124 protein-coding genes and 2 pseudogenes (1 of these 126 cut by a window edge) are annotated in these 110,094 nt (G+C 54.9%); 31 read left to right on the top strand and 95 right to left on the bottom strand.

Annotated features, from left to right (window positions below; translation table 11 throughout):
* The first annotated feature begins 155 nt into the window (after positions 1–155).
* Together drt3a and drt3b are read left to right on the top strand one after the other, a co-directional pair.
* Positions 156–1,445: an antiviral reverse transcriptase Drt3a gene (gene drt3a / locus CPH65_RS08355; RefSeq protein ID WP_096173069.1), complete on the top strand. Its 1,290-nt coding sequence runs from the start codon at positions 156–158 to the stop codon at positions 1,443–1,445.
* Entirely contained in the window at positions 1,438–3,372 is a 1,935-nt protein-coding gene (gene drt3b, locus CPH65_RS08350; protein ID WP_096173068.1) for an antiviral reverse transcriptase Drt3b, read from the top strand. The genes drt3a and drt3b overlap by 8 nt, the downstream gene beginning before the upstream one ends.
* Positions 3,373–3,743: 371 nt before the next feature.
* Here drt3b and CPH65_RS08345 read toward each other — a convergent pair whose 3' ends face one another.
* Positions 3,744–4,502 (bottom strand): hypothetical protein, encoded by a 759-nt coding sequence (locus CPH65_RS08345; RefSeq protein ID WP_096176308.1) that lies wholly within the window; start codon positions 4,500–4,502, stop codon positions 3,744–3,746.
* A gap of 341 nt (positions 4,503–4,843) precedes the next feature.
* On the opposite strand from CPH65_RS08345, the gene CPH65_RS08340 reads away from it, so the two are divergent.
* Positions 4,844–5,362: a bifunctional 2-polyprenyl-6-hydroxyphenol methylase/3-demethylubiquinol 3-O-methyltransferase UbiG gene (locus CPH65_RS08340; protein ID WP_096173067.1), complete on the top strand. Its 519-nt coding sequence runs from the start codon at positions 4,844–4,846 to the stop codon at positions 5,360–5,362.
* A gap of 144 nt (positions 5,363–5,506) precedes the next feature.
* Here the strand turns inward: CPH65_RS08340 and CPH65_RS08335 are convergent, their stop codons facing one another.
* From CPH65_RS08335 to CPH65_RS08300, 8 genes are all read right to left on the bottom strand, one after another.
* Positions 5,507–6,010, bottom strand: a complete 504-nt coding sequence (locus CPH65_RS08335; protein WP_096173066.1) for a phage virion morphogenesis protein — start codon at positions 6,008–6,010, stop codon at positions 5,507–5,509.
* A gap of 103 nt (positions 6,011–6,113) precedes the next feature.
* Entirely contained in the window at positions 6,114–7,325 is a 1,212-nt protein-coding gene (locus CPH65_RS08330; protein WP_096173065.1) for a PBECR2 nuclease fold domain-containing protein, read from the bottom strand.
* Positions 7,326–7,381: 56 nt separating this feature from the next.
* Positions 7,382–9,001, bottom strand: coding sequence for a DUF935 domain-containing protein (locus CPH65_RS08325; RefSeq protein WP_096173064.1), 1,620 nt, complete (start codon positions 8,999–9,001; stop codon positions 7,382–7,384).
* Positions 8,998–10,644, bottom strand: coding sequence for a phage terminase large subunit (gene terL, locus CPH65_RS08320; protein WP_096173063.1), 1,647 nt, complete (start codon positions 10,642–10,644; stop codon positions 8,998–9,000). Before terL ends, CPH65_RS08325 begins: the two co-directional genes overlap by 4 nt.
* On the bottom strand, positions 10,641–11,141 hold the full coding sequence (locus CPH65_RS08315; protein WP_096173062.1) for a DUF1804 family protein: 501 nt from the start codon (positions 11,139–11,141) through the stop codon (positions 10,641–10,643). The genes terL and CPH65_RS08315 overlap by 4 nt, the downstream gene beginning before the upstream one ends.
* A 9-nt stretch (positions 11,142–11,150) precedes the next feature.
* Complete coding sequence (locus tag CPH65_RS08310; RefSeq protein ID WP_096173061.1) at positions 11,151–11,357, bottom strand: hypothetical protein; 207 nt, start codon at positions 11,355–11,357, stop codon at positions 11,151–11,153.
* Positions 11,357–11,782, bottom strand: a complete 426-nt coding sequence (locus CPH65_RS08305) for a hypothetical protein (RefSeq protein ID WP_096173060.1) — start codon at positions 11,780–11,782, stop codon at positions 11,357–11,359. Before CPH65_RS08305 ends, CPH65_RS08310 begins: the two co-directional genes overlap by 1 nt.
* Complete coding sequence (locus CPH65_RS08300) at positions 11,779–12,993, bottom strand: N-acetylmuramidase domain-containing protein (protein ID WP_096173059.1); 1,215 nt, start codon at positions 12,991–12,993, stop codon at positions 11,779–11,781. Before CPH65_RS08300 ends, CPH65_RS08305 begins: the two co-directional genes overlap by 4 nt.
* A gap of 331 nt (positions 12,994–13,324) precedes the next feature.
* On the opposite strand from CPH65_RS08300, the gene CPH65_RS08295 reads away from it, so the two are divergent.
* On the top strand, positions 13,325–13,582 hold the full coding sequence (locus CPH65_RS08295) for a hypothetical protein (RefSeq protein WP_096173058.1): 258 nt from the start codon (positions 13,325–13,327) through the stop codon (positions 13,580–13,582).
* 204 nt (positions 13,583–13,786) lie between these two features.
* Here CPH65_RS08295 and CPH65_RS08290 read toward each other — a convergent pair whose 3' ends face one another.
* Positions 13,787–14,185, bottom strand: a complete 399-nt coding sequence (locus CPH65_RS08290) for a hypothetical protein (protein ID WP_096173057.1) — start codon at positions 14,183–14,185, stop codon at positions 13,787–13,789.
* Positions 14,178–14,438: a hypothetical protein gene (locus CPH65_RS08285; RefSeq protein ID WP_096173056.1), complete on the bottom strand. Its 261-nt coding sequence runs from the start codon at positions 14,436–14,438 to the stop codon at positions 14,178–14,180. Before CPH65_RS08285 ends, CPH65_RS08290 begins: the two co-directional genes overlap by 8 nt.
* An 89-nt stretch (positions 14,439–14,527) precedes the next feature.
* On the opposite strand from CPH65_RS08285, the gene CPH65_RS08280 reads away from it, so the two are divergent.
* Together CPH65_RS08280 and CPH65_RS08275 are read left to right on the top strand one after the other, a co-directional pair.
* Positions 14,528–14,851 (top strand): hypothetical protein, encoded by a 324-nt coding sequence (locus CPH65_RS08280; protein ID WP_096173055.1) that lies wholly within the window; start codon positions 14,528–14,530, stop codon positions 14,849–14,851.
* A gap of 33 nt (positions 14,852–14,884) precedes the next feature.
* Complete coding sequence (locus tag CPH65_RS08275) at positions 14,885–15,214, top strand: hypothetical protein (protein WP_096173054.1); 330 nt, start codon at positions 14,885–14,887, stop codon at positions 15,212–15,214.
* 2 nt (positions 15,215–15,216) lie between these two features.
* Here the strand turns inward: CPH65_RS08275 and CPH65_RS08270 are convergent, their stop codons facing one another.
* Genes CPH65_RS08270 through CPH65_RS08220 form a run of 12 tightly spaced genes read right to left on the bottom strand, consistent with a single transcriptional unit; the run spans position 15,217 to position 21,887 of the window.
* Complete coding sequence (locus tag CPH65_RS08270) at positions 15,217–15,630, bottom strand: gp16 family protein (RefSeq protein WP_157747571.1); 414 nt, start codon at positions 15,628–15,630, stop codon at positions 15,217–15,219.
* Complete coding sequence (locus CPH65_RS08265; RefSeq protein ID WP_096173052.1) at positions 15,617–15,850, bottom strand: Rrf2 family transcriptional regulator; 234 nt, start codon at positions 15,848–15,850, stop codon at positions 15,617–15,619. Before CPH65_RS08265 ends, CPH65_RS08270 begins: the two co-directional genes overlap by 14 nt.
* 11 nt (positions 15,851–15,861) lie before the next feature.
* Positions 15,862–16,485, bottom strand: a complete 624-nt coding sequence (locus CPH65_RS08260; RefSeq protein WP_096173051.1) for a DUF3164 family protein — start codon at positions 16,483–16,485, stop codon at positions 15,862–15,864.
* A 30-nt stretch (positions 16,486–16,515) separates the two neighbouring features.
* Complete coding sequence (locus CPH65_RS08255) at positions 16,516–16,767, bottom strand: hypothetical protein (RefSeq protein ID WP_096173050.1); 252 nt, start codon at positions 16,765–16,767, stop codon at positions 16,516–16,518.
* Entirely contained in the window at positions 16,761–17,105 is a 345-nt protein-coding gene (locus CPH65_RS08250; RefSeq protein ID WP_096173049.1) for a LacI family transcriptional regulator, read from the bottom strand. Before CPH65_RS08250 ends, CPH65_RS08255 begins: the two co-directional genes overlap by 7 nt.
* Positions 17,096–17,686 (bottom strand): hypothetical protein, encoded by a 591-nt coding sequence (locus CPH65_RS08245; RefSeq protein WP_096173048.1) that lies wholly within the window; start codon positions 17,684–17,686, stop codon positions 17,096–17,098. The genes CPH65_RS08250 and CPH65_RS08245 overlap by 10 nt, the downstream gene beginning before the upstream one ends.
* Positions 17,686–18,453: an AAA family ATPase gene (locus CPH65_RS08240; protein WP_096173047.1), complete on the bottom strand. Its 768-nt coding sequence runs from the start codon at positions 18,451–18,453 to the stop codon at positions 17,686–17,688. Before CPH65_RS08240 ends, CPH65_RS08245 begins: the two co-directional genes overlap by 1 nt.
* A 29-nt stretch (positions 18,454–18,482) precedes the next feature.
* Entirely contained in the window at positions 18,483–20,702 is a 2,220-nt protein-coding gene (locus tag CPH65_RS08235; RefSeq protein ID WP_172891485.1) for a Mu transposase C-terminal domain-containing protein, read from the bottom strand.
* Positions 20,699–21,157 carry a hypothetical protein gene (locus CPH65_RS23810; protein ID WP_157747570.1) on the bottom strand — a complete coding sequence of 153 codons (459 nt, stop codon included), beginning with the start codon at positions 21,155–21,157 and terminating at the stop codon, positions 20,699–20,701. The genes CPH65_RS08235 and CPH65_RS23810 overlap by 4 nt, the downstream gene beginning before the upstream one ends.
* Positions 21,158–21,172: 15 nt before the next feature.
* Positions 21,173–21,382 (bottom strand): hypothetical protein, encoded by a 210-nt coding sequence (locus CPH65_RS08230; protein ID WP_096173045.1) that lies wholly within the window; start codon positions 21,380–21,382, stop codon positions 21,173–21,175.
* Complete coding sequence (locus CPH65_RS08225) at positions 21,379–21,588, bottom strand: hypothetical protein (protein WP_096173044.1); 210 nt, start codon at positions 21,586–21,588, stop codon at positions 21,379–21,381. The genes CPH65_RS08230 and CPH65_RS08225 overlap by 4 nt, the downstream gene beginning before the upstream one ends.
* Positions 21,585–21,887, bottom strand: coding sequence for a helix-turn-helix domain-containing protein (locus CPH65_RS08220; protein ID WP_096173043.1), 303 nt, complete (start codon positions 21,885–21,887; stop codon positions 21,585–21,587). Before CPH65_RS08220 ends, CPH65_RS08225 begins: the two co-directional genes overlap by 4 nt.
* Before the next feature lie 235 nt (positions 21,888–22,122).
* Between CPH65_RS08220 and CPH65_RS08215 the strand changes: the two genes are divergently transcribed.
* Positions 22,123–22,818, top strand: coding sequence for an XRE family transcriptional regulator (locus tag CPH65_RS08215; RefSeq protein ID WP_096173042.1), 696 nt, complete (start codon positions 22,123–22,125; stop codon positions 22,816–22,818).
* 552 nt (positions 22,819–23,370) lie between these two features.
* Here the strand turns inward: CPH65_RS08215 and CPH65_RS08210 are convergent.
* Positions 23,371–24,030 carry an Eco29kI family restriction endonuclease gene (locus CPH65_RS08210; protein WP_096176307.1) on the bottom strand — a complete coding sequence of 220 codons (660 nt, stop codon included), beginning with the start codon at positions 24,028–24,030 and terminating at the stop codon, positions 23,371–23,373.
* Positions 24,030–25,238 (bottom strand): DNA cytosine methyltransferase, encoded by a 1,209-nt coding sequence (locus CPH65_RS08205; RefSeq protein ID WP_096173041.1) that lies wholly within the window; start codon positions 25,236–25,238, stop codon positions 24,030–24,032. The genes CPH65_RS08210 and CPH65_RS08205 overlap by 1 nt, the downstream gene beginning before the upstream one ends.
* A 556-nt stretch (positions 25,239–25,794) precedes the next feature.
* On the opposite strand from CPH65_RS08205, the gene CPH65_RS24985 reads away from it, so the two are divergent.
* Positions 25,795–26,514, top strand: a complete 720-nt coding sequence (locus tag CPH65_RS24985; protein WP_371359453.1) for an HNH endonuclease — start codon at positions 25,795–25,797, stop codon at positions 26,512–26,514.
* Between the two features lie 225 nt (positions 26,515–26,739).
* On the opposite strand, the gene CPH65_RS08195 is transcribed toward CPH65_RS24985, so the two are convergent.
* From CPH65_RS08195 to CPH65_RS07960, 49 genes are all read right to left on the bottom strand, one after another.
* Positions 26,740–27,657 carry a DNA cytosine methyltransferase gene (locus tag CPH65_RS08195; RefSeq protein ID WP_096173039.1) on the bottom strand — a complete coding sequence of 306 codons (918 nt, stop codon included), beginning with the start codon at positions 27,655–27,657 and terminating at the stop codon, positions 26,740–26,742.
* Complete coding sequence (locus tag CPH65_RS24980) at positions 27,629–27,829, bottom strand: Com family DNA-binding transcriptional regulator (protein ID WP_096173038.1); 201 nt, start codon at positions 27,827–27,829, stop codon at positions 27,629–27,631. Before CPH65_RS24980 ends, CPH65_RS08195 begins: the two co-directional genes overlap by 29 nt.
* Positions 27,830–28,000: 171 nt before the next feature.
* Positions 28,001–28,147, bottom strand: coding sequence for a hypothetical protein (locus CPH65_RS23805; RefSeq protein WP_157747569.1), 147 nt, complete (start codon positions 28,145–28,147; stop codon positions 28,001–28,003).
* Positions 28,144–29,133 carry a phage late control D family protein gene (locus tag CPH65_RS08185; protein ID WP_096173037.1) on the bottom strand — a complete coding sequence of 330 codons (990 nt, stop codon included), beginning with the start codon at positions 29,131–29,133 and terminating at the stop codon, positions 28,144–28,146. Before CPH65_RS08185 ends, CPH65_RS23805 begins: the two co-directional genes overlap by 4 nt.
* 2 nt (positions 29,134–29,135) lie before the next feature.
* Positions 29,136–29,372 carry a hypothetical protein gene (locus CPH65_RS08180; protein ID WP_096173036.1) on the bottom strand — a complete coding sequence of 79 codons (237 nt, stop codon included), beginning with the start codon at positions 29,370–29,372 and terminating at the stop codon, positions 29,136–29,138.
* Entirely contained in the window at positions 29,360–29,761 is a 402-nt protein-coding gene (locus tag CPH65_RS08175) for a phage tail protein (protein WP_096173035.1), read from the bottom strand. Before CPH65_RS08175 ends, CPH65_RS08180 begins: the two co-directional genes overlap by 13 nt.
* Before the next feature lie 2 nt (positions 29,762–29,763).
* Positions 29,764–32,169, bottom strand: a complete 2,406-nt coding sequence (locus CPH65_RS08170) for a phage tail tape measure protein (RefSeq protein WP_157747568.1) — start codon at positions 32,167–32,169, stop codon at positions 29,764–29,766.
* The gene (locus CPH65_RS23800; RefSeq protein WP_157747567.1) at positions 32,156–32,311 is read right to left on the bottom strand and encodes a hypothetical protein; all 156 of its coding nucleotides are present in this window, start codon (positions 32,309–32,311) and stop codon (positions 32,156–32,158) included. Before CPH65_RS23800 ends, CPH65_RS08170 begins: the two co-directional genes overlap by 14 nt.
* A 23-nt stretch (positions 32,312–32,334) precedes the next feature.
* On the bottom strand, positions 32,335–32,685 hold the full coding sequence (locus CPH65_RS08165; protein WP_096173033.1) for a hypothetical protein: 351 nt from the start codon (positions 32,683–32,685) through the stop codon (positions 32,335–32,337).
* A 76-nt stretch (positions 32,686–32,761) separates the two neighbouring features.
* The gene (locus CPH65_RS08160; protein WP_096173032.1) at positions 32,762–33,271 is read right to left on the bottom strand and encodes a phage major tail tube protein; all 510 of its coding nucleotides are present in this window, start codon (positions 33,269–33,271) and stop codon (positions 32,762–32,764) included.
* 12 nt (positions 33,272–33,283) lie between these two features.
* Positions 33,284–34,507, bottom strand: a complete 1,224-nt coding sequence (locus tag CPH65_RS08155; RefSeq protein WP_096173031.1) for a phage tail sheath subtilisin-like domain-containing protein — start codon at positions 34,505–34,507, stop codon at positions 33,284–33,286.
* Between the two features lie 97 nt (positions 34,508–34,604).
* Positions 34,605–35,039, bottom strand: coding sequence for a hypothetical protein (locus tag CPH65_RS08150; protein WP_096173030.1), 435 nt, complete (start codon positions 35,037–35,039; stop codon positions 34,605–34,607).
* A 2-nt stretch (positions 35,040–35,041) separates the two neighbouring features.
* Positions 35,042–36,304, bottom strand: a complete 1,263-nt coding sequence (locus tag CPH65_RS08145) for a phage tail protein (protein WP_157747566.1) — start codon at positions 36,302–36,304, stop codon at positions 35,042–35,044.
* 12 nt (positions 36,305–36,316) lie between these two features.
* Positions 36,317–36,775, bottom strand: a complete 459-nt coding sequence (locus CPH65_RS08140) for a hypothetical protein (protein ID WP_096173028.1) — start codon at positions 36,773–36,775, stop codon at positions 36,317–36,319.
* A gap of 1 nt (position 36,776) precedes the next feature.
* Positions 36,777–37,874: a phage tail protein gene (locus tag CPH65_RS08135; protein ID WP_096173027.1), complete on the bottom strand. Its 1,098-nt coding sequence runs from the start codon at positions 37,872–37,874 to the stop codon at positions 36,777–36,779.
* The gene (locus CPH65_RS08130; RefSeq protein ID WP_096173026.1) at positions 37,871–38,698 is read right to left on the bottom strand and encodes a phage tail protein I; all 828 of its coding nucleotides are present in this window, start codon (positions 38,696–38,698) and stop codon (positions 37,871–37,873) included. The genes CPH65_RS08135 and CPH65_RS08130 overlap by 4 nt, the downstream gene beginning before the upstream one ends.
* Positions 38,691–39,560 (bottom strand): baseplate J/gp47 family protein, encoded by an 870-nt coding sequence (locus tag CPH65_RS08125; protein ID WP_096173025.1) that lies wholly within the window; start codon positions 39,558–39,560, stop codon positions 38,691–38,693. Before CPH65_RS08125 ends, CPH65_RS08130 begins: the two co-directional genes overlap by 8 nt.
* Positions 39,557–39,925, bottom strand: coding sequence for a baseplate assembly protein (locus CPH65_RS08120; RefSeq protein ID WP_096173024.1), 369 nt, complete (start codon positions 39,923–39,925; stop codon positions 39,557–39,559). The genes CPH65_RS08125 and CPH65_RS08120 overlap by 4 nt, the downstream gene beginning before the upstream one ends.
* A gap of 8 nt (positions 39,926–39,933) precedes the next feature.
* Positions 39,934–40,140 (bottom strand): hypothetical protein, encoded by a 207-nt coding sequence (locus tag CPH65_RS08115; RefSeq protein ID WP_096173023.1) that lies wholly within the window; start codon positions 40,138–40,140, stop codon positions 39,934–39,936.
* Positions 40,141–40,228: 88 nt separating this feature from the next.
* The gene (locus tag CPH65_RS08110) at positions 40,229–40,771 is read right to left on the bottom strand and encodes a hypothetical protein (protein WP_096173022.1); all 543 of its coding nucleotides are present in this window, start codon (positions 40,769–40,771) and stop codon (positions 40,229–40,231) included.
* The gene (locus tag CPH65_RS08105) at positions 40,758–41,318 is read right to left on the bottom strand and encodes a hypothetical protein (RefSeq protein ID WP_096173021.1); all 561 of its coding nucleotides are present in this window, start codon (positions 41,316–41,318) and stop codon (positions 40,758–40,760) included. Before CPH65_RS08105 ends, CPH65_RS08110 begins: the two co-directional genes overlap by 14 nt.
* Positions 41,315–41,815: a phage virion morphogenesis protein gene (locus CPH65_RS08100; protein ID WP_096173020.1), complete on the bottom strand. Its 501-nt coding sequence runs from the start codon at positions 41,813–41,815 to the stop codon at positions 41,315–41,317. Before CPH65_RS08100 ends, CPH65_RS08105 begins: the two co-directional genes overlap by 4 nt.
* On the bottom strand, positions 41,812–42,225 hold the full coding sequence (locus CPH65_RS08095) for a DUF1320 domain-containing protein (RefSeq protein WP_096173019.1): 414 nt from the start codon (positions 42,223–42,225) through the stop codon (positions 41,812–41,814). Before CPH65_RS08095 ends, CPH65_RS08100 begins: the two co-directional genes overlap by 4 nt.
* 90 nt (positions 42,226–42,315) lie before the next feature.
* Positions 42,316–42,720, bottom strand: a complete 405-nt coding sequence (locus CPH65_RS08090) for a hypothetical protein (protein WP_096173018.1) — start codon at positions 42,718–42,720, stop codon at positions 42,316–42,318.
* Between the two features lie 12 nt (positions 42,721–42,732).
* A complete protein-coding gene (locus tag CPH65_RS08085; protein WP_096173017.1) occupies positions 42,733–43,632 on the bottom strand; it encodes a Mu-like prophage major head subunit gpT family protein in 900 nt (299 codons plus the stop codon).
* Between the two features lie 11 nt (positions 43,633–43,643).
* Complete coding sequence (locus tag CPH65_RS08080; protein ID WP_096173016.1) at positions 43,644–44,048, bottom strand: hypothetical protein; 405 nt, start codon at positions 44,046–44,048, stop codon at positions 43,644–43,646.
* Positions 44,049–44,050: 2 nt separating this feature from the next.
* A complete protein-coding gene (locus tag CPH65_RS08075) occupies positions 44,051–45,061 on the bottom strand; it encodes a phage protease (protein ID WP_096173015.1) in 1,011 nt (336 codons plus the stop codon).
* A 313-nt stretch (positions 45,062–45,374) separates the two neighbouring features.
* On the bottom strand, positions 45,375–46,559 hold the full coding sequence (locus CPH65_RS08070; protein WP_096173014.1) for a phage minor head protein: 1,185 nt from the start codon (positions 46,557–46,559) through the stop codon (positions 45,375–45,377).
* A gap of 3 nt (positions 46,560–46,562) precedes the next feature.
* Complete coding sequence (locus CPH65_RS08065; RefSeq protein WP_096173013.1) at positions 46,563–48,095, bottom strand: DUF935 domain-containing protein; 1,533 nt, start codon at positions 48,093–48,095, stop codon at positions 46,563–46,565.
* Positions 48,095–49,789: a hypothetical protein gene (locus tag CPH65_RS08060; RefSeq protein WP_096173012.1), complete on the bottom strand. Its 1,695-nt coding sequence runs from the start codon at positions 49,787–49,789 to the stop codon at positions 48,095–48,097. The genes CPH65_RS08065 and CPH65_RS08060 overlap by 1 nt, the downstream gene beginning before the upstream one ends.
* Before the next feature lie 4 nt (positions 49,790–49,793).
* Positions 49,794–50,384: a phage protein Gp27 family protein gene (locus CPH65_RS08055; protein WP_096173011.1), complete on the bottom strand. Its 591-nt coding sequence runs from the start codon at positions 50,382–50,384 to the stop codon at positions 49,794–49,796.
* A gap of 3 nt (positions 50,385–50,387) precedes the next feature.
* Entirely contained in the window at positions 50,388–50,690 is a 303-nt protein-coding gene (locus tag CPH65_RS08050) for a hypothetical protein (RefSeq protein ID WP_096173010.1), read from the bottom strand.
* Between the two features lie 3 nt (positions 50,691–50,693).
* The gene (locus CPH65_RS08045; RefSeq protein WP_096173009.1) at positions 50,694–51,020 is read right to left on the bottom strand and encodes a DUF2730 family protein; all 327 of its coding nucleotides are present in this window, start codon (positions 51,018–51,020) and stop codon (positions 50,694–50,696) included.
* Complete coding sequence (locus CPH65_RS08040; protein WP_157747564.1) at positions 51,020–51,598, bottom strand: hypothetical protein; 579 nt, start codon at positions 51,596–51,598, stop codon at positions 51,020–51,022. Before CPH65_RS08040 ends, CPH65_RS08045 begins: the two co-directional genes overlap by 1 nt.
* A gap of 170 nt (positions 51,599–51,768) precedes the next feature.
* Positions 51,769–52,062 (bottom strand): hypothetical protein, encoded by a 294-nt coding sequence (locus CPH65_RS08035; RefSeq protein WP_157747563.1) that lies wholly within the window; start codon positions 52,060–52,062, stop codon positions 51,769–51,771.
* Positions 52,035–52,232 (bottom strand): hypothetical protein, encoded by a 198-nt coding sequence (locus tag CPH65_RS08030; protein ID WP_096173006.1) that lies wholly within the window; start codon positions 52,230–52,232, stop codon positions 52,035–52,037. The genes CPH65_RS08035 and CPH65_RS08030 overlap by 28 nt, the downstream gene beginning before the upstream one ends.
* Complete coding sequence (locus CPH65_RS08025; RefSeq protein WP_172891484.1) at positions 52,232–52,801, bottom strand: peptidoglycan-binding protein; 570 nt, start codon at positions 52,799–52,801, stop codon at positions 52,232–52,234. The genes CPH65_RS08030 and CPH65_RS08025 overlap by 1 nt, the downstream gene beginning before the upstream one ends.
* Positions 52,802–52,905: 104 nt before the next feature.
* Positions 52,906–53,319, bottom strand: coding sequence for a hypothetical protein (locus tag CPH65_RS08020; protein WP_096173004.1), 414 nt, complete (start codon positions 53,317–53,319; stop codon positions 52,906–52,908).
* Positions 53,316–53,945: a regulatory protein GemA gene (locus tag CPH65_RS08015; RefSeq protein WP_096173003.1), complete on the bottom strand. Its 630-nt coding sequence runs from the start codon at positions 53,943–53,945 to the stop codon at positions 53,316–53,318. The genes CPH65_RS08020 and CPH65_RS08015 overlap by 4 nt, the downstream gene beginning before the upstream one ends.
* Positions 53,946–54,382: 437 nt before the next feature.
* Positions 54,383–54,631, bottom strand: coding sequence for a hypothetical protein (locus CPH65_RS08000; RefSeq protein ID WP_157747562.1), 249 nt, complete (start codon positions 54,629–54,631; stop codon positions 54,383–54,385).
* A 6-nt stretch (positions 54,632–54,637) separates the two neighbouring features.
* Positions 54,638–55,261, bottom strand: a complete 624-nt coding sequence (locus CPH65_RS07995) for a DUF3164 family protein (RefSeq protein WP_096172999.1) — start codon at positions 55,259–55,261, stop codon at positions 54,638–54,640.
* Positions 55,258–55,584 (bottom strand): hypothetical protein, encoded by a 327-nt coding sequence (locus tag CPH65_RS07990; protein WP_096172998.1) that lies wholly within the window; start codon positions 55,582–55,584, stop codon positions 55,258–55,260. The genes CPH65_RS07995 and CPH65_RS07990 overlap by 4 nt, the downstream gene beginning before the upstream one ends.
* 1 nt (position 55,585) lies before the next feature.
* Complete coding sequence (locus CPH65_RS07985) at positions 55,586–56,608, bottom strand: AAA family ATPase (protein WP_096172997.1); 1,023 nt, start codon at positions 56,606–56,608, stop codon at positions 55,586–55,588.
* Positions 56,609–56,675: 67 nt separating this feature from the next.
* Positions 56,676–58,241 (bottom strand): transposase domain-containing protein, encoded by a 1,566-nt coding sequence (locus CPH65_RS07980; RefSeq protein WP_244574570.1) that lies wholly within the window; start codon positions 58,239–58,241, stop codon positions 56,676–56,678.
* Entirely contained in the window at positions 58,192–58,599 is a 408-nt protein-coding gene (locus tag CPH65_RS24490) for a DNA-binding protein (protein WP_244574569.1), read from the bottom strand. The genes CPH65_RS07980 and CPH65_RS24490 overlap by 50 nt, the downstream gene beginning before the upstream one ends.
* The gene (locus CPH65_RS07975; RefSeq protein WP_096172996.1) at positions 58,596–59,060 is read right to left on the bottom strand and encodes a hypothetical protein; all 465 of its coding nucleotides are present in this window, start codon (positions 59,058–59,060) and stop codon (positions 58,596–58,598) included. The genes CPH65_RS24490 and CPH65_RS07975 overlap by 4 nt, the downstream gene beginning before the upstream one ends.
* A complete protein-coding gene (locus tag CPH65_RS07970; protein WP_096172995.1) occupies positions 59,057–59,914 on the bottom strand; it encodes a ParB N-terminal domain-containing protein in 858 nt (285 codons plus the stop codon). Before CPH65_RS07970 ends, CPH65_RS07975 begins: the two co-directional genes overlap by 4 nt.
* On the bottom strand, positions 59,914–60,261 hold the full coding sequence (locus CPH65_RS07965; protein WP_096172994.1) for a hypothetical protein: 348 nt from the start codon (positions 60,259–60,261) through the stop codon (positions 59,914–59,916). The genes CPH65_RS07970 and CPH65_RS07965 overlap by 1 nt, the downstream gene beginning before the upstream one ends.
* Positions 60,262–60,463: 202 nt before the next feature.
* On the bottom strand, positions 60,464–60,805 hold the full coding sequence (locus tag CPH65_RS07960) for a helix-turn-helix domain-containing protein (RefSeq protein WP_096172993.1): 342 nt from the start codon (positions 60,803–60,805) through the stop codon (positions 60,464–60,466).
* Positions 60,806–61,026: 221 nt separating this feature from the next.
* Between CPH65_RS07960 and CPH65_RS07955 the strand changes: the two genes are divergently transcribed.
* Together CPH65_RS07955 and CPH65_RS07950 are read left to right on the top strand one after the other, a co-directional pair.
* A complete protein-coding gene (locus CPH65_RS07955) occupies positions 61,027–61,416 on the top strand; it encodes a helix-turn-helix domain-containing protein (RefSeq protein ID WP_157747561.1) in 390 nt (129 codons plus the stop codon).
* A gap of 144 nt (positions 61,417–61,560) precedes the next feature.
* A complete protein-coding gene (locus CPH65_RS07950; RefSeq protein WP_096172991.1) occupies positions 61,561–61,914 on the top strand; it encodes a hypothetical protein in 354 nt (117 codons plus the stop codon).
* Positions 61,915–62,344: 430 nt separating this feature from the next.
* Here CPH65_RS07950 and CPH65_RS07945 read toward each other — a convergent pair.
* From CPH65_RS07945 to betI, 4 genes are all read right to left on the bottom strand, one after another.
* Positions 62,345–63,435 (bottom strand): IS630 family transposase gene (locus CPH65_RS07945; protein WP_096172990.1). Its coding sequence is split into 2 segments (ribosomal slippage): positions 62,345–62,931 and positions 62,931–63,435, totalling 1,092 coding nucleotides; the frame shifts between segments, so codons are not numbered across the junction.
* Positions 63,436–63,672: 237 nt separating this feature from the next.
* Positions 63,673–65,328, bottom strand: coding sequence for a choline dehydrogenase (gene betA, locus CPH65_RS07940; protein WP_096172989.1), 1,656 nt, complete (start codon positions 65,326–65,328; stop codon positions 63,673–63,675).
* The gene (gene betB, locus CPH65_RS07935) at positions 65,328–66,788 is read right to left on the bottom strand and encodes a betaine-aldehyde dehydrogenase (RefSeq protein WP_096176306.1); all 1,461 of its coding nucleotides are present in this window, start codon (positions 66,786–66,788) and stop codon (positions 65,328–65,330) included. The genes betA and betB overlap by 1 nt, the downstream gene beginning before the upstream one ends.
* Before the next feature lie 6 nt (positions 66,789–66,794).
* Entirely contained in the window at positions 66,795–67,442 is a 648-nt protein-coding gene (gene betI, locus CPH65_RS07930; protein ID WP_096172988.1) for a transcriptional regulator BetI, read from the bottom strand.
* A 111-nt stretch (positions 67,443–67,553) separates the two neighbouring features.
* Here betI and choX point away from each other — a divergent pair, with 111 nt between their 5' ends.
* From choX to betC, 4 genes are all read left to right on the top strand, one after another.
* A complete protein-coding gene (gene choX / locus CPH65_RS07925) occupies positions 67,554–68,474 on the top strand; it encodes a choline ABC transporter substrate-binding protein (protein ID WP_096172987.1) in 921 nt (306 codons plus the stop codon).
* A 98-nt stretch (positions 68,475–68,572) separates the two neighbouring features.
* Positions 68,573–69,409 (top strand): choline ABC transporter permease subunit, encoded by an 837-nt coding sequence (gene choW / locus CPH65_RS07920; RefSeq protein ID WP_096172986.1) that lies wholly within the window; start codon positions 68,573–68,575, stop codon positions 69,407–69,409.
* Positions 69,406–70,443, top strand: coding sequence for a choline ABC transporter ATP-binding protein (choV, locus tag CPH65_RS07915; RefSeq protein ID WP_096172985.1), 1,038 nt, complete (start codon positions 69,406–69,408; stop codon positions 70,441–70,443). Before choW ends, choV begins: the two co-directional genes overlap by 4 nt.
* A 39-nt stretch (positions 70,444–70,482) precedes the next feature.
* On the top strand, positions 70,483–72,000 hold the full coding sequence (betC, locus tag CPH65_RS07910; RefSeq protein WP_096172984.1) for a choline-sulfatase: 1,518 nt from the start codon (positions 70,483–70,485) through the stop codon (positions 71,998–72,000).
* Between the two features lie 93 nt (positions 72,001–72,093).
* Here the strand turns inward: betC and CPH65_RS07905 are convergent, their stop codons facing one another.
* The 4 genes from CPH65_RS07905 to CPH65_RS23795 all read right to left on the bottom strand — a co-directional run bounded on the left by CPH65_RS07905 (position 72,094) and on the right by CPH65_RS23795 (position 75,739).
* Positions 72,094–73,365, bottom strand: coding sequence for an ABC transporter permease subunit (locus CPH65_RS07905; RefSeq protein ID WP_096172983.1), 1,272 nt, complete (start codon positions 73,363–73,365; stop codon positions 72,094–72,096).
* Positions 73,362–74,168, bottom strand: a complete 807-nt coding sequence (locus CPH65_RS07900; protein WP_096172982.1) for a taurine ABC transporter ATP-binding protein — start codon at positions 74,166–74,168, stop codon at positions 73,362–73,364. Before CPH65_RS07900 ends, CPH65_RS07905 begins: the two co-directional genes overlap by 4 nt.
* Before the next feature lie 83 nt (positions 74,169–74,251).
* Positions 74,252–75,250 carry an ABC transporter substrate-binding protein gene (locus tag CPH65_RS07895; protein ID WP_096172981.1) on the bottom strand — a complete coding sequence of 333 codons (999 nt, stop codon included), beginning with the start codon at positions 75,248–75,250 and terminating at the stop codon, positions 74,252–74,254.
* Between the two features lie 213 nt (positions 75,251–75,463).
* Entirely contained in the window at positions 75,464–75,739 is a 276-nt protein-coding gene (locus tag CPH65_RS23795) for a hypothetical protein (protein ID WP_157747560.1), read from the bottom strand.
* Positions 75,740–75,743: 4 nt separating this feature from the next.
* Here CPH65_RS23795 and CPH65_RS07890 point away from each other — a divergent pair, with 4 nt between their 5' ends.
* From CPH65_RS07890 to CPH65_RS07870, 5 genes and pseudogenes are all read left to right on the top strand, one after another.
* Positions 75,744–76,301 (top strand): helix-turn-helix domain-containing protein, encoded by a 558-nt coding sequence (locus CPH65_RS07890; protein WP_096176305.1) that lies wholly within the window; start codon positions 75,744–75,746, stop codon positions 76,299–76,301.
* Between the two features lie 75 nt (positions 76,302–76,376).
* A pseudogene (locus tag CPH65_RS07885) lies at positions 76,377–78,824 on the top strand (FAD-dependent oxidoreductase).
* A 29-nt stretch (positions 78,825–78,853) separates the two neighbouring features.
* Complete coding sequence (gene purU / locus CPH65_RS07880; RefSeq protein ID WP_096172980.1) at positions 78,854–79,738, top strand: formyltetrahydrofolate deformylase; 885 nt, start codon at positions 78,854–78,856, stop codon at positions 79,736–79,738.
* A 136-nt stretch (positions 79,739–79,874) separates the two neighbouring features.
* Positions 79,875–80,618: a sulfite exporter TauE/SafE family protein gene (locus CPH65_RS07875; RefSeq protein ID WP_096172979.1), complete on the top strand. Its 744-nt coding sequence runs from the start codon at positions 79,875–79,877 to the stop codon at positions 80,616–80,618.
* Positions 80,619–80,674: 56 nt separating this feature from the next.
* Positions 80,675–81,427 (top strand): SDR family NAD(P)-dependent oxidoreductase, encoded by a 753-nt coding sequence (locus CPH65_RS07870; RefSeq protein ID WP_096172978.1) that lies wholly within the window; start codon positions 80,675–80,677, stop codon positions 81,425–81,427.
* Positions 81,428–81,511: 84 nt separating this feature from the next.
* Here CPH65_RS07870 and CPH65_RS07865 read toward each other — a convergent pair whose 3' ends face one another.
* The 8 genes from CPH65_RS07865 to CPH65_RS07830 form a co-directional block, all read right to left on the bottom strand.
* A complete protein-coding gene (locus CPH65_RS07865; protein WP_096172977.1) occupies positions 81,512–82,894 on the bottom strand; it encodes an aspartate aminotransferase family protein in 1,383 nt (460 codons plus the stop codon).
* Positions 82,895–83,037: 143 nt separating this feature from the next.
* Positions 83,038–84,552 carry a PLP-dependent aminotransferase family protein gene (locus CPH65_RS07860; protein WP_096172976.1) on the bottom strand — a complete coding sequence of 505 codons (1,515 nt, stop codon included), beginning with the start codon at positions 84,550–84,552 and terminating at the stop codon, positions 83,038–83,040.
* Positions 84,553–84,700: 148 nt separating this feature from the next.
* Complete coding sequence (locus tag CPH65_RS07855) at positions 84,701–85,564, bottom strand: GNAT family N-acetyltransferase (RefSeq protein WP_197703983.1); 864 nt, start codon at positions 85,562–85,564, stop codon at positions 84,701–84,703.
* Positions 85,565–85,603: 39 nt separating this feature from the next.
* Positions 85,604–86,281 (bottom strand): aspartate/glutamate racemase family protein, encoded by a 678-nt coding sequence (locus CPH65_RS07850; protein ID WP_096172975.1) that lies wholly within the window; start codon positions 86,279–86,281, stop codon positions 85,604–85,606.
* Entirely contained in the window at positions 86,281–87,120 is an 840-nt protein-coding gene (locus CPH65_RS07845; RefSeq protein ID WP_096172974.1) for an ABC transporter permease, read from the bottom strand. The genes CPH65_RS07850 and CPH65_RS07845 overlap by 1 nt, the downstream gene beginning before the upstream one ends.
* 2 nt (positions 87,121–87,122) lie before the next feature.
* Positions 87,123–88,025 carry an ABC transporter permease gene (locus CPH65_RS07840; protein ID WP_371359452.1) on the bottom strand — a complete coding sequence of 301 codons (903 nt, stop codon included), beginning with the start codon at positions 88,023–88,025 and terminating at the stop codon, positions 87,123–87,125.
* A gap of 147 nt (positions 88,026–88,172) precedes the next feature.
* On the bottom strand, positions 88,173–89,465 hold the full coding sequence (locus CPH65_RS07835; protein ID WP_172891483.1) for a PotD/PotF family extracellular solute-binding protein: 1,293 nt from the start codon (positions 89,463–89,465) through the stop codon (positions 88,173–88,175).
* A gap of 64 nt (positions 89,466–89,529) precedes the next feature.
* Positions 89,530–90,516, bottom strand: coding sequence for an ABC transporter ATP-binding protein (locus CPH65_RS07830; RefSeq protein WP_096176301.1), 987 nt, complete (start codon positions 90,514–90,516; stop codon positions 89,530–89,532).
* A 267-nt stretch (positions 90,517–90,783) separates the two neighbouring features.
* Between CPH65_RS07830 and CPH65_RS07825 the strand changes: the two genes are divergently transcribed.
* From CPH65_RS07825 to CPH65_RS07800, 6 genes are all read left to right on the top strand, one after another.
* Complete coding sequence (locus CPH65_RS07825) at positions 90,784–91,497, top strand: GntR family transcriptional regulator (protein ID WP_096172973.1); 714 nt, start codon at positions 90,784–90,786, stop codon at positions 91,495–91,497.
* 203 nt (positions 91,498–91,700) lie between these two features.
* A complete protein-coding gene (locus tag CPH65_RS07820) occupies positions 91,701–92,732 on the top strand; it encodes a BMP family ABC transporter substrate-binding protein (protein ID WP_096172972.1) in 1,032 nt (343 codons plus the stop codon).
* Positions 92,732–94,288, top strand: a complete 1,557-nt coding sequence (locus CPH65_RS07815; protein WP_096172971.1) for an ABC transporter ATP-binding protein — start codon at positions 92,732–92,734, stop codon at positions 94,286–94,288. Before CPH65_RS07820 ends, CPH65_RS07815 begins: the two co-directional genes overlap by 1 nt.
* Entirely contained in the window at positions 94,278–95,327 is a 1,050-nt protein-coding gene (locus CPH65_RS07810) for an ABC transporter permease (RefSeq protein WP_096172970.1), read from the top strand. Before CPH65_RS07815 ends, CPH65_RS07810 begins: the two co-directional genes overlap by 11 nt.
* 7 nt (positions 95,328–95,334) lie before the next feature.
* On the top strand, positions 95,335–96,276 hold the full coding sequence (locus CPH65_RS07805; protein ID WP_096176300.1) for an ABC transporter permease: 942 nt from the start codon (positions 95,335–95,337) through the stop codon (positions 96,274–96,276).
* A complete protein-coding gene (locus CPH65_RS07800) occupies positions 96,273–97,556 on the top strand; it encodes an amidohydrolase family protein (RefSeq protein WP_096172969.1) in 1,284 nt (427 codons plus the stop codon). Before CPH65_RS07805 ends, CPH65_RS07800 begins: the two co-directional genes overlap by 4 nt.
* 24 nt (positions 97,557–97,580) lie before the next feature.
* Here CPH65_RS07800 and CPH65_RS07795 read toward each other — a convergent pair whose 3' ends face one another.
* The 4 genes and pseudogenes from CPH65_RS07795 to CPH65_RS07780 all read right to left on the bottom strand — a co-directional run bounded on the left by CPH65_RS07795 (position 97,581) and on the right by CPH65_RS07780 (position 101,737).
* On the bottom strand, positions 97,581–98,576 hold the full coding sequence (locus CPH65_RS07795; protein ID WP_096172968.1) for an HlyD family secretion protein: 996 nt from the start codon (positions 98,574–98,576) through the stop codon (positions 97,581–97,583).
* A gap of 73 nt (positions 98,577–98,649) precedes the next feature.
* Positions 98,650–99,063 carry a hypothetical protein gene (locus CPH65_RS07790; RefSeq protein ID WP_096172967.1) on the bottom strand — a complete coding sequence of 138 codons (414 nt, stop codon included), beginning with the start codon at positions 99,061–99,063 and terminating at the stop codon, positions 98,650–98,652.
* A 72-nt stretch (positions 99,064–99,135) separates the two neighbouring features.
* Positions 99,136–99,926 (bottom strand): annotated as a pseudogene (locus CPH65_RS07785) (glycosyltransferase family 2 protein); the annotation flags it as partial.
* Positions 99,926–101,737: a response regulator gene (locus CPH65_RS07780; RefSeq protein ID WP_157747559.1), complete on the bottom strand. Its 1,812-nt coding sequence runs from the start codon at positions 101,735–101,737 to the stop codon at positions 99,926–99,928. The gene CPH65_RS07780 and the pseudogene CPH65_RS07785, both read right to left, overlap by 1 nt.
* 332 nt (positions 101,738–102,069) lie before the next feature.
* Here CPH65_RS07780 and CPH65_RS07775 point away from each other — a divergent pair, with 332 nt between their 5' ends.
* The 6 genes from CPH65_RS07775 (at position 102,070) to CPH65_RS07750 (ending at position 109,393) form a co-directional block, all read left to right on the top strand.
* Entirely contained in the window at positions 102,070–104,418 is a 2,349-nt protein-coding gene (locus CPH65_RS07775; protein ID WP_172891482.1) for an ATP-binding protein, read from the top strand.
* Between the two features lie 17 nt (positions 104,419–104,435).
* Positions 104,436–104,843 (top strand): response regulator, encoded by a 408-nt coding sequence (locus CPH65_RS07770; RefSeq protein WP_096172963.1) that lies wholly within the window; start codon positions 104,436–104,438, stop codon positions 104,841–104,843.
* Positions 104,840–105,217, top strand: coding sequence for an Hpt domain-containing protein (locus CPH65_RS07765; protein WP_096172962.1), 378 nt, complete (start codon positions 104,840–104,842; stop codon positions 105,215–105,217). The genes CPH65_RS07770 and CPH65_RS07765 overlap by 4 nt, the downstream gene beginning before the upstream one ends.
* A 46-nt stretch (positions 105,218–105,263) precedes the next feature.
* On the top strand, positions 105,264–106,523 hold the full coding sequence (locus tag CPH65_RS07760) for a response regulator (protein ID WP_096172961.1): 1,260 nt from the start codon (positions 105,264–105,266) through the stop codon (positions 106,521–106,523).
* Positions 106,524–106,856: 333 nt separating this feature from the next.
* Positions 106,857–107,237, top strand: coding sequence for a hypothetical protein (locus CPH65_RS07755; protein ID WP_096172960.1), 381 nt, complete (start codon positions 106,857–106,859; stop codon positions 107,235–107,237).
* On the top strand, positions 107,234–109,393 hold the full coding sequence (locus CPH65_RS07750) for a pyrroloquinoline quinone-dependent dehydrogenase (protein WP_244574568.1): 2,160 nt from the start codon (positions 107,234–107,236) through the stop codon (positions 109,391–109,393). The genes CPH65_RS07755 and CPH65_RS07750 overlap by 4 nt, the downstream gene beginning before the upstream one ends.
* 428 nt (positions 109,394–109,821) lie before the next feature.
* Here the strand turns inward: CPH65_RS07750 and ggpS are convergent, their stop codons facing one another.
* Positions 109,822–110,094 carry the final stretch of a glucosylglycerol-phosphate synthase gene (ggpS, locus tag CPH65_RS07745; protein ID WP_096172959.1) on the bottom strand. Its footprint extends 1,257 nt past the window's final position, so only the last 273 of its 1,530 coding nucleotides appear in the window; its start codon lies off the right edge, out of view; it ends in the stop codon at positions 109,822–109,824.

The following is a 110,094-nucleotide window of genomic DNA, read 5'->3' as shown; positions in this document are numbered from 1 at the left end:
GTCTTTTGCTGCTATCTGCACCGAAGACAGTTTTAGTCACATTGCTGTTTTTGTGCAATTTCTGGTATTGTTATGCTTACATCGCTCAACTAACTTGCATGCGGATCAAATTGTATCGGAAATATTTACAACCTTTTGATAAGAAGTAAACAATAATGCAGATTAGTCCATTTTCTGAAAAATATCTTAGAAGCTGTATTCGGGTCGGCGACTCCAGGAAGTTTGGTGTCGATTTGGCATTGGATTGCGAGGCTCTTCTTTCTCAGATACGCGAACAGGTGGATGATGGCACAATCACTTTTCATCACCGCTCGGTCCCGATTTCCAAAGGGCGAAAGCTGCTTTTGATTAACAACTTTCACGGTGCGCTCGCTCTACGAGCGACCGCGAGGTCTTTGAACAAACAATATGGTGTTAGCTCGGCTAGCCGCGACACTGTGGTTAACGGCGTCTTAGAAACTCTGTTCGACGCTTCACCATTTTATGTATTGCGGTGTGATATAAAATCTTTCTTCGAAAATGTAGATGCAAAGGCAATACTGGCAGAGATTCTTAGTTCAACAAAGACACACTCACACGTAAAGACAGTCCTGAGAGTTCTAGAAACGTCGGGCCTACTTGGGGGAACACAATCTGGCATCCCTCGTGGACTTGGCCTCAGCACCACCTTCGCCGAACTTGCGCTGCGTAAATTTGATCGAGAAGTCATGGAGATCGAAGGGGTTTACCGATATTTTCGCTTCGCAGATGACATTTTGTTGTTTTCAACGCAAAAGGTCGATCCAGCACTTGCCAAAATCAAGGAGATCCTAAGCCCAAATTTCGAACTGAACTCAAAGACGGAAGATGCTTTTCTAGAGTCGATACCAGATTCAGACAAAAATCCTTGCAAAAAGCCAGCCAGCTCGTTCACCTATCTCGGTTATTCGTTCGAATGCTCAAATGGAATTCGAGCTCGAATGAGCCGACAAGTCTTGGTCAAGATATCTAAAGACAAAATCAAAGTCAGAAAGACACGTATCATACTTAGCTTGAAAGCATTCCAAAAAGACAAGAACGCTGCTTTGCTGCTAAACCGAGTGAAGTTTCTCACCAGCAATTTTGAAATTAGAAAGACGGGTCATACTCACGGATCGAAAAAAGCCAGAATCAGGACCGGAATATACTTCAATTATCGGAAATGCGGCTTGTATCAATACAGACGGCAAGGTCCTGAGAATGTCTCAGTTGCTCCAATCGAACTGAAAGAGTTAGATGGGTTTTTATCATCCCTTTTATGGGGAGGTAACAGCCAGTTCAAAACGGAAATTCAAGCTTCGTTCACGCCAGAGCAGTTGGCAGAGTTAAAGAACCTCTCTTTTTACAAGGGGTTCACAAACAAGATGACCGTGCGCTTCAAGCGTGCCACTGTTTCCGAAATAAGAAAGGCTTGGTTGAATGCTTGAACCACACGCACGGAAATTGCGACCTCTCTTGACTGAAACACTGCCATACGAGGTTCCTGTCACCTTTTCCAACGAATTTCTCTTCGTATCCGAGCTAAGAAAGTCTCGGCTTTCTGTTAAAGCACAAGAGTTTTTAAATGGGGACTACAGGAGGCCTTTGAGGCCAGAGACTTACACAATTCCTTTCAGCTACCAGATTCGCAAAGGAGCCAGAGGCTTCAATACACTCAGTATTGTTCATCCACTTCACCAGATCAGAATGGCAACTTTTTTAGTAGGATATTCGAATACAATCATTTCGGAATGCAGTGAAAGTAGATACTCGCTTCGAGCTCCGTACAGAGTTTTGCCGGAAGTTTCGAAGGAAGAATTGAAGAAAGCAGGGAATGCGAAGAAGCTTGGACTAGCACATGTAGCGCCGGAAGATGGACGCTTAGATATTAATTTTGCTCCATCCTTTTTTTCAGTCAAAAAATACAATTTGCTCGACAAGTTTTATGGCTCTAACGAACTTCTAAGGCTAGAGAGCCGATTTCAGTATCTCAGAAAGCTTGATGTAACTAAGTGCTTTTTTAACATCTATACCCATTCAGTGACATGGGCTGTGAAGGATAAACCTTATTCTAAAGCCCAAGCAAACAAGTATACCTTCGAGGGCCGGTTCGATGCACTGATGCAACGGTCCAATTACAATGAAACAAATGGAATTGTTGTTGGACCCGAGATATCACGAGTCTTTGCGGAGATAATCTTTCAGAAGATTGATAGAAATATAATCTTAAAAATGGATAAACACCTTCGCGAGGGGCGTGATTACACTTTCCGTAGATATGTCGATGACTTTTTCCTCTTTACACGGAATGAAGCTGTACTCGACGAACTGAATCGAGCTGTAGAAACTTGTTTAGAAGAGTATAAGCTGTATCCGAACGAGGGAAAACTTGAAAATTTGCGCCGCCCTTTTGTGACCAACATCACCCGAGCAAAACAAGGCATCGGAGATATTACCACTAGGTTGCTAGCCGAAGCAAAAAGGCCGTTAGTTGATGACGAGGACGAACAAACAGAGATACGCCGCAACATGCGAAGCCTACTTGAAGAGTTAAGGCTAGTTGTTCGTGATACAGATGCAACTTTCAACGAAGTAACCGGCTCGATCTATTTTCAGATAGGGAAGGCCGTTAAAGCTGTATTAAAGTCGGCAGAAAGTTTTACGACTAAAACAAAAATTGACGCCATTAATAGAGTTAGATCCATTCTGCGAATTCTATTCTATTCTTTGGCGTCAGATTTTCGCGTTGCTCCGATCTATAAATCTTTCCAAATTCTCGAGAGCTTAAAGAATTTCAAGACTGCAATCGGATTGTCAGAAGCTGAAGCGCTAGATAGCTATCTCGTTTATGAGATAACGGAGCTAGTTGCTACCTATAAACCGGAAAAGATTGAGAAAGACATTTCCTTAGAAATTTGTAATCTGCTTGTGCTTGGTGCTTCGGTTAATAGTGACCTGTTTTTATCCCAGCCCCCTGTTATTGAGCTGTGCACCATGTTGCTTAAAAGGAAAAGCATTGGGTACTTTTCATTTATTGCGATGATTTTTCTGTTGGCGCAAGCATCGCCGTCTGTTGATGTTGATAGGGCGCTCGAAACCATCTCCAAGTTGGCTCTCAAACAGGTTCGTAGAAACAAAACAGAACTCAGGACTAGTTCAGAGGTATACCTGATGTTTAGCGATATTATAGGATGTCCCTATATTAAGGTTAGCAAAAGAAAGGCCTTAATAAAGGAAGTTTGTGGCGTCGATGACCTATCGGACGATGATATCGAAAAGCTCGCAAAACACGTTGCATTCGTCGATTGGAACGCCGGAAGAACGTCTCATTTTTTGAGAAGAAAGCAGTTGCAGCCTGTATACTCGGCGGTCTAAGATAATTGTGGGCGGTTGCCTGAGATATCTGAGCTGGACGCGACGGGACCCATTACTAGGCCTCTGCGTTCCTTCTAAGTTTACGCTTTTGCGGACCACACACATACAGGCACGCCCAACTATCCATTTTTCGATCCGAAAGTGTCACAAAGTGGTGGCAATAGAGCGAACGCTTGCCACCCATCTAAGTTAGCATTTCCGCTTCGGCTGACAAACCGGACGTTCATTGCGAGGTGCACGAAAGGCAGCTTTGGGCCGCGAATGCAAAACGCAAGCCTAGATGAGCGGCTTTCATCATTACGCATCGCACTCGACCGCTTGGGGCCGCAAACGCTAAAAGCGCCACATCTTGGTAGCCGAAAAAGCATCTCTCATTGAACGGATATTGGCCGCAGCATGTTGTCGGTATCAAGGTTGATCGCGCTGCGCCAGAGTGGGGTTTTGAACACATGACATACAGGCTTGCTGCCTCCTTCTTCACGTGTCTCCACCAGCAACCCAGCCCATTCGAGCGGACGAAGTACACAGGCTGAAAACACAGCCATCTCTCTCCACCCTGCAGTGTGCCAATCTTGCGGCTCACCGTAGAAGATTTCGAACAAGGCAGCCTCGGTCGTGCCTTGATCGGCTTCGACGTTAATCACATTCATCCAGACCTCCCACTTCCCGAAGGGACGGTTTTCAAAGCGTGCATAAGAAGAGTGATCCATCTGAAGCACAAAGTATGGGATCAACTCGGCAAACAGATGGCCAGGAGATTGCGCCAGTTTTATGCCCCGCTTGGTCAGTCGAAACTCACCCTTGAAGTGACGTCCCAGGCGCAGGGAGATGAGCAGGAAATGGATAATCTCGAGCGGAGGAAACTCATATTCATTGATTACCTTGTTATAGCGGAACATCTCTTCTGCGCTTTTGCCTGGCCAATTGAAATTCTCGACGGCCCAATGGACGAAAATGCGCTTGAAGGCCTTAGATTTGGTCAGAGCGATTGATCCGTGCTTCTGCGCATATTGCAGTGTAAGGAGCGCACCGTGCAGCAGCGGGGAATGCGCGAGGTCGGGATGGTCATCGGAAAGGGAGCGGAATTCTATCATTGCAAGATCTTGCCACAGACCGCGCTGTAGTTCCATAAAGTCCGCATCGTGAATATGCATCTCCCCTGAGATTGCACATCTGCGGCAAATGACCGGATGGGAGGGGAGCGCCGCAGTATGACAGCTTATCGCTGAGTGTCTCTTAAGGGGCCGCGATTGCAAATCACCAACCTGGATGAGCGTTGTCGCATGATGATGCACTGCACCAGTCCGGTTCGAGCCCAAATTGGACACTAAAAGTGGCAGGACCGTTTGCAGCTGTGAGTTAGCAAAACTAAACGCTGGCTCGAGACGTTTTCCTCGTACAGGCTATGGTTTCTTCAAGACACCGCAAGAGACAGCCTTGCAAATAACAAACAGTCGAGAAAGATGCCTGTATGATACGCGCCGATATTATAGAGAGAATTGAATTACCTAAACCAGGTAGAGTGCTAGATGTTGGTGCAAGAGAGGGAGGGATGGCGAGGTATTTCGCAAATAAGGGCCATAACGTTGATGCAATTGATCCTGTGGTTTTTGAAGAATTGGCTTCAGACAAAGAGATCAATTTCATTCAAAGCAGATTTGAAGATTTTACCACAACTCAGCGCTACGATCTTATCGTTGCATCTCTCGTTTCTCACCATATCACCTATTCCCTCGAGGAGTTCCTCGGTCGCTTAAAATCCCTATTGAATGATAACGGCACCATTTACGTGACCCTATTGGGCCTAGATGATGATTGGGCAGCGAGTCCAATAGCAAAATGCATCAGCTTTGATGAAGCCAATATCATCTACGAACGAGCGGGCTTCAATGCCGTTTATAAAGCGGCTGAATGGTTCGAAGGACGGGTCTATTCGGGTGAAAGCAAGTTTTGGAATCTCTTTCATTTCGTTTTAAAACTGCCTTATTAAGAACATTGAAACGCCTCGACTTGCTTGCTGGCTTTTCGAAGAAGCCTGAACCGGAGCACAGCCACGTATGCCTGCTTTGGGGACGCTGGCTTTTGGTGAGAGGGTCTTGGCGAACGGCGGCTCTGGGCCGTTCCGACCATATCATCAGTCCCCAAAATACCCCTCCAGCTCCTCCCGGATCACCTCTTCATCCTGCCGTCCGATACCGATATAAGGCCGTGCGGGGATCTTCACGCCCTTGCTGAAGACATAGCCTTCAGCCCCGCGTGAGACAGGGATGCGCAGGGAGTTGAACCGGCGCGGCTTGATCGTTGCGCCGCGCTGCATGACCCAGACCTTTGGATGGTTGAGATTGGTGCCGACCTCCGTGCGGGAGGATGAGGCTTCAAAATGGATGGAGCGCATCAACTCACCGCTGTCGCGCAAGATGCCCCTGGGCTGGCGGCGGTTAGAGAGGGTAAGTGGGGCGAGCGGTGCCCATTTGTTGCCATCCGGGCTCTCTTCACGCTCGAACCGGTCCATGGTCTGATCATAGAGCGCCATGCCGATGACACGATGAATAGCGGCCTTGTCTTCGATCTTGTCGATCAGACGGCGGATCTCCTGATCTGCGGAGGCATAGTCATATCTGAAACTGAGGAATGGCATTTAAAAAGCCCTCCAGGGGTGCTATATTTACATTGATGCAATCGGGGACAGGTGCGTGTCTCCACTCGATTGCGCAAATGGCAGTTCGCACCGGCTGCCATTTTTATTTGCGCTGCCATAACAAATGGCCCCGTCGCCAGCTGTTGATTTGATTGTGGTTTGGTTTGAGCTTGCGACCACGTGCTGCATTGTAGGCTGTGGTCGCTGACCAGCCATGCTGGGACCATTCGAACACAAGCAACCCGGCAAGATTGGGAGCTGAGCGCAGATAACGGCGCTTCAGTATCCATTCCTTCCTCACATCATGCCATTCCCAGTCAACCCAGATTTCATCTGGATCCATGATGGCTTCGGCGAGCTGCTTAAGGGCGGGAGCACGGGTGCTGTTCAGTTTGCTGGAACCGTCCGCCCTTTGGAATAGTTTCCTGCTGAGAATAACAATATTGCCCGCCTTGTCCCGAAAGCTCTTTTCTTCATCAAGATCAGCATCAAAAGCCTCTAGGAACTGTGACACATAATATTCGTGTGTTTGACCAGTAGGAAGAAGTGGAGCCATCACAGGCTTGGAACCACCTGATAGGGCGGGCAGATTGTTCATTTCCGGCAATTCCATTTGCCTGCCTGCTGATCTTTGCAGTTCCCTTGGCACCAGTCCATCTGCCCATGTCCGGCCTGGGGCATAGGCCCATCCCATATCGACGCCAGCGGGATAGTCGATTGGGTCACCTGTGCCGGGATCCAGTTTCTGTTGGTACTGGATGGAAGGGGCGGTATCGGGGCCTTCCTTACCAACGCGTTTGAGCTTTGCCCGACTGACTGGCCGCACGCCACAGCCGCATTTCCAGCCATTGGGCGGGTAATAGGTCTGCCACCATGGATCATCAGCCGGAAGGATCAGCCCATCCCACGCTTCATGCTCTTCGCGCGGATGAAGCGGAATGCGTTCCCAGGCATGCTTATACTGCCAGTAAGGAAAGGCCTTAAGCGTGGCCGGATCGGTCATCTGCTTGTAGCGACCGGCAGCATAGGCGGTTTTGAGATTGGTCTCATAGATGACGCGGGCACGCCAGTTGCGTCCGCCCTTGTAATCCCAGCCGTGCTTTTTGACGATCTCGTCAAAGCGATCAAGAAAGCCGGGATGATAGGTATCATCCTTGTCGAGCCATCCCTTGAGCGGCATGCCCTTTGCGATGGCGTCATCAATGGCCATCTGGAAGTCTTCCAGCATGGCATCCTTCTGTGCCCCGGCCACGACAAAGGCCCGGTCATGACCATGATGGAGCAAATCGGACCAGGCGCGGGTCGGAAGACGCACCTTCTGGCGATGGAAGTCCAGAGCCTCTTCAAACGGCCCTATGTCGGCAAAGGCAGCTAGATTTTGGTCTTTTTTTTTGAGCCACGCGCCCCGGAAGGATAGATGCCCGTCTCGTCAAAGACATCGGATCGGCCCGTGATCTCAGAAAGGGCGATGGCGTTGCCCATCACCCGGCCCATTGGATCGATCTCCAGTTCGCCAGACAGCTCCAGCAAGGCCTGAGAGGCCTCCGAGAAGCTGGACACTTTCGACAGGCGTTCCTGGATATGATCGAGCCATGCTTGTTGCTGCGGTCCCGCCAGCTCTTCCAACTGATCAATCAGATGAGCAATCGGGCTGTCATCATCAGCAAATGTCGCGTTGTCCTCTGGCTCTGCCGGTTGAGGTGTGGTCAGCTCGACCGGCACCATTTCAACGTCGAAGACAGAGGAGAGCCAGTCCTGGACATCCTTGGGTTCAAAGCCCTGTTTGCGGGCAGCATCAAGAGAGCGGATTTCTGACTGCTGTCGAGTGGCCCGTTTTGCCTTCTGGTCTTCCTCTTCACTTTCGTTGCGAGGGCGCGGACGCCACACGGTCGGCGGGTTGGCATCGGGCCAGTTCTGCTCTGAGATCCATTTGATGAGGGTCGGGTTGAGCGTATCGGAAAGCTGGTCGCAATCATCATCGATAATGCTGTCGGTTTCTTCTGCATGGGTTTGAGACGCAGCGCGAGACCCTTGCCCCTTGAGGCTGGTCGACAGGGTGCTGCCCAGAACCACCTCGGAGGTCTGCTCATCCCAGAACCGGCACCATTCCTCATAGGAGGCATTGCCTGAGCGGGCTGCTTCCAGAAAGCTGACCTCTGTGCCAATGGGGGCAACAAGCGCGCCCTGCTGAACCATCGCCATCAGTGAGTTGAGCAACTGGTCCTGTTCTTTCTTGGGGGTGCCGACCGCATATTTGCCGAACGGAATGGGAGCGGCAAACTTGTCGAGGAACTTCATCCAGAAGGAAACGCCCTCGCGCTTGAACAGCACATGCCAGAAAAGGACGGAGCCGAGCCCCATGCCGTAAGGATTGTTTCCTTCGGCATCGAACCGATGGACAATGAACTTGCGAACGGGCAGCTTGATCCCGTCGATGGAATTCTCTGGCACCAGAAGACGCGGGTTCCAGTCCTTGTCAAAGACAAAGCGGCTTGGGTCGTGGGTCTTGATCCTCTCCGGCACCACATGCCCGTCCACATTGCGGCCCCAGACGATTTCCGAGATGGCAAAGCCCTTAAGAATGGCTTTGGAGAGTTCCTTGCAAATGGCGTCAAACGGCAGGGCATTGAGGATCTCCTCCATGCCGTCCCTGGCCTCGATATCCTTTGTATCCTCGCTTGCCGCCTCCACCATCCATTCGCGCCGGGTGATCTTGCTGTAGCGCTTACTAAGTGTGGCCTTGGCCCGACCATCCTTCATGACCTCGTCATAGAGCTTGAGGCCCTTGTGTGGCCCCTTTTCCTTGATGGTCGTATCCTGCGGCACAAGGATGTCCGAATAAAAGGGGACGGTGATGTCATTCTGCGCCGTGGCGATCAGCTGGCCACCCTGTTTGGGCAACTTTGCCTGTGTGGCCTGTTGTGAAGTCTGTTGCGCCACTTGCTGGACGGCACGGCGGCGAGCACGGTTTCGGCGGGATTTGCGGCTCATAATCGATAGCCTCCTAACGCGCCCTGACTGATTGGGGCAGCGGTGGTGATAGAGGTGGCGGTCAGGGTGGTAGCGGCCATTTCGATGGCATGCTTCCAGAGCATCTCAAGGCAGTCCGGCCCGTCATCATGGTCGGCCATGGGCCATTGCTGGAGCTGATCAATGAGGGTCTGCTGGCTCTTGTGAAGGCGGATGGTGCCGTCCGAGATCGGGATCTGCAGCCGCTCGATGCGCAAGTTCTTGTCAATGATCGGCGTGACCGGATAGGCAGGCAGGGCAAGACCGGCTTTTGCCGCCCGCTTCATCAGTTCGGTGCGCAGGAACTCCTGGAACTGGACCACCTCGGCAAACCACATCTGGCAGTGGTATTCCCGTTGCATGGCAATAATGTCATCAATGATGAGATCGGGCACGCGTCGGCGAATGGAGGCTTCGACAATATCGAGAATGGTGCTCTCTTTGTCATAGGCTCCAACAAGGATGGCAGACGGGTCGCGATTGCGATTGTTCTTACCAAGGGACGGATCAACAGCGCCGAAGAACAGCCAGTCCCGATTGACCCGCACCCACCAGGTGATGCTCTGAAAGGGATTGTCGAGCGCAAGCGGCTTGTTCTGATACTCGGATTCAAAGGCGGCATGATCACCGGCCCGCTCTTTCATCAGATAGATCAGCGTATGATTGGCAGGCCAGTTGAGCTCTGCACCCTTGTCCATCGCGGCCTTATTGGCCGAATAGAAGGCGTCGGCCTCCGGTTCCCCCTCATTGAGATAGATCTCTTCCCACTCGTCCCACCGCGCCATATCGTTAGGCCATTCAAGGACGGCGCGGAACTCGGTGACGCCCCAGCCCGGCTTCTTGGCATAACGAACAATCACCGCATCAAAATGCAACACGGTGCCCGCATAGAGCACATCCATGGAGCCATCGGTCGGGCCAAGCTTGAGGACAGCCTTGGCGATCCAGCTTTCCAGTTTGTCGCGCTGTTTGGGGCTGGCGACATTCTCGTCATTCTCGATATCATCTAGGATGGCCAGATCCGGGCGATACGGGCCATGGCGGCGGCCTCGGATCTTCTTGCCGGTGCCGAAGCCCTCCACCTTCACATTGTTGCGGGTGATGATATCGCCCTCACGCCAGACACGGCCCTGCCCGAAGACATCGGGGAAGTCATATTTGAGGCGAGGATTGACCTCAAGCTCGGCTTTCAGGGCTTCGAGCATGACAGCGGCCTGCTCAAACGCATCCATGATCAGGACGATATAATGCTTGAGGCCTCGCACAATGCACCAGAGCGGGAAGATCAGGCTGATATGGGTGGATTTGGCCGAGCCGCGTGGCGCGATGACCAGTTTCTTCTGCCCTTCCCTGGTGGCGACCAGCATGGGCAAATTGTCATAGAGATGCTCATGCAGCAGCGACGGGGCCGAGGTCAGATAATGCGGGAAATAGGTCTCGGCAAAGAAGCGATAACCGGTCTCCGGATCCTGCACCTTTTTGAGCCGCTCGGCCCGCAGCTTGGGGTCAATCGGGAAGGCTTCAACTTCCAGCTCGATCTTCAGGCGGAAGGCTTCCGCCATCTCGGAGAGGCCGTCGAGGAACTCCCTTGATTTGAGCTGCTTTTGCACCTTTGGCGTGCTCATCCATAGACCTCCACTAGTCGCTCCCCGAAGGGTTCAAGGATCTCCAGAAAGGCTGCGGCATGCTGGGGATAGAACTCGCGGATGAACTCGGCCTGTCGCTGCAAGACATCATTGGCGACACCCAGCTCAGAAATCTTCGGCGCGACACGACCGGCGCTGGCAACCATCTTGTTGAAGGCATCGGAAAGACTGGCCATGGCCTTGACCCGCTCTTCGGGCGACAGGTCGCCGTCATCCTGCAATTGCTCTATGGTGGCCTTGAACAGGGTGACGAACTGTTCGACAACTCCGGAGACAACTGTCTCCAGACCTTCTCCCGCCATCATGTGCGCGGCCCGCGCCACATCCCAGTTATCGCCGCTCTGTTTGGCGTCCCGCTTCCAGCGGCGCACGGTGGCCTCAGAGACGCCAATAGACAAGGCAATGACCGGGATGGCTTGTTGCTCCCGGATATAGGCCCTGCGGGCATCGGTCCTTTTTTCGTCTTTATGCGCCATGGCCGGATATCACATCCCGATCTTGTCTTTGATGAAGGCCAGACCGATCGAGATCACGCCGGAGGTGATGACCGAATTGGTGATGGAGCGCCTCTCGACCAGGCGAAGGCGCTCATCCTGCTTTTCGAGGCGGTGATCAAGGCCATTGACTTTGCCGTCGATCCCTTTCAGAAGCCCCTTGATCTCTCCCAGCTGCGCATGGATTTCCTCGGACATCAGGACTTTCCTTTGTTAAAGAGATAGGAGCGGATACCCTTCTCAATTGGTCGGGTGAGGAAATAAGCGCCAACGATCCAACCGGCCCAATCCCCTATCGGATCGGGCAACTTCGCCACGTCCCATTTGAAGTGAAACAGGCTGTCGGCAATCACCGCGCCATAGTAGGCAATGGTGGGATAGGCAAAGAGCGGACGGATCATGGCCGTCAACCACCAGCCCTGTTCCGCAATGACGATATCGCGCGCGGCATTGCGGGTTGCGACATCCGCCCTGATTTCTTCGATTGTAACCTTTGCGCCGATCTTGGTGCGTTCGGTCAAGCTATCGGCCTGACGCTCAAAAAAGGACAACACCCGGTCAACAAGATCGATGCCGAGAAGAGAAAGCAGCTTGGTGCCAAGTTTGACGATCCATCCAATCATCCCACATGCCTCCAGTTCTGAGCGTCCATCAGACGGCGCTGTTTGATCTGATGAGCGATAAAGAGGATGGCGAGACCAATGAGGCCAAAGGCCATCCACTTGTTGTCCGCGATCAAAGAAAAGATCGGCGAAAGCTGTGCCCGGAGGGACTGCAAGGTCGCAGTCATTTGCCCCAGACCATCAAGCAGGCCGCCAGGATCAGCGCCATCGAGGCCACCGGCAAGCGTGCCTGTGCCCAGAACAGCACCACCAAGCCGCGTTAGCCAATCGGCCTTTCTAACGGTGTCAGAGCCGGATTTGCGAAGGTATTTGACCGTCAGACCATTCCGGCCATTGCCGAGTTGCTGGTTGATCGGTACGGCGACGTCAAGAGCGGCCTGTGTCTTGGGGCCGACCAGGCCGTCTGTCTTCAGGCCATGATCGACCTGGAACGCGACAACAGCACGGCGAGTAGCCGGACCGAAATCGCTATCCACCTTGACGTGATAACCGAGGTCACAGAGACGCTCCTGCAGGGCCTTGACCATATAGCCCGATGACCCGAGGCGGAGCATGGCAAAGCGCGAAGATGGTTTGCTCTTCCTGCCATCTTCTGATCCACCAAGGCGAGCATAGGCCTTGCGCATCAGGCTGGCATAATGGGCCACCTGACCAGAGCCATTGTAACGGCGGGCAATCCCCTCCCAATCCTTCTCGCGCAACGCGTCGGCAAGGCCGGAATACTCAAGAAAGGACAGGAAGGCTTCAACGCAATGGGTACTGGATTGAGCCAGCGACAGCACATACTCGGAAACAGTGGCATAGCCGCAAAGACGGTGATTAAACCCCATTCCCTGAAACGATGCATAGGAGGCTGACTTGAGCGCGGCTTCCTCATCAAGCCGAACCCACCTTTCCATCAGGTTCCAGCGTTGATCGGATCCCTTGCCGCCAAGGCCTTTGTAATTTGCACGAGACCATTTGCTTGTAGACAGGTGCAAGCTCAAAGCCTTCTTGCGCAAGCTCTTTGGCAATTGGCGATTAAAGACATGCTTTTCGGGGAGAATGATCAGGCGACCCTGATCATCATAATCATCACCACCGCTTTCCACCTCCAGAATGGCACGAAGGACGGTGACTTCACAGCCGATACGACTGGCAAAGGCTTCAATGGTGGCTGAGATATCGGTGACTTCGCCACCGCCTCGACGCAACTGGGCTACAACAGACATGACTGGCCTCGTGAAATTCGGGACGAATTTTGAGACAACTGTCTGCTTTTAAATTACGGGAAGCGCCGGAAGTGTTCCTGGGGAAAGCTATTTGGTAGGATCGTCTCGAATTCACACTCTGCGGACGAAGCGGGCTTTCGTTGCAGCTACGCCAATGCCCGCTTGTGGGACCATGTTAAGCTTATTATTCTCTGCTCTGAGTACCATTGCAAAAGTCATGACTTTTGCAAAAAGTGGAAGTTGATTATTGTTTTGGTTGTAATGTAGTATTCGCACTCTCTTTTTGATATGTTACTGTAGACATCACGTTATTACAATAATTGAGAAGATTATGTTTTTTGCTCGTATTGGTTCAGTGCTCGCTTGGATAGGGTTTGTGATTGGAATGCTTTCTTTGGGCATGGGTTTTTGGCTTGGCTCTAAACTGCCGATTGATGACCCGCAGGCCTTAGCGCAAATCCAAGCGTTCTATGACCACCGATATGGCGCAACAACGGGCGAAATGGTCACAAGGGGTTTCTATATGGTGCTTGGCTCTGTTGTTCTAGGGATATTGGCTAAGATTGCTAGGCGACAACGAGAAGCCTGACCTTTCATATATGTGGGAGCACCAGTCCTTCGAATTATTCCCTTTGCCCTGACACTAAGACCCTTCTTTATCGAACAGCTAATTTTAAGATGCGCCCCATAAAAGTGTATCTTAGGCTAGGATATAAAACCTCGTGCAGAAAGCTGCCGTTGATGCGTCTTGCAAAAATATGCAAAATGGGCTCAGAGCCGTCATTTGTTCTGATCACCCCACTCGCCTCAGAAAATCCTCAATATCCATCTGTCGCTCATCGACACGGCTTGGCAGGGCTTTGCCCGCCAGCAGCATGCGCACATAGCGTTCTGATATACGCAGTTCGAGGGCAATCTCGATTGAGCCGAAACCCTCTTTGTGCAGGCGCAGGGCTTCGGCCCGATTGTCGGCTTTGCGCAGACGGGTTGGCACATAGAATTTGTCGCCGGGGAACTGATGGATCAGCAGGTCGGCGGTCTCGCGATCAAGGCGCGAGAGCGGGTTGTCTTCGGTCCAGTGAAGAGGCACTTTGATCTCGATGCCAGGCAGCTTGGTCATCAGCTCATCAACCACCTCGCGCCCAACAATATCCGCGATCATTCCCATATCCTCGGTCAGAAGCTCAGTCATGGCTCTCTCCTGTCCGAAGCCGCCTGATGCGCTCCATTTCGTTGGATGTCAGCAAAATGGTGATGACCTTCCCGCCCTTGAAGATGTAGCGCAGGCCATTCTTGCGCATGGAAACGGCCCCGGAGGCAATGGCCGTCGCAGTCTCGTCCGCGATCTGCTGGCGAACCCCATCAAGATCGATCTCAAGGACGCGTTCGAGATAGCGGACGAGCGCATGATCCGTCACGAAATCAGCGGGCAAAGGCTTGTTCATATGGTCCTCCCGACAACGGGCGGCATTGACAATTGGCGAATGGCTAGCGTTAAGTTCCTCCACTGATTGTAAGAGTAGGAAAGAACACCATGCGCATCGCTTTGATTCTCGCAGCATTGATTTTGAGCACATCTACGCAGGCAGCCGAGCTGGCTCAATGGCAGCAAGATGCACTTAAACTGATCAAATCCGAAAAGAAGGTCATAGATGCACGATGGAAAGATCCTGTTGTCAATGCCATGCACGTCACGATGGCGTCTGACGGCACCCGCAAAGATGGATATGCCGAGTATCTCTGCATGCTTTTCCCAGATGTCGGTGCCCCGAAAGATCTCAAGACCATCACCATATATGATGACGCGGCCTACAAGGCTGGCGGCGTTCAATCTATTGGCATGGCAGCCTGTCGCTAGCTCAACCCTCCCTTCAGTTTGAGGATTTTTATCATGAAAAAATGGCTTGCCGCTCTCGTTATTGTCATTCCGACCAGCGCATTTGCGCAGATGGACGACTTGACCTTTTTTACAGAGATGTCTGCTCTGGCAAAAACTGTTGCCATTCAGGAAGAATGCAGCATAGCGGTTGATGCAGATGCGATGATGTCCTTTGTCGCTCACTATTTTGAAGGAAGGGAAAGCGACGTGCTCGCCCAGTTGGATGGTCAGGTCATGGTTGCCAAAATGAGCCTTGAGAAGGCGAGCGACCTGCAGAAAAAGGTGCTTTGCTCCGCTACCGAAAAATATGTTGGGAAGCACAAGCTTGGGACTTCTCAATAACCTCATCTTCCCACCCTCCGCTCTATCGTCTTGAGGGCTTCAATCACCGGGCTGGCCTGCTCGAAGGTCAACCATTCCGGATTGTCGATGCCGGTTTCCGCTTTGACAAAGGCCCGCAGGGCATCTTTGTAAGGCAGCTTCCAGTAGCCAGTCTTGTCGATGTTTTTGGCGATGGCATACATGAGCCGAACATAGGGCTTAGAAGAGGTCGGACGGTGCTTGCCCCCCGACTTCGGTTTCCAGCCAAGGCGACGCATTTCTGCGAGGACGGATTCGCGTTGGGGTTCGGACATCTGGCCTGCACTGTCTTTGCCGGTAATCCGCATCAGCAGCGAGCGGTAGGTGGTCTCGTCCAGCCCCAGATCCTTCTTTGCAATATGAATTTTCGCAAGTGCTGCCGAACTATGCAGAGCCATACTGCCCTCCATCGACGGTCAGGCTCCACTCACCCGTGCAGGGCTGACAGACCAGCCCCTTGTTGCGTAGGCGATGAAGGGCGTTCCTGGTGAAGACACCACCAAGCCCGGCGCGTCGGGCAATAGCTGAGGTCGAGGCCAAATGCCTTTCAGCTTCGGGTTCGATGAGATGCTGCAGGGCGTGCAGCACCTTTCTTTGAGCATCGGTGAGCCTGGTCATCCCTCCCTCCTTCACGCGCTGGCGATATCGAGAGAAACAGGACTGCGCTCTTCGCTTCCCTGCTGTCGCTTGTAGGCTCGGAAGTAGCTCTTGGAGCCGGTGACGCGCAGAGCATCGGAAATGGCCTCCATGGCCTTGAGCCATTTCTCATCTTCGATATTGAGGCGGCGCAGTCCGAGGACACGACCAGTGGAGATCTTGCCCTGTTTGTCGACCTGGAAGGCATCGTCGACCAGTGCCCGCAAATTGGCATTGGCGTCTTTGCTCCAGTCATGGATGCATTCGTCAATCAGGGCCTTGGCGGCTTCCAGTTCTGGCCCAAAGGAAATGCTCTCGGAGATGGCTACTACCAACTGGAGCGAGCCGTCATAGCTGTTGAGGGTGACATTGCCCTTTTTGCCGCCACGCTTGGCTCCGTATTTCTCGGCGATCAGTTCTCGGAAGGCTTCCACGTTGCCCAACGCTCTTTGCTTGAAGGCTGCCAGTCTGGAATTGAGATCCTCCGCTTCGGCCATCAGATCGCGCACCAACGCATCTTCCTCGATATGTTCGGGTTTGACGGTCTGGATGGGAACCAGGGCACCTTTGGCATTCTCCATATAGCCGTCCGGGATTGTCTTCACTTGCTCTGTCATGGTTCGGTTTCCTTCAAATGCGGGTGAGATTCACCCTTCGTTCTTTTGGTGGTTTCGTGCCATTTCCGGCCAGGTGGGGAAGAGCGCGATTTTGGGGTCGTCAAGCTGCTCTCTGGTGAGTGGAATGGTCCGAGCCAGAAGCGCTGCTTCCAGCCGTTTGGCCTTTTGGGACTGCGCATGAAGCAGATCAGCAAAGCGCTGGGCCGCTGCTGGCGAGAAGCCGTCATTGTTATAGGTCCCGACAAACCAGTCCTGCATCGCAAGCAAGGTTTCGCTCAACATGCGGCACTCTCCTGCTTGGTGAGATTGAGAGGACAGGATTTGCAGGCAATCCAGTGTTTGAGCTGAACCGGGTCAGACATCGGCATCGGACCAGTGCGACACTCGCGGCAACTGGTCTGAGTGATATCGCACCCCAAATGAGGACAGAGGATCCGATTGCTATAGGTGGCGATGACCTTGGCCTCCAGCCGATCAACCCGGCCACCGGCTTGCTCATATTTGCCGGACAGATAGAGGCTGATCTGGGTGCGGCTGACCTCCAACTCATCGGCCACAGCTTTCTTCGAGCCAAGCAGTCTCACTCTTTCTTCAAGGAGGATCTTTGCTGTCAGTGACATGACACTTCCTCTCCGCGATCACCGAGATTGTGATCAAACAGGCAGCCCTTGTTCGCCCGAAACACCGGCGCTGTAGGGCCTGTATCCCGCATCAGCCGAAACCGCTTGAAGCCGTTGGATGTGAGGGCTGTTCCCTTGGCGCGGATCGGCAGTTCAATGAGATAACCGGCCAGCTTCAGTGCCCGGAAATACTTCTGCAAATTCTGCTCTGGGGTGACTTCACTTCCCGATGCTGCGGCCATGGCAATGTCGCCAATAGTGAAAGTCCCGGACATGCGCATGGCGGTCCACGCTCGCTGGCGCATGGTATCCCGAGGCTTGCGGCAGTAGCCCTGATCCGGGCGATAGGGTCCAGAGGAAATCGTCTCGCCGGTGGCAACAATGCGCTTGCCATCCTCGGTGAGCTGATAGCAACCAATCTCGACGCGTTCCAACAGACCGCGCATGATCAAGCGGCCTGCACATTTGACAATCTCGCGCCGCTGGAAATCGACAAGCGCATAATCCAGATGGTCAACCGTGTGGCACTGACCATCAGACAAGCGGGCGAGAACGGCATTTGAAAGGTCCCCGACAGCCATCACAACACCTCCGGAATGGTGATGGGCTGGTTGCGCTGACGATCAATGAGCAAGGTCTCGCCAGCCATGTCGGCCATGGTCAGACCAGCCTCATCCGGTTCATTGCGCAACCCGAAGCGTTCGATATTGGCGATGGCCTCTAAGATCTCCCGGTTATAGCCACCGGATGCCTTGAGGGTGAACTTGACCAGGTCAGAAGCAACCGGCACCTCACAGCGCCCACTGATCAAAGCTGACACATCATCCTCAGAACAATTCTCGAAGCGCACCTTCTGGGAAACGCGGGAGGAGACCTGTGGGAAGCGTTTGAGATTGTCATTCACCTTGCCCATACCGACCAGAATGGTGGGCAATTCGATCATGTCGGAAATATCTCGGATGGTTTCCAGAATGGGGGACTTGCTCGATACGTGATCGGCCTCATCGATAACCAGCCCGAAGGTTCGGTTGGCCATCTGGGCAGAAGCCTGTCGGCTGGCCAACTCTTCAAGGGCCAGCTTGTATTTCTTTTGGAAGGCGTGAGGTGGCGTCACCCGCAGACTTTCCAGCAACTCGGTCATGAACCAGTTGGGCGTCCATTCCTTTTTGGCACGAAGATAGACACTCCCGGTCTGGGCCACCCAATGCTTCAATGTCGTGGTTTTGCCAAGACCAGGCGCACCGTCGACCACCACCAGGCAGGCTTCTTCAGCTCCCCGCTGGCTGAGCCTGTCGAGGGCTGAAAGGAACCGCGAGACATTGCTGGTCTCGACAAAGACATTCCGCATCTAGTATTCTCCTATTCAAGTTTTTGCTATCAGGCAGCGGTGCGGAGGACGTTGCGAAGGGCTTCCACATCGACACCTTTCAAGCGGAACAGTTCCAAAGAGGTGCTGCGCTGGAGACATCCACTCAGCACCTTTTTGCGTGATGGGGTTAAATCCTCAGGGTGCTCGATCACCCAGGAAGCCAGCTCTTCATCCGAGCCAAAGATCCGCTTGCGCGGCCTGGCTGGCTCAGTAGAGACCGAGGACTGTGGCTTGATCAGTTCGACGACTGGTTCTGGCTCATGCTCAATGCTGGAAAGGCCATCCAACACATTGATATTTTCGGCTGGATTGAGCTCCAGCATAAGGTCCGAACGCAGTTGGTCTTCGACCTTGTCCATCTTGTCAGAAAGACGACGTTTCTGGGCGCGAGCGCGTTTCTCGATTGCGGTTTGCTCATAGGATACCGAAACATAGCGTTCCTCGTTGCCTGCAAACTCGGCGACACAGATCAAGCGTCCCGGCAACAGCTCGCCATCAACTTCATCAATCTCGCGAACCCAAAGCTTGCTGGCATCCTTGATGTCATAAGCAACGATCACCTTGTCGCCATGGTACTGTTCCAGATCCTGATGGAAGTATTTATTTGTGTTCCATTCGATCAGGCAGCGACGGGCCGTTCGGATCTCGTGAGGACGGAATAGATCGTCGATTTCGTAAGGCTGCACAGAAACCGGCTCGAAGCCCTTGGCTGTTTGAGCATGCCAGAATTCATTGGGCGACATATGCCTCTTTTTGCCGGTGATTGGGTCGGCAATCTTGGGCAACTCTGAATGAGGCTTGTCGTTATATTGCTCGACGGCCTTCTCGCAATCGGCCAGAAACGCATCCCATTCGATGAGGATACGGCTTCTGCCAAATTCCTTCACTTCGCGCCGAGTGACATCAAAGGCTTTTTTGCGAGCCTCCTTGTCCATGTCGCGACCGACATAGGTGACATAACTCTTGGCTAGTGGATTCCAGACGCTGCCGTGGAAGCGCTCAATGATCCCGCGCGCCTGCGAATTGTAGGCGATGGAATGCATCTTGGAGATACCGAGGCGTCCCATCATGCCGGTAGCATCGGCATCAAAGGTCTTGTTCCTGTAGCCAGGGCCGTTATCGACATAGAAAATGGCAGGAATGCCATGTTCCACGCTGGCACGACGCAAGGCATCCGAGACCGCAATGACATTCTCTTTGAGGCTCACCGAGAAGCCAACGCATCTGCGGGTAAAGACATCAAGCACGGAGGTGATTTCGGGCCGGAAGGGTTGGCCGGTCAGCAAGTGCGCGACTTCAGCATCAAAGGTCTTGCCATCGGCGGTGTAGATGGAAGTCGGCATCAGGCCTTCGGTTGACCTGCTGACATAAGCCATACGGGCTTTTATGGTCAAAGCGCCTTCGCGGCCCCGGACACGATCCACATTGCCCAGCTTGCACAGAGCGGTGCGAACCTGCTTGTATGATGGGGCAAAGCTCTTGTCTTCAAGCGTCTCGATATAGTCACCCAACGCCTGAGCAATGGAAGGCTTGGAGGGACGAGCATAGAATTTCAGAAACTCCCCAAACCATTCAACTTCTGCAAGCGACTTGGTCTTCTTTTTGATCTGGGGAGCCAGAGCTGTCACCCCGCCTTCGTCGCGAGCTGAGAACCAGCCATAGACAGAGCGAAGCGACAGGCTGTTCCGGCGCTCTGCAGCAAGTTCTACAGCTTCACTTAGGGCTGCATAATCTGTTTTGTCTTTGGAGTGTTCGTCGCTGGTTGGCAAACCAGCCCGATAGAGATTGAGATCTTCAAGAAACTGCAGGATGGCTTTCCGTCGAGACAGGCCACTGATGATGGAGCGACGTTCGATTTCGACGAGAAGTGCGGCTCGCGCTTCCATCATGACACGTTGACGGGCGTTAAACGCTTGCTGGTTCTGAACCGCAATAGCCCTCTTACTTTGCACAAGGGAGTTGTCCGCCTTGTGTCGCTCAAGAGTAATGCGTTTCTGCAGTTCAGACCGTGCGGCCTCTGGCAACAAGTCTATGTGATATTCCCAGCCGCCGCCACGCCCCGACCGCTTGCGAGCCAAGGAGGTGGATTGCCAATCATGGCGCTCAGCAAATCGAATGAGCGATTTGCGATCACTCTGTGGTAATCCCGTTAGTTTCAGCTCTGCCAGTTCGCGAGCTGTATACCACTCCCGCAAGATGCCATTATCAGCGACGGAGATAGCAGTCATTTGCTCAGCCTCCATTCCTTGTCGCGACTGGCGATGAACTGTTCCAGAGCTTCTTTCTTCTCGAGAGCCAGCTCGCGCTCGATGAGGGGTTGATACTTCTGGTCGACGACAATCATGTGGGTATCGGTGAGTAGTTCGTTGAGCATTTCGGCGCTGCCAAGAATTCGGGCGAGGGCAAAAAAGCGATAGGTCGAGATGTTGTTGTTCTCGCGGGCTTCCGAGGTCCAGGCATCAATGCTGTCCCGGCTTATTTCCTCGCCCAGGAATGCGGAAAGCTGAGCAGCAATGTCCTCGCGGCTTCTTCCATCCTCTTTGAGAGCTTCGGCCAGAACACGACAGACCTTCCGAGCGAGAGACGAAGCCCGGACGCGCGTTTCCTCAAAGCGGGGAGCCACCTTGGGTGGTTCCCAACTCAAAAGATCACCAGTCATCTTGTCGCCGTGAGCTTTTGCCATGTGGAAGATGGACCTTTAGCGTTTCGATTTAGGAGGTTTGCTTTGGGCTTGGACGGCTTCGATGGACTTCAGCTGTCCAACCAAGTCCCCCAGTTCATGAGCACCGGTGATCTCGAGGTCGATCCTCAATGCTCCTTTGCCAGATAGCGCCCAATTCTTGAGGCGAACACCATCGCGCGTACTCCAAAAGAGGGAATGGAAGTCCCGCATGACTTCAGAGGTCATTCGCTCAATCTCCAGACGATGACCCAGCCGCTGGCGATCCAGCAGCACAAGGCAAGAAAGGCTTGAAAGCAAACAAGGGAAATCAATCCTGCCAGATCGCGTAGACCATTTTGATCAGGCCAATAATCAAAGCAGTGATAGAAGCGCGACAGGGCTGCGACCCACTTGTCAGCATCAAACAGTCGCTCTGACACCGCCCGGCTCATGCCGCACACTCATTGTCAGCGCCAGTTGCAAACTTCTGACTGGTACAAGGGCCGTGTCGTCTGCTATCGTAAATTCGATGAGACGTTGCAGACTTGGGGTAACGGTCAGGCCATAGCTCTTCGGCAGGTACGCCGATGGCTTCAGAAATGGCTTTCTCGCCGGTGGAGTTGGGGCGATCCAGCGCCACGCTAATATTGGTGCGATGACATCCGTGCCGAGCGGCAAGCTCGGTGAAGGTCATGCCCTGGCGGTGAAGCTCGGCTTTGATTGCATACTTGTCCCACTTACGCTTCGGCATAATGTCTCCTCGTGAAAAGCGGGCTGCTGTAACAGGCCGCTTTTTTCTGAACCTTGCAGTTAGCCTTAGTGGCTGCCTGCTGTGATTAACGAATGAAGACAGAATGAGCTATATTTAGCCAGTAGTAAAGCTTTATATAGCTGGCCATTGTTTTATTTGGCTAAATTTCAAGTGCAATTAGGTTTCATACCGCTAAATCAATGGTTTAATAAAGCCATGTCATGTGGGAAAAAGGATGGCTTTCGAGCCACTGCTGCTAAAAATGAACAATGGCACATTCTCGGAACGCTTAAAAAAGCTCATGGGAGACATGAGCCGAGCTGAATTTGCCGATAAATGCGGTATCTCAGTAGGGGCGCTTAGAAATTATTTAGAAGATGGAATGCCTAGCGCAGACAAGGCCTTGAGGATTGCGCGCCTATTTAATGTTACAATTGAATGGCTCATAGAAGGTGTAGATCCAGTCCATCCCGGTGAGCACCAAACGCAGAAACTGACCGATTACGTTGGAATACCACGCTATGATGCCTCGCTAAGCGCAGGTAATGGCTTCTGGAATCAAGGCAAGGCTGAGGTTCTGGACCACATCCCTTTTACCCCAGAATTCTTGCGTCGACGCTTGGGACGTTCTACCGCAGAAGGGCTTCTCATCATGTCTGCCAACGGCGAAAGCATGGAGCCGCAAATTAGCGATGGCGACTTGGTAATGGTTGATCAAAGAAAGCAGACGCTTAGCGACGGCATCTTCGCTTTCGTTCTTAATGGAGAAGCAAGGATCAAGTGGCTGCGAAAAACCATTTCAGGCGATATTGAAGTCATTAGCCTCAATCAAAGCCCCTTGTTTCCCAAGGAGACCATTAGAAAAGATGAGCTTGAAGGCTTCCAATTGATCGGCAAAGTCGTCTGGTGCGGCCACCATTTCGCTCGTTGAAAGAATGCATCACGGTTCTTTTGATCGTCGGCTGAACATTTCCGAACGATTGTGCAAAGAAAATGGTCGTTCTCACGATCATTCGCTCATTCTTGTGCAAAGACGCGATTTTCACAAAATTCTAAATTAACAATAAAATTCAATCACCTGCTGTCAACTCGCGGGATTTTTGTCTGTGCAATATGACAGGTCCCCCCACATTTTGCCATTTTTTTCACTGTAGCGTTTCGCGCGGTTTTGCCAATTTTTTCACGCGGTTTTGCCACTTCTCAAAATCAGAAACAAATCAAGAAACCGATTTGAAGGGGTCTAGAAGGTCATTTGAGGACCTTTTGAGCTTCGGGAGTCTCACTCCCCTCACTGCTCACTGCTCACTGCTCACTGCTCACTGCGCCAAACGGACAGCAATGATGCGCAAGTCACCATAGCTCTTGTCGTCATTCAGAGCAAACTACAGATCAATTGCTAAAAGTTAGGAGCAACTCCTGCTCGATAGCGCTGGTTTTGTACACTTGACGTCGTACTAAACAGGAAATTTCTTTAAGCGGCACACTACGGTTGAATCATTCTTTGATCAGGCACTGCACGAGCTGAGAGCAATGCCTCGACTTCCCTAGCGATGCTTTCCTGCGTCTCTGGGCGTTGACCGCATAAGTCTGCCCATCGCCGACCGGGATGTAGGACATCCCAACGCGGGCGCATTCCTTTTCGTCTCCCTGCACCTGGATCGTGATTTCCGAAGCCATCCACAGGATTGTTCCAGATAGGAGCAAAACGTGAAATCATCAGATTCTCGATGAGAGGGATAAAAATATCAACAACTACAAGGAATCGAGCATGGAAATGCTCGATATTTAGGTTTTCCGCCGCCCTGACACTTTCGGCATGTTGGTTCAACCGATTGAACAGGTACTTTCCACGCGGGGGTTCAAGTCCTGAACTACCTTTGCGACCTCCACTTGGAATAGCCTTGCCCACATAAAGAGGCGCGAGCCACCTACCATTGTCGTTGGACTTCGCGATCCAGCTGTATGCCGGAAAGTCTCCAGTATAGTAGATCGCGTAAACGCCTGCCCCCCAAAAGGGCACCAAGGTGTTAAGCGGTTCAGGCGCGGTATCCAAAAGAGCTTCTGCCGCTGATGCGGCGAGGTTCGTACGAGCGAGTGGGTCGAAAGGTTCAAACTCTCTAGTTACTGATTCCTCCTGCGCCATCAGTGCATCCTCTGGCATTTAGACAGCGTCTCTACATCGGCCTCGAGAAGTCGCTCCGCAACGGAAGACGCAATCGCTTGGGCGAGCATGACAGGCACCGCATTCCCAAGCTGCCGCATGGTTTCGGACCACGCTCCATGGAAGACATATCCATCAGGGAAACCCTGAATTCGAGCTGCTTCACGAACGGTGAAATAACGACAGGAACCATCGGGGCGAACCAACATGTTCTCCCCTCCAGGAACTCCATGATCTCCAGCCTTCAATGCTTTTGAGGGAGCATCAAGGGGAGACCCAGTATGGCCCGGATACGGTCGTGCACCTGGCTGAAACCGATGGTTTGCAATACCTAGCGTATCGCTGCCATCCTTGTGCGGTTCAGGTAGAGTTCGCAGTGCATCTCGAACTGTTCTCCAAGGCGCGCCAATATGATCGTTTCGACCGCGAAGTGCCTCAACTCGTTTAACAAGACGATCGGGGACAGTCCCACGTTCCTTCCTTGAAATGCCATGCCGTTCCCAATATTCCCCGCTAACCCACTGATCATAGATAAGTCCATCTTGAGAGTGCGTGACTTCAGGGAAACTCCAGTGAACATTCTGATCTTGGCGAAACCCTACGAAGAATACGCGATGCCGACGCTGTGGTGCTCCAAAGTCTGCAGCGTCGAAAAGCTCCCTCAGCACGGAATACTGGATACCCTTGTCGCCAGTGGAGGTTCGCTCACGTTCTAGTCGCCGCATATGGTCAGGCCATAGCTCCCCAGGGCGCTGCAACACTTCGGGCATACTCATACGGAGCTCGATATATGAGACATAGTTCTCAAAGGCTGGTCGAGTCAAACCGCGAACGTTCTCAATAATAAAGGCTCGAGGTTTCGTCTCTGCGACTATCCTTGCAAATGCCGAGAACATGTCCCGATCATCGTTGAAACCTCGTGCACGGCCACCCATTGAAAATGGCTGACATGGAGGGCCTCCGGAAACTAGGTCGATGTCTTCGGGGATGGAAGCCAGATCGAATTCGCGTACATCGCTTTGGACCACTCGAAGATTTCGCACAAGCGGGTATTCACGCGTTGCGTTGTCCATCAGCGTCTCGCATGCCCAACGGTTGTGCTCAACGGCGGCAACAGCACGAAAACCTGACAGTTCAGTGCCTAGAACAAGACCGCCTGCACCTGCAAAGAGTTCAAGCGATTTAAGCATATAGTCTTCTCCTTGAGTGCGTAAAACTGTCTAGCGCCACGCATACAACATTCATATGATAAAACGACCGGTAAGTGGAAGCCTTGGCGATCCATTTCGGGTTAGCGCAGTGCATAAGTCGAATTTGAGGCATGTCCGCCTAGGGCTGCGACCGGACGTTTACCGTGGGTGGATAGAGCGGCCGCAATGTGTCGTCTCTTGAAATTAGGTTTGGCCCTCTAGGCCCAATAATTTTGCGATACATGAGTAGAGTTGAGCCCATTGCTGCAACTAGACTGGGTCACCGGATGGATCAGCAGTGTGCAGCTGCAGCACCTCTCCTTGCCTTGAGCGTTCGGCCCGACAGCCGTACTGCATTCCCTAAACGGCGATTCAAACAGGCAGCGGCTTAAGCACAGCCCAACCGTAGTTTTCTTCCACGATTGAATATGTAACATTTGATTTGCACAACTGTATTGGCGATTTTTTTTGCTAACTCAGGCCGCAGCGGAGGCTTAAGCACTTGGTTTCACAGCTCCAGTTGGTATCGACTACCGATCTCTACTTCATTTGCCAGATGGTTGACGGCGTGACACGGCACCCTGACAGATACCTTCGGAATATCGAGGACATATTCGGTGATATGTCGTCAGCCGCTCTAGCGCAAAGGTATTCCAAGTGGACCTGTTTTCATGCCTTCGTGGAAGAGCTCATTTCAAGCGTGATCTTTGAGGACGCCGAAATTGCCGAGCGCAGTCCAGGTGAATACTGGGTCGATTATCTACTCCAGTCAAATAGCTTTGACTACTCATCAATTACCCCTTCGAAGTTTGGCCGATTCGACGGTTACGAGTATCTGGACGCTCTACAGCAAGAAGACCTAATTACCGAGCTGTGTGAGACAATATCGAAGCAGGTTTTTTACGTGTTGTTCTCAAATCGCGGAACGATGTCTGCATTTGGACATATGGTAAGAAGCTACGTCTTGGAAACAGCTCCATCGTTCGTGCCAGAAGCATTCAACGACGCAGGTCACCTAATTCGAGCTTCAATCCCAAAATGGGCAGAGAATGCCGTGTTTCATAGAGACAAGGGGCGATGCGTACTCTGTCAGACGGACCTCACTAAGCTGTTCAGCCAACAGTCGCAGATCCACTATGACCATATTATTCCATTGGCACATGGAGGGATGAACTGCATAACCAACCTACAATTGACTTGCTCAAGTTGCAACTTAAGCAAGGGCGCACGTTCGGCGGCTACCTCTCGAGAATATGAAGTTTGGTATGACTACTGATTTTCTTAGAATGCGCATTACTATCAATTTGGCGAGCAAAGGCTAAAATCATAATTGAAAATCGGCGAGGGCCGCTTATTAAAGCTCGCGGTAAAATGCCTTTCACTGAGCACTAAACTACTTTTGAAGGCCAATTGAAGCTCCTCAGCGAGGTTAACCACCCTTTCGCTAAAGCAGAGCGACCGGCTCGAAGCCCCTCCGAACCGATCTTGAAGCGCCTATCAATCAACCCTCGAAAGCAGCTCGGAGAGAGACATACGCATATGCAGCAGCCAAGCTGACCACTCCGTTACCGGCTGCCCTGGTTCGCTCCATCCGATTGGCCAACCCATCATCCAGTCCGAAAAATTCAGGTTGTAGGTCCTCTCGCCGGGTGAGGATCCGCTTCCAGGTCTCAAAGTCACATGGAGCTGGCGCGAATATGGGAAGTGGCTCGATCCGTTCGGGACCATGCCCAGAGCTTGTGTCAGGATCCAAAGAGTTGTCCAGATGCGAGCAGAGTTGACTATCCCAATCTGAGAGCCAGCTTGATCGATTGCCGGAACAATCCGCAACCCCTTCTCCCTGCACATCCGAAACTCGGCCCGGTTGCCGTTCGGCGCAGTTGTTGGCGTGGGCCAGAATGAAGAGCCGGCGCCGGAGGTGGGACGCACCAACTTCAGCCGCCGAGAACAAGCCTGCTTTGACTGTAAAGCCCATGCTTTGTAGCTCGAGGGCAACTTCGTCAAATCCACGGTCCAAATGTCCTTCGACATTTTCGCAGAAGACCCATTCGGGGCTACATTCTCTGATAATGCGGGCCACTTCTGGCCAAAGGTGGCGGGGGTCTTTCTTTCCTTTTTGAAGGCCGGAGGCTGAGAAAGGCTGACATGGATATCCTGCAGTGAGGATATGAACTTTGCCACGCCACGGGCGGCCGTCGAAGGACTTAACATTGGACCAGACAGGCGCGTGATCCAAGGCCTGATCTTCCATCCGTGCCACGAGGGTGGCCGCTGCAAAAGCTTCTTGCTCGACATAACACACAGTTCGATATTCGGGTTGTGCGACATGCAGGCCGAGTTCCAAACCTCCAAATCCGGAGCAGAGGGAAAGACCGTTGAAGGGATTGATTTCAGGGTTTCGAGTGGGACATAGAGCCACAAGATTTTTCTCCGATAGCTGGTTGCTCTAGGCAATCAGTTTCGGGCTCTGCTGGCCTCAAATGATTGATTGTTCGGCATCTCCGACACTTGATTTCAATCCGGCCGGAGATGGCCTTTTCTTCGGTTTTAAACAGCAATGCCTGACAGGCACTACAACGGATAGACTCCATTAAGAAGACTCACATAACTTGATCTCGCTGCTCATTCCGCGTGGGCAGAGCTGGCGAGAGCGGTGTTATGCTTTTGTTTCATCGGCGGGGTTTTGACGCCAATCTAGGCCCCGTGTTTTCGAGCGCGTCAACGCTCTTAATCTCTCGCCTGCTATTTGATCCTTTGGCCCATCAAACCCAGCCCACCCATTGAATGAACTGGAGGGCCGACCAGCCCACGCCGATCAGGATCGAGCAGACAAGAAGCAGCGCGACAATCATTATGGTCAAAGCCGCTTCGCTCATCCTTGCTTCGGCAGTTTTGCTGCGCTTCATCATCTCTTTCTCTCCAATGAAAGCGTGGTCAGATACCCGCTTGATTTACTCACTTTGTGAATGGCCTTGGCGATGAACCAAGAGCCGGACAATTCGGGCTGAATGAACGGCGGGATAATATACTCGCCGCCTGCTCTCAGGCTTGCGTCACCGGGCACCGTTATCGTGCATTTGTCATCCTTGACGCTTGCCTCTTTCAACGCTGAGGCCGCCGCCTTTTTGGCTTCCTCCTTGCTCGCATAAGTCTTGGTCAAAGAAAGCTCTGGCGTGCCTGATCCAGCCGTCTCAAACATGCGTTCTGATTTGGCTTGATCGTGCCAAGCCGCCTTGGCGGATTTGTACTTTTCGCGTTTGCCGCCAGACCATGAATAGGAGATTATCTCGGTCCCGATGCAGCTCACCGGTAACATTGGAGCGCCGCTTGCGGTCTTGGCGCTGCCGTTCTCCAGAAAGAAGATCTTGCCATCTTTGATCTTGAAGAATGCCCCCAGATCGGCCGCCCATGTCTTGAGGAAGTGCATGTCACTGACATTGACCTGATCCTTGTGGGGGATCTTCATCGAGCCAAGGGCCTTGCTGACAACAGGGGCGAGGCCTTGCCGCCCAGCGACCTTGCCAACAACGTCTTTCACAGTCTTCTGGTCGTAGCTGTCCGTGCGCTTTTCCTTGAGCTTGTTCGCCATGTTCGCTGTGGTACCGGACAGGCTCATTTTGTGGCCTGATGACTTGGCACCCGAAGTCTTTGGCGCGTCGGAATAGTAGGTGCCCATTGGCCGCAACATGCCCGCCCGATCGGGCAACGCAAAAACCAATTCTGACTGCTCAGGCGGCGGCTGCATCGTGCCGTCACGCACCACAGTCAAAGAAGCTTTATCAGCCTTGCCGCTCACTTCATCCGTGATGGTCAGATCCATCAAGCGGCCTTGCCCCAGAAGGTTGGTCAAATAGGAGCTGATATTTCTCCCGGCGATGGAGGCATAAAGGTTCATGCTCAATCATCCAGACTTTGACTGAATGGCGTGATGTTCGGCGTCTCACTCAACGGCGCATCGGGGCACCAAACCTCGATAGTCATATCAAGCGCGATCGGGCTGTTAGGCCGGTTCAAAGGGCGGTTCTTGACGTGCGACCGAACCAGCTCAACAAGCGTCACCGACTGGCGGCCATAGTGGCGCATGATCAGCTCCTCGAGCAGCTCGCCGTCATGAGCGCGAACTAGAATGGCCATTGCCCACCTCCCGTGCTTTTGCTCATCTGGATTTCGAACTCGATGGCCGCAGGCAGATGAGAAAGGAACTCGCTTTCCTTCTTCGAGATGCTTTCAACGCACCAACGGCCAAGAACCATGCCATTGCCAAGCACGAAGCTAAGCGGCTTTCCCCGGCCTGCCTGTTCAGCAAGGGCTTCAATCTTCCATGTGCCTGCGGGCTGAATTTCTGGCCAGATCCCACCGCGAATGTGAATGGTCTGGTCACCGGGGCCAGTCCATTGTTTAAGCGGGGCTGAGCCGATCGGATCAGGCTTTGCCCAAGTGAACTGCCATTGCCGTTCAAGCTGCTCGAATGATCCAATGTCAGGGGCAAAAACAAACATACCAAGGGCTGCAAGTGGTCTCATAATCAGTCTCCGAGCCGGTCAGAGAGGCGGGCCAAAGCCCGTTCAACGGCCTCTTCAACACCGGCGTGAATGGCTTGCTGAACACGGGCCTCGATGTTGGGGTCGCTTGCCGTGATAGAGCCGATCGGAACCGATACATTGAGCTCTATCTTTCTATCGGTCTTGCCTGCGGCGGTGGCTTCTGCGGCCGCCAGAGAAGGCAATATCGATGGCGCGGCCGTCGCCGCCATTGGAGCGGCCGCGATACTGGTCGCAAGGGCGGCGCTTGCTGCGTGGCGCTTGACGGTGCGCGACATGGCAACCATTGACGACAAAGCATCGCCAATGACGTCAGCAAACCCACCGACAAATTCCGAAATCGGCACCCAATAATTATAGATCGCCAAGGCAAAACCAGCGACGGCTGCGACCAATGCCGCGATGATACCCCAAACCGGAGCCGTCGCCGTAACCAAACCAGCACCGATCCCGCCTATGATCGAGACTATGCTGCTAACCACGCTGGCAAGACCAGCAACAGGCAACAAGGCCGCCCACCTGATCGGGGCCAATGCTTTCAATGCGGTGCCAACCAAACCGATTGCTCCGGCACCGGTTTTGGCCTTCAAGCCAAGCATAAAGAGGCCAAACCGCAACCCAGCCAACAGGGCGATGGAAGTGCCCATGAAGGTCAAGAACCCTCCACCCACGACCAGCAAGCCAGCAAGGGCGGCCACAGTGAAAGCGATTGCTCTGGTCAGTTTTGGGTGGGCTTTGAGCCATTCACCGAAGGCGCGTGTTTGCTTTGTGATCCATTGGGTTGCCTCGCGCAAAGCCGGGTTGAGGGACTCGCCAAAGATCAAGGCAATCTCAGCCATAGCCGAACCGAGCGCCTTTTTATCACCCATCCAGTTGTCGCCCATTTCAGTGGCGACGCGGGCGGCTTCCCCTTTGACGTTCTTCAGATCCTTCAAGAGTTTTTCAAAGACCTCAAATCCCTGCTCATCAAGGAGCGAGGCAAAGGCAGATCCGGCTTCCGCCCCGACAATGTCTTTAAACATTTCGGCACGCTTGCCCGATCCCATACCCTCGCTGGCTTTGGCGATCTTCAAAAGCAAATCAGGCACAGGCAGAAGGTTGCCTTTCAGATCCTTCGTTTCAACCTTCAAGGCTTTGAGCGCAGACCGCGCCCGCTTGTTCGGGGCAGCAAGACGGGTGTAGATCGTGCGCAAGCTGGTACCGGCCATTGAGCCTTGAATACCCACGTTCCCCAAAAGACCGGCCATGGCGGCGGTCTCTTCAAGGCTCACGCCCAATTGCTTGGCGATAGGGGCGGCATATTTCATGCTCTCGCCCAGCATGGTCAAATCAACATTGGCCCGCGTTGTGGTCGCGGTCAGGACGTTGGCAACCCGGTTCATTTCTTCAGGGGCCAGCCCGAAGCCTGATAGAATATTGGATGAGATATCAGCCGTGGCGGCAAGATCCGTCTTGGTGGCTTTGGCCAGATTGAGCACATCAGCCATAGCGGCTTTGATAGATGCTTTGTCCATACCCGCCATGGCAAGAAAGTTCATGCCTTGAGCGGCTTCAATGGCGCTATAGCTGGTGGTCGCGCCAAGCTCGCGAGCCAGATTAAACAGCTCTTTGTAATCGCCACTATTCTGTTTGATCCGCGCAACGGCCGCCACGCTGTCCATGGCTTCTTCGAAGTTGCCAAACTGGTTGGCTGACGACACCACAGGTCGCGCCACTTGCCGCCCGGCAATCATGGAACTAACCCCCGCTATGGCAATCTTTCCGCCCAGCATGGCACGATCGTTTCGTCGGTTTCGCTCCCGATCGGTCAGCTTTGCAATGGCACGTTTGCGGTGCTCAAGCCTTTGGTACTCGCCCTCGAGCTTGCGCGTGGCGGCCGCCTGTTCGCGCAAATCCTGCGTTGCTTTATCAAGGCTGGAAGACAGCCGCTTTTCAGTGGCGGCAAGTTGTTTCGCCTCAATCCCCGCTTCTCGCAAACCGTTCTTTGCGGCATGAGAGGCTTGGGCGGCCGACCTGAATTTGTCCTTGGTTCGGCTTAGCGTGGCGTTGGCTTTGTTCAGCCTTTGCTCCAAGCCTTTGACCGGAGGACCAATCGCCTGCATTTGCTCTTTGAGCCGGGCCACTTCTGATTTGGCGCGATCGAACTCGCTCCTGGTCGAAGCCAGCGTCTTTTGCGTCTGCTTGAAATTCGAAATGAGCTTGAGCTGCTTACGGGCGGCGTCCGAACTGGCTTGAGCCATCTTTCGAGTGTCGTTCGAAACGCCTTTGAACTCGCCGCGCAACCGGCGCGACGAGCTTTCCAGACCCTTCATGTCTTTCTGGAACCGCTTTGCCCCACGGGACCATTTATCCCGAATGGAGAGCGTCATTGATGCATTAAGATTGCTCACTTTTCCTCAATGCCTTTTCTCGCTCTAGCAGGATCTCCCGTGCGTCGATCCAGTGGCCATATATGCGGCTCCAGTCCAAACCGTCGATATAGTCGGGGGACCATTGAAAGGCGGCCGAGACTTCATACCGGATCTGGTTCATGTCCTCCGGTTTTTTGGGAGGATCTATGAAGGCTTGGTCGAAGTCTTCGTCGCCGGGATCGTCGTCTCGGTCTGAGCCGTATCCACCGTCTCGACACAGCCATCCACGTCCATCCCATCGAAAAAACGGTTGAACCCCGCAATCAAGGCCATCTGGTTGGAGGCGCTCATGTCGAGGACCATATTGCGAGCCAAGGGAGGATTGGTGACTTTGGGCAGCACATAGGCAAGCGCCTTGATATTGCCTTCCATCAGATCAAAAGCCGTGTATTGGCCCATTTCGCGCCCAATAGGCTCGCGCACAATGGTGACTTTGTCCTGATCCTGACCATTGAGTTTGATCGGCTGAGGCAGGGTGACAATTTGCTGTTTCATGACAGGGTGTCTTTCGTTGCTGATTAAGAGAAAGGCGAGAGCGGGCAACTCAAAGACGCCCGCTCAGGAGGCATCATTAGCGGCCAAGGTTGGCGCGACGGGCGTCGTTTGCCTCGTCCGGATAGATGGTGTCATTGAGTAGATCGACCTCGAGCTTGCGCTCCCCCGCAACGTCTTTGCGCCAATAGACAAGCCAGAATTCAAGTTCACCCTCGACATCGTCATCGGTCCATTCTTCCGAGATTTTGTCCGGGTTGGTGCATCGGCCCTGTAGCTCGTAGACAACCGATGTGTAGCCGCCTTGCTGATCGTCAAGATTGCCTCGGGCAAACAGGCGGGTGCCGTCAATTTTACCAGAGCTGACCGCATCAATCAGACTTTGCGAGACCCCCTTTGTCTTGATTGTTGCCTTGGCTTCTTCAAGGCCAAGCTTGACGCCCAAGACACCACGGCGGCCGCCAGTGCGCCGTCCCTCAATGCGGCGCGGTAGACCGGGCAACGTGATCCCGGTCACCGTCCCACCATAGTCCGCGTCACCAATCCAAAGGGTGAAGCCATCGAGCGCGCTAATCTTTTCCATTGCCATGATTGAAGCTCCTTAGCCCGCGACCGTTTCGCGGAAGTATGAAAGGGCGGACGCCTGATCAAGGAACTCCGCATAGAGATCGGGCGTGCGAACACCCCAGATCTGAATTTCGCGCATCGGGCCAGCTTCCACCCATTTCAAGCGATAGATGAACAGACCTGCCTGAATTTGGGAGATCGTGTTGAGGCCGATCGGCAGCTCAAATTCGTATCCGATCAGAGCGCCCTTTGAGGCCAGCGTGCGCAAGAACTCGCGGGCCGAAGCGGAGATATCCTCAATCGCTTGCAGGCTCGTTGGCTGATCAATGTAAGGGTGCAGGCCATCGTCAAGGGCGTCATACACCTTGTAGGACACACGGCGACCGACAATGGTGCCGCCAAGAAGCTGGGCGTCATCAAGCGTATGAGAACCCCAGAGCTTGTATTCGCCCTTATCGCGAATGATCGTGGAGATCTGATCGGCGTTCAGCAGGTTGGCCTCTGATCCTTTGTCACCCCGGCGATATTGGATCTGCTGGGACAGCCCATCAAGGTTGCCCGGCTTGTTCGACGCAGACCACCAGAACCCTTTTTCAAGATCATATTTGGACTGCATCGCAGCCGCAAAGATAGATCCGGGAACGGCGACATGAGCATCAACTGCGCTATCCCACTCTTTCGTGAAATTGTGCACCAGCATCGCGTTGTCATAGCCGACCAAAGCGCGGCTTTGATGGGCTTCGGCGAGCATTCCGTTGGTCGTATCCAGATAGACAAAGCTCCGGATCTTTTCTGCGATCGCAGACAATGCACCAGCAACTGGCGTCACGTCCCCTTCGGTTGGCACCGTGGCGAAACCGGGAGCGATCAGGAGGTCAGGCTCGAAGCCAAGCAACGACTGACATTTGAGGATGGCATAGACGCCAGTCTTGTCGATCTCACTGCCCAGAACCGCGCTTGTCTGTTGTGCTGTGTCTTCGATTTTCTCAACGCGGATAACCGCAATACGGCCCGATTGCTTGCCATACTGCCGCCAAATCTGTTGCAGAGCGATAGGCAGAGTGCCGGTTGCACCCAAGCTTGCAGCTTTGGTGATATCGCCATTGATATCGACAGGAATATCGAGAGGCCAGTCTTCGGCAACGGCATCGGGGGCCGTGCCGGTGATAGCGATTTCGCCGCTTTCACCGACTGTGATTTGAGGCGGGGCTGACGTCTTGTCATAGGAATAGACGCCATGACCATAATTCGTCGTCATGCTTTCGCTCCTTGCGGTTAACTACATCCAGTTAACCGCAAGGAGCGAGACCGTGAGCCGGTATCAGATATCAGGTAAAGGGATGAGTTTTTGCTCCCTATTCAAGCACCATGGCTTCTCGCCACATGGCTGCGAATTGGTCCTCGGTAAGATCAAGAGCTGCCTTCATATGCCCGATAAGATCATGATCCGGCTTGTAGATCGATGCGTTCCGCCAAGCATTCAGCGCTTTCTTGCGCTCTTTGCCATCTGCGATGGCCTCAAGAGCAGGCTCGACCGTCTCATCCAATTCATGGTTGATCAGCACATCAATCAACTGCTTGCGGGTGATAGGAGCGAGCCGCACCGGCCCCGGTGCAGGGTTACGCAAAGACCCATCTTCATTGACGATCTGACCTGGCACGCCATCCATCTCGAGTAGGTTCTCTTTCGAAAAGCCTTCAGTGCCGTTTAGGATTTCTACCAAATCCTTAATCGTCTTATGCTTCCAAACATGTTGGATCACGCGGTCGTCGTTGATCAGAACAACCATTTTTATCGCCTCCAGAAATCGATTTGAGAATAAAGCTCAGTTTGCCCCAACACCATGGAAACCCCGAAGCCAACAGAGGTTTCCGCCCCACGCATCTCGATGCGATAGGTTTTTCCTGCCGTAAGCTTCGCGGAGAAAAAGGTGTGCGAGGTGCAATAATAGGTCGGGTTGGAATGCCCGCCTGATCCAACGGCAACAACCGCATTATCTGTTACACAAAAAACCCGCGAGGAGGTCTGAGCGGTATCGTTGATAGAAGCCCATCCACTCATATACAGGTCGGCTGCTGGCGTGAAGCTGTTGTTGGCCAGTGAGATCAATCCAAATGGATCATCTTCCGTGTTGTAGGGCCTCACTTGCCAAGAGCCAGCGTAAAGCCAGCCTCCGTCAACTCCATTGGCCATCTCGTGCGTAATCGAAGCGGCAGGTCCCCCGCCTAATTGGCTCGGCAACCGGCCATCGATCAAACCATTTGCCAAATCGAAAATGCCATTGATGCCGCTGATTTCGCTGATCTGGTGACCATGGCTTTTGGCGGCATATAGAAGATCATGAGCGTGATTGATCGACGCATAGGCACCGTCGTGGTTATGGGCTGCCAGCGCATAAACCCCGGCATGGTTATGATTGCGTGCTGCTTTGCCTTCCAACGCAAGATCAATTGCCTCAGACAAGGACGTTAAATCCTCAGGCCTTGCAAAGGAGAGTTGTGACAATGCGGCTGCCAAACGTTTTGGATCCACCAGCTTCTTTTCAATCGCCGCGTCTACCACTTCTTCTTCGTTGGCCCATGGATAGGAGGATATAACCCAGTTTTGGGAGGCGTAGCCGTCAAGAGGGTTGACCACCAACTGAATGCTATCGGTATTGGTGACCTGCAGGACGATCTGGATCGTGAGCGTCGAGGCGGTGCCATCCGTAAGGATGGCCTTGTAGGTTGGCGGATATTTGGCGATGGCGAACATTGCCCCATTGGCGTCAAACAGGCCTGCCTCGCGGATCCACCACCCACCCACGTCAGGCGGGAGAATTGCCTCGACAATCAGCCAAGCCGGGTTCTGAACGTCTGGCGTGATAGACGTGATATTGAGCCGATGTGTCTCGTGCACCAGATTGGTTTCCGTTCCGTCTGGATCATAGCTAGAACCATCGGCGTCTCCCACAGCAAGATGGGTCAGAGAAACCGAAGCGCCACCGGTAATGGCCGCGCTGAGGGCATTGGAGCCGATATTGGTGAGGCGGGTATAGTAAGTTGCGGCAGTCATCATTCAGCTCCGTTAAAGCACCATGGCTTCACGCCACATGGTCTGAAATTCTTCGTCGGTGAGATTGAGGGTGGTCTTCATTTGCAATATCAGCGCATGGTCTGGCTCATACTGAGTGGCGTTTTGCCAGGCATTGAGGGCTTTCTTGCGCTCCGTAACATCTTCAATTGCTTCAAGAGCTGGCTCGACCGCCTCGTCCAAATTATGGTCGATCAGCACATCAATCATCTGTTTTCGAGTGATAGGAGCAAGGGGGATGAGCGGCACATGCTCGCCCAATGCAGGCATGAGGCCTGTAGCCAAATATGCCTCACCCCAAATATCAATAGGGTGCTCCGGCAGGTTATCAATGGCCAGAGTCCGGTGGGTAGCACCTGTAGGAATATCCTTAAGGGCGTCGGCCACTTCACCAGAGGGCATAACAAGAGCCAGGCCATTGTTGTCTTTATAGACGATGCATTCTTCTGTCATATCACCCGCCAATAATCAGAACGTCGACAATCGCGGTGTTTTCACGAACCGCGTTTGACGAAACTTGGATGGAAAGGCGAACACCCCACATGCTCTTCGAAGAACCGGGCCACAAAGCAGCATTGATGTTTCCATCTGTGCCTGTTCTGCCCGCAAGAGCCACTACTGCGTAGCCCGTAGAGGCCGCTGCAGCCGAGAAGTTAACTGTGAAGTCACCTGTGCCATTCTTGGTGACAGAACTGACACCGCTGCTTCCCAGCACAGCACCAGAGGCACCATTGAAAGACACCCAAGCAAATATTCCGGTCAACTCACTTGGTGATTTGCCACCAAAGAGGCCATTGGCGAGATCGAAATTACCATTGATGCCGCTGATCTGTCCGACAGGATGAGTATGACTGGCGGCGGCTTTACCGGCCAGTTTGCTGTCCATCTCTGTTTCCGTGTAATAGCGACCATCGTGAGTATGACTGGTCGCGGCCTTTCCCGCCAATTTGGCGTCAATTTCGGCCTCAGTATAGTAAAGGTTATCATGAGAATGAGAGGCTGGGGCTTTGGCTATCAGCTTGGTGTCTATCTCAGTTTCTGTGTAATAACGATCATCATGGGTATGGTCGTTATCGGCCTTGCCGCTAAGCCCCGCCTCCACAAAACTCTGCGTGGCATAGCCCTCCTGTGCATCAACTGACAAGGTCAGCGCATTGCTATCAGACACCTGAAGAACAATCTGAATGGTGAGGCTTGACGTTGCGCCGTCGACTGCCACAGCCTTGTATGTTGGTGGGAAATTGGCGATGGCAAACAGGTCGCCATTGTCATCATAGATCCCGACCTCACGGATCCACCAGCCACCAACATCGGGCGGCAAAATGGCTTCCAGAACCAACCAATCCGCATTAACTGGATGAGGAATGATCGAGGCCAGTGGTAGGCGGTATTGTTCGTTGATCAGGGCGGCCTCGCTGCCGTCTGGCACATAGTCCGCGCCGTTGGCATCGCCAACAGCCAGCACATCCAAGGCGATGGCGGTGTCGCCGGTGATTGCCTCATTGAGGGCAATCGCCCCGGCATTGGTCAGGCGCGTTGAGTAGGTCGTCATGCATGCCCCTCCGGCAAGATGGTCACAATTGGGTTGGCCGGGCGGACCCCGATAGCAAGGTGATAGGACGCTTGGCTTTCAAGGCCGGACGCTGTTGGAGGATAAAGACGGATCACTTCGCCAACCGATGTCGAGCCTCCAAAGGCCAGTGACATGGCGTCATAGATCGCGGTGGTCTGCTTTGGCTTGATCCGGACCAATTCACCGGTCGAGGCGCAGCCCGCCATCACCATCTTCATGGTGCTACTGAGGTCCGTCGCCATGGGTGGCAGGATCTTGACCTTTTGAAGATCCTGCAAAGCCGAGTGAGGAACGATTGAAAGCCACGAACGCAAAGCCAAACGCAAGCTATAATGCCGGGACAGAGGCTTGGTGCGCGTTATGGCTTGATGCGCAATCGAGGTCAGTCTTTCGATATGATCAATCTCGCGATCATAAACCGGCTTGGCCAACCAAGCGGTAACCTCAAACGTACCGGGGACGCCGGGTGGCTCCATCTGCCACCACTCAACCAGATTGCTTTCAAGGCCGACCATATCGAGCGCATAGTTCAATGCGTAAGGCGTGCCCTTGTGACGGTGGATTTCCCATTGAGCAGCGATAACCGTTCGACGTGTGTCTTCGAACCATGCAGGATCCCAAAAATCGGCACTTGCTTCATAGGCAAGCCAAGGCAGGATCTCGGCGCGGCATTCAGCCGGGTTCTTTTCTTTCGACAGGGCAATGATCGCCGCCTCGATGTCATCCATCAAAAAGCTGACAGATGACACCCGCAATTCATGATCGGATGCATAAAGCGGCAAATGCTTGGAAGCGTCATACATTGATCACCTCCACATTGATCGTCACCGAATTGCAGTGCGCAATCTGTGTTTGCGTAACGGTAACGCCTTCTGCTGGCGACAAGCTAACCTCTTCAGCACCGGCGACCGTCAAAGCCGCATAGAGTGCCGACGCAGGCAGACTTTTGCCGATATAGGCCCGGCTTTCCTGATAAGCGGCAAGCGCCTTTTCAGCTTCAGCTTGAATGACGTCAGGGCTGGGGCCGGATTGAACCTTGATGGTTGCAACCAGATCATAAGGAACGATGTCCGCGCTATGAACGCTCACACGATCGGCGATCGGGCGGCGGTTGTCTGCCGAGATTGCAGCGGTTACGTCTGCCAGCAAGCCTTCCGTAGCCGGGACTGATGTGTCATGCCCGACAACATAGATTTCAACCACGGCCGGTGAAGGGCTGATCGCTTGTGCGTCTTTGACGGCCTCAACCGTTTCCGCCCAGAATTCATATCCGCCTTGAGGCCCAGCCGTCGACCAGCTTTCCGGGGCCATGTGAATGCGCTCGCGCAAGTCATCGTCATCCTCATAGATGCCCGCGTCCTCATCAATGACCTTGCGCTCAACATTCCGGCTCCAACCAATCACCTCAAGGTCTGAACCGCCCGCGCTGGCGAGCAGCGTTGCCTTGCCCGCTTCATTGATCCTGTCGCGTACATTGTCTGCAAGCCAAGCATCAACGCCAAAGTGAGCCTTTACCGGCTCAAATTCCGTTTCGTCTTCAAAATCCGGGTATCGTAGCTTGTATGCCGCCATCAGGGCCGAGAGCTGAGCGTCATAACCGGACAAGTCCACCAGCTTAGGCGGGCCAAGCTTGCTCAAATCAATCAGGTCATCATACTTGCTCATGACACCAGCTCACCGAAGTTAAGAGCCTTTCCTGTCTCAAGGCTCACCGCATCAAGGACAAGAACGCTCTGACCGTCTGCGACCAACAAAGCGGCGTTCAAGTCGCTTGCCTCGTCAGGGGCAACGACCTTCAGGGTTCGCAAATTTGCTCGGCTCTCCCCTTCATGAATAGCCGTGGCAACCGCCGCGCAATAGAGCATCCTCACCACGTCATTTCCGGGGGCATCGATAAGATCAGGCAGGGCGCAAGCCAGATCGCGCCGCATGACGAGATCGCCATTGGTGACAATCAGTCGGCCGATGGATTGCACAATGCGTGCGTCGCCCTCGAGCGGCTTGCCTGTTCGTGCGTCATAGCCCGACATACCGCCCCCTATTTCTCAGCGGTTTTTGCGGTTGCTTTGGCTTTATCTGCGACAGAAGGCTTTTCGGTCAGAGTGCCGTTGAGCAACAAAAAGGTAACTTGATTGGGGTGGGCTTCAATCTCGGAGCCCTTTTCCTTGATCTGATCATCAAGCACCGGGCCGCGCTGCTGGACAATGTAGGTTTTCTTGCCCGGATCTTTTGCTTTTGTCGCCATCACAAACCTCGTTCGAGAAACAGTTGAGTTGCGTTTGAAGTCGCCTCAACTATGCGCGAGCGTGATTGGCTAAAGCCGGTATCAGATATCAGTTGGCAAAGACTTTTGAAGAGCCTTGAATGATCGGGTGAAGCCCCTTTGAAGATCCAAATTTTACGTCGACCATATCGCCAACGCGGGCGACCGCTGGTCCGCCTTTACCGGCCAAATGTGTTTCGGGATCAATGACCACCTTGACGCCTTTCAGCGTTGCCACCCCACCGGCAATTTCAATCTCGGCCCCGGCTGGACCCTTGAGCCGCAAAGTCCCTTGTTCAGTGCTGGCATGAGGATGATTGTCGTTTGGCAGGCAAGGAAAGAATGCGCCGCCCTCGGTCTCACCATCGGGGCAAATGAGAAAGCCTTGCGCACCGGGATTAGCCGGGGCGTCAATGGTCCACTCACCTGAGGTCATAGAGGCTTGGGTTACCGGTCCGCTAACAAAGCCCGAGCCGTCTTCGACGATGACCTTGCCGTCTTTGCGCTCCTTCATGCGGACTTTGCGCACGTAGTTGTTGGACTTGCGTTCTTGTTCAGCACGCCAGTCTTTCAGATCGGATATTTCATCAATCAGCGCATCAAGGGCTGACATTGGCCAGCTCCGAACTTGTTGGCCATTCAGTCTCGCGGCCAAGCTGGCTTGAAACCGGAGCACCGAGCTGCCGGCCATCTTGATCGAACATCATGAAACTTTGCCTCCACTCGAGCGCCCAAAGAGCCGACCCCTTCTTCATAAGGGAAAGGGAAAACAGATTGCGCCCGGAAAAGCCGGACGGTTTACCGGCTTGAACCAGCTCGAAGCGATTGTCCTCAATAAGGCGGGTAAGGTTGAACACCAGATCATTGAGGCTCTTTGCCTGATCAAGTCTGCCGCCATAAGGAGCGGCGGCAAATATGCCCAAGTTCAACAAATGCTCCTGCATGCCATCAGACCGGCGCTTGACCGAGAGCAGCTTTCCCAATGCCACAAACGCGGCACCTGAATTGGGAATACTGGCTTTTGCTATCCAGCCTTCCGTCAAGGTTCCCGGAGCCATTTCGATCTTGGCACCCTGCATGAAGATGCCCGAGGTTTCGATCCGGGCAACAATCGATGCCAGTACGTCATTGTAGCCGGTTGGCTTAGTCCATTCACTCATTGAAAAGGCTCCGCAATAAAAATGAGGGCTGTGTCTTCAATCTCGGCGGCATTGTCTTGGCTGATCCCGAGATAAGGCCGTTCGGGGATGGTGACGGCATCTGCGACGATGGTTCGCCCGCCTAACTGGAAAACAAGCTTTTCGGCATTCTTGGGCGTGATCACCCCGCCAAAATGATGAATGGCCGCATAAACAAGAGGCGAACCCCAACTGACCTCGCCAGAACCGACAACGTGATCCATTGATGTGATTAGGTCGCCCTCGCCTTCCAAGATGCCGCCAGCCCCTCTTTTGCCTTTGGCATATTCAGGATTAAGGGCGGGCCAAGCTTCGCCATTCGGCCCGGCCTGCTCGTCGCTGATACGGCGCTGCGATTGACTAACACCGATCGCGCCGACGGCATCGAGCAGTTCAGCTTCATCCAAGGCGGCCAGTTTGCTTGCGGCCCGCAGGGGCAGCGTCGCATCCAGTGAGGCCAGAAACTCAATCCCGCTCATTTGAAAATCCGTTCGGGCAAAACAAAGGTCGCGCCAATGCCCGACGCATTGCCCCCAGAACTGGACAGATTGGGAGACATGGGCAAACTGCTTTTGCCTTCGGACACGCTCTTGAGCCAAGAAAGGGAAGCCTTGTAACGGGTCTCGATTTCTTCCGTGACCGTGTTGGCTGTATTGGCCAGATGATATGTCGCGATAAGCGTGCAATGGTGCTTCAGAACAGGTGCCGATTTTGGGTCCGTAACTGGCGTATCGGTTCGGCTTGCAAGCCAACCGTCCATCTCGGCTGAAGCACGAGACAAGGCGGTTTCAATCACGTCCCTGTCAGCCTCGCCGTCATAATCGGTATCGGCAATGGTTTTGTGGGCGGCTTCATAGAGCAGCCAATCATCGACACTTGCATAGGACATGGAGCACCTTTGAAAAGGAAAAGTGGGAGGGCCAAACCAGCAACGACCCTCCCATTTAAGCGCACGAGAAGTGCACCCATAGCGAACTGATCAGCCTTGAATGAGAGCCGCCAGTTGCGCCTTCTGCTCGTCGGTCATTTGATCAAGCGCCGCCTCGATCTCATCCGATGAAGCTTTCCAGCCGAGCGCCTTTTCAAGCTCATCAACGCGAGGCTTGCCCGCCTTGGTAAAGTCAGCCGATGGCATGTTGAGCGCGGCCACCTGAATGGCTGCGATCACTTCGGCCACACTTTCCGGTCGGGCCAATGGTTCATTGGACAGCTCGGCGACCCCGTCCAACTCTTTAACCAGCAGCTCTTGGTCATCGTTCAACTGATTGATTTGCTCTTTGGAAAGCTTGTCCAGATCAAGCAGCTTGGGCTTGCCCTGAACAAAGTGCATCCCCGCACGCCAATGCGTGCGGGAGGTGACAATGGAGATCTGTTTGATTGGCATCTGTTTGATCTCCTATTTCAGCCAAGGTGAGACGAGGATCTCAATGGATTTGTACCAAACGTTATCTTCGCCATTCGCAAGGCGCTCTTTGGCGATCAGCGCACGCGCCTTCGCTTCATTGGATGGACCAACGACCAAGAGATTTGGCAAAACCCCCAGCTTATCGCCTTCATCATTTTCAAGGGACAGCATAGCAAGGCGAGCAGCCTCATAATTCGCCGCATTCAATTCAGCCTTGGAGCCGAAAGCTGTCTGCCAGAACGCAAACCCGCCATTGGCGCGGGCTTTGACGCCATAGAGATACTCATCGCGCATAAAGACACGCTCAGACGTATCGCCATCGGTCAGAGAGTTGAATTCAGGCTCTTGGCGCATCTGAAGAATGAAAGGCTTCAAAGCCTGATTGGTATCAAGCAGGAACCAAGGATTGCCCGTACCTGCCTGCATATTTGAAACGGTGGTGAAGTTGCCATTTTCTTTACTGCCCACCGGATGGTCAGCATCAAAGAATTTTTGACCATCAAAACAAACGGCTTCAAAACCCAAAGGCATTAGTGGCCAGACAAGGCGGTCTTTCCACTGCGCGGCCGCAATACCCATCGCTTTGAAGCGCGGAGTATAAATGCCGTATTTGTCATCGTTGATATCATCGGCATTGATCGCAACAGTGCTTTCGAATTTCTTGTTGCCCAGACGGTAACTCTCGCCTTCAAGCTGCTTGATCTTGCGATCACCGATCCATTCACGAAGAGCGGGCCAGTCCTTGAGCCAAGCATAGGTATTCTCGGACCCAGTCGAGGGCACGACATCGGCGACTTTGTCATAACTCGTCTTAACGCCGCTGAAACCGCCTTCGTAGGCAGCACTGAAGCCCGTCCCGAGGTCGCTCAGGTTTACACCAGTAATTTCCATGTTTCAGGTTCCTAGTTGAATTCAACCCAGACGCCGGTATCGTCCAGATCGCGGACAATTCCCGCCTCGGATCGAGCGCTTGTGTTGGATGAAGATGAAACCGTCTCGCTATCGACGATGTAGCAAGACGCGTTAAGGTGGGCACGCGTGACCGGATCGGCGACGTCATTCTCGAAGCGATAAAGCTCCTTGCCGCGCATGGTGGAGACGGTCTTGGCACCATCGGCACCTTTCGAATTGTCGACACTTGAGTGCGCCAACCCGGCAACGGTCAGGCCAGCCGCTTCGTGACCTTCCTGCGCAAAGCCGGTGCCGTCGATGACAACCAAACGACCACCACCAATGCTGACCGCCGCTTTAACCGGGTGGGCGTAATCATCGCCCTTGCGCCGGGAAACCTTTTTGGCCTCAGACATGATCAAGCCTCCTTATCATTGAGGCGATCGAGATAGGCTTTATCGGAAAGCCCCATCTGTTTGGCGATCTGCTTCTGATTGACAGACAGAGTTTCGACCTTGCCCGCTTGGGGCGTCTTCTTGTCGAGATCAGTCTGCTGGGTAATGGCAAGCTTGCCGGTGGTGCCCATCAAGGCTTTGAACTGGTCAAGCCCTTTGCGGGTGGCGCATGCTTCAAGGTGGTAATCCTTGGATGCGGGAGCGACCTTTTGATCCTTGATCGCTTCATCGACTGCGGCTTCGGCTTCAAGTTTGAGCTTGTCCGCCTCACCAGCTTGCAGAGTATCGAGCTTAGACTTGACCTGCTCATAGTCAGCCTTCGGAACGAAGTTCGATTGATCGAACTGCGCAGCCTTCTCGGCTTCCGCTTGCAGCACCGCAATGGCACTGATCACGGCGTCGTCGGAGGCTTCATCCGCAAGCTTGAGCTTTTGGCAAAGCGCGACGCGTTTGTCACCTTTCATGGCAACCTCGCTGTTTTCGGGTTTTGGAGTGGTGGGTTGTTTGCTGTTAAGCGCAGCAGAACGAAGGAAGGGACTGTGAACCAGTCCGGCAGAGCTGAGGCCAACGACATGAACTTGAACACCGGGCACGGCATCTTGGTCGAGCAGCAAGGCCGGAGAAAAATATCGATACTCACGAGCCGCGATCATCTCACGCGCTTTGGCCGTCCAATCGACCCGAGCCCAGACGGCACCCTTGCGTTCTTCAAGAGCGGAGATCCAGCCAGCAGCCGGAACAGGTTTCTTGGCTTCAAGATCAACCTCGCTCAAATGCTCGTAATCAAAAATAAGGTCGATGCCGTCGGCTGCAAATTGGGCAACAATCAGCTCAGGCCGATCATTGATAAAGACACGATCATCGCGGCCAGTGATGGTCCCGGCCGGGATCACTTCGACCCACTCGGGAACTTGTGCGTCGGCACCGAGCTGAAGGGCACAATGCGTGCGGAATATGTGAGCTGTCTGGTTCATGCCTGAATGCTGACAGCCCAAAGCTCAAAAAAGCCGGTAACAGATGTTACAGGCTCAAACCGACGCGATTTGCAAATGGAGGGGGAGGAATGCCGTTGAAATCGAATTTGAAGGGCTTTTGAAGGCCTTCGAAAGCTATTCCAAGTCCAACCGGGCCGACGATACCATTTTAGGGGCGTCGGCGCTCAGGGGGCTAATCTGGGCGAAACTCATTTTAAAGGAAACCCGGTCGCATGCGGTTGGCAGACCGCCTTGCCATTCGAGGGCAACGAGCCACTGTACGACCGGTTCCCTAATCATAAGCTCTATCGCCCTAAAAATCAATCAACACATGGTTATCTCGAAACCGCTGCACATAGCCCGAGCTGGTTCTGAAGAATGTCGCGATATAGAAATATCCGTCTTTGGACCGCTGCAAAGCGACTGCCCACCATACACCATCAACACGATGAAACACCGTCGTGTCTCGTCGTCCCTTTCTCTGATAGGCCTCACCAAATTCCAACACGTCCTGAACGTTGACAAACGCACTTGCCTCAACAGCCATGTGTTTGCCCACCTTGACTGAGACGGTATCGGACGAAACAACAACAAGAGGTGTCTTGCCATCAAGCTTGCCTTGCCATTTGGGCACATAGGCCACCGGCAAGTGAACGCGCTCTGACATTTGGCTATAGGCCTCGGGCGCTCTTGATTGCCAAAATTCCTTGATAATGGCTTTGGGCAAGGCCGGAGTGATTGCCCCGGCATTCTCCAGTTTCAGATTAAGATTATCGACCAGTGTTTGAGCGCGGTTCTTGCCGGGGTTGCCATGCCAACCGAATGACACACCTTTCGGGATGCTGACTGTCTCACCGGTTCGCGGGTTGGTTTCCTCAACCATCTCGATTTCCGGTCGCTCACTCTCGCCGCCAAGCTTGTTAGCCCGGTAACGCGTAATCTGCTCTATCCAGCATTTGCACATCCAGCCGTTCGGTGGGAACCAAGCATCCCAGAACGGGTCATCGACTGGCAGGATCACACCGGCCTTCGACGCATGGTGGGGGCGGTGGCGTTCAGACGGCCCCAACCGATAGGCAAAATAGGGCAACGCTTTCTTGGTGCGTTGAGCACGTTCCCAAAGCCCCGCCGCGCGTGCGCTGCGCGTGTTCGCCCAGTAGATGGTCTTAAGCCTTCGGGGGCTGCCCAACTGCGCAATGATGGTCTCACCAGTCTTTGGATCGATCATCTCCTTTTTGCCCCACCACCCCTCTTTGGCAAGGTGCGGTGCAATCTCTTTTGCCCATGCCTTGAACGGCGTGCCGTCTGTCAGAGCCTTGTTGAGCGACGCATGTGTGTCGATCAACAAATCCAACTTGGTCATCTTGGCGATGGTGAAAGCGAAAGCATGCTCGCGTGGACTGACATCTCGCCAATGAAACGAGGGCTTGATGCCCTTGCCGCTTAGATAGCGGGTCACCTCCTTGGAAGGTGCATTGCGGATCCTGAAATCTGCCACAGCCTAACCTTTGTCATCCCCAAAGGCGTGCGCCTTCTGGCCCGCATCAACAATCGCCTGAGACATTGCTTCGTCATCCATGGTGCTCACCAGTTCGGCCAACCCGGCGATAAATTCCTCTTTCGACCCCGCGCTCTTTGCAAGCAATTGGATCGGCTCAATCATAGGGCCGAGCTGCTCTTCCCATGCATCAAGCTCCTCAAGGCCAATATCGTCAAACTCGATCGAAGGTTTTTTCCTTGCCAGCGCCACTTGGCGATTGAGCTTTTCCGCTTTCGTGGTGCTTCCCGGCGACTTCAAAAGCACGGCGTTTTTGTCGGGATCAGAAAAGCTGATCCGTTCGCGGACCTCTGCCATGCTAACCTCAAGGCCAAGCGGCACCAAATTCTCAAGCGTCTCAGACATAAGCTTGAGGTCTTCGGGCACGCTGATCGGAAGCGTGAATTTCGGATAACGGTCTTGCTGACCAAAGTTGATATCGACAAAGGGACGGATCACATCGCGGTTGATCGTAGCGGCAAGCTGCCGGGCGTCGGACTGCTGGATATCGATCCGCACCTCATTGTGCACTTGGGCTTGCGCAAGGCTTGATCCATCATCGGTCGTCATGGTTTGGCCAAGGACGCCCTTCGAGATTTGCTTGTCGAGATACTCAGCAAATTTTTCAAAGACAGAGTCGCCACCTCGCGACGGGTTGGAAATGAATTCGATATCCATATTCTTGTCGATGATGCCCGCCGCGTCATTGGCGATCCCAACAACCGCCCGCAACAATGTAGCCCGGTCCTCATAGCTGGACGCCTTGTCGTACTTGCCAATCCGTAACGGCATGCCGAACACTTCATTGTAACCAGCCCAACCGCGCAAGGTGAACGACTTCAGCATATAGGCCCAAGCGGCAACGCGAGCGAGCCCGGTGCGGATCTGCAATCCTGATTTTAGCCGTGGCATATGGACAATGAATTTTCCGGCCATCAATTCTTCGCCGTCCACGTCGCCGTCAACCTTCAGCCGCAAGGTCTTGCGCTGCTCTTTGGCAAACATGAACAAGCGTGGATCAAGCCATGTGAACACGCTCGGCATCAGATACTTTCCATTGATGCTCCAAGTCTGTTCAATGACAGCATAGCCCTTGCCCAAGGCGTCGAGTGCATCGTCCAACATGTCATAGAACTGGGGTTGCTCGATGAGCTGCTCCACCGCGGCGCCAATCTCAGACGCCTTTGGACCTTCCCCGCCATGTTCAATGACGGGCTCTATTGAGCTGACAGCCCGTTTGCGACTTCCCAGAACGGCCGCATAATGGGCGTCCTCTTCTTCCATGAGTTCCGCCATTTTGAGGAACTCGTCGGGCTGTCCGTTGGCGGCAGAGGCCAAAATGCGCTTGAGCCTTTGCGGCGTAATCTCACTCGAAAAGCTCTCTGTGAACTTTGACGTGAAATTGCGCACCGGCACCGTGTCGCTCGCCAGCGCCTTTTTCTCCACGCGCATCGGCTTGCCATAGAGGTCGTAAATAACCGCCTGTTGTTCCGCCATTACCAAAGCCCTCTCATTTTGCCAAAGACAGACGACCGCCCGAAGATTGTGCCCCTCGGGCTGTCGTCGTCGTCAGAATGCAATTTCCCTTCAGCGCTCAATGACGAGACCGACTGATAGCTATATTCCGCAATGTCCTGAAAGCTCACCCAATAGGCCAGCATCGATGCCAGCGCATAGTCACCGTGCCGCATGTGCCCGTCGGTTCCCTTAAAGCGAAAGTCCTGTGGCACCTTGATGATGCCGTCAACATAGGCAAGCGCCTGATGGTCCTTGACGATATCCTCGTCGGCCGGAAGCAGGTTCGATCGAACCGATCCAAAGGACTCGATATAGGCAGGTGTGTTTTCCTTGTACCAGCTTTGAGAGAAATGAACCTCAACGGCATTTGATCCATATTTTTGAGCGGCCTTCTCTGCGAGATAAGCACCGTTGCCGGTCGCATCCCACGCACCGCCAGAAAAGCGAGGCAAGCGGTCAACGATGAAGTAAACAATGTCGCGCTGTTCTTCGAACGGGATATTGCGCAACTCGACACCAAGGCGGCTTTGCCGGGTCAGGTCGCGATTGATTGATTTGATATCGATGCAAGAGGCATCGCCCTTGCGCGCAAAATCCTGCCCCAACACATGCCGCAAATATGGGTCGAGCTTTTGCAGATGTGGCAGGAGTTGGGTTTCGCAAAACGCATCGACCGTGGCCTTGCGATAGGCGTCGGGCTTATCCCGGAAATTGTCCGGCTGCTCCCAACGAACAACCGGGATGCCCTTGACCATACAATGCTCGATTTGCACGCGGCTCAGAGCCTGCCCTTCGCTCTCGGCGGCAATCGCATCCAGCTCCTGACGCATGGACGCTTTGCGTGACCCATAAGCGCCCCGGATCTTGGCTTCCCATTCGTCCTCGGCCTCTTGGCTCCAGACTTTGCCCTTGATCATACAGACACGTTTATACAGCCCGTTTCGGATGGCATCGGCAAAAGCATATTTGTGAATTGACCAGGTGTTGGTCTTTCCCTTGGAGCGCTCTGCCTTGGCCTCTTGGATCAGTTCATTAAAGGCATTCAGAACCCCGTTATGGGTCGAGATTATTCGGATCTTGCCGCCCCAGATCAACAGGGCGTTGACCGCATCAATGACCTCACGCACATCGTTGTGGAACGCTGCTTCGTCAATAACGACAACACCCTGAAGGCCGCGAATGTTGGCGGGGCGGGAGGATAGAGCCTCGGCACGAAAACCGGATTTGAAGCGAATGACATAAGTGGCAATGGCGCGGCTGTTGCCATTCTCATCGATGTCGAAAAACACACCGTCTTCGATATCGACCATTTCCTTTTGCACGGTCCGCGCAAAATGGGCGACATAGCCGATAAACTCGCGGCCCTTGTCTTTGGTATCGCCTATATAAAAAACATTTTGCCCGCCAGCGGCAACGTCGGCTGCTGCGATCAGCGTATCGTCGAGCGCTTCTGCAAAAGTGATCCCCGTGCGTCGGCCCTTCTCGCAAATCTTGAGATCGTTGTCATCTTCAAGCCAAGTCTTTTGATGCTCCATCAAAATCCCGTCGGCAAAAGGATCCAGATCATTTGGAATTTCAGCGCCACGCGGCAAGTCGTCAGAGAGGTTCTTGTCATCGCGGGCAAGGACGGGATTACCGGCAACGCGATCAGGATCTTGCTGTTCGGTCAGCATTGGCTCACTTTCTCAGGCCGAGGAAGTCACGGCGCAATTGTGCGACCTGACCTGAAGACAGCCCTGCCGACTTGGAAGCTTTGTCGATGATTTCTTCAGTCTTGGCGTCGAAGTCCTTTTGCATCTCCTTGCGCAGACGGTTCGAAACATTCTCCGCCTGCATGACAGACTTGAGGGCGTTGGACAGCTCCAACGCGTTTTTGGGCGTTAGCTTGCCTTCACCCGAGCTGGTCAGAATTTCGAATGTGAGCGTTTTGAGAAACTCGATAAGGACTTGATCTTGCTTGGCCGCATCTTGCGGATTGAGTTCCTTGTGCAACGAACTCATAATCAACTGGTTCTCGCGCTTCCGGCGCTGCTCGCGGGCCAATCTCAAAGTGTAGCGATTGAAGGTACTGGAGGTCACCGGTTCAAGCGGTTCATCCAATACGCCGGACCTGTTTAGCTCGTCGATTTTCTGATTGAGATCCGCAAGAATATCGACCTGAGTGCGGTCATGTTTTCCAAGCTCCTCGATGGCCCATTCAATCAGGTAGTCGGCCTCATCGGGCCAAAGATCAATCGACGAGAGCCGCCCGCGTCCTTTTCTAGCCATGGGTTATTCCCCCAGGCGTGGACGTCTCACACCCTCCAATGCGATCTTGCGGTCAACATGGTCTTGTCCCGTCTGCGTCAGTTCGGCCACCAGCACAGACCCGACGTCTTCAAGTTTGACGGCTCGTGCGGTCTGCTCAAGATAGCGCAATTGGTTCCGAACATAGGCGGCTGTAGAAGGCTGCCCGAATTGCTCAAGAACCATTTCGAGAATGGTCGTATTGGCGCGATTGTCGACCTGATTGGCCAACTCCTTGAGGATGACCAACCGAGAGACGGAGTCGGAAAAATCAGCATAGGATGACATTATTCAGCTCCCTTTGGCCCGAAGCCAATCGTCGATATTTTGGGTGGTGCGGCGAACCGTTTTGACAATTTCCTCAGTCATGGAAACCGTGCCGCGCAGTTCGGAAAGAGAAAGCTGCAACGCCGTGAAATCATCCTTGGAAGGCACATGTTCAAGCTGCGTTTCAACCCGTCCAACGCGCCGCTCCAAGCCCTGTATTTCCTGCTCTTGTTCATGCAGTTTGTCGGAGTTGTCTTTGCTCGGTTGCCGCCAGATGGCGAAGGCAACAAGAAAGATGCTGAGTGCGCCGCTGGCTGACCCAATTGACCATGACAATTCTTGGAGTGTCATTATTGCCCCTCACACCAGCTCTTGGATTTTCTGAGGCTGTCTTTACCCGGCTTATTGATCCCATACGGATCGGCTATTCTCGGGCGAACGCGCAACAACTCATCATCGAGCCGTTGCCAACCAGTCGCGGTTTCGCGTTCGACAATGCCAACATGGCGGCCACCATATTTATCAAATTGAAGATCCCGAACGCGAAACTGCATTCCCACCGGATAGCGTTTTTCGACAAAGGCTTTGGCGATCTGTCCAAGCGCCAACTCATCGGCTTTCATGGCGTCCGTTCGGCAACCTGATCGCCTGATCTCGGGGGTATCAACTCCGGCCACCCGCAGGCCGGTCATGAGGATTTGTCCCGGCGCGGTGTGGATCTCTGCGTTGATTGTGTCGCCATCATAAACGCCAACTTCGGTCACGTAAGCGATATATGGACCGGGATAGATTTTGGGGGCCTCGCCAGCCTCTGCTCTGCTCATGATCATCATGAAGCAAGCAAAATAGAGAACAAACACAAGGATGACCAAGGCAACCCATGCAAGATAATTGATGATTTCAAATAAGGAGATTTTAGCTTTTGTCATCTTGCCCTCTCGCAAGTTTTCCATATTTCTCCGGATCACAGACCCGAAGCCATTTTCTATTGTGCCGTTTCAACTCGACAACCGTCTGCCTCGTGTCTTCTGCGCTCCAACTCAGCGGCTCAAAGGCAGAGCAAATGACAGACGGCAGACGGTCCTTGTTTTCTTGAGTTTTAATGCTGGCTAGGGCCATCTCGAATTCTGTCGGCTTGCCGCTTGTATCCGTCATCATTGAGCAGCCCGTCAGGATTGGCATGCAACTCAGCATCAAATTCATGCCCCGCCTGTATCGCCGCATTCATCTGCTCCGTGATCCGAATGATCAAGTTCAACAAAAGCTTCTGTTGAGCAGCCTTGTTGCTTTCCTGCTTCGCCGCGTAACGCGCGCCCGTCGCAATCAATTGAAGGGCAGCCCAAAGAACTTTGAAGAAAGCGACCACTAGCCCACTTTTTTGCTGGTGTACCAAGTCCGCCAGACCACAATCGCAGCAGACGAAACGGCTGAGGTTGTCGCGACGATTTTAGCCTGCAAAGCAGGATCAATATCGAGACCAAATACGGTCCCAAGACCGGCTGCGGCACCGAGAATAGCGGTCCAGTTGATCTTGGATGCAAATGCGGGTTTGACGTCGTTCATTAGAGGCTCCTTTCAAAAGCCGGGATCAATTTTTTCAGGGTGGGATAATTGACAATGCCGGTGACGGGCAGCTTCACGCTTGCCTGAAAACCCCTGACGGCCTTGTCTGTGATCTGGCCAAAATGGCCATCCACTTCCAAAGGTTCAGGAGACACGAGGTTGAGAAGCCGCTGGCAATTAACAACGGCCTGTCCACTCAGCCCAAGTGAAGGACCGTATTTGCTTGTAGAGAGTTGGAAATGAACGCTGTCCCAGCCCCAATCGCCACCCCATTTCAGCTTCACACCAAATTCCGATGCCGCCTGTTTCATGGAGATTTGGATAGTCTGATAGAGACTTAGGGGCTCCCAAAGGATCTCAGCCCCATCCGGTGACGTCGCATGTAGATCGTCGGCAATGCCAATCAGATGAGTGGACGCCAGCGTTTTGGACGCGCCTCGCTCTAGGTTTCTGACTTGATCCTCAAGTGACCGAATACCGTTGGTCACCTGAAAGGGCTGCTCGCAAATCTGTGCGGCGCGAAGGGTGATTGCAGCCAACAGCGGATTGACGCTTGAAAGCTCGCGCATCGATGTCGAATTGAAGGGAGGATTGTGCATGCAGGTTACCTCTGTTGATGCACCTAGAATGCGCCAACAAGGCAACAAAAAAGCCGGTAACAAATGTTACCAGCTCAATGACTGAACAAATCCATTTGACCACGGTCGGGTGGTTTTTCCTTCGATCTTCTTAGCACAGTCAATCGAGAGACGCCAACCTCGCGAGCAATCACATCGTGCGAGCGGCCTTCTGCCAGCAAGCTGTCAATGCGCTTGCGAATAATCTCATGCCGAGACTTCAAGCCGAGCGGCACATCCATGTAGTAGCCAATAGAACGCCCCTCTGGCGTTATCACGCGATAGAAGTCGCATATCTGTTTGGCCTTTTTCAAGCCAACCAGGTCAGTCAACCAATGTCCCTCAGGCTGAACATACGCGGGGATCTGAACACGGCTTCCACCATAGTTCTGTGCGAGCTCGATCGCATCCATGGCGTCACCCGTGATATCGGCAATCTCTTGCAATACGATAGGAAGCGAGCTGCTCATGGTGTCTCCCTACGGACCAGCTTGCCCAGAAGGTTTTGCAGTTCGATCCAGTCAGACGCCTCGAAGGCATCAAGATCGCTATGACCAAAAAGGGATGCGCAATTGATGATCAGGATGCCTTTTGCTGTTGAGATGCCATCGGTCCTATTTGCAAGAATGCTGGCCTGAGCAATAGCGACTTGGTACCGAGCATCTTGCATATGGTCGGGCATCCAACGTTCGACGTTCCATTCAACACCAGCCTCCCGCCGCATCCAGCTCTTGAGCGCTTCGATCGCCTTCGTGGCGTCTTCAGGATATTGTAGAAAGCGCGTGTGATCGATCCCGGTCTGCCGCTTTACAAATGCCAACAAGGCGCTGTCTTTGCGATCGCGGACAATCCCCAAATTCCAAGCGGCAATCCAGAGCGCTTGAAGCTTGGGAGCAAATTTGCCTTCCAGCTTTTTCTTCCCGTTGGTCTTGGAAAATCCCATTCTACGCAGCTCGCCCAAGACCGCCTCATGCTGCTTTGAGGTCATGACCTTCAAAGAGCGTTTTCCGGTCTGTCGCTGATAGAGATCGCGTGCGTCTTCTTCGGCAATGCCCAACTGCTTGAGCCCGACGTGGATTGCTGGAATTGCACTCATCGTTTTGTCTCCAATTCCAAAAGCTGCGTCGTCAAATCCTGAATGCGAGTGACCAGAGCGACACGCTTGTGAGAGTGTTTCGATTGCTTTTCAATGCGGGTTTGAAGCGCCGCTCGCTGTGCCTCGATTTCGGCACGCGCTTGCCAGACGAAAAGGTCATTTGACTGAGTTTCCCGTCTGGCATTCATTTCATTCACCCGGTGGCAAATCGATTTTGTATTGCAGCCCTTGAGAAGTCAGGCTCCAAAGCCCGACACCTGTACGTTTCACCAATTCCTTTCTATTCAGCCGAGACAGGCAGTCAGTTGCCTGCTTGGTGGTCTTGCCCAGCTCCCAAGCTATGGTCGAGACACGGCTGCACGTTTCAGCGCCACAAGCGACATTTCTGCGCTGCATGATCTTGAGACAGTTGATTTGCAATTCAGTCAGGAGAGGCATCAGTTGAGCTCCCCTCTTTGAACGGCGCTCAACCGGTCGAATGTCCCCGATAAGCCTCGAAGCCAATTCGCAACCATCGCCGGTGTAAGCGTTTCGGAAAGACCAAACAAAGCGGTGGTACAAACCAATTGCAGCAAAACCGCCTGCTCGGTCGCACCGTCAGCCCGATCGACAATCCCTTTCACACCGTCAGCGACGATGCGGGTCATCTCGTCGCCTGCCATTTGTTCTAAATTGGGTTCCATCATTTCACCTCACGCATTTACGGCATCAAGAGGAATTGAGGAGAATTTCTCATCTTGGTTCCGGCGTTCGGATATCCGGACATAGCGTTTCGTACTGGTGGCTCGCGTGGAATCGTTGATAGCCCGCATGGCCTTTCTCCACCGCTCATCTGTGAACTCGTACTGATGCAGCTCCATCACGTTTGAAACTGTAATTTCGCCTTTCTTGTTAAGGCGAAACGCTCGTTCAACGATCGTCATGAGCTGCGGATTGGCGTTCTCCGTCCACTCGCGCAAACATTCCTCAATCAGCTCTCTTGCTGCAATCAGCTCAGGCCCGAAGCCAATCGTTTCAGCAACGACCAACTCAATTCGCTTGGAACCATCAAAGCTGGTGAGCGTCACATTCCCTTTTCTGCCCCCCCTTTTTTTGTCGCCATAACTGCTCACCAGCAAATCAACAAACCCATCAATCTCGCTGATCGCGTTCTCCCGAAATGAAGAGAGTGCTTCGTTTAGTGGTTTGGCTCTTTCTATGAGCTTGTTCACCAGTTCATCTTCGAGCAAATGCTGCGCTCTGATATTGCTTTCGTGGACAAGGTCTCCCTTGGCGTTCAGCATGAAACCTTCGGGTATCTGGATTTGATCCGTCATGACTGTCTTCCTTTCTCAAAGCTCGGAAAAACGATATTGCAGGTGTCGATTTCATCCTCGCCGACAGCCTCCTCAAGCAATTCACAAATGAAGTCGTCGAGAACGCCCGCCGCAGCGGCGTCTTGTTCTGCGATACGGTGGACCGCCAACTCCCGTTCCATGTTGGCAACTGCACGGCTAATGACTTCCAGCCTGTCACGCAGGATCCTCGACCGGTCAACGGTCAAATAGAACCCATGCTCATTGGTGTTTTCTGCGACCAATCCGCGGATCTGGCCGATTTCAAACGTGACGGGTGAGGTCCTTTTCAAAGCAGCGGGCATATCAAAGGCCCTCCACATCACGATTGGCCCAAGCGCGCTTGACTAACTCAGCCGTCACAGGCTTGCCTTCGCCATTCGCGGTCATGGTTGCGAGTTTCAGGGTTTTGTCGATCTGCCCAAGCGCACCCTCTTTTCGACCAATCCCGACAAGCACCCGACGAACATCGGGATCAGTGACACCCCAACCGTCCAAGATCATTTCAATGTCCTCAGCCATGGGCTCGCTCTTACGAACTCGCTTGCCAATGCGGCGCTTGAGCTGCGCAAAGGATGGCCCGTCGGTACGCTTTGCAAAGCGGGTGTAAATCTCATCGTTGCCGACCAGAGCGAGGCCGCATTGATAGTTGTCGACAAAGTGCCTGAGCTGATTGATGGCATCGTCGACAAGGTTCTGAGCCTCGTCCACAATCAGCAGGGTTCCGCCTCCCGATTTTTTCAGTCGGGAACCGATGGCCCGAACAAGTCTCGCGGGGTTGTGCTGGATGATATCAAGCTCCGTCGCCAACTCCACAAGCATGCCGTGGACAGTCTTTGTGTGCGGAGAAGCGGTCACCATCCAAACGTTAGGGCGAGTGCGAGCATAGTGAAGGCAAGCCGCCGTTTTGCCAGTTCCAGCGGCGGCGGTAACCGTCACAAAATCAGGCATGAGCTGGGCGAACTGCAATGCTCCGATGATCTCACGCGCCGTTGGCGTGAACACGAAGTCCGGCCCTGTCGGCACCGTCAACGCCAGTTCGTCCATTTCCTCTATCGAGGACAGCCATTTCCGAACTTTGGCGTTATTGGTATCCAGCCGTCCCGTGTACTTGCCCGAATACCATTGGCTAAAGGTTCCCATCGCCATATCGATCCGGCGAGCAACATCGCTTTTCGTCCAGTTTTTCTGGGGCGCGATATCGAAAACCTTCCTTACAAGGGTCTTCCATTCATCAAGATCAGCGGAACTGCGACCGGGGCTATTGCCGTCGATCTCTGGAGCACTTGTTGGGAGTTCCCAGTCCCTTGCGGTTTGCGTCTGTGTCATCTATATTCCCTTTGTCTTTTACTTTTTGGGCGGGTCTTCCCGCCCTATTTTTTTGGTCAACGCAAAACTAGCGACCACTCTTCCCATTCTCGGGAAATTCCAGAACGTTCCCTTCCAAGGCGTTTATGGCTTTGGAGAAAGCGGCTTCGTTTTCAGCATCCCATTCAACCCGCTCAGCGGGCACACTTAAGCCATTGCCAACCGCCAACTGTTTGAAGCGGGGCGGCTCTGCCTCAGGGGTGGGAATTGTCTTTTGTGAGCCGTACAAATCGGCCAACGTTTCAGGCGAAAGCTCAGCGTGCAGCTTCTTGCCCTCGCGAATGTTTTTCATCAGTGCATTACGCTTGGCGGCATGATCACGGGCAGCTTGACTATCAAAGAAGCCGGTATCAGCGATGCATTCGGCAACGCAGATCAGACGGTCTTTGTGGTCATAGACGTGCATCGGCTTTGTTAGCTGATCGGGATCAAAGCGAACCGTGACCGGCTGGCCAGCATGAGCGTTCAATTCGCGCGACCAGTAACGGTTGCCAAACAGATGGATTTCGCCCGAACCCTTTTGGGCGCGGATACGCTCACCAGCCATAAGCCAGAGTGCGCGCTGCGCGTTCGTAGGCCACTTGATCAAAGTGGTCGGTTCGGCAAGACTCTCACTGAATGTCTGGTCGAAACTCCTGCCTTTGGCGTTTCCGCTCTCGCGGCCGATCCGGGAGTTATGTTCTGCAATCATTCGCTCGACATGAACGGCAAAATCTTGGAAGGGAACGGCACGGTCGCCATAGTTCTCGGGCTTTGCTTCTGGTCGATTGCCTGTATAGGCACCAGCGCAAAACGGATGCTTGGAAATGTCGTCACAGAGATCGCGAAAAGCACGTTCAATCGGTTTGGACTGCCCCGAATATGGCGTTGCCCAAACCACCTCAACGCCAAGTGCTGTTAGCAGGCCTTGAGGATCTTCATCCCGAACCTTGAACCGGTATCGATTAGGCGTCCCGCCGCTGATCCATTTGGAAGCAAAGGCGCGACCGTTATCGAGCAAAATCTTGTCAGGTATTCCATGCCGCTCGACCATATCGCCGATAACAAGACGAACCACGTCTTTGCTTTCAGATTGGGACAATCGCCATGCAACCATTTTGCCTGAATAGAGGTCTTGTAGAGCGATCAAGTGAACGCGGACTGGCCCCTCATTCTCACCCATCTTGACGAAAACATCGAACCGGTGTCCGTCCATATTGACCGCTTGCATGGCATGTAGTCCGGACCGATCTCGCCGTTGTGCCGGGTAAAGCGTCTTTGCCTTCTCACGGCCCTTGCGTGCCAGAGTGACAACGGCTTCTGACACTTCATCTTTGAGGCGACGGCGAAGGCTTTGCGCGTTTGGAATTGGCTCCCATCCATGAGCAGGAGCGGCGTCTTTTATGCGGCGATAGCAGGCTGAGAAAGAAGGCTTCTCTGGGCGCAAATAATCGCTCTTTAGCGCGGCCCATGCATCAGGATGGCACTCTGAAAATTGAGCGGTTGGCTTATAGCCGTCAGCCAAGGCAGGCAGTCGGTCAGACCGTTCCACATTCGCAGTCTTATTACGCCATGCCCTCACGCTTCTGCGCAACGCTGAACTTGTTGGCTGCATATGATGTGGCTGCGGTCTCGGTCATGCCCCCTTTGATCAGCTGGTCGACGGCATCGACCACTTTCAAACGGCGTTCACAGGCTTCTTTTCGGGCTTTCGAAAGCCCTTCAAAATGCTGCCACGACTCGTTTCGATCTTTGGGCTTTTCAACTGGTTCAGAACTCACCGCCAAACGAGTGCGAACAATCTCAGGCAACAGGTCCAAATGGTATTCCCACCCACCACCGCGACCGGCACGTTTTTGCGCCTTTCCAGTTTGTTTGCGCCATCCCTGCCGTGCGGCAAGTTGATTAATGTAGCGCAGACTGGATCCGTGCATTTCGGCTATCTCGGCGGCGGTAAAGAATTTCTGCGTCACTTGGCTCTCCAGTCCCCAATTTGCACCGGGCGAACCTGCAATTTGCGCAGCTCTGCATTGATGCTTTTGCGTTCTTGTTGGAGGCGGGCTATTTCAGCGAGGCGAGGCTCTTCACCCTCAAGAATGGTCAATCCATCCTGAGACAAGATCAAATCCCAAAGCCAAGTGGCATCGGTTGCCCGCACGAAGGCGGCAAAGCGCACAAGGCTAATGTCGTGGGTCTCTTTGCTCTCTGCCGTATAAGCGTCCAGAGTGGTCTTGCTAAGCTTTTCAAGGCCAAGATGCTGGGCCATGCGCAAAGCAATTGTCCGGCGATCATAGCCGCTCTCACGGATCGCCTGCGACATGGCCCGCTTGATACGTGCACGGAACCGGTCTAGGTCGACTGGCCCGTCTTTGAAGCGCGTTTCAAATACCGGCTTTTTGAAAAAATCTAGTTGATCGGGACAGTCCTTGCTCATGATGACATGTGCCCCTCTTGGGGGTTGTCAGCAGGGCTTGCGATCAGTGCCGCATGGGACAAAAACTTTGCCCGCGCCTCCGGTTTTGCCCTCTCCCATGCACCGATAAGCGCTGAGAGTTGTTGCATGACCGGATCTGGTTTTGGCGCGGGTGGCTCAAGAGCCTCCAAAGACTTTACAAAATCACTTGTTTCTTTGAAGGCACGGGGAAACTTTTTCAGTTTCTCAGGAGGTATTTTCGCCAGTTTCAAAAGCTGGCTCTGATTGTCGGCAATCGGGCTGTTTGCAATGGCTTTGCGCACCGACTTAGGAAGTTTTTGCGAGATCTTGCTTAGTCTCTCGATTGACCTTGACGAAACCCCCAATCGATCAGCACAAACAGCCGAAAATCCCTTTTGGGCTTCTGCTTCCAACAAGCCAACAGGGCTTTCAGAAAACTCCGACAACTTGTCGGAGTTTTTTGGACGACCGCCTTTTGGATTGATGACGCCGTGCACCTTTTCCCATGCTTCACGATATGTTTCGACGAAGATGGCCCGGTCCATGACTGACAGATCATTGCGGAAGAGGTTTTCTTCGATCTCGAGGATGATCGCCTCGTCTTTGTCCGCCTTCACAACAAGGGCGTCGATCTCTTCGCCTTCGCCAAGAAGTTCGACCGCGCGATATCGATGCGCACCAGCCACCAGCGTATAGGGGCGCTCGCCATTGGGCGTAATCCGCACGGTGATCGGATTGAACTGACCATGCTGGACAATGGAAGCCTGAATAGCCAATGCGTGATCGTCGTCGACCATACGCAGGCGTTCAGGAACAACGATATCGGCGATTACCAGCGTCTTGAAATCAGACATCACGCTGCCTCCGCCAGTTTATCGAGATAAAGATCCTTTGCCCGGCTCGCCCATAGACGATATTGCGCGGCGAAGTCCTCATCGTCGAGACGGTTATCAATGGTTCTGATTGAGGCATTGAGGGCCGTGCGGCGAACTTCAATCAACTTGCCGATCCGAGTGCGCACAAGGCCGAACTCGTGAACCAACAAGTGCAACACGATCTGACGGGCAAGATAGGCATCAAACTCACCATGGTTCGGCGAAATAATCCGCTCCACTGGAATGTGATTGAAACTCTCTTTGACCACCGCAATACAAACGCGGAAGGACAATTCATAAAGCTCGTCCTCATTCAATCGGTTCATGATCTGGGCTCCTTTACGCAAACTGAAAGCTGTCTATTTCGAAAGTGACTTTTGGCCTTGGCGCGGCATGGGAAATGCGCTGGAATGAAACGGCGATCACGGACGACCGGCGCACCCTTCAGGGACACGAAAGTGAAGGCCGAGAGCGGCTGTGATCGCGCATTTGCCAAGAAGAACGGGCACGGATTTACGAGAAGGGTTTTCACGCTGCCTCTCCGCCTTTTGACTGTCCACATGAGGAGAGAGGCTTGTCGATTTGCCGGTGACGCAGAACGCGCTTGGGCTTATTGTTCGACGAGGGCTGTGGTTTCAGACGTTCACCCGTCTGCGGATCGTAGCGACTTGGCCAAATGCGATTGGCAGGAAGGCCCAGCACTTCGGAAATAGCCTTTTCACCGGGCTCATGAGCAGTGCGGGCGGCATGAACGGCGCTTCCTTTCGAGAGGCTGAACATGCGGTCCACCGCCGCATAGGACAGTTGCATTTTCCGCAGCAAATGAAGGATATCGGCGGGAGCCTTGTCCTTCTTGGGTGGACGTGTCATGAACACACCTTCGAAGTTGTGACAATCAAAAGGGTGGAGCCTCGCGATTGTCTTTTTTGACCTAAGTTGGGTTATTTAACTAAGTGGAGTATAGGTACAAAACAAACTTTAATCAATCGAATATGATTGTATTTGTACCTTTTTAAAATATGGGTAGACCTCCAAAGCCAAAAACACCCTTTTCACAAAGGCTTACCTTCTTGCGTGGGAACGAGACGCGTGTGGAATTCAGCGAACGAGTGGGGATCAAGTTCGATTCCTATACCAACTATGAGAGGGGGACTCGCTCGCCAGATGCCGAGGCGATCGAAAAGATAAGACGCGCTACCAACGTGAGCCTGCATTGGTTGTTCACCGGTGAAGGTGAGATCTATTTGGATGAAATACCCGTCAAGCCGCTAGACGCTGAATTGATGGAAGCAGTTGTTGTGACGGTCGCAGAATTCCAAGCTCAAAATCGACGGGTGAAAATAGGCCCGGAAAAGCTTTGGCTGGTTTATATGGAATGCTATCGCAAGATCGCAGAGGACAAGGGCAAATACCCGCCTGAAGAGATGCGAACTCAGCTTAAAGAAAGATGCCGCGATCTTTTGAAACTCGCGGTACTTTAGGCAGATCTGCCAGTTGCCTCGCAACCTAACACAGCCTAAAGTTGGCGGGGAGAGATGCTACCAACATCTCCCCTTCGGCGACCTAACCGCCTTATCGTAACAAGTACGCCCGCCGCCCGCGGGTTTCGATGAGGTTCCAATTGAATGAATGACGCCACTTATTTACGAGGCCTGTTATCCAGCAAAGTTTCCTTTCCAACAGTGGAAAGAAACTGGGCAAAGATAGTTTTAGGCGCAGCAATGCTGTTGTTCCTAAATAACCGCTTGCCAGCTTGGATACCAATGCGAGCTTTCGACTACCACCGCCTAGACACCGCAATCCATAGTTTAGCCGCTGCGAAACAGCAAGACGCTAACCTCTTGTGGCAACATATTTATTTCCGCCTCAACATTTCCGGCCTATCTGATCTCAAGATGAAGCATTTCAATGAGATTAGCCGCCTAATCCTGGGCGAGCTCGGCGAAATGGACGCCGAAAAAGGCCAAGCCCAACAATAGGGAAACGAGGCTCAGCCTGTTCCAAGTTCGAACCGCTACACTTTGCATGCAGTTTGTCTAACTTGGAACAGGCAAGATATTGATTTTCCGTGATTTTCCTAAAATCCAAGCTGCATCTTTTTCAACTTGGAAGCGTTGTTCCAAGTTCATTTTAGATTTTGCCAGCTTTCAGCCCCGATTATGCAAAGGTTGGAGCGGTCGCACAAAAGCTTCTCAAAGGCTGATTTCTGCGATTTAAGGCGCGCCTAAAACAGTCTTCGAAGCGCAATTGAAGACAGTTGAAAGTTCCTCATCCCAGATCAAGAAAACACCCGCTAAACCGTTTTTGTGGCAAAACCCCGTGAAAAACAAAAACGGGCAAGATGACCTTTCGATCTCTCTTAACCCGTTTAATTCAAACACGTTTTCGGCAATTCCCGGATAATTCCGCCTAATACCGGATTATGGCAGTACCGTGTGAAAACCTACATTGAGCCCATTTTCTCATACCTATTGAATGGATGATGGTTGGGTTGGCGGAGAGGCTCTTCCATGCTTGGCAACCAGCATCAAGAATGGCGGCATAGTCTTCGAAGACCCGATTGGACAGGAAGGTACCGCGCAGATACTGCCAAATATTCTCAACTGGGTTCAGTTCCGGTGATTTGGAAGGCAACAGGAGGATGGTGATATTCTTGGGCACGTTGAGTCTGCTTGTCGTATGCCATCCGGCACGATCCATCAGCACCACGGCATGAGCGCCGCGCGCCACTGTCCTTGAGACTTCTTCGAGGTGCATTTGCATGGCCTGTGTATTTGCAAAAGGCATCATCAATCCCGCGCCAACGCCACGCGCTGGACATATTGCACCGAACAGATAGGCATTTTTATATCGCTGATCGGCTGGCAGACGTGGTCTGGTTCCCTTTTTTGCCCATAGTCGGGCCAGTCCATTCTTCTGACCAAGCCTAGCCTCATCTTGCCACCAAATCTCGATGGGCTTGTTCTTTGGCAAATGGCCTACATGCGCTGCCAACGTTGCGGAGAAGTTTTTTTGAAAGCATCAATGACTTCAGGCTTTTGTTCTGGATGTTGAGGTCGACCAGATATGCGCACATACCCCATGCGGCGCAAAAGATCCCGTACTCCACGTTCCTTGTAGGAGACCCCAAACCGCTCTTGGATCACACGCACCAGATCCTGGCTACGCCAGACAGAGACGCCGTCCTTCTCAGGATCAGGACCGGTTTCAACGATAGCAACAAACTCTTCGAGCTGTTCTGGGCTCAAGCGCATGGGAGCGCCGGTTGCTTTGATGTCGACAAGACCATCGGTGCCTTGCTCATTGAAGCGAAGAACCCAATCTCGCAAAGTCTGGCGGTCCATACCGCCGACTTTGGCGGCATCAGCACGGTTCATGCCGTCATAGACAGCCGCAATGGCCAGTAGGCGGCGGCCCTGTTTGGCATTGCGGCATCCTTTGGCAAGACGGCGCAAACTATCGGCGTCAAAAGCATCGCTAAGAATCAAAGCGGCAGACATGGCAAAATCTCCTTTGCCATGTTGAATCACGCCAGTGCTAAAAATGGAATCCCTAAAGAGTCAGAACTTCACGCCCTTGGTATAAGCCAATACCTGCGTCTTTGCCTGTTCGGGATATTTCTTGGGATCGCGGACCGCATCGCGCAGCTTTACAAGGGCCTCCCGAAGCTAATCAGGCACTGAGCTGAGCCAAAGAGGATCAGAGGCCATGGATGGCCTCTGATTGTTTTGATAGCCCTAGCGCTGGCTGGTCTGCCAGTCGGGGTGCATCCAGGGTTGGGATTCATCGCGGGGCAGCATGGTGCCGAGGATGTGGTCGGCAGCCTTCTCGCCCACGAGGATCGAGGGGCCATTGAGGTTGCCATTGTTGATGCGCGGGAAGATCGAGCTGTCGGCGACGCGCAGGCCCTCGACACCAATCACCTTGAGATCTGGATCAACCACCGCCATCGGGTCATCCTTTGCGCCCATCTTGCAGGTCCCGCAAGGATGATAGGCGCTTTCCACATTGTCGCGGATGAAGGCATTCAGAGCCTCTTCCGTCGTCACATGGCTACCGGGCTGGATTTCCTTGCCGCGATAAGGATCAAAGGCCGACTGCCCAAAGATCTCGCGGGTCAGCTCGATGCAAATGCGGAAGTCGCGCCAGTCATCCTCGTGCGCCATATAGTTGAAGAGGATCTTCGGCGCTTCCCTCGGATCTGCTGACCGCAACGTCACCTCGCCGCGGGATTTCGACCGCATCGGTCCGACATGGGCTTGGAAACCGTGTCCCTCGGCCGCCACCTGCCCATCATAGCGTACGGCGATGGGAAGGAAGTGGAACTGGATATCGGGATATTCAACACCAGCAGCAGAGCGCACGAAGGCACCGCTTTCAAACTGGTTCGACGCCCCAAGCCCCTTGCGGGTGAACAGCCACTGAGCCCCGATCAGTCCCTTGCCGAAGAGGTTCCAGTATTTGAAAAGGGTGATCGGCTGGGTGCAGGCCTGCTGGATGTAAAGCTCCAGATGATCCTGCAAATTCTTGCCAACGCCGGGGCGATCCGCAATCACATCAATGCCGTGGCCCTTGAGTTCATCAGCAGGGCCGATGCCCGACAGCATCAACAGCTTGGGCGAATTGATCGAGGAGGCCGCAACGATGACTTCCGCATTGGCCTCGATGACCTCCACCTTGCCCTTGCGCACCACTTCAACACCGGTTGCCTTGCCGTCCTTGATGACAATCTTCTGGGCAAAGGCCTTCACCAACTCGCAGCGACCAGCCTTGATCGCAGGCTTGAGATAGGCCTTGACGGTGGACCAGCGGTCCCCTTTCCAGATGGTGGCTTCAAGCGGGCCAAAGCCCTCTTGTTTCTCGCCGTTATAATCCGGTGTCATCTCGTAGCCCGCCTGACGTCCGGCCTCTTCAAAGGCCTTGACGAGCGGGCTATTGCGCGGGCCGCGCGTGATATGCAGCGGGCCATCCTTGCCGCGCCACTCAGGATCGCCGCCATGACCACCCGAATGCCAGTTCTCCATCCGCTTGAAATAGGGCAGAACATCGGCATAGGACCAGCCGGTTGCGCCGTTTTCATCCCAGTGATCATAATCGCGAGCGTGGCCGCGCACATAGACCATGCCGTTGATCGAGGAGGTGCCACCAACGACCTTGCCGCGCGGCGTGACAATGCTGCGGCCATCAAGGTGCGGCTCGGGTTCACTGGCATAACCCCAGTCATAGATCGGCATGTTCATGGGATAGGAGAGCGCGGCAGGCATCTGGATGAACGGCCCGATGTCAGTGCCGCCCTGTTCGATGACAATGACGGACTTTCCCGCCTCGGCAAGACGATAAGCGGTGGCGCTGCCGGCAGATCCGGACCCAATAATAATATAATCAGCTCGCATTAGAATGGCGCCTCCGTATCGCCCAAACACACATAAACGGACTTGAGTTGGCTATAGTGGTCTATAGCAGCCTTGGAATTTTCTCTTCCCACGCCGGAATTCTTGACCCCGCCAAACGGAGCCTCAACCGGCGTAAGATTATAGGTATTGATGTAGCAAGTGCCCGCTTCGAACCGGCTCGCAACGCGATGGGCACGGGCGAGATCGCGGGTAAAGACCCCGGCGGCCAGACCGAAGCGCGTATCGTTGGCGCGCCGGACGGCTTCGTCTTCATCCTCAAAGGACAGAACGGACATGACCGGCCCGAAGATTTCTTCCCGGGCGATGGTCATCTCGTCGGTCACACCGGCAAAGACCGTTGGCTCGATGTAAAAGCCCTCGCCTTTGATTGCGTGACCACCGGCAACGAGCTTTGCGCCTTCGGCTTGACCCTTTTCGATATAGCCCAGCACAATCTGGCGCTGCTTATCCGAGACCATCGGCCCGATTGTCGTCGCCTCATCCATGGGATTGCCGATCACGGCATCTTTCATCCGCTCGGTCAGGCGATCAAGGAAAGCATCATGAAGCCCGGACTGAACAAACACGCGGGTTCCGTTCGAGCAGATCTGACCGGTTGAATAGAAATTACCGTTGATGGCCGCTGACACCGCATTGTCGAAATCCGCATCATCGAAAATGACAATCGGCGATTTGCCACCCAACTCCATAGTGGCATGCTTGAGACCGCCTGCGGCACTGGCGTAGACTTTCTGGCCCGTTGGCACGGATCCTGTCAGGGACACCTTGTCGACGCGCGGATCGGATACCAGCGCAGCGCCCACGTCGCCATAACCCTGTACAACATTGAACAGACCGGCCGGAGCGCCCGCCTCAACAAGGATCTCGGCAAGCTTGAGCGCTGATAGCGGCGTGACTTCCGAGGGTTTGAAAATCATGGCATTGCCGCACGCCAGAGCAGGCGCGGCCTTCCAGGATGCGATCTGGATGGGATAGTTCCACGCCCCGATCCCGACGCACACGCCCAAAGGCTCGCGGCGCGTATAAACAAAGTCTCCGCCCGCAATCGGGATCTGCTCGCCGGTCAATGTCGCTGCAAGACCGCCGAAATACTCCAGCGCATCCGCACCGGACGTCGCATCAGCAACGAGTGTCTCGGACAGGGGCTTGCCCGTATCATGGGTTTCAAGTTCGGACAACTCTCGGTTTCTCTCGCGCAGGATCTGGGCTGCACGCAGCAGCACCCGTCCCCGTTCCACACCGGATCGCTCGGCCCATTCCTTCTGGGCGCGTTCAGCCGATGCAATCGCCTGACCCACAATCTTGGGCGTCGCGCTGTGCACCGTCGCAAACACGGCACCGGTCGCCGGATAGATCACGGGAATGTCCGGTCCGCTTTCATCATCAATATACTGCCCGTTCACAAAATGGCTTGCGAGCGGCTGATATGCCGTCGTCATGGGCATCTACTCCTGGGGTTTGGCAAAGGGGTCCATCGGGCTTGGGTCAGCCTCATCGATGGAAATTTCATCATTCTCACGCACTTCAGTGCATTCGGCCGCGATGGCTCTGAGCACATGGTCTGCGGCCTCGTGGCCCGCATTCGTCGTCTCATCAAGCGCATAGCGTAGGTAAAGCCCGTCAATCAGACCGGCCACACGGCGTGCAACATCCGGCGACCGCCCGCCGATCAGGCCGCGCAGATTAAACACCAGATTGCTGTGCAGACGCCGCTGATAGACATAGAGCAGGCGTTGCGCCACCGGTGATTTGAGCGCCAATGTGTAGAAAATCAGCCAGGACGCAATCGCCTCGCGCGTGAAGTTGCGGTTGTTGAAGCTGGAGTGTACGATTGCCTCAAGTCGTGCTTGCGGGCCCTGCGACCGGCCAAGCGCGGCTCGAACATCGGAACCATACCGTGTCAGAATATCGCGCATGGCAGCCAGAAACAGGCTGTCCTTGTCCTTGAAGTAGTGAAAGGCGAGACCTGCAGACACGCCGGCGCTCTTGGCGATCTGGCTGGTCGTTACATTCAACGAGCCCACGGCCGCCACCTCACGAATGGTGGCTGCGATCAACTCTTCGCGTCTTTCCTGTTCCGATTTTCTGACCAAGCTTGATTTTCCTGCAATGCGGGTTGCAAAATGGATTTATCCTGATATTTATTGATCAGTCAATCAATAAATATTAAAAACCTTACCTACAGATTGGAAAGAGAGATCGAAATGAAACTGACCGTCGCCGCTTCCATCTTCGCCCTGACCACCGGTGCAGCCTTGGCGGACTGCTCGACCGTCACCTTCTCCGACGTCGGCTGGACAGACATCACGGCCACCACCGCAGCTACGACAACCGTTCTTGGCGCAATTGGTTACAAGACCAACACCCGCGTGCTCTCTGTTCCCGTTACTTACATCTCGCTTGAGGAAGGCGATGTGGATGTCTTCCTCGGCAACTGGATGCCGACCATGGAGGCCGACATCAAGCCTTATCGCGAAAAAGGCACCGTCGAAACTTTGCGCGCTAACCTTCACGGCGCCAAATATACGCTGGCAACCAACGCGGCCGGTGCAAAGCTCGGCATTGATAGCTTTGGTGCCATTGCAGAGCATGAAGACGAACTCAAGGGCGTCATCTACGGCATCGAGCCGGGCAACGATGGCAACCGCCTGATCATGGACATGATCGAAAAAGATGCCTTTGGCCTCAAAGATTTCAAGGTGCGCGAGAGCTCCGAGCAGGGTATGCTCAGTCAGGTTGAACGCCTCAGCAAGCGGGACAAGCCGATTGTCTTCCTCGGCTGGGAACCGCATCCGATGAACGCCAATTTCGATCTGACCTATCTGAGCGGTGGGGATGATTTCTTTGGCCCTGACTTCGGCGGCGCAACGGTTTATACCAATGTGCGCAAAGGCTATGTGAAAGAATGCCCGAATGTTGGCAAACTGCTGAACAATCTGGAATTCTCACTCGCAATGGAAAACGAGATCATGGGAGCTATCCTCGACGACGGTGAAAAGGCTGAAGATGCCGCCGCTGCATGGCTCAAGAAGAATCCGGAGGTTCTGGAAACCTGGCTTGATGGCGTGACCACCAAGGACGGTGAAGCCGCCCTGCCAGCCGCCAAATCGGCTCTGGGTCTCTGAACGAACGATCACATTGGCCTCGCCCCCGGCGGGGCCAATCGCATTATCAGGGACCAAGGCACCTGCCTTGATGGTTCCGCAAATGAGGAAAGCTAGTTGTGGATTGGCTCTATGAGCACAAACTGCCCGTCGGAGATCTGGCGAGCGCCCTTTTCGAATGGATTCGCACGCACGCCGAGAGCGCGCTCGACATCCTCAGTCTTATTCTGGAAAGCACGATTGACGGCGTTTTATGGGCGCTTCATACCCCGCATCCGCTGGTCGTCATCGCAATCTTTGTCGGCATCGCGTGGCTGCTGCAACGAAACTGGAAAACCTGCCTGCTTGTCGGTCTGGGCTTTCTCTTCATCCTCAATCAGGGATATTGGCGGGAAACCACCGAGAGCCTGACCCTCGTGCTCACCTCCTGCGCCGTCTGCATGGCCATCGGCGTTCCCATTGGCATTGCCGCCGCCCACCGCCCCCGCCTTTATGCAGTGCTGCGCCCCATCCTCGACCTGATGCAGACACTGCCAACCTTCGTCTATCTGATCCCGGCCATCGTCTTCTTTGGCATCGGCATGGTCCCGGGTCTCATCTCCACCGTCGTTTTCGTCCTGCCCGCCCCCATCCGCCTTACGCAACTGGGCATCGCGTCAACGCCCGATCGTTTGACAGAGGCCGTCCGTGCCTTTGGCGGCTCTAACCGCGACGTTCTCTTCAAGGCCGAACTGCCCTATGCCATGCCGCAAATCATGGCGGGCCTCAACCAGACCATCATGCTGGCGCTCTCGATGGTGGTGATCGCCGCACTGGTGGGTGCCGACGGGCTTGGCGTTCCTGTCGTGCGAGCACTCAATCAGGTCAATACCAGCCTCGGGTTCGAAAGTGGCTTCATCATTGTTGTTGTTGCCATCATCCTCGACCGCATTCTGCATAGGAACAAAGAACAGTGACACCGGCGATCAAGTTTGAACAGGTTTCCATCGTCTTTGGTGACAAACCCGAAACAGCGCTTCCACTCATGGATCAAAATCTGGATCGGAACGCCATTCAGGACCAGACCAATCAGGTTCTTGGCGTTCACGATTGCACGTTCGACGTCCAGCAAGGCGAAATCTTCGTCCTGATGGGCCTCTCCGGCTCGGGAAAATCCACCCTGCTTAGAGCCGTCAACGGCCTCAACCCGGTGGTTCGGGGAGCCCTGCATGTCGATACCGGCGACACATTGCTTGATGTCACCGAGGCCTCGGCTCAGCAGCTGCGCCAGATCAGAAGCGAACGCGTCGCCATGGTCTTCCAACAGTTCGGTCTGTTGCCATGGCGTACGGTGGCCGAAAATGTCGGCCTTGGCCTCGAACTCTCCGGCATGCGCAAAAAACAGCGCCGAGAGAAAGCCATTGAACAGCTCGCCCTTGTTGGACTGGAAGAATGGGCAGATAGTCAGGTATCAGAACTTTCCGGCGGCATGCAGCAGCGCGTTGGCCTTGCCCGTGCCTTTGCGACAGATGCGCCGATCCTCCTGATGGACGAGCCCTTCTCCGCCCTTGATCCCCTCATTCGCAGCCGTCTTCAGGATGAGTTGCTGGATCTGCAGGAAAAACTTCAGCGCACGATCCTCTTTGTCAGCCATGATCTGGACGAGGCCTTCAAGCTGGGCAACCGCATTGCCATTCTCGAAGGCGGTCGCATCAGCCAAATCGGCACGCCGCGCGAGATCTTCACCAAACCTGCGGATAACTATGTTTCCGATTTCGTGGCCCATATGAACCCGCTCGCGATCTTGCGCGCCAGCGATGCCATGATCAAACCACGCTCCGATCACTATGCTGAAACCGTCGGATCGGAAACCCTCCTCGCAGACATGCTCGACACGCTGGCCAACAATGATCAGCCGCTCGGCGTCCTGCGCAAGGGCGAAATTGTCGGCGAGCTGTCGGCGCGAAAGGTCCTGCGCTTCCTCTCCGGACATCTTGGAGAAGACAGCTAAGCCACAAACCACCCGCCCGACGCCCTCCAAGGAGACAGAATGACCAAGCAACCGAATATCCTGATCATCATGGTCGACCAGTTGAACGGCACTCTGTTTCCCGATGGGCCAGCAGACTTCCTGCACACACCGAATTTGCGGGCACTGGCAAACCGTTCGGTTCGCTTCTCCAACACCTATTGCGCCAGTCCGCTCTGTGCCCCCTCTCGCGCCTCTTTCATGTCGGGACAGCTCCCCTCACGCACCGGGGTCTATGACAATGCGGCGGAATTCGCCTCGAATATTCCGACCTATGCCCACCATCTGCGCCGCGCTGGCTATCACACCTGCCTTTCGGGCAAAATGCATTTTGTCGGGGCCGACCAGCTGCACGGCTTTGAAGAGCGCTTGACCACCGATGTCTACCCGGCAGACTTTGGCTGGACGCCGGACTATCGCAAACCGGGCGAGCGGATTGACTGGTGGTATCACAATCTGGGATCGGTCACCGGCGCGGGCGTTGCCGAAATCTCCAACCAGATGGAGTATGACGACGAGGTCGCCCACCATGCCGCGCAAAAGCTCTATCAGCTGGCGCGCAGCCGCGATGAAAAGCCATGGTGCCTTACGGTCAGTTTCACCCATCCCCACGACCCATATGTTTGCCGCCGCAAATACTGGGATCTGTATGAAGATTGCGAGCACTTGGACCCCGAAGTCGGTGCGCAGCCCTTCGACGAGCAGGATCCTCATTCCCAGCGTATCTTCAAGGCAAATGACTACAAACATTTCGACATCACCCAGGAAGATGTGCGCCGGTCCCGCCGCGCCTATTTCGCCAACATCTCCTATCTCGATGACAAGATAGGCGATCTGCTCGACATCCTGCGCACCTGCCGCCTTGAAAAGGACACCATCGTTGTCTTCTGTTCGGACCATGGTGACATGCTGGGCGAACGCGGATTGTGGTTCAAGATGAGCTTCTTTGAAGGCTCATCGCGCGTCCCCCTGATGATCGCAGCGCCCACTCTGCTGCCCGAGCAGATCAGCACAGCGGTTTCCAATCTGGACATCACCCCCACACTGGCCGACCTTGCGGGCATTGACTTGAGCGACGTGAAGCCATGGACCGATGGCCTCTCTCTTCTGCCTTTAGCAAAGGGCGAGGAAAGGCAGGCGCCAGTCTATATGGAATATGCAGCCGAGGGCTCCTATGCGCCGCTGGTGTCCATCCGCGAGGGACAGTATAAGTTCACCCATTGCGAACTCGATCCGCCCCAGCTCTTCGATCTGGAAAAAGATCCACACGAACTTGATAATCTGGCAACCCATACTGAGCACGAGGCGCTTGTCGCCTCCTTCACCGAAAAGGTGAAAGAACGCTGGGACATGGAGCGCTATGACGCGGACATCCGCGAAAGTCAGGCCCGGCGCTGGGTGGTCTATGAAGCCTTGCGAAACGGCGCTTATTATCCGTGGGACTATCAGCCCTTGCAGAAGGCATCCGACCGCTTCATGCGCAACCACATGGACCTCAACAGCGTGGAAGAAGAAGCCCGCTTCCCCCGAGGCGAATAGCCCCCGGAAGGCTTGGCCATCAGCATTGGACACAAAAAAACCCCGGCATGCAGCGCACGTCGGGGTTTCTCATTTCTAAGAGCGACTTGCTGATCAGGCCTTGCCCTGCCATGGCACAAGGATCCGCTCGGCCACGCGCATGGCAATATCGATGCCATAGCCGATGATGCCGATGAGGAAGATCCCCATCATCACGATATCGGTAAGCTGGAACTTGGAGGCAGCGATGATCATCATGCCCGCGCCCTTCTGGGCTGCGACAAGTTCAGCAGCGACCACCGTACCCCAACAGACCCCCATTGCAACGCGCGCACCCGTGAAGATCTCGGGCAACGAGTTGGGCACGATCACATACCAGAGCACCTGCCTCTTATTGGCGCCCAATGAATAAGCCGCATGCACCTTGGTGATATTGACCCCCGAGACCCCTGCGCGGGCGGCAATCGTCATGATCCAGAGGGCCGCAAGGAAGAGCAGCACCACCTTTCCGGTTTCCCAGATCCCGAACCAGATGATCACCAGCGGGATCAGCGCGAGCGGCGGCACGGGGCGCATAAACTCGACGATCGGATCGAACCAACCGCGCACCCAGTTGGACAGGCCCATGGCATAACCCAGCGGAATGCCGATCAGAGAGCCAAAGAAAAAGCCCGACAGAACCCGCGACAGCGACCAGCCCAGATGCTCCCAAAGCGTGAAGTTCTGATAGCCTTCCTTGCTGATCTCGATGAAGCGCTCGAGCACAGCCTCGGGCGACGGCATCCAGATTGGCTCCATCTGCAGGCCGGGATCGGGCTGGAAGATCAGGGATCCCTTGGCCGTCATCGTGACGCTGCCATCGCGAACATCCACCTCTTCGCCCGAAGCGATTTCTTGTCCGTCGATGGCCGTCACCTTGGCGCCTTCGCCATCATTCTTGGTGACATTGAGAAAGACCGTCCGCCATGCGGCAGTATTGGCAAAGTCATCAAGCGCAAAGGGGCTGTCTTCACTGCGTTTTTCGGCCTTGGCCTTCTCGGGCTTCTCGCCGATCTCGGAGACGGCCACATGCACGGACGCCTTGCTGCTCTGACCTTCAGCATCCTTGACCGTATAGTCAAACCCGGTCTCGCCAATGAAGGGACCGGGGACATGAAATGGCACCCATTTGGAGCCGGTGAAGGCCCCCCAGATCAGAAAAATGACAAGAATGGAAAAGATCGATGCGGCCCGGTCGGGCTTGATGGCGCTTTCGTCGCCAAAGGTAACCGTCTTGCGCGCATTGAAATCATCATTGCGGCGCATGAAGCCGCGAATATAGTGAACGGCGAAATAGGCCGCAAAAAACAGACCAATATAAATTGCAAGTATGATGTAACCGGTCATGCGGCAGACTCCGATGAACCCATAATTTCTTCTTCCATTTCCCAGATCATCGAGAGGATTTCCTCGCGGGTTTCCGCAAAGCCTTCGCTCTTTTTCACGTCTCTGAGATCAGCCCCCACCGCTCGTTCGGCAAAGGGGAGCCTGTATTCCTTGTGAATGCGCCCCGGACGCGGTGCCATCACCAGAAGACGTTCCCCCAAAAGCAGGGCTTCCTCGACCGAATGAGTGATCAGGATGACCGTCTTGCCGGTCTCCTTCCAGAGCTTCAGGATCAGCCCCTGCATCTTCTCACGCGTCAGTGCATCAAGGGCCCCCAGAGGCTCATCCATCAAGATGACATCGGGATCGTTGGCAAGACACCGCGCCAAGGCAACACGCTGCTGCATCCCACCCGACAGCTCATAAACCGCCTTATCGGAAAAATCCTTCAACCCAACGATCTTGAGCAGATATTCAACGGTTGTGTTGCGATCCCCTTCGGGCATGTTCTTCATGCGCGGTCCGAATTCCACATTGCGGCGCACGTTCATCCATTCAAACAGCGCCCCCTTCTGGAAAACCATGCCGCGCTCGGCATCCGGCCCGGTTACCACATGGCCATTCATGCGGACCTGACCACCGGTCGAGGCCAGAAAGCCGGCAACGATATTCAGCAAGGTCGACTTGCCACAGCCCGAGGGTCCGAGGATCGTCATGATTTCGCCCTTGGCAAGATTGATTGACACATCCTCAAGCGCCTGGACATGCGCGCCATCTGGCAGATCAAAGCGCATGGATACATTTTCGATATGCAGGCCATCCATAGTGGAGCACTCCTCGTCAGTGTGAAGACAATATGAGAAGAGATGGAGCCTTTTCGGGCACCATCTCTTTGTTCACGACGGGATTATTTGGCCGCGGCAGCCAGATAGCTGGCTTCGACAGAGCCTTCGTAAGAATCGAGTGTCTCAGGGATCGAACCGGCATCCTTGAAGACGGTAGCCACGCCGCCCATAAAGATCTGTACGCCGCCACCAAGCCACTTTTTGCCCAGCTTCTCTTCCATTTCCGGAAAGGAGAAGGTACCGAGCGATGCCTTGGCATCTGCGAGCTCCATACCGGAATCCTTGGCGATGACTGCAAGCATTTCGTCAGATTTCTCACCTGCGTTCCACATTTCGTTGGCCTCTTCGGTAACCTTGAGGAACTTGGTCATCAGCTCGCTTTCCTCGGCCGCAAAGGTGGAAGGCGCAGAAATAACGTCAAAGACGAGAATGCCGACTTCTTCCTTTTCCGCGCCAGTCAGGAGCACATTGCCATGCTCTTTCATGCGGCGAAGCGCACCGCCGTAACCACAGACCATGTCGAGGTTGCTTTGGGCAAAGGCCGCTGCTCCTTCCGCCGGGGCCATATCGACGATTTCCATGGTGGAGATATCAACGCCGAAATATTTCATCTGCTCAAGGAAACCATAATGGGCAGCGGTGCCTTTCGGCAGTCCCACCTTCTTGCCTTCCAGCTCCTTGGCGTTGGTCTTGTCGATTTCGAGCGCTTCTGCAACGACACAATTGTCGTTTTCGGAATAGCTGACGGCAATATCGACGACCTTCAGATCCTGACCGGCAGACGCCGCCACAACGAACGGCGGCAGACCCTGACTGACGGCGATCTGTACGTCACCGGACGCCATCGCGGCCGACATGGCAGTCCCGGTATCGAACGACACCCATTTGACGGGGATACCCAGAGCCTCTTCATAAAGCCCCTTTTCCTTCGCATACTGGAAAGGCATCGGCCATTCCAGAAAATACGCGACAGTCAGTTCCTCTGCAGCATTCGCTACCTGCAAGCTTCCCATCATGGCCACTGTGGCGATGGTGCTCAGCAAACCTGTCCATTTCTTCATGTTACAACTCCAGCTGTTCCCTTGGTGTATTGCAGGTCTTCGCGGGTTTTCCCGTCTTGGTGGTTCGGTGATTGCGTGACCGACCGCCCTGCTCCCTTAAAAACTTAACGGAAATCACACCTCGCACAACAGAAAGACCCAACTGGACCAGCGGATTCTGCGATGTGGCCCCTCACTCGAAACACCCCGCGCCATGGACAGGATAACGACCGGTCAAAGACAACGCCCCGCTGTCGGCAGGCGCTCTGGCCCTCTGCAAGAAGAACCAGGTTCAGCGTTGAATTGATTGAATAAATTGCATGGAAAGCTCATCTGAAAATCACTCAACCACGAACAACGAGCATGAGCTCTTTCCTGAAGCTCCACCACGCCCAACGCCCGCCTGACCAGACGCGCCAGTGGCTCGGGCCGTAAAAAGTGGCTTGATTTCTTCACCCATCTCATGAAATTTTTGATGAAATTTTCATTTTCTATTTTTTCACGAGACATTGAAATGACCAGACAGACAAGCCTTGGCGGAGATCTCAGAGCGTTGCGCACCGCGCGTCGCATGACCATTGAGGATCTGGCTGAAAAACTGGGCCGCTCAATCGGCTGGGTCTCCCAGATCGAACGGGACATGTCGACGCCCAAGTTGGCGGATCTGCAAAAACTGGCCGATGTTTTCGATGTTCCATTGTCGCTCTTCTTCGGGGAAGACAATGCCACGAACGGGGAATCCGGTCTTGTCGTGCGGGCGCAGGCGCGACGCATGATCGGCGAACGACAAATGGGCCTTATCGAAACTCTGATTTCCCCTGATCTCACCGACAGTTTCGAAATGGTCCACTCGACCTTTCAGCCCGGTGCAAAGCTTGAAGAGCCACTTGAGCGGGCAACGCAGGAGCTGGCTTTCATGGTAAGCGGACGGTTGGACATCTGGCTTGGTGATCAGATGTTCACGGTCGAGGCTGGCGACAGTTTCCGCATTCGACAAAGGCCGTTCCGCTGGTCCAACCCTTATGACGAACCGGCAATTGCCGTTTGGGTCATATCACCTCCTGTCTATTAAGCCCTTTTCCAACCACGTCTATGCGGACGGAGCAACAGCACCGTTCGCCCCTCGTATTTTCAAGAGGATATTGCCATGCCCACTCCCCCCAACAAGGCTCGCGTCGTCATCATCGGCGGCGGCATCATCGGCTGCTCGGTCGCCTATCACCTGATCAAAAAGGGATGGACCGACGTTGTCCTGCTGGAGCGCAAGCAGCTGACCTCCGGCACCACATGGCATGCCGCGGGTCTCATCGCCCAGCTGCGCGCCAGCCACAACATGACCCGCCTCGCGCGCTATAGTCAGGAGCTCTACGGCAAGCTCGAAGAGGAAACCGAGGTCGCGACCGGCTTTCGCCGCAACGGCTCCATCACGGTGGCCCTCAGCGACGAACGCCACGAGGAAATCTTGCGGCAGGCCTCCATGGCGCGCGCCTTCGGTGTCGAGGTTGAACCGATCAGCCCGTCCGAGATCGCCGAGCGCTATGAGCATGTCAACATCGAGGATGTGGTCGGCGGGGTCTATCTACCCAAGGATGGACAGGGAGATCCGGGCAACATCGCCTATGCCTTCGCCAAGGGGGCCAAGATGGGCGGTGCCATCGTCTGTGAACGAACAAAGGTCGCCGCGATCGCCAAAACAGACCGCCGGGTTACCGGTGTCTCATGGCAGAGCGAAGACGGAGAGACCGGCGAGATCGCCTGCGAATATGTGGTCAACTGCGCCGGCATGTGGGGCCGCGAGCTGGGTCTGATGACCGGCACCAACGTGCCGCTTCATGCCTGCGAGCATTTCTATATTGTCACCGACACCATCCCCGGCCTCACCCAGCTTCCCACCCTGCGCGTGCCCGAGGAATGCGCCTACTACAAGGAAGAGGCAGGAAAGCTCCTGCTTGGCGCGTTTGAGCCGGTCGCCAAACCGTGGGGCATGGATGGAATTCCCGAGAGTTTCGAGTTTGATCAATTGCCCGAAGATTTCGATCACTTCGAACCGATCCTTGAAGCCGCCATCAATCGCCTGCCACTGCTTGCCGAAACCGGCATTCATACCTTCTTCAACGGCCCCGAAAGCTTCACCCCTGATGATGCCTATCATCTCGGCCTCTGCCCGGAAATGGACAATGTCTGGGTTGCAGCAGGTTTCAACTCCATCGGCATCCAGTCAGCCGGTGGCGCGGGTATGGCGCTGGCCGAGTGGATGGACACAGGCGAAAAACCCTTAGATCTCTGCGACGTCGATATCGCCCGGATGCAACCCTTTCAGGGTAACCGCCACTATCTCTTCGAGCGCTCCACCGAGACCCTTGGCCTGCTCTTTGCCGATCACTTCCCCTATCGCCAGAAGGCGACCGCGCGCGGTGTCCGCCGCACGCCCCTTCATGAGCATCTGGCGCGAGAAGGAGCCGTCTTCGGCGAATTTGCCGGTTGAGAGCGCGCCAACTGGTTCGCCGATAAAGGACAGGAACGGGAGTATCATTACTCTTGGAAGCGTCAAAACTGGTTCGGCAATGCCGCCCGCGAACACAAAGCCACCCGAACCAATGTCGGCCTTTATGACATGAGCTCCTTTGGTAAGCTGCGCATAGAGGGACCGGACGCAGAGCGCTTCCTCAACCGCATCGGTGCGGCCAATTATTCGGTGCCCGTGGGCAAGATCGTCTATGGCCAGCTTCTCAACAGCCGAGGTGGCATCGAGGCCGATGTCACCGTCACACGCCTCAGCGAAAGTGCCTTTCTGATGGTCACACCGGCAGCAACCCGCCTTGCCGACGAGACATGGCTCCGCCGCCATGTCGGCGAGGACCGGGTCACCGTTATTGACATGACCGCCGCCGAAGCCGTCATCTGCGTCATGGGGCCTAACAGCCGCACCCTCTTGCAAGCGGTCTCTCCCAATGATTTCAGCAACGAAGTCAATCCATTCGGCACCGCGCAGGAAATTGAAATCGGCATGGGACTTGCCCGCGCCCACCGGGTCAGCTACGTCGGAGAACTGGGCTGGGAACTCTATATCTCGACCGACATGGCCGCCCATGTCTTTGAGGTACTCCTTGCCGCAGGCAAAAAGATTGACGCCAAACTCTGTGGCATGCATATGATGGATTGTCTCAGGCTCGAAAAGGGATTTCGCCACTTCGGCCATGATATCACCTGCGAGGATCATATCCTTGAAGCCGGTCTCGGTTTTGCCGTTGCAAAGGACAAGAATGACTATATTGGACGGGACGCTGTATTGCGAAAGCGTGAGACCGGACTTGAGCGGCGCATGGTGCAGTTTCTTCTTGCAGATCCAGATCCCCTGCTCTATCACGCCGAACCAATCCTCAGGGACGGAAGCGTCGTTGGCCATCTCACCAGCGGAGCCTATGGTCATTCGCTCGGAGCCGCAGTCGGACTGGGCTATGTCCCTTGCGCCGGGGAGTCCGTTCAGGCGCTCCTGTCCTCAAACTATGAAATCGAAGTCGCCGGTCGTCGGTGTGCAGCCACCGCGTCCCTCAAACCTCTCTATGACCCGACATCAGCCCGCATGAAGGCCTGACGAAAGCCCCCCTTAGAAGGAAACAAAACATGCAGACTTTTTGTCTCACCGTTACATGCCAGTCCACCCGCGGCGTCGTTGGCGCCATTGGCACCTATCTGGCAGAGCACGGCTGCAACATTACGGACAGCTCCCAGTTTGATGATATGGAGAGCGGTCGCTTCTTCATGCGTGTGAGTTTTCTGTCGGAAGAGGGGACCAATCTCGAGACACTGACAAAAGATTTTGCGGCAACCGCAAAACCGTTCGACATGGATTACAGCTTCCATGATGAAGCCCAAAAGATGAAAGTCGTCATCTTGGTCTCTCGTTTTGGCCACTGTCTCAATGATTTGCTCTATCGTTGGCGGATCGGCGCGCTGCCCATCGATATCGTCGCAGTGATCTCGAACCACATGGATTACCAGAAACTGGTGGCCAATCACGACATTCCCTTCCATTGCATCAAGGTGACCAAGGACAACAAGAAGGAAGCTGAAGCGGCCCAGATGCGCGTTGTCGAGGAGAGCGGAGCCGAACTGATCGTGCTGGCCCGCTACATGCAGATCCTGTCAGACGAAATGTGCAAAACCATGTCCGGCCGCATCATCAACATCCACCATTCCTTCCTGCCGTCCTTCAAGGGGGCCAACCCCTACAAGCAAGCCTATGAGCGCGGCGTGAAACTAATCGGCGCAACATCCCATTATGTCACGGAAGATCTGGATGAAGGCCCGATCATCGAGCAGGACATCATCCGTATCACCCATGCCCAGTCTTCCGAAGACTATGTGAGCCTTGGCCGGGATGTCGAAGCACAGGTGCTGGCACGGGCGATCCATGCCCATATTCATCGCCGGGTCTTTGTCAATGGCAACAAGACGGTGGTCTTCCCCGCCTCTCCGGGCTCCTACGCCTCCGAGCGCATGGGCTGATCCCACCGCCAAGAAGTCCTTGGACCGGTGGTTTGTCCAAGCTGGCCCTATAAAGCCCCCGACGAGAGGGATAGATAGAAAGATGACAAGCCGGGACACTCGTGCCCGGCTGTCTTTGTTCTGAGGAGGCCATCCCGTGTTTGTCGAAATGCTGATCCCCGCCCTGGCGATTTTTGTCGCGGCAGCCTTTCGCGGCATCACCGGGTTTGGCTTTGCGCTGATCGCAGCCATCGGCCTGTCCTCGACCCTCGCGCCGAACAATATGATCCCGACCATCCTGATCAACGATCTGTTGCTCACCGGTCTCATTCTGTCCAATCGCAAGACCGGCGCGGTTGACTGGAGCATCACGCCGATCCTGTTGATCTGTGGAGCCTTGGGTGCCCTGTTCGGCGGACTGCTGGCAGGTCTGATCGATCCCACGACCACCAAGCTTCTGGTCGCTGTGGTCGTCTGCATGTCAGCGCTGCTTGGGATGGTCCATGAGCCGCCGCGCTGGCTGGCGCATAGGCTGCTTGGCGCATCTGCGGCCTTTGTGGTTGGCGTCCTTCTCGCCGCCTTCGCCGTCGGCGGTCCATTGATCGCCGTCTGGCTGCTGGCTGGCGGCACCAGGCGTGAGACGACCCTTGGCACACTCGCGGTCTTCTTCGGTGCGGTTGATCTGTTCAGCGTCACCAGCCGATTGGCTCTTGACCAATATGGCAACGACCTGCCCTTGATGCTACTCTACACCCTGCCCATCACCCTTGTTGGCTATGGCGCCGGACATCTGATCGGGTCACGCCTATCCCATCAGATCTGGCGTCGCGTATCCTCCATCGGCCTCATTCTGATTGCCCTTGCGGGCGCCCTGCAAACCCTTGCGGTGTGGCTCGCCTAACCACCTTGAAAATGAACACCTACCAAAAGACTGTCAGTAGACTGGAGATTTGAACCATGAGCAAAATTGCACTCGTCACAGGAGCCACCGCCGGTTTCGGCAATGCCATCGCCCGCCGTTTTGTCAGCGAGGGCTGGAAAGTCATCGTCACCGGACGTCGTCAGGAGCGCCTCGACGCATTGGTTGCCGAACTTGGCGGCCCCGAAATTGCCTACCCTCTCTGCTTTGACATCCGCGACGAAGAAGCCACCAAGACGGCACTGGCCTCCCTGCCCGATGACTTTGCCAAATTCGATGCGCTCGTCAACAACGCCGGCCTCGCACTTGGCACCGGCTCGATCGAGGCGTGCGATCTGGAAGAGTGGAAGACGATGATCGACACCAACGTAACCGGTCTTGTCACCATCACCCGCCTCGTCATCGACACACTGATCGAGCGCCGCGGATTGATCGTCAATCTCGCCTCGGCTGCCGCCAACTGGTCCTATCCCGGAGCCAACGTCTATGGCGCGACCAAGGCCTTCGTGCAGCAATTCTCTCTCAACCTGCGCAGCGATCTGAACGCCAAGGGGGTCCGCGTTACCTCCATCGAACCGGGCATGGCGGAGAGCGAATTCACATTGGTGCGCACCGGCGGCAGCAAGGAAGCCTATGACAAGCTCTATTCCGGAGCCAATCCGCTCCAACCCGAAGACATCGCCGAGACCGTCTACTGGGTCGCCTCACTGCCTGCGCATGTCAACATCAACAGCCTTGAAGTCATGCCGGTGACACAGGCCTGGGCTCCGTTCGCGATCCATCGCACCTAGGCCAGCCTTGATCAGCCAGATAAAAAGGCCCGCCATATTGGCGGGCCTTCTCATTGAACCATTCCCCAAGCAATCGGACTGCAATCAGCCAAACACTGCCAAGAGGGATTCATCAATCGCATGCGTGATGGCGTCGATCTGATCAGCGGTCACGATCAGCGCCGGGCTGAGGCAGAGCGTGTTGTTTAGCCCCGGAATGGAGCGATTGGTCGCTCCGATCATCACATCGCGCTTCATGCATTCCGCGATGACGGCCCCGACGCGCTTCTCGTCCACAGGCTCCTTGCTCTTGCGGTCGCTGACCAGCTCAACCCCGCAGAAGAGCCCAAGACCGCGCACATCGCCGACCACTTCATGTTTCTCCATCAGGGCATGGAGATTGCCCATCAGGCGTTCACCCATGGCAAGCGTGTTGCCCAGAAGATCTTCATTTTCGATAATCCGCATGTTTTCCATCGCCGCAGCAGGACCGGCCACACAGCCGCCATAGGTCGAGATATCGCGAAAATAGGACATCGGATCATCCGGATCGTCCTTGAACATCTCGAACACACGCTCGGTCGTTGCGGTCACCGAAATCGCCGCATAGCCTGACGCAACCCCCTTGGCCATGGTCACGAAATCCGGCTCGATACCATAATGCTGATAGCCAAACCATTTGCCGGTGCGGCCCACACCGCAGACCACCTCATCGAGATGCAGCAGGATCTCGTATTTCCTACAGATCTCCTGCACCCGCTGCCAATAGCCTTTGGGCGGCGTGATGACCCCGCCACCGGCGGTTACCGTTTCAAGACAGATGGCACCGATGGTGTCGGCTCCTTCTGTGAGGATCACCTCTTCGATGGCATCCGCGGCCCGCTCGCCATAATTCTCGATGTCGCCATACTGACCCCGATATTCAAGACAGTGCGGCACCTCGACGAAGCCTTCGGGGAAAGGTCCATACTGGGCGCGGCGCTGTTCCTGACCGGCCGCAGCCAAGGCCCCAAGCGTCGTGCCGTGATAGTCCCGCTCGCGGAACAGGATCTTGTTCTTCTTGCCGCCATAATGCTTGTGGGAGATCTGCCGCACCATTTTGAAGACCTTCTCGTTGGCCTCCGATCCCGAGTTGGAATAATAGACGCGGGTCAGGCCGGGCATCTTGTCCATCAGCATCTCGGCAAAGATCGCGCCGGGAACGGATCCGGCAACCCCGGCGTAATAATTCAGCTTGAGGAGCTGATCGCGCACGGCATTGGCGATGCTTTCCCGGCCATAGCCGACATTGACGGTCCAGACGCCGCCTGACACACCATCAAGGAACGCACGCCCCGTCGCATCCCAAACTGTCATTCCTTTGCCTTCGACAATGATCCGAGGATCAGCCTGCTCAAACGACTTGTGCTGGGCCATGTGATGCCAGACATGTTTCTTGTCCGCCTCGATGACATGCCCGAGATCATTTGCGTGCGCCACACTATCCATTTGCAATCTCCGTGCTTGGGTTTGCAAAAGGCATATCATGTTTGTGGGGCTTTGAGGCGGACGCTTTCCATCTGGCTCCATGGAAAGTGAGAACTGGTCCATGTGGCAGGATGCCACCGATTTTGGCTCAAGAAGATTTTGGCTCAAGAAGGAGTGCGGGACTGGTCGATCAGATGGCCGATGATCGCAAGACCGGTTTCGATATGCGACTCCACGATGGAGGTGAAACCAAGACGCATGAAGCGCGCGCCATCCTCCTGATTGGCAAAGAAGATATCCCCCGCCTCGACCAGCACCCCCTGCTCTCTGGCAAGACTTTCCAGAACCCGGCTGTTGCAGCCTTCGGGCAGACGGATCCAGAAACTCTTGGCTCCGGCATCCCGTCTCCAACTGCATTGGGGCAGATACTTGGGCAAAAGCTGCGCGATCAACCCGGCGCGCCGCGCCAGCACCAGACCAGTCTTTTGCAGATGCTGCTGATAATGCCCAAGGCTGATGAACGTGCCAAGAATGCGCTGGTTGTTGGTTGGCGGATGTCGCATCAAGAGCCGACGCAGCACGCGCAATTCCTCAACCACAGCCGAATGGGCCACAATGAACCCGATCCGAAGGCCCGGCGCGAGCGCTTTGGAGAAGCTGCCCACATAAATGACCTGCCCCGTCGTATCAAGGCTCTTGAGACAGGCAAGCTCATTGCTATTCTCAAGCAGAAGATCCGCCTCATAGTCATCCTCAATGAGGATGACATCATGTGCCACCCCATGATCCAGAAGAGCCTTGCGGCGAGTAAGCGGCGCAATGGCTGTCGTCGGACATTGGTGGCCCGGCGTCAGATAGGCCATGTCGCAGCCTGCAAACACGTCGTCCGGAACAACACCATCCTTGTCCATTGTCAGAAGGGTATAATCACCCGTCGCCAGTTGGACCATGTTGCGCATATCCGGATAGCCGGGATCCTCGACACCCACCTTCGTTTTCGGTCCGCACAGAAGCTGCACTAGCATCGAAAGGGCCTGCTGAGAGCCGATGGTGATGATGACCTCTTCAGGACGCGCAAAGATGCCGCGCTTGGGCAGCACATGCACGCAGAGCTGTTCGACCAGATCCGGATCATCATCATCGATGAGATCACCGGCCCAACCGCAAATCTCCTGATGGCTCGAAGTGACTCTCACTGCCTCACGCCAATTGTTGATCGGAAAGATCGTCGGATCGAACTGGCCATAGAGAAACGGGTGCGGATAGCTCAGCCAGTCACGCGGCTTGTTGAAATGCCGCAAATCGGACGGTCTCGCCGCAAAACGCGCGCTCCATCCGCTATCCGGCTGACGTTCACCGACAGAACGGCGCATGATCACCGGACGGTCCGCAACGAAAATGCCGCTGCGTTCGCGTGAGACCAGCACCCCTTCGTCAATCAGCATCTGGTAGGCTGCCGTCACCGTATTGCGGGCAATGCTGAGCAGGTTGGAAAGCTGACGGCTCGACGGCAAACGATCTCCCGACTTCAACAGCCCGGTTTCAATCGCATAGACAATTGAGCGCCGGATCTGGATATTCAGGCTCGGTCCCTTGCGGTCTAGTTTTTCGAACACACGTTGCCAGGTTGCCGTGGGATGTGCTCTTGCCGATGAGATGTTGTGTACGTTCATGCTCATATGAAAAGCAAGAACCGGGCCAGTCGGCAAAGCCGGAGGCCTACGGCTTTTCCGCTAGCCTGCAGGTTGGACAGACTGCCCGTTCCTTAGACTTTTTGCCCAATTTGATGGCGTTTTCACCCTTCCCGGGCCGTTCAAACAAGACCAATCAGCCCAGCTCGAAGGACGTAATGCCAAAGATCTTTTCGAGTGGCAGGCAGGGATCCACACCCCGATACATCCTCGCCGTTTCGAACACTGGCTCAAGGCCCGCTCCTTCAGCCAGCGCGACCGCCTCGCGGTTGCCTTCTGGCACATCAAGTATGATTGTGCTGTCAGCAGGAACACAGGCGACCAGCGCCGCAAACAATCCATCGGCAGACGCAGGCCCCAATGCGAAAAGCGGGCCGATTTTATACCCCTCCCGGCAAGCCCGGATCGTGCCAAAGCCGACAAACCGCTCATCGACGTGGGCCGTTAGGGTGGTGCGGCCAATCCCTGCTTGCGGCAACACCCAGTTCCGAATGAAATCATATCGCTTCGCACCGAAGCACTGGCGATCAAGCTCAAGCAGATCACCCACATCCTGACCGCGCAGGGGGGATATGTCGATCACGATTTTGGGCTTTGCTCCGCCCGTGGCGACACCGGAGTAGCGGATGTTGCGACCAGAGAAAGCATAGCCGCTTCTGATATAATTATCCTGCTGGGCGAGCACACCATCGAGCCCGACCGTTCGCCCGTCCAGATGCTGCGTGCCTCTCGTCCATGTCCCATAGCCCACGCCCGAGCCGCGATGATCAGGATGAACGATATAAAACCCCAGAAAGCCGAAATCCGCCCCATAGCGGACAACCGATATCGAAGAAACCGGCTCGCCATCGAGAAAGCCCATCAGAAACCCGTCCGGATCAGCCGCATGGAACGCCGCCAGATCATCAAGACCGGGGTTCCAGCCTTCCCCGACCGCCCATTCAACGGCGATTGCGAACTCTTCCAGACTTGCCGGGCGGATCACCAGATCATTCATCATTCACACCAGATCGCTTTGTTGTCTCTTATGCCGCATCCCTTACGCTGCATCCCGGTCATTTCTTGCAGCAAACAGCGCTTCGCACAAGGCCACAGCCGTAGACACGCCATCCAGAACCGGTCGCCCGAAGCGAACACTCAGACTGTGGGCCAGATCGACCATACCCGCACAGCCCAGCACGATCGCGCCGGGATCCTCGTTCGCAATCGAACGCTCTATTTCAGCAGCGATCCGCTCGCACGCGCTCTGAGGGTTGGTCTCAAGCTCCAGCACCGGCACTTCGGACGCCCGCACCTTATGGCACCGGGAAGAGAAGCCATAGGCGTCCAGATTGGCTTCAATCACAGGGATGGAGACCGACAGCGTGGTAACCACCGAAAATTGCCCACCAATCAGCATTGCCGCGTGGAACGCCGCCTCTCCCACACCAATCACCGGAATGGGCGACCGCAACCTTAGCTCGGCAAGGCCTGTGTCATCAAAGCAGGCAATGACACAGGCATCAAACCCGCCCTCCTCCAGCACCAGTCTGTCAAACAGCCGAAAGAGGCCCGGCAGCGTGGCCGCGCCATCTTCAGGCCCCTGAATGGCCGGTGGTGTGTCGGTCGGATTGACCGCCGTGATCCGCGTTCCGGTTCGAACGATGCTTTGCGCCGCTTCACCAATCGTCTTGGTCATCGCTGCTGTGGAATTGGGGTTGATGACCAGAATATGCATCAGACCATGCCCTTGCCAGCGTCCGAGCCAAGCCTTGCCCGGCGCCGGTTCATGATGAGCACCGCCACAAGAAACACCGCGATGATCCCGAAGGAAAAGGCCGTCGTCAGCGACCCCAGCGCAAAAATCACCGGTGTCGTGACATTCGTCGTCATGCCATAGATCTCGAGCGGCAATGTGTTGTAACTGCCCGCCGTCAGCAGCGTCCGGGCAAACTCGTCGTAGGACAGGGTGAAACCGAACAGGGCCACCCCGATCAGCATCGGCGCAATGATCGGCAGCACCACATGGCGCACCGTCTGCCAGGCATTGGCACCCTGATCCCGCGCGGCCTCCTCATAGGATTTGTCAAAGCGGTTGAACACCGCGAACATGATCAACAGGCCAAAAGGCAGCGTCCATGTGAGCTGCGAGCCAAACCCGGAGGTCGACCAGTGCACATTGAGACCTGATTGCGAGAAGATCAGCCCAACCCCGAGCGAAACCAGAATTGAGGGAATAACAAGCGACGTGATGATCAGATAGAAGATGACACCCGAACCGGGAAAGCGCTTGCGAAACGCCAGCCCGCCCATCACGGAAACGACCACGGTTGTCACCATCACCATCAAGCCCAGCGTGAGCGAGCGGGCAAAACTGCCCCAGATATCCCCCACAGCCTGCTGCTCGAACAGATCCCCAAACCAATGCAGCGACACGCCGCGCATCGGGAATGTCAGCCCCCCTTGCGGCCCCTGAAAGGACAGAATGGCAATGGTGATGGTCGGACCATAAAGGAAGATCAGAAAGAGGGCGAAGAATGCCGCGAGCACATAAAAGGATCTGGATCTCTTTTCCATGACTAGAGCTCCTTTCTGATATCGACAAAGCGCAGGAGAATGGCAATCACCAACAAAACGGTGATCAGGAGAATGACCGCCGTCGCCGCAGCCGACGGATATTGCAACAAGGCGATATCGTTGGAGATCAGCCGCCCGACGTTGGCGGACTGGCTGCCTGACATGAAGCGCACGGTGATGAAATCGCCCATCACCAGTGTGGTGACGAAAATCGAGCCGATGACGATGCCCGGTTTGGTCAGAGGAATGATGACGTTGGTCAGTGTCTGAAACCCCGTTGCCCCGCTGTCATAGGCCGCCTCGATCAGTGACTTGTCGATCCGCATCATGGTGTTGAAAATCGGCACCACCATGAACAGCGTATAGAGGTGGACAAAGGCGAGGATGACCGAGAAATCCGAATAGAGCAGCCAGTCGAGCGGCTCGTCGATGAGACCCATGGAAATCAGCGACGAGTTGGCAATCCCGTTGCGCCCCAGAAACGGGATCCACGAAATCATGCGAATGATGTTCGAGGTCCAGAAAGGGATCGTGCACAAAAGGAAAAGAACGATCTGCCATGTCAGCGTGCGCACATGAAAGGCAAGGAAATAGGCCACGGTAAAGCCCATGGCCAATGTGAAAGCCCACGTAATGACCGCATATTTAAAGGTATTGAAAAACACCTTGTAGGTCACCGGCGAGGTCAGAAGAAACTCATAATTGTCAAACTGGAAAGCCGGATAGATCGAGAATTCCGTCGCCCCCCAGAAGCTGACCACCACAATCATGATGATCGGCAACACAAGAAAGAACAGCAGGACGAGCGCAAGAGGCATGGACAGAAGCCACCCCGACACCGCATCCGACAGGCCATGGCTTTTGCGCCGATTGGGCGGAACTGCGGGCTTTGGGTCAAGCTCCATATTGTGTGTCGCGTCCGTCATGATTGATCCGTGGCTATTCGTTGACGATGATGTTAGGGGACGCGCCCCGGCTAAAGTAAGATGGCAAAGCATGATGACAAACCATGATGCCGGGGCCGGGACGCGAGAGAGCTCTTTGTTATCGAGTTAGGCCGCGATGAACTCGTTCCATTTGCGAACCATATACTGGTTCTCGTCCATAACAGCGTTCCAGCAGGCAACCGATCCCATGCGATCATAGAAGGAGCCGCCGTCGCGGATTTCGCCAGTGCTGACGAGCTTGTCGCCGGTCGGGCTGGTGATGTCGCCCGTGGCTTCCTTGCCTTCGAACCAGTAGCCCCATTCGTTCTCGCTCATGAAGTCCTTGGAGGTTTCCGGAACCGCCGAATAATAGCCCTGACGCATCAGATAACCGCCAACCCAGCCGGACAGATACCAGTTGATATACTCGTAAGCTGCTTCCAGCTCGAGACCGGACAGAGCGCTCGACAAGCCAATACCGCCACCCCAGGAACGGTAGCCTTCCTTCAGCGGCTGGTAGACGCATGGAATGCCCCGCGACTTGACCGCGGTGATAGCCGGCGACCACATGGACTGTATCACCACTTCACCGGATGCCATCAGGTTGACGCTCTCATCGAAGGTCTTCCAGAAGGCGCGAAACTGACCGTTTTGCTTGGCTTCGGTGAAGATCGCCATGGTCTTGTCGATCTCTTCGCGGGTCATGTTGCCCTTGTCGCCATACTTGATTTCGCCCATAGCCTCGCAGACCATGGCAGCATCCATGATGCCGATGGAGGAAATGTCGAGGATAGAGGACTTGCCCTTGAATTCCGGGTTGAGGAGTTCGGTCCAGCTGTTGATCGGACGACCGATCAGGTCCGGGCGAATGCCAAGGGTATCGGCGTTATAGATGGTCGGAACGAGAGTCATCCAGCCGGTTTCGCTGTCAGAGAAGGTGGTCCCATCGGGGCCATCAACAAAGCCGACAGTATGCGGCGCTGTGCCCTGTGCGATGGTGGAGTCAGGCGTCAGCTTGCCGGATTTGAAGATACCGACGATTTTGTCGTAATTCTTGATTTTGGAGGTATCCATGGCCTGCAGGTTGCCGGTCGGCCAGACCTTCTTGCAGATCCAGTATTCGATATCGGCGATATCGAAGCTGCCCGGCTGTGTCGCGGCGCGCTGGGTAACGGCATCGGAATCAAGCGCCGTCATTTCAAGCGTGAAGCCAAGATCTTCCTTCACCTTCTGAGCAACATCATTGAGGTTGGAAACGCCGGTGCCGAACTGGCGCAGTGTCACGTCCTTGATATTCTGGGACCATACCGTCGGGAAACCGGTAATGGCGCCGGATCCGACAACCGCCCCGGCGGTCGCTGCTGTCCCTTTCAGAACGGCACGGCGGCTGATGCCTTTCTTTTCCTGCTTGATCGTCATGGGGTGCTCCTCTTTACGTTCCCTGCGACTGGCCGGGACAGAATGTCGCCGGCTCATATGCGGCTCAAGCCGCGAGTGTGTGGGCATCCTCCGGCTTCCACGTGAGGAAGACAGACTGTCCCAGTTCAACTGGATTGGTCAAAAACTCTGAATCGTTGATGCTGACGCTCAGCTCCCCAAGCTCCGCCGATTCAACAGCAATGCTGTAGCTCGAGCCCAGGTACTCGATGGCGGTCACTGTGGCCGGGGCAGCAGCATCCCCCGTGTCCTTTGACAAAGTGATGCGGTCGGCGCGAACCGCCAACTTGTCGGATCCGCTCGCAACCACATTGTGTCCACCGATAAAGCGGGCAACGAACTCCGTGCGCGGCGCGTCGAACACCTCAAGCGGCGGTCCGGACTGCTCGATGATGCCGCCATTCATCACGATGATATGGTCAGCAAGCGCCAAAGCCTCATCCTGCGAATGGGTCACATGCATGAAGGAGATGCCGAGCTCGCGTTGCAGGCGCTTGAGCTCGGTGCGCATTCGGATCCGCAAAAAGGGATCAAGCGCGGATAGAGGCTCGTCCAGCAGCAGAATGCTTGGCTCGGAAATCAACGCCCGGGCCAACGCCACGCGCTGTTGCTGCCCGCCGGAAAGCTGCGCGGGCAAACGGTCCTTGAAAGAGGCCATATCAACCAGCTCGAGAAGCTCGACTGCCTTGGCAAGGCGCGCACCCTTCTCAACCCCCTTCATCTTGAGACTGAATGCCACATTGTCCGCGACGCTGAGGTGCGGAAACAGCGCATAACTCTGGAACATCATCGCCGTACCGCGTTTGGCAGGCGGCAGGTCAGTGACATTCTGATCGTTGAGAATGATGTCGCCTTCAGTGACATCCTCATGCCCGGCGATCATCCGCAAGGTTGTCGACTTGCCACAACCAGAGGGTCCGAGAAGACAGGTGTAGGTCCCACTGGGTATCTTCTGATTGACAGAATCAACGGCCAACGTGGGTCCGTAGCGTTTGGTCAGTCCGACAAGTTCAAGGGCCGATTTTGATGGCATTGATAGCTCCTCATGCATTCCCGATCTGTTTTGCAAGCCACGTGCCAAAACCGAAAAACGACCTAACCATATGAAATAAAAAATATATTCAAAATTCTGCAAGATACTGCGCATTCAGTCATGTGCTCAATTATTAGTCATATTGAATACATATTGAACAAAGATTGTATACAATCAAGCTATTGATCGAATGCCAACACCGGCGTATTTAGAAGGAAAGACGGCCTGCATGCAGATGCGGCGCTGATTCACGGAGTTCCCGACAACATGGACCAAACCCCAATCAACCGTGCCTATTCCCTGCCACCGGGGCGCGCTCTGGAAATATGCGAGCAGATAGAAGACGCGATCCTTGGTCATCGCGTACGACCGGGCATGAAACTTCCCGAAGATGAGGTGGGTGAGACGTTCGGTGTGAGCCGCACCGTTGCGCGCACAGCGCTTCAGGCACTGGCACACGGCGGTCTGGTCACCATCGAGCGCAACCGCGGCGCCTTCGTCTCCACCCCCAGTGTACGCGAAGCGCAGGAGGTCTTCGAAGCCCGAACTCTGGTCGAGCCGAGAATCGCCAGACTCGCGGCAAAAGCCATGTCAGATGAAGCCCTTGCCCGTCTGCAAGAGCATATCGACGCAGAACACGATGCGTTGGAGAAGGGCGAGATGGGGCTGGCCCTGTCGCTGTCAGGCGCGTTTCATCTCGCAATTGCCGAGATCGCCAGCCAGAACATCCTGACCCAGATTCTCCACTCGCTGATTTCGCGTTCGTCACTCGCCATCGCGCTCTATGGCCAACGCGCCGATGCCGCCTGTGAGAGCCACTCCCATCACGCGCTTCTCACCGCATTCGAGCACAAGGACGAGGAATCCGCAGAGCAGATCATGAAGAGCCACATTGTCGATTTGCATTCAGGTCTCAATCTCTCGGAACGCAAGACAAGTGAACGGTCTCTGTCGGATGTTTTTAGTCCGCCATCCAAGTGACCGCGCAACACCCCCCCGCAACCGACCAGCGCCAGATCAATCATCCACTGTTTTGTTTGCTGATGGCATGGTCCGCAGCAAAGTCAATCTGCCCAAAAATTAACCTCCCTCTATCGAGTGATAAAAATTACATCACTTTCGCCTTGAAAATCCGCAAAACTTCGCCGAAAGTAGGGCGAAATAAACCAAAAACGGGGACTTCAATGGCCGATAACAAAATTTTCTTTCCATCTGTGTCACGGCGACACTTCATGCAGCTGACCGGTGCAGGGGCCGCCGCTCTGACCCTGGGTGGCCTTGGCCATCGGGCCTATGCTGCCGAACCGATCAAGACGGCAGCGATCTACACCGTTCCAGTGGAACAGCAGTGGGTGAGCCGCCTTCATATTGCAGCCGAAGCAGCCGCTGAGCGTGGCGACATCGAATATGTCTATTCGGAGAACACATCCAACAGCGATTATGAACGCGTCATGCGCGAATATTGCGAAGCGGGCCACAAGCTGATTCTGGGTGAAGTCTTTGGCGTGGAAGAAGCCGCCCGTAGCGTGGCAGCCGACTATCCTGACGTGGCTTTCCTGATGGGGTCGAGCTTCAAGTCCAAGGAAGATCTGCCCAACTTCGCCACCTTCGACAACTATATTCAGGATGCCTCCTACCTGTCGGGCATCATCGCCGGTGCGATGACCGAAACCAACAACATCGGCATGGTCGGCGGCTACCCGATCCCCGAGGTTAACCGCCTGATGCATGCCTTCATGGCCGGAGCCAAGGAAGTCCAGCCGGACATCACCTTCCAGGTTGCTTTCATCGGCTCCTGGTTTGATCCGCCCAAAGCCAAGGAAACCGCTTTTGCCCAGATCGAGGCCGGTGCGGACATTCTGTATGCCGAACGCTTTGGTGTCTCCGACGCCGCCAAGGAAAAAGGCCTTCTGGCAATTGGCAACGTGATCGACACCCAGCCGGATTATCCCGAGACCGTGGTTGCGTCCGCCCTGTGGCATTTCGAGCCCACGCTTGATCACGCCATTGCCCAGCTCAAAGCCGGCAGCTTCACCGCCGAAGACTACGGCGTCTATTCCTTCATGAAAGAAGGTGGCTGCTCGCTAGCTCCTTTTGGCACCTTCGAAGGCAAGATTCCCGAAGAAGCCCTGACCTTGATCAAGGAAAAGGAAGCTGCCATTAAGGATGGTTCATTCACTGTTGAAATCAACGATTCTGAACCGAAATCCAGTTAATGGCCAACCAAACCCCGAGAGAGGCGGAGATTGTTCTCCGCCTCGACCGCATCACCAAGCGATTTGGTCCTCTGGTGGCCAATGACGCGATCGCGTTCGAGCTAAAAAAGGGCGAAGTCATCGCTCTGCTTGGTGAGAATGGTGCTGGCAAGACGACATTGATGAACATCCTTTTCGGCCACTATGTTGCCGACGAAGGAACGGTCGAGATTTTCGGCCAACAGTTGCCCCCGGGCGACCCCGCCGCCGCTCTGGATGCAGGCATCGGCATGGTGCATCAGCACTTCACCCTGACAGACAATCTGTCGGTGCTCAACAACATCGCTCTTGGTACCCAAAGCCTGTGGTCATGGAAATTTGACCGCAAGGCTGCCCGCGCCCGAATCCAAAAGCTCTCCAGCGATTTTGGCCTCTCGGTCAATCCGGATGCCATGGTCTCAGAACTCACGGTTGGCGAGCGCCAGCGCGTTGAAATATTGAAGGCGCTCTACCGCGACGCCCGCATCCTCATTCTGGATGAGCCCACCGCCGTTCTGACACCGCTTGAAACAGATGCCCTCTTCAAGACGCTGAAGATGCTCATCGCCAAGGGCATGTCGGTGATCTTCATCTCCCACAAGCTGCATGAAGTCGTCGAAATCAGCGACCGCGTGCTTGTGCTGCGCTCCGGCAAACTGACTGGCGAGCGCAACACCGGCGAAACTGACCGCCACGAACTGGCCGCCTTGATGGTGGGTGAAGAAATCAAGGTGCCCGAAGTCGAGCCGGTCGAGCCGGGCAAGCCCGTATTGGAACTGATCAAGGTGTCGACTGGCCGTCAGGGAACGTCCACACCGCTCGAAAATGTCGACCTCGTCCTGCGCGAAGGCGAAATCACCGGCCTTGCGGGCGTTTCCGGCAACGGACAGGTCGCGCTCGCAGCGCTCCTGTCTGGCATGATCTCGCCAGAGACGGGCAACATGCTTCTCGGCAACAAGGAAGTGGACAAGTGGTCACCGCGCCAAGCCCTCAAAAAGGGTGTTGGCCGTATCCCCGAAGATCGCCACGCCATGGGCGCCATCGGCGACATGTCCGTGATGGAAAACGCCATTTCCGAGAATTACCGCAACAAGCCCTTCTCCAGCGCCGGATGGCTGGACTGGAAAGCGGCTCGAAGCTTCACCGAACAGGCGATTGACGATTACGACGTCAAATGTCCCTCGCCCGACGCCCGCATCCGCCTGCTCTCGGGCGGCAACATGCAAAAGCTCATTCTGGCCCGTGCGCTGGATGACAACCCCAAGCTCATCATCGCCGCCCAGCCGACCCGCGGGCTTGATGTCGGCGCGGTCACCTATGTTCACAATCGTTTGCTGGAAGCGCGAAAGCGCGGCGCGGCGATCCTGCTGATATCGGAAGATCTGGACGAGATCCGCACCCTGTCGGACCGCATCGTCGTCATCAGCGAGGGACAATTGTCGAGCCCCTCGGCGCGCGGCGAACGCAGCGTGCAGGAACTTGGCGTGCTCATGGCAGGCCACAAGGACACCAACGCGGGAGCACCCGATGCGGCTTGAACCCAAAGAGTCCACGTCGCTCAAGACGACCTTCCTGTATCCCTTGGGCGCAATTGCCGCCACGGTGATCTTCGCCTCGATATTGGTACTCCTGGCGGGAGCCTCGCCCCTTTCTGTCTTCTATCTGGTCGCCAAGGGTGCCGCAGGCTCCCAATTTGCGCTGTTCGAGACCCTGACGCGGGCAACACCGCTCATCTTCACCGGCCTTGCCGTGGCTGTTGCCTTCCGCGCCAAGCTCTGGAACATCGGTGCAGAGGCCCAGCTTTATGTCGGCGCAACGGTCACGGTCATCATGGGCACCGGCGCTCTGCCGCTGCCAGCCTATCTGCTGATCCCATCCATCATGTTCGCGACCATGATTGGCGGCGCGCTGATGCTGCTCGGCCCCGCCCTTCTCAAGACCCGTTTTGGTGTCGACGAGGTGGTCACGACCCTGCTGCTCAATTTCGTCATCCTGCTGTTTGTCTCGATGCTGCTCGAAGGCCCTCTCAAGGACCCGATGGGCCTTGGCTGGCCCCGCTCGGAAAGCATCGACCCGGAAGGTCGCCTTGGCCGCATCGTCAAGGGCAAGCGGCTGCATTATGGCTTCGTCATCGCGGTCGCCTCGGCCATCATCACATGGGTGATCATGAAAAAGACCACCCTTGGCTACGAGATGCGCGCCGTCGGCCACAATCCCAAGGCTGCAGGCTTTGCGGGCATTCCGGTCAATCGGGTTCTGGCCAAGACCGCCCTTCTCTCCGGTGGCCTTGCAGCCCTCGCGGGCTTCTCGGAAGTCGCGGGCCTCAAAGGCAATCTGACCCTTGATCTCTCGCCCGGCTACGGCATGACCGGCGTGGTTGTTGCCATGCTGGCGCTGCTCAATCCTCTTGGCGTGCTTCTGTCGGCGATTTTCGTTGCAGGCATCTTCGTTGGTGCCGATGCCATGAGCCGCTCGGCTGGTGTCCCCAGCTACATTGCCGACGTGATGGTTGCCACCGCTCTTCTCACCATGGTGGTTGCCATCATGCTCACCCGCTACCGCGTCAGATGGAGATAGACCCATGATGGAAGCTCTCGACATCCTTCTGACCACCAGTTTCTGGGTCGCAACCATCCGCATTGCTTCGCCGCTGATCTTTGCCACAATGGGCGAACTGATCTGCGAACGCGCAGGCGTCCTCAACCTTGGCATCGAAGGCATCATGACCGCAGGCGCCTTTGCTGGCTGGGTAACGGTCTATCTCGGCGGCGATCTCTGGTTCGGCATCATGATCGCAGCCTTCATCGGCCTGTCAATCGGCGCGCTGCACGGGCTGCTTACGGTGCCGCTCGGCCTGTCCCAGCATGTCACAGGCATCGGCATCACCCTGCTGGCCACGTCGCTGACCTATTATATCTATCGCCTTGTGCTGCCCAAAGTGACCTCCCCCCCGAAAATCGACGCCTTCGAGCCTTTCGCGATCCCCGGCCTGTCCAGCATTCCGTTTTTGGGTGAAGCGCTTTTCACCCAGACACCACTCACCTATTTCGCCTTCCTCTGCGCCGGACTTGTGGCCTATATCCTTTACAAGACCCCGCTCGGCCTTGCGGTCCGTGCCGTGGGCGAAAGCCCCGAGTCCGTTGAGGCGCAGGGCATTTCCGTCGTCGCCATGCGCATGGGGGCGGTGATGGTCGGCAGCGCTTTGATGGCCATCGGCGGTGCATTCCTGACCATGTCTGCCTTCAACTCCTTCTTCTTCGAGATGGTAAACGGGCGCGGCTGGGTCTGCATCGCGCTGGTGGTCTTTGGCTCATGGCGGCCGGGCAAGGCTCTTCTGGGCACGATCCTGTTTGCCGCCTTCGATGCCTATCAGGTCCGCCTGCAACAATTGACCGGTGGCGTCATTCCCTATCAGGTCTTCCTGATGATGCCCTACCTTCTATCCATTCTGGCCCTCATTGTGATGGCCCGCCGGGCCACCTATCCCAAGGCCCTGATGGTTCCCTACCAAAAAGGTGAAAGATGAGCTTCGATCTGATCGTCAAGGGCGGCAGTCTTCCCGATGGAAGACAAGCCGACATCGCGATTTCCAACGGCGTGATTGCGGCCATCGAGCCAAACATCGAGGCCGAGGCCGCAGAGGTCATTGACGCCAGTGGCAATCTCGTCGCCCCGCCGTTGGTCGACCCGCATTTTCACATGGACGCCACGCTCTCCTACGGCACCCCGCGCATCAATGCCTCCGGCACCCTGCTTGAAGGCATTTCCCTGTGGGGCGAGCTAAAGCCGATCCAGACCGAAGAGCAGATCGAAGCCCGCGCCCTCACCTATTGCGACTGGGCCGCCTCCATGGGCCTGCTTGCCATTCGCAGCCACGTCGACACGTCGGATCGGGACGGTCTTAAGGGCGTGCGCGCACTCCTGTCAGTCAAGGACAAGGTGAAGGACTATATCAACCTGCAACTGGTCGCCTTTCCGCAGGATGGCTTCTATCGCGCCGCGGACGCGAGAGCCTGTACCATCGAAGCGCTTGATATGGGCGTCGATGTGGTCGGCGGCATCCCCCATTTCGAACGCACCATGGAAGACGGCAAACGCTCGGTCACCGAGCTTTGCGAAATCGCCGCCGAGCGCGGCCTCATGGTCGACATGCATTGCGATGAAAGCGATGACCCGCTGTCGCGCCATATCGAACAGCTTGTCTTTGAGACCCAGCGCCTCGGGCTGCAGGGACGCGTCGCAGGCTCGCACCTCACATCCATGCATTCGATGGACAATTATTACGTCTCCAAACTCCTGCCGCTGATGGCGGAGGCCGAAGTTTCGGCCATTCCCAACCCGCTCATCAACATCGTGCTGCAAGGCCGCCACGACACATACCCCAAGCGCCGCGGCCAGACTCGCGTGCCGGAAATGCTGTCCTACGGTATTCGCGTCGGCTTTGGTCAGGATTGTGTGCTCGATCCGTGGTATTCGCTGGGCACCGCAGACATGCTTGATGTCGCATTCATGGGTCTTCACGTCGCCCAGATGACCAGCCCGGACGATATGCGCCGCTGCTTCGATATGGTCACCAAAGAAAGTGCCGCGATCATGGGCCTAGAAGATTACGGGCTCGACGTAGGCAAGAAGGCGAGCATGGTCATTCTGGATGCAGGCAACCCGATCGAGGCCATTCGCCTGCGTGCCGACCGCCTCTGCGTCATCGCCAAGGGCAAGGTCATCGCCCAGCGACCCAAGGGCGATATGCGTCTCTCCCTGCCCGGACGCCCCGATAGCATCACGCGCCGCCACAAAGCCGACTGAGCAAGGCAAGTCCGGCCACTTGCCTCACCACATCAAGCGGCTGGATACACTGACTTTTTCATAAAGAGGGAACTGGTCCGGTTCGACCAGTCGGATCCTTGCCAACTGGCTCCGCTCGCGCGGCTTGAAATTGCTCTGGAACTCCTGCGGCAGCATATCCGAGACGGGCAGAATGGCATCGATCACCCCTGCCACCGACTGCCTGCCGCTGGAAACGTTGACCTCCATGCCCACCTCGATGGCAAAGAGATAGCGGCGCGGCAAATAGGTCAACACATAGGCGTCCCCCGAAAAGATCGACACCATCGGATCTCCCGAGCGATAGACCGAACCTGGGACCGGAACATGCGCTCCCACCGTACCGGTGACCGGCGACCGGATCACGCCTTGTGAATAATGATCCTGAAGGTTCTTCAAAGCCATATGCGCCTCGGTTCGGGCCGTCTCCAGCGACGCCATTTGATCGGACAGCGTGTCCTGATCCGCCATCAATCTGGCCAGCTGCGAGCTCGCGTCGAAGCTTTCCGCCAGAATGTCATGATACCGCTCGTTGCTGAGGTTGCCGCTGCTTTTAAGCCCCCCAACCATATCCAGAAGCTCACCGGTCTTTTGCTGGCGTTCCTTGGCAAGAGGCAGCATTCGGTCTGCGATCTGCTTGCGCAGACGAAACTCGGCCGATCGCTGGATCAGATCCGCCTGCCGCGTTGAAAGGTCAGCCAGCCGCTCCAGTTGCTCGGGCGACGCGATGTGGAGGATTTCTTCCCCCTCGCTGACCACGGCCCCCGGCGTCACGGCAACCTCGTCAATGCGAGAGACATAGCTCGCTGCAATCACGGTCTTGTCGCGCATCACCAGACCATCCCCTCTGAGGAAAATAAGATCACCCCAGAAATAGTTCGCAACGAAAAAGACAAAGACAATCAGCAAGCCCAGATAGATCCGGCGACCAAGTGAACCTGAGTGGCGGCGTGACTGGTTGACCAGATTGTCGGACCGCGGACGCTTTTTAAGACTTCTCATATCAAGACCCTCCTCTGGCAATGGTTGGCCGATAAGACGTTCGGCATCAGATATGGCATGTTCGTTTCACCCCTCATTCCCTGACATCGTGAACCTTGTCGGGCACATAGCTATCCTTGTAGGAACTGCGGAAAAACCACTCCTGCCCATAGGCCAGCAATCGGATGATCCTCAGAAAATTGCCATAGAAGATGCTGTAGCCGGCAACGAACGGGATAAGCTGGAACGACTGGGCTTTGGGCGTTGCAAAACCGGCGATGAAGAAAACAAGGAAATCGAGCAAAAACAGGCCAATCTGCGCGCCCAAAAGGACCGGCAAGGCCAAATCTCCATAGGTTGCAAACAACCAGACCAGATAAAAGGGCAAAGCCACCGCAGCAATGACATTGAAGATCAGGAACTCCAACTCATGCATGAGTTCCAGCGGCCTGAAACCAGCATGGAAGGGGTTCATCAGCCCGACATGCTTGCGATAGCGAAGACGCACGGCATCCCGCTCCCAGCGGAACCTTTGCTTGACGAGCGCGGTCGCTGTTTGCGGTGGATCGGTATAGCAGATTGCACCGGCCGCAAAGGCGATCTTCCAGCCCTTCCGCCGAAGCCGCAAGGTGACATCAAGATCCTCGCCGCCCCCGGCATCCAGCCCCCGACACCCCGCAAGGCCGTCGCCCGAAAAGCCGCAAAGGCTCCCGACGCACATGTCACCTGATCCAACATATACTGCACCCGCTTGCCCAGCGAAATCGAGATCAGATACTCAATTGCCTGAAAGGCCGACCAGAGGCTTTTCTCCTGCGCCCTGATAAGGATATTGCCTGAAACCGCGCCAATTCTCTCGTCCACCATTGGCGCAACAATGCTGCGAAGCGCATGCCGGTCAAACGAGCAGTCACAATCCACATTGACGAGAACATCGCCGTCAGCAAGTCGTTCCGCCAGATTGGTTGCCGCAGATTTGCCCGCCCGCAAATGGGTGCAGTGCACCTTTTGCACGATCCCCTCCACCTGCAAACGGCGCAGGGTGCGGGCCATATTGTCCGTCGAGCCATCGCTGATCACCACGATCTCATCCGGCTTCAGGCTTTGTTCCCACAAGCTGCGAGCGCAGCGTTCGATGGAATTTTCCTCATTATGCCCGGCGATGATGACGGACAGGCGCCCGTCCCAAACCGTCGCGCCATCCGATGTGCTGGCCACATTGTCGTCGCTTCGCGTCGTAAAAGCCGCCACCAGAAAGGACAGGGCATAACGCGGCACCTCGAAAAGAAGCACAAACCAGTAAAGCGCCAGCAGGCCCGCTGGGCTCTGGGCAGAAAGGAAGTCAATTCCGTCTGCAAGATGGCCCGACATCAGAACAGGTCTCCGGGGCCGAACACGGCAATCCGTGCCTTGAGATCATCCCGCAGCCCTTGCCCGGCCCGCGCAATCAGATCGTTCGTCATTGTCTTGAAACGGTCCGGATCGGTCTGGTGCAGCAAGGCAAAATCGAAGGAATGGCCTCGAACACTTTTCATCGTTGCCCCGACCTGAGCGGTTGCAAAGAGGTTGCGCAGATTCTCTAAAAACTGCTCCCGCATTTTCCGGAACAGCCGCGGCCCGTGTTCCCGCTCCAGCTCCCGCGCCCGATCATACCTGATCTCCAACAGGGCAAATGGCGTGCCCGTTTCGTTGAACTGCCGCGCGGCCTCATTGAGAGCCACCACCAGATCAAGTGGCAGATCCGAGAATTTGAGGACATTTTCGGTGAACCCCAGATAAGACTGACCAGCACGGAGGAAATCGACAGCCTTGTCCGTCAGACTGAAGCCGAACACATCCCGCGTCCGAATGGCATCGCCATCGGTGTGAGCCCCGCAAGCAAGGCACACGAACCCGATGTTGGGCTCGGACGTCGAATGGTGACAGGATTGGCAGGTGATGACCGTGCCCGGTTTGTCATAGTCGCTCCCGAAATGCAGCAGGCGTTGGCGGCATTTGGGACAGACCAACTCATCCCCTTGCATGAAATCCGCTTCGGGCGCCTGATGGGCGCACTTGAAGTGATGCAGATAATTGTCCTCGTGCAGGTTCGAAGACCGGCAGGTTGGGCATTCCTCGCGCACATTGAACTGGGAACTTCCGCAGCCACCGCAAGTATGAAAGCGCTCGAAAAAGGCAGGCTTCAAAAATCCGTTCTCAGCAAGTTTGCCAGCCTCCTCCAGCACGATCCGGCTTTCCAGCGATATGTTGTAGATCACCGCCTCAAGGCTCTGATAGGAATAGAACGGCTCCAGCGGTCGGCTGGATACATAAATGCGCGCCAGCAGCTTGTCGGCCAGAACCTTGGACATGAGAATGTCGCGGTGAAGCGCATTGCGTCTTTGGTGAAATCTCTCGATTGTCTCCTCGATGACATTGCCAGCGGTCACGGCCAGCTTCGAGGCATCCACATCTGCCAGAGGGCCAAGACCTCCGACAAGATCAATGAGAGGAAGCAGATGCAATCCCGGTCTCTGCCACAAACTGTCAAGGGACGCTGCCGTTGCGGCTTCTTCGATCAGAATGCCATCATATGCCCCCGCCCCTTCATCAGCATCCGGCCAACCCTCAGACCCAGCCTTGTCCTGAAAGTCGGCTGGCCAACGCAGAAAGTGGCAATCAGAGCCAATGCTTGACAGAACCGAATGATGAACCCGGTTCGACTTGCGCGTCGGGATCTGCTCGAAAGCCTCGGGCTGTGGATCAGTCTTTGGTCTAGTCCCTTCTGCAGTTTTGCCTTGCTCCGGGCCCAGCCCTTCTTTGCCGCCAATCTCATCGACAAGCGAAAGGATTTCCTCGACATTGAGAGGTTTGGGAATGATCCGGTCGAAATGCTCGCAATTGGACCGATGTGCCAACAAGCCTTCTACATCGCCCGTCACGGCAACAAAACACGGTAGCGGTCGATTGCCAGCCTCGGACAGGAATTGCGCCAGCAGGTCAACGCCATCCAGCTTGGGTAGGTGATAGTCGAGCAATGCGACATCATAGATCTTGCCCCGCAAGGCCCGCAGAGCTTCTTCTCCATCATCAACAATATCAACGAGATGGCCACGTTGAGACAGGACCAGTTTGATCAGATCCTGCGTGATCGAACTGTCTTCAGCCACCAGAATCCTGAGCCCGTCAGACTTGATATCCATGGGCTCGGTGGAATCTGCAATCGGTTTGATTTGATGTAAAGCAGTCATCGAGTTTCTACTAATCCTGCAGCTTGCCTAACAAAGAGTGTTAACCATCAAAATCTCACTTCTAAGTTTTCAAAAAGTTACCATCAACAACACAAAACAAGATTTTGATAAAACGGATCGTCTACTTAAGTAAAAATATGAATATACAAAAATAATTTTGGACATTTATAATAATAATTATATTTTGATTGCAATTTGATCGCTTAACTTTTTCTACATCAGCCGAATGAAATAATAAGAACAAGACATGTATGAGCACGCCCTTCTTTTTGAAATGTACAACAATGAACATTTACGAAGAAAAAGACATAAATATTTCGGATAGCATTTTCACGCCTTTTCTTGCTATGGCGATTGGTCTTGTTTTGTGTACGTCGATTTTTGTCGGTTTTTTACAATACTGGCAAAATCAGGAAACGAATATTTCTAGAGAGAGTGAAAGACTTGACTTCGCGGTTCAACAGGCCGCCCGTGATCTGAAGATCGCAACAGACGATGCCAAGCGCAATGTCAGGATGCTTGCCGGAACCCCTCCCATTCAGGGCATTCTGAACGCGCGCGCCGAAAGCGGTAGCGAACAGATCGCAAACATCAAGGAAGCCGTCTGGAAAGACCGACTGGCCCAGATCTTTCTCTCACTGGCAGAAAGCAACCCGGATCTCTTGCAGATCCGTCTGATCGACAAGACAGGGATGGAACTGGTCCGGATCAACAATGGCCAAGGCAATCCCACACGCGTCAAAGGCAATGGTCTGCAGGACAAGAGTACTCGGGCATATTTTGCCGCAACATTGGCCGACTTGCAGGACAGGGTGCGTTTTTTCGGCATTGACCTGAACCGTGAACGCAATGAGATCGAGACGCCCCACGTTGCCGTGATGCGCGTGGCCAGCAAGGTCTATGGGCGCGACGCTGAACTGCTTGGTGTCATCGTCATCAACACCAACATGTCCCGGGTGATCAAACGGCTGACGAATGTTATGGAGCGGGAAAAGATTTTCCTGATGACCGACAAAACCGGTGCCTATCTCTCTCATCCCGATGAAACGAAAACATTCGGTCGCGATCTGGGGACGCCCTACAGATTGCAGAAAGAATATCCGGCCATTGGCCAATTGCTCCAAGGCGCAGCCCACTCAGCCAAAGGCCAAAGCTGGAGCGTGCAAACCGATGACTATCTGGCGCGAGTTGCACGGCTGCATCTTTCCGAGGAATTGCAGCACCACTCCATTCTGATCGCAGCTGTCGCGCCGATGTCTTTATTGATGGAGCAGAGCATTGTCATGCGCGACCAGATCATCGTCATCACACTGATGCTGGTTGTCGTGGCGACGATCATTGCCTCCATTCTGACCCGCTACATGGCCAGCCCCTTGCAATTGCTGACCAAGGCAACATCGAACCTTTCAATGGGAGCCCCACTTGAAAGCTTGAAGGTCGAAGGCCGGAAGCGCCGCGATGAAGTCGGTATCCTGCTGCGGTCCGTCTATCAAATGGCGGCCAGCCTCGAAGAGAAGCAGGAACGCATCAAAGCCATTCTTGCGACAGCAGAAAACCCGATTCTGTCGATCAACAAGCGCGGGATCATCAAAGACGTCAATCAGGCCACAAGCAGTTTGTTCGGATACGACCGCGAGGAAATGATTGGCAAAAATGTTTCGATGCTGATGAATGCCTATGATCGGGAGCGACACAACGACTATCTGAGGCGTTTCGCCAGCGGAGGCAAGCCCAATATCATCGGCGTCGGACGCGAGGTCACCGCCGTTCGCAAGGATGGTTCATCGGTTCAGGTGCATCTGGCCGTCAGCAAACTGCGCGTCAAAGGCGAGACCTATTACACCGGCATCATGACCGATCTGACGGAGCTGCAAAAAGTCCAGACAATGAAAAGCGAGTTCGTCTCGAAGGTCAGCCACGAGCTGCGCACACCCCTTACGTCAATCAAGGGGTCTCTTGGTCTGGTTCGCTCGATCATGCCCGGCGATCTGCCAGAGCAACCGCGTAAAATGCTCGATATCGCCTACGACAACTGTGACCGGCTGACCCATCTGGTCAACGACATCCTCGACATGGAAAAAATCGAGGCCGGCAAATTGACCTATGACGTCGAGCCAATCCGGATTGTGGACCTTCTCGAAAGAAACATCCGTGAAAATCGTGCATACGGCCGCCAGTATGGTGTGTCACTCAAGCTTGAATGCCATAGCCAAAACCTTGTTGTATCGGCCGACCCGTACCGTATCGAACAGGTCATGACCAACCTCATATCGAACGCCGTCAAGCATTCACCGGACGGCGGTGAGGTGCGGATCGCTGCGGAACGCGAAAAGGATCGCTTGCACATCTCCGTCACGGACCATGGCAAGGGGATCCCGGCAGCCTTCCAGGAGCAGGTCTTCGGGAAATTCGCCCAGGCAGACAATTCCGGCAACCGGCGCACAGGGGGGTCCGGACTGGGCCTTGCCATCTCGAAAGAAATCGTCAGGGCACATGGTGGTGACATCAGCTTTGAAACCGAGGAGGGCGTGGGCACTACCTTCCATGTGCGCCTCAAGGTCGCTGAAACGTCCGCACTCGAGATACCCGAAGAACAAGACACGACAACGGAGCCACTAAGAGGCATTGCCTAAAAAGGAGGCTGAAAACAATGCAACAGCAACTCAAACGCATAACCTATGTCGAGGATGATCCAGATATTCGAGCGATTGCCGAACTCGCGCTCGGCTCCCTTGGCGGTTTCGCCATCGACCTTTGCGCCAGTGGTCAGGAAGCGCTTGAAAAAGTGCCACAATTCGCCCCAGACCTGATCCTGATGGACGTCATGATGCCGGGCATGGATGGAACCGAAACATTCGAGAAACTGAAAAAAGACCCCGCCTCAGCCAACATCCCGGTGGTGTTTCTCACAGCCAAGGCTCAGCGCCACGAGGTCAAGGAATATCGCGACAACGGTGCCATTGACGTGATCATCAAGCCATTCGATCCAATTGAATTGCCCTACAAGGTATCCTGCATCTGGCAGAACTATCTGGGTGAGGAGCGCGCAACAGGATGATTGAGCAACTGCGGGCCCTGATCAAGAGGCATTGCACCACGCTGGGACAGGAACTCGCTGAGATCGATCTCAGCCTGACCCGGCTCCACTGTGCTGGAGACCAGTGCCAGCACATAGCCATTGAAGCCGCAGACCGTGCACACAAGGTCAAGGGCAGCAGCGGAACCATCGGGTTCAACGAAATCAGCCAGTCGGCCGCCAAACTGGAACGATATCTCAAGGAACTGGGAAACACGGCAGGCCCGATCACCCAGGAACAGGAAATAAGGATCGAAGCATTGTTCAGCGACCTCAAGGATCTGGTGGAAGAAGCCAGCCCCGAACAATCAACCCTATACGATGCCCAGATCCCCGCCTTTCAAAACAGAAAGTAGAAAGTGGGCCGTATCAGACAGCAAGAAAGATCAATGGAGAGAGTGAATGAAAACCGACATGATGAACGCATTGAGCGCGCCTCCGCACCTCGATAAACAGCACAACCGGCAGAAACCGCAGGTTCTGATCGTTGATGATGACAATGAACTGAGAGAAATCCTCGGACTGTTTGCCGACTATGAAGGCTACGAAGTCGTTCTGGCTGCAACGGGCGAAGAAGCGCTCGCGGCCATTGAGAACGAAACGCCCGATCTTGTGCTGCTGGACCTTGTCATGCCGGGAATGAGCGGGTACGACGTTCTGTTGCGTGTCAAGGAGCTCTATCCGCATCTGGATCTGCCGATCGTCGTCGTCACGGCGCGTGAAGAAACCAGGGATCATGTCGAGGCTCTGCAAAGCGGTGCCGTAGACTACATTGAAAAGCCTGTCAATTTCACGATCCTGGGCGCCCGCATGTTCGCGCACATTTCTCGCAAGCTCGCCAAGGAAGAGTTGGCCGCCGCCAACGAGCATCTCGAAGAACTGGTGCAGGAGAAGACCCACGAACTCGAAATCGAGCAGGAATATCTCAGCGCCGTTCTCGACAATGCGCAGGATGGCATCATCGCCTGCGATGACAATGGCCTTCCGGTTCTGTTCAACAAGAGCGCCAGCGAAATGCTCGGCATCGAGAATTCTCTCAGCCTTTTGATGCCTCTGATCACCAGCCACCGCTTGTTCAAGGCCGACGGCGTCACGCCGCTGGACATGGGCAACAGCCCGCTGACACGGGCCTTCAATGACAACCACAAGAACCAGTCCGAGATTGTCGTTGATCGTTACGGCGATACGCCACACATTGTCAGCACCCATGGCCGCTCGATCCTTGATCAGCAAGGCAAGAAGATCGGCGCCGTCATTTCCCTGCACGATGTCACGGATCACAGAACAGCCGAGCGCCAGGCAAGTCACAATGCTGCGCAGATCGACGAACTGATCCAGAAAATGCCGTTGCCAGCCATTGTGATCAACGAACAGGGAGAGATCCTTCAGGCCAATCACCAGATTTCGTCAACACTGGAGAAAGATCCCGAAGACCTCGTCGATCAGAAGCTGTCATCTCTTCTGACGACGCAATCGCGTCACCTTGGCAGCGAGCCCGTCCGCACCGGATGGTTTGTGAAAGGCTTTGTCAACGCCACCGAATGCCAGTTGCAACAGGAGACCGGCGAGAGAGTGACGACCATGCTCTCCGGCTACGTTCAAAGTGACGAAAACGGCGAAAACTGTCGAATGATCCTGTTCTTTTCGCCTCAGACCGACTGACACGCTCGACCGCCTCTGGCTTCCTCCCCCGATGACCAGAGGCAGAGCCTGACAGCACATCAGGCACACAGAAAAGCCGGCAAAGTCCCCCTTGTCACGTGTTGGCTGCGTTTCCGTGCGCAGCCACATCGAGCGTCGACACCTTTTCAAAACAATCTGCACAAAAACGGAACAATCCCATCACCGAAACGTTTAACGGTTGCAAGTCCTCGGCGAAAGAAAGTTCGCTTGGTCTTTGATTGTCTCGAAACGGCCCTCATGACAGGCGCGTTCCCAAGCTGCTGCCACCATGAAGGTTGAAAGACAGAATACAAGCATCCGAAAGGTTTCATCATGAATGCCATTTCCCAACGGTATTCACTCGCCACAGGCCTGATCCTTCTGGGATCAGCGGCTGGGCTGGGAATATCGCTTTATTATTATCTGACACCACTGACTGGCGTGAACGGGACGATTGGGGCGGCCCTTGTCATCTTCTCGACCGGCATCATGCTTCTCGCCGCACTCATTCACCCTATGCTCCCTAAAGGGGCTTTCCGCTTTACGGTCAAGGCCCTGATCGTTGCCGACATTCTTTGCACGATCGCAGCCGGATATTTTCTCCATGAATGGTGGCTTATCGCAGCCATGGTCGTCGCACTGATCGGTGCCATATGGGGCGTAGCAGACAAATCCCAATCAAGCACACATGGCGCGAAAGGAGCTGTAGCATGAGACAGCAAACACTAGGCGTCCTCCTCGCCAGCACGGTCTTCCTGTCCTTCGGGTTACAGACATCCGTCGCTCAGGAAACAAGCGAGACGGAAAAACCGCTTACGGTTTCCCCAACAATGTCCGCACCGTCTGCAACACCCGACGCAGAAGCAGACACTGAGGCCGCCACAGAGTCTGAAAACGCGGCTGAAAACGCGGCAGCCAACAGCAATTACGTCGCGCCGGCCCCGATCCGGGATGTCGACGAGGCGATCGTCGAGCCGATCCTCAACACCGAGCCGCGCGACAAGAAAAGCATTCCGCTTGTGCCGGATTCGCCCGTTTGGGACAGCTTCCACGGTCAGTTGAGCGCCCAGAAATACTCCCCCCTCAGCGAAATCAACGCCAACAACGTTGGCGATCTCGAAAAGGTCTGGGAAGTCCACACCGGAGATATCTCGGATGGTAGCGGCGACCTGCCGGCAACCGTCTGGTCGGCAACCCCGGTTTTTGCCAACGACACCCTTTATATCGGCACCCCTTTCTATCGCATCCTTGCACTTGATCCGGCAACCGGCGCGCAAAAATGGGCGTTTGATACCAAATCGACACTCAAGGCGCTCACCCAGCCAGCCCTGAAAAACCGTGGTGTGGCCTACTGGCAGGCAGAAGACCCAGTCGAAGGGGAAGCCTGTCAAAAAATCGTCTACATCGGCACGATGGATGCCCGCCTGTTTGCAGTTGACGCAGACACAGGCAAGCCATGCGCCGATTTCGGCGACAATGGTGCACTCGACGTCAACCAGTGGAACACCCGCAAGGATCGCTTTCCGCTGTCCATGCTTCAGCCACCAACCGTCACCGACAATCACCTGATCATGGGCTGGGCCGGCAGCGATTGGCAATATTCCGAAGCGCCACCGGGCGCGGTCTTCTCGGTTGACCCGCAGACTGGCGAATTGCAGTGGTCATTCGACACGATCCCTGAAAACATCCGCCAGCAAACGGGTACGGCAAACGTCTGGACTGCCATGTCCGTGGACGAGGCTCTCGGGCTTGTCTACCTACCGGTCGCCTCGCCCTCTCCCAACTATTGGGGTGGCAATCGCAAGCAACAGATCCCCTATGCCACATCAACGACAGCACTCGACCTTGATACAGGTAAGGTTGTCTGGTCGCGTCAGTGGGTCCATCACGACGTCTGGGACTATGACATCAACTCCGCCCCGACCCTGATGGATATCACCGTCGACGGCAAAGAGATCCCGGCACTGCTTCAGGCCACCAAAATGGGCTTCTTGTTCGTGGTCAATCGCGAAACCGGTGAAGACGTCTGGCCGATCGAAGAACGCCCTGTGCCTCAGGGCGACGGCAGCGTCGAGGGTGAGGTTTATGCCGCAACGCAGCCCTTCCCGACCAAGCCTGCCCCGCTTCTGGATCAGTCGAAAAAACCTGATGTCTGGTGGCTTGCCGATCTTGTCGGCGGCGGCTCCTGCTCGGCCCTGTTCGATGATCTCAGCTACAACGGCATGTATTCCCCGCCGACCACTAAAGGTGAAGGTGTACTGACCTATCCCGATAGCGCCGGTGGCGTCCAATGGGGTGGCGTGGCCTTCGATCCGGAAAGCCAGACGGCTATCGTCAACACCAGCCACATTGTGCAGTATATCAAGCTCTTTGCCCGCAAAGACTATGATCAAATCAACGGCAGTTCGGGCAACGAGCAGGGCTTCCACCCGCAGCTTGGCTCGCCTTATGGCATGTCGCTGATGAATGCCATGAACTGGCTCGGCATGCCTTGCTGGGAGCCTCCGTTTGGTGAACTGGTCGCACTGGACATGACCACCGGTGACGTGAAATGGCGCAAGCCAATCGGTGAATCCCAGAGATACGGCTTTTTCATGCCAGAGAGCATGGGCTCCCCGACGATTGGTGGTCCAGCGGTTACCGCCGGCGGCCTCGTCTTCATCGGGTCCACCATGGACGGCAAGGTCAGAGCCTATGACCTCAAAACCGGCAAGACGCTGTGGTCCGACCAACTCGAAGCCCCGGTCGTCGCCAACCCTGCCGTCTATCAATATATGGGACAAGAGTATGTGGCCTTTATCAGCGGCGGCAACTCGATCCTCAAGCCGACGGTCGGCGACCAGATAGCGGTCTACGCCCTGCCGAAATAAGACATCGGGATCAACAGTCCAACCACCATAAAGGGGCGCCATCCGGCGCCCCTTTTTATGTGCCTGCCCTTTGCTCGCGCAATCAGACGCTCCCAGCCAGTGCGGAGGGATCTGAAGCGCGCAAATCACACGGAATAAGAGACAACCAAAGAATGGTCTGCGCCTGCCGAAACAAAAAGCAGGGTCAGCATTCCACCCACCATCAAGAGGCATCATCCAGCCCCCCCTTTTACGGACCTGCCCTTGCTCTCACACTCAGAGCAGAGCAACAGGATAGACGGGAACACTTAGACTGGAAACAAGCTGAACACTCGGGCATCGCCTGAAGCGCGACGCGGGCACAAAAAAGCCGGGACATGTGTCCCGGCTTTCGTGTTTTTCTTTATGTCCGCAGCCCTTCTGAGGGCAACGTGGGAGCCGAGAGCGCCTTAGCTCTGGGCCCCATAATGATAGGCCGAATGGAAGGTCCGGCGCTTCTGGGCCGCCTTCAACGCACCAAATTCCGCTTCAAGCTGATCACCCCATGCGGCAATATCCCGTCGGGCGACCGCATTGCGCAAGAGCTCCATGCGGGCACGGCGTTCTTCCTCAGGCATCTTCAAAGCCGTCAGAATCGCCTCATCCATGGACTTGTGCGAGAAGGGGTTGGTGATCACGGCAGATCCCATCTCAACCGCAGCCCCGGCGAACTCGGACAGCAC

Origin of the sequence: Cohaesibacter sp. ES.047, assembly GCF_900215505.1 — a bacterium.
Taxonomy (GTDB): domain Bacteria; phylum Pseudomonadota; class Alphaproteobacteria; order Rhizobiales; family Cohaesibacteraceae; genus Cohaesibacter.
This window is presented reverse-complemented; position numbering and strand designations above follow the sequence as displayed.

Excerpts from the sequence above, each read along its gene's own strand:
- CPH65_RS07825 (WP_096172973.1), top strand. The coding sequence starts at position 90,784 with ATGGACCAAACCCCAATCAACCGTGCCTATTCCCTGCCACCGGGGCGC.
- CPH65_RS08265 (WP_096173052.1), bottom strand. The coding sequence starts at position 15,850 with ATGACCAGGCTCACCGATGCTCAAAGAAAGGTGCTGCACGCCCTGCAG.
- CPH65_RS08115 (WP_096173023.1), bottom strand. The coding sequence starts at position 40,140 with ATGGCGACAAAAGCAAAAGATCCGGGCAAGAAAACCTACATTGTCCAG.
- CPH65_RS08165 (WP_096173033.1), bottom strand. The coding sequence starts at position 32,685 with ATGAAACAGCAAATTGTCACCCTGCCTCAGCCGATCAAACTCAATGGT.
- CPH65_RS08025 (WP_172891484.1), bottom strand. The coding sequence starts at position 52,801 with ATGCGCGAGCTTTCAAGCGTCAATCCGCTGTTGGCTGCAATCACCCTT.
- CPH65_RS07895 (WP_096172981.1), bottom strand. The coding sequence starts at position 75,250 with ATGAAGAAATGGACAGGTTTGCTGAGCACCATCGCCACAGTGGCCATG.
- CPH65_RS08325 (WP_096173064.1), bottom strand. The coding sequence starts at position 9,001 with ATGAGCCGCAAATCCCGCCGAAACCGTGCTCGCCGCCGTGCCGTCCAG.
- CPH65_RS08340 (WP_096173067.1), top strand. The coding sequence starts at position 4,844 with ATGATACGCGCCGATATTATAGAGAGAATTGAATTACCTAAACCAGGT.
- CPH65_RS08290 (WP_096173057.1), bottom strand. The coding sequence starts at position 14,185 with ATGACTGAGCTTCTGACCGAGGATATGGGAATGATCGCGGATATTGTT.
- CPH65_RS07800 (WP_096172969.1), top strand. The coding sequence starts at position 96,273 with ATGAGCTTCGATCTGATCGTCAAGGGCGGCAGTCTTCCCGATGGAAGA.
- CPH65_RS08080 (WP_096173016.1), bottom strand. The coding sequence starts at position 44,048 with ATGTCTGAGGCCAAAAAGGTTTCCCGGCGCAAGGGCGATGATTACGCC.
- CPH65_RS08260 (WP_096173051.1), bottom strand. The coding sequence starts at position 16,485 with ATGACAGAGCAAGTGAAGACAATCCCGGACGGCTATATGGAGAATGCC.
- CPH65_RS07815 (WP_096172971.1), top strand. The coding sequence starts at position 92,732 with ATGGCCAACCAAACCCCGAGAGAGGCGGAGATTGTTCTCCGCCTCGAC.
- CPH65_RS07965 (WP_096172994.1), bottom strand. The coding sequence starts at position 60,261 with ATGAACCGATTGAATGAGGACGAGCTTTATGAATTGTCCTTCCGCGTT.
- CPH65_RS08055 (WP_096173011.1), bottom strand. The coding sequence starts at position 50,384 with ATGGCTAGAAAAGGACGCGGGCGGCTCTCGTCGATTGATCTTTGGCCC.
- CPH65_RS08315 (WP_096173062.1), bottom strand. The coding sequence starts at position 11,141 with ATGGCGCATAAAGACGAAAAAAGGACCGATGCCCGCAGGGCCTATATC.
- CPH65_RS08310 (WP_096173061.1), bottom strand. The coding sequence starts at position 11,357 with ATGTCCGAGGAAATCCATGCGCAGCTGGGAGAGATCAAGGGGCTTCTG.
- CPH65_RS07960 (WP_096172993.1), bottom strand. The coding sequence starts at position 60,805 with ATGACACGTCCACCCAAGAAGGACAAGGCTCCCGCCGATATCCTTCAT.
- CPH65_RS08210 (WP_096176307.1), bottom strand. The coding sequence starts at position 24,030 with ATGGCGCAGGAGGAATCAGTAACTAGAGAGTTTGAACCTTTCGACCCA.
- CPH65_RS08305 (WP_096173060.1), bottom strand. The coding sequence starts at position 11,782 with ATGATTGGATGGATCGTCAAACTTGGCACCAAGCTGCTTTCTCTTCTC.
- CPH65_RS08045 (WP_096173009.1), bottom strand. The coding sequence starts at position 51,020 with ATGACACTCCAAGAATTGTCATGGTCAATTGGGTCAGCCAGCGGCGCA.
- CPH65_RS07990 (WP_096172998.1), bottom strand. The coding sequence starts at position 55,584 with ATGCCCGCTGCTTTGAAAAGGACCTCACCCGTCACGTTTGAAATCGGC.
- CPH65_RS08090 (WP_096173018.1), bottom strand. The coding sequence starts at position 42,720 with ATGCCAATCAAACAGATCTCCATTGTCACCTCCCGCACGCATTGGCGT.
- CPH65_RS07850 (WP_096172975.1), bottom strand. The coding sequence starts at position 86,281 with ATGCATATTCTGGTCATCAACCCCAATTCCACAGCAGCGATGACCAAG.
- CPH65_RS08120 (WP_096173024.1), bottom strand. The coding sequence starts at position 39,925 with ATGTCGGGCTATGACGCACGAACAGGCAAGCCGCTCGAGGGCGACGCA.
- CPH65_RS07970 (WP_096172995.1), bottom strand. The coding sequence starts at position 59,914 with ATGTCTGATTTCAAGACGCTGGTAATCGCCGATATCGTTGTTCCTGAA.
- CPH65_RS08220 (WP_096173043.1), bottom strand. The coding sequence starts at position 21,887 with ATGCCGAAGCGTAAGTGGGACAAGTATGCAATCAAAGCCGAGCTTCAC.
- CPH65_RS07845 (WP_096172974.1), bottom strand. The coding sequence starts at position 87,120 with ATGGAAAAGAGATCCAGATCCTTTTATGTGCTCGCGGCATTCTTCGCC.
- CPH65_RS08225 (WP_096173044.1), bottom strand. The coding sequence starts at position 21,588 with ATGAGCCGGGCGGTGTCAGAGCGACTGTTTGATGCTGACAAGTGGGTC.
- CPH65_RS07950 (WP_096172991.1), top strand. The coding sequence starts at position 61,561 with ATGAATGACGCCACTTATTTACGAGGCCTGTTATCCAGCAAAGTTTCC.
- CPH65_RS08295 (WP_096173058.1), top strand. The coding sequence starts at position 13,325 with ATGTTTTTTGCTCGTATTGGTTCAGTGCTCGCTTGGATAGGGTTTGTG.
- CPH65_RS08245 (WP_096173048.1), bottom strand. The coding sequence starts at position 17,686 with ATGGCTGTCGGGGACCTTTCAAATGCCGTTCTCGCCCGCTTGTCTGAT.
- CPH65_RS08255 (WP_096173050.1), bottom strand. The coding sequence starts at position 16,767 with ATGTTGAGCGAAACCTTGCTTGCGATGCAGGACTGGTTTGTCGGGACC.
- CPH65_RS07820 (WP_096172972.1), top strand. The coding sequence starts at position 91,701 with ATGGCCGATAACAAAATTTTCTTTCCATCTGTGTCACGGCGACACTTC.
- CPH65_RS07980 (WP_244574570.1), bottom strand. The coding sequence starts at position 58,241 with ATGCAGCCAACAAGTTCAGCGTTGCGCAGAAGCGTGAGGGCATGGCGT.
- CPH65_RS08105 (WP_096173021.1), bottom strand. The coding sequence starts at position 41,318 with ATGAGTGAATGGACTAAGCCAACCGGCTACAATGACGTACTGGCATCG.
- CPH65_RS08145 (WP_157747566.1), bottom strand. The coding sequence starts at position 36,304 with ATGACTGCCGCAACTTACTATACCCGCCTCACCAATATCGGCTCCAAT.
- CPH65_RS08030 (WP_096173006.1), bottom strand. The coding sequence starts at position 52,232 with ATGAACGACGTCAAACCCGCATTTGCATCCAAGATCAACTGGACCGCT.
- CPH65_RS07795 (WP_096172968.1), bottom strand. The coding sequence starts at position 98,576 with ATGAGAAGTCTTAAAAAGCGTCCGCGGTCCGACAATCTGGTCAACCAG.
- CPH65_RS07770 (WP_096172963.1), top strand. The coding sequence starts at position 104,436 with ATGCAACAGCAACTCAAACGCATAACCTATGTCGAGGATGATCCAGAT.
- CPH65_RS23810 (WP_157747570.1), bottom strand. The coding sequence starts at position 21,157 with ATGGCAAAAGCTCACGGCGACAAGATGACTGGTGATCTTTTGAGTTGG.
- CPH65_RS08060 (WP_096173012.1), bottom strand. The coding sequence starts at position 49,789 with ATGCTGACCGAACAGCAAGATCCTGATCGCGTTGCCGGTAATCCCGTC.
- CPH65_RS07995 (WP_096172999.1), bottom strand. The coding sequence starts at position 55,261 with ATGACGGATCAAATCCAGATACCCGAAGGTTTCATGCTGAACGCCAAG.
- CPH65_RS08150 (WP_096173030.1), bottom strand. The coding sequence starts at position 35,039 with ATGGTTGTTCTGATCAACGACGACCGCGTGATCCAACATGTTTGGAAG.
- drt3a (WP_096173069.1), top strand. The coding sequence starts at position 156 with ATGCAGATTAGTCCATTTTCTGAAAAATATCTTAGAAGCTGTATTCGG.
- CPH65_RS07840 (WP_371359452.1), bottom strand. The coding sequence starts at position 88,025 with ATGGAGCTTGACCCAAAGCCCGCAGTTCCGCCCAATCGGCGCAAAAGC.
- CPH65_RS23805 (WP_157747569.1), bottom strand. The coding sequence starts at position 28,147 with ATGATGAAGCGCAGCAAAACTGCCGAAGCAAGGATGAGCGAAGCGGCT.
- CPH65_RS07855 (WP_197703983.1), bottom strand. The coding sequence starts at position 85,564 with ATGATGAATGATCTGGTGATCCGCCCGGCAAGTCTGGAAGAGTTCGCA.
- CPH65_RS08275 (WP_096173054.1), top strand. The coding sequence starts at position 14,885 with ATGAAAAAATGGCTTGCCGCTCTCGTTATTGTCATTCCGACCAGCGCA.
- terL (WP_096173063.1), bottom strand. The coding sequence starts at position 10,644 with ATGAGCACGCCAAAGGTGCAAAAGCAGCTCAAATCAAGGGAGTTCCTC.
- betA (WP_096172989.1), bottom strand. The coding sequence starts at position 65,328 with ATGCGAGCTGATTATATTATTATTGGGTCCGGATCTGCCGGCAGCGCC.
- CPH65_RS08235 (WP_172891485.1), bottom strand. The coding sequence starts at position 20,702 with ATGACTGCTATCTCCGTCGCTGATAATGGCATCTTGCGGGAGTGGTAT.
- CPH65_RS08300 (WP_096173059.1), bottom strand. The coding sequence starts at position 12,993 with ATGTCTGTTGTAGCCCAGTTGCGTCGAGGCGGTGGCGAAGTCACCGAT.
- CPH65_RS08185 (WP_096173037.1), bottom strand. The coding sequence starts at position 29,133 with ATGAACCTTTATGCCTCCATCGCCGGGAGAAATATCAGCTCCTATTTG.
- CPH65_RS08140 (WP_096173028.1), bottom strand. The coding sequence starts at position 36,775 with ATGACAGAAGAATGCATCGTCTATAAAGACAACAATGGCCTGGCTCTT.
- CPH65_RS08250 (WP_096173049.1), bottom strand. The coding sequence starts at position 17,105 with ATGTCACTGACAGCAAAGATCCTCCTTGAAGAAAGAGTGAGACTGCTT.
- CPH65_RS08040 (WP_157747564.1), bottom strand. The coding sequence starts at position 51,598 with ATGACAAAAGCTAAAATCTCCTTATTTGAAATCATCAATTATCTTGCA.
- CPH65_RS08110 (WP_096173022.1), bottom strand. The coding sequence starts at position 40,771 with ATGTCAGCCCTTGATGCGCTGATTGATGAAATATCCGATCTGAAAGAC.
- CPH65_RS08095 (WP_096173019.1), bottom strand. The coding sequence starts at position 42,225 with ATGTCCTATGCAAGTGTCGATGATTGGCTGCTCTATGAAGCCGCCCAC.
- CPH65_RS08335 (WP_096173066.1), bottom strand. The coding sequence starts at position 6,010 with ATGCCATTCCTCAGTTTCAGATATGACTATGCCTCCGCAGATCAGGAG.
- CPH65_RS08020 (WP_096173004.1), bottom strand. The coding sequence starts at position 53,319 with ATGAGCAGCTCGCTTCCTATCGTATTGCAAGAGATTGCCGATATCACG.
- CPH65_RS08085 (WP_096173017.1), bottom strand. The coding sequence starts at position 43,632 with ATGGAAATTACTGGTGTAAACCTGAGCGACCTCGGGACGGGCTTCAGT.
- CPH65_RS08285 (WP_096173056.1), bottom strand. The coding sequence starts at position 14,438 with ATGAACAAGCCTTTGCCCGCTGATTTCGTGACGGATCATGCGCTCGTC.
- CPH65_RS07870 (WP_096172978.1), top strand. The coding sequence starts at position 80,675 with ATGAGCAAAATTGCACTCGTCACAGGAGCCACCGCCGGTTTCGGCAAT.
- CPH65_RS07750 (WP_244574568.1), top strand. The coding sequence starts at position 107,234 with ATGAGACAGCAAACACTAGGCGTCCTCCTCGCCAGCACGGTCTTCCTG.
- CPH65_RS07890 (WP_096176305.1), top strand. The coding sequence starts at position 75,744 with ATGACCAGACAGACAAGCCTTGGCGGAGATCTCAGAGCGTTGCGCACC.
- CPH65_RS08135 (WP_096173027.1), bottom strand. The coding sequence starts at position 37,874 with ATGACGACCTACTCAACGCGCCTGACCAATGCCGGGGCGATTGCCCTC.
- drt3b (WP_096173068.1), top strand. The coding sequence starts at position 1,438 with ATGCTTGAACCACACGCACGGAAATTGCGACCTCTCTTGACTGAAACA.
- CPH65_RS08130 (WP_096173026.1), bottom strand. The coding sequence starts at position 38,698 with ATGTATGACGCTTCCAAGCATTTGCCGCTTTATGCATCCGATCATGAA.
- CPH65_RS08270 (WP_157747571.1), bottom strand. The coding sequence starts at position 15,630 with ATGGCTCTGCATAGTTCGGCAGCACTTGCGAAAATTCATATTGCAAAG.
- CPH65_RS08065 (WP_096173013.1), bottom strand. The coding sequence starts at position 48,095 with ATGGCGGAACAACAGGCGGTTATTTACGACCTCTATGGCAAGCCGATG.
- CPH65_RS08345 (WP_096176308.1), bottom strand. The coding sequence starts at position 4,502 with ATGGAACTACAGCGCGGTCTGTGGCAAGATCTTGCAATGATAGAATTC.
- CPH65_RS08160 (WP_096173032.1), bottom strand. The coding sequence starts at position 33,271 with ATGGCAATGGAAAAGATTAGCGCGCTCGATGGCTTCACCCTTTGGATT.
- CPH65_RS07900 (WP_096172982.1), bottom strand. The coding sequence starts at position 74,168 with ATGGATGGCCTGCATATCGAAAATGTATCCATGCGCTTTGATCTGCCA.
- CPH65_RS08215 (WP_096173042.1), top strand. The coding sequence starts at position 22,123 with ATGGCTTTCGAGCCACTGCTGCTAAAAATGAACAATGGCACATTCTCG.
- CPH65_RS08155 (WP_096173031.1), bottom strand. The coding sequence starts at position 34,507 with ATGACGACGAATTATGGTCATGGCGTCTATTCCTATGACAAGACGTCA.
- CPH65_RS23795 (WP_157747560.1), bottom strand. The coding sequence starts at position 75,739 with ATGTCTCGTGAAAAAATAGAAAATGAAAATTTCATCAAAAATTTCATG.
- CPH65_RS08000 (WP_157747562.1), bottom strand. The coding sequence starts at position 54,631 with ATGATGGAACCCAATTTAGAACAAATGGCAGGCGACGAGATGACCCGC.
- CPH65_RS23800 (WP_157747567.1), bottom strand. The coding sequence starts at position 32,311 with ATGAACCAGATCCGGTATGAAGTCTCGGCCGCCTTTCAATGGTCCCCC.
- CPH65_RS08100 (WP_096173020.1), bottom strand. The coding sequence starts at position 41,815 with ATGAGCGGGATTGAGTTTCTGGCCTCACTGGATGCGACGCTGCCCCTG.
- CPH65_RS08015 (WP_096173003.1), bottom strand. The coding sequence starts at position 53,945 with ATGAGTGCAATTCCAGCAATCCACGTCGGGCTCAAGCAGTTGGGCATT.
- CPH65_RS07905 (WP_096172983.1), bottom strand. The coding sequence starts at position 73,365 with ATGACCGGTTACATCATACTTGCAATTTATATTGGTCTGTTTTTTGCG.
- choX (WP_096172987.1), top strand. The coding sequence starts at position 67,554 with ATGAAACTGACCGTCGCCGCTTCCATCTTCGCCCTGACCACCGGTGCA.
- CPH65_RS08280 (WP_096173055.1), top strand. The coding sequence starts at position 14,528 with ATGCGCATCGCTTTGATTCTCGCAGCATTGATTTTGAGCACATCTACG.
- CPH65_RS08175 (WP_096173035.1), bottom strand. The coding sequence starts at position 29,761 with ATGAGACCACTTGCAGCCCTTGGTATGTTTGTTTTTGCCCCTGACATT.
- CPH65_RS07765 (WP_096172962.1), top strand. The coding sequence starts at position 104,840 with ATGATTGAGCAACTGCGGGCCCTGATCAAGAGGCATTGCACCACGCTG.
- CPH65_RS24985 (WP_371359453.1), top strand. The coding sequence starts at position 25,795 with ATGGTTGACGGCGTGACACGGCACCCTGACAGATACCTTCGGAATATC.
- CPH65_RS07985 (WP_096172997.1), bottom strand. The coding sequence starts at position 56,608 with ATGACACAGACGCAAACCGCAAGGGACTGGGAACTCCCAACAAGTGCT.
- CPH65_RS07830 (WP_096176301.1), bottom strand. The coding sequence starts at position 90,516 with ATGCCATCAAAATCGGCCCTTGAACTTGTCGGACTGACCAAACGCTAC.
- purU (WP_096172980.1), top strand. The coding sequence starts at position 78,854 with ATGCAGACTTTTTGTCTCACCGTTACATGCCAGTCCACCCGCGGCGTC.
- CPH65_RS07780 (WP_157747559.1), bottom strand. The coding sequence starts at position 101,737 with ATGGATATCAAGTCTGACGGGCTCAGGATTCTGGTGGCTGAAGACAGT.
- betB (WP_096176306.1), bottom strand. The coding sequence starts at position 66,788 with ATGACGACGGCATATCAGCCGCTCGCAAGCCATTTTGTGAACGGGCAG.
- CPH65_RS24980 (WP_096173038.1), bottom strand. The coding sequence starts at position 27,829 with ATGGAGTCTATCCGTTGTAGTGCCTGTCAGGCATTGCTGTTTAAAACC.
- CPH65_RS08180 (WP_096173036.1), bottom strand. The coding sequence starts at position 29,372 with ATGGCCATTCTAGTTCGCGCTCATGACGGCGAGCTGCTCGAGGAGCTG.
- CPH65_RS07760 (WP_096172961.1), top strand. The coding sequence starts at position 105,264 with ATGAAAACCGACATGATGAACGCATTGAGCGCGCCTCCGCACCTCGAT.
- CPH65_RS08050 (WP_096173010.1), bottom strand. The coding sequence starts at position 50,690 with ATGTCATCCTATGCTGATTTTTCCGACTCCGTCTCTCGGTTGGTCATC.
- CPH65_RS07810 (WP_096172970.1), top strand. The coding sequence starts at position 94,278 with ATGCGGCTTGAACCCAAAGAGTCCACGTCGCTCAAGACGACCTTCCTG.
- CPH65_RS08075 (WP_096173015.1), bottom strand. The coding sequence starts at position 45,061 with ATGAACCAGACAGCTCACATATTCCGCACGCATTGTGCCCTTCAGCTC.
- CPH65_RS08240 (WP_096173047.1), bottom strand. The coding sequence starts at position 18,453 with ATGCGGAATGTCTTTGTCGAGACCAGCAATGTCTCGCGGTTCCTTTCA.
- CPH65_RS07805 (WP_096176300.1), top strand. The coding sequence starts at position 95,335 with ATGGAAGCTCTCGACATCCTTCTGACCACCAGTTTCTGGGTCGCAACC.
- betC (WP_096172984.1), top strand. The coding sequence starts at position 70,483 with ATGACCAAGCAACCGAATATCCTGATCATCATGGTCGACCAGTTGAAC.
- CPH65_RS07860 (WP_096172976.1), bottom strand. The coding sequence starts at position 84,552 with ATGAGCATGAACGTACACAACATCTCATCGGCAAGAGCACATCCCACG.
- CPH65_RS07975 (WP_096172996.1), bottom strand. The coding sequence starts at position 59,060 with ATGAGCAAGGACTGTCCCGATCAACTAGATTTTTTCAAAAAGCCGGTA.
- CPH65_RS08205 (WP_096173041.1), bottom strand. The coding sequence starts at position 25,238 with ATGCTTAAATCGCTTGAACTCTTTGCAGGTGCAGGCGGTCTTGTTCTA.
- CPH65_RS07865 (WP_096172977.1), bottom strand. The coding sequence starts at position 82,894 with ATGGATAGTGTGGCGCACGCAAATGATCTCGGGCATGTCATCGAGGCG.
- CPH65_RS08230 (WP_096173045.1), bottom strand. The coding sequence starts at position 21,382 with ATGACCTCTGAAGTCATGCGGGACTTCCATTCCCTCTTTTGGAGTACG.
- CPH65_RS07755 (WP_096172960.1), top strand. The coding sequence starts at position 106,857 with ATGAATGCCATTTCCCAACGGTATTCACTCGCCACAGGCCTGATCCTT.
- CPH65_RS07775 (WP_172891482.1), top strand. The coding sequence starts at position 102,070 with ATGAACATTTACGAAGAAAAAGACATAAATATTTCGGATAGCATTTTC.
- CPH65_RS08125 (WP_096173025.1), bottom strand. The coding sequence starts at position 39,560 with ATGAGCAAGTATGATGACCTGATTGATTTGAGCAAGCTTGGCCCGCCT.
- CPH65_RS07835 (WP_172891483.1), bottom strand. The coding sequence starts at position 89,465 with ATGACGATCAAGCAGGAAAAGAAAGGCATCAGCCGCCGTGCCGTTCTG.